Below are 113723 nucleotides of genomic sequence, written 5' to 3'. Positions count from 1 at the left end.
TCGCCCAGGGCAGGCTGTAGAGCTTCCGGGCGAGCCGGGCGATCACCACGATCACGGCCGCGGCGATCACCGTGAACATGATCGTGTACGCCTCGCCCATGCCGAAGGCGGCGCCGCGGTTCCGGATCGCGTTGAAGCGCAGCAGGTCGCCGATGACGTCGACGGGCTCGTGGTGCTCCAGCTTGGCCACCACGATCATCTTGCTGACCAGGTCCAGGGCGTACGCGAACAGGGCCACCCCGAACAGCACGGCGATCTTGCGCCTGCCCCTGGGCTTCCGCTCGCCGTCGGCCTCCTGTCCGCCGTCGGCGCCGTGCTCTGCCTCGGGGATGTCCGGCGTACCGATGATGCGCTCCGCCTCTGCCACGTGAGTCCCTCGACTAGGTACCTGACTGGGACGAGGGTACGGCACACACGTACGGGCCCAGGTGTACGGGCCCGCGCGTACCGGCCCCGGTCAGGACCGCCGCTCCTGCTTCTGCTTGCACTCCACGCACAGGGTCGCGCGCGGGAACGCCTGCATCCGGGCCTTGCCGATCGGGTTGCCGCAGTTCTCGCACAGCCCGTAGGTGCCCGCGTCCAGGCGCTCCAGGGCGCGTTCGGTCTGCTCCAGCATCTCCCGGGCGTTCGCGGCGAGCGCCATCTCGTGCTCCCGGGTGATGTTCTTCGTCCCCGTGTCCGCCTGGTCGTCGCCCGCGCCGTCCCCGGAGTCCCGCATCAGGCCCGCGAGGGAGGTCTCGGACGCCTCGATCTCGGTGCGCAGCCGCATCGCCTCGGCCATCAGCTCGGTCCTGGCGTCGGCGACCTCGGCCGGGGTCCACGGGTCCTCGCCGGGGCGCACCGCCAGCTCGCCGGGCGCCGCGGCGGCGCGTGCCTTCGGTACCGCCCCCGGCTTGTGCGTCGCCTGTGCCGTCACCGTGCCCGGAGTCTTCTTCGCAACCACTGTCGTGGCTCCCGTCGTCTCCGCGGCCAAAGCCGCATCCTCGGCCGCGGACGCGGCCGTCTTCTTGGCCGTGCGCTTCCGGGCCCCTGGGCCCTTCGCGGCGGTCTCCGTCGCCTTCTTGGACGCGCCACGCCCGCTGGTCGCCTCCGCTTCGGCGGGGGAAGCCGCCGTCTTTTCCGCCCCGCGCGCCCCACCCGCCCCCTCGGCCGCCTCCTCACTCGGGAGCCCCGCCTCCTCGGGGGCCTCGCTGCTCGGGGGGTGCGCCTTCGCGGGGGCGGCCTTCGCGGGGGCGGCCTTCTTGGAGGGGGTCTTCTTGGGGGCCGCCTTCTTGGGGGCGGTGTCCTTGGCGGCCGCCTTCTCGGAAGCGGCCTTCATAGGGGCGGTGTCCTTGGCGGCCGCCTTCTTGGGGGCTGTCTCAGTGGCCGCGGCCCTCTTGGTCGCGGCCTTCGTGGTCGCGGTCTTGGCCGCCGTCGTCTTCGTAGTGCTGGCCTTCTTCGTAGTGCCGGTCTTCACGGTGCCGGTCTTCGCGGTGCCGGTCTTGGTGGCCGCAGACTTCGTAGGCGCGGCCTTCGCAGCCGTGGTCTTCGTGGACGCGGCCGCGGAGGCCTTCGCGGGCTTGGCCGACGCCGCCTTCCCCGTGGCCGCCTTCTGGCCCACCGCCTTCTTCGGAGCGGCCTTCTTGGTCACCGCAGCCTTGGCCGGGGCCCCGGTGGCGGACTTGGCCGCCGTCTTCTGGGGCCGCCCCCGGCACCCGCAGCGGCGGACGCGCCCGCGCGTACGGTCTTCACCGCTCGGGCCGCCTTGCCGCCGCCGGTTCCCCGGGCCGCCCCGTCGGCCTCCGCTCCTGTGGATCTGCTGGACACCGACTGCTGTACGGCGGTCTTCTTCGCCACCATGCCCGCGGCCCCTTCACATATTGTGATCTTGCTCGCGAATCGTGCTGGGACGATAAATCGACTCCAAGCCCGCGGCAACGGGGCACACCGCCCGATTCGCCCGCCCCGCGGGTGCCGCGCGACGAGCCTTCAAGCGTTGTGCCCAGCTCTTCGCCGCGTAATCCGCCGCCCGGGGCGCACCGGGACGCGTGGGCGTGCGTCTGGCCATTCGGGTCAGTACGGCGCCCGCGCCCGCACCTCCCCCGGGACCCGCCCCGGCCGGGCCCCGGTCCGCCGAAAACCGGTCGGCACCCCTCGCCCGGGCGCCGTACACTGGCCGGAGCGAAAAGCGTGGATGGGGACGAGTAGCGGCGTACGCAGCCAGGAGCGACCCGGGGACGGTGTGAGCCCGGGGGCGAGCGCGACGTGAAGATCACCCCGGAGCCGCCGGAAGAAAGCCGCAGCCCAGCGCCGCAAGGACCGGGCCCAGGCGAGTAGAACCGGCATCGCGACCCCAATGAGGGGGCCGTCACAGGTGCCACCGGCACCACGGCGGCCAAGGAGGGTGGTACCGCGGGAGCGCAGGCACAGGGCTCTCGTCCCTCCGACGGAACGGAACGCACGTCCGCCGGAGGAAGCGCGATATGACGCCGCCGCAGTACCGCCAGGTGCCAGCCCAGGTCGACCTGCCCGCCCTAGAGCACGCCGTGCTCGACTTCTGGCGCGAGCAGAAGATCTTCGCCAAGAGCCTGGAGCAGTCCGAGGGCCGCCCCGAGTGGGTGTTCTACGAGGGCCCGCCCACCGCCAACGGCATGCCGGGCGCCCACCACATCGAGGCCCGCGTCTTCAAGGACGTCTTCCCCCGCTTCCGCACCATGCGCGGGTACCACGTCGCCCGCAAGGCGGGCTGGGACTGCCACGGCCTGCCCGTGGAGCTGGCCGTGGAGAAGGAGCTGGGCTTCTCCGGCAAGAAGGACATCGAGGCGTACGGCATCGCCGAGTTCAACGCCAAGTGCCGCGAGTCGGTGACCCGGCACACGGACGCCTTCGCCGAGCTGACGACCCGCATGGGCTACTGGGTCGACCTCGACGACGCCTACCGCACCATGAACCCGGAGTACGTGGACTCCGTCTGGTGGTCCCTGAAGGAGATCTTCAAGAAGGACCTCCTGGTCCAGGACCACCGCGTCGCCCCCTGGTGCCCCCGCTGCGGCACCGGCCTGTCCGACCACGAGCTGGCCCAGGGCTACGAGACGGTCGTCGACCCCTCCGTCTACGTCCGCTTCCCCCTCACCGGCGGCCCCCTCGCGGGCGAGGCCGCCCTCCTGGTGTGGACGACCACCCCGTGGACGCTGGTGTCCAACACGGCGGTCGCCGCCCACCCGGACGTCACCTACGTAGTGGCGACCGACGGCAAGGAGAAGCTGGTCGTCGCCGAGCCCCTGGTGGAGAAGGCCCTCGGCGAGGGCTGGCAGACCACGGGCCAGACCTTCACCGGCGCCGAGATGGAGCGCTGGACGTACCAGCGCCCCTTCGAGCTGGTCGAGTTCCCGAGCGCCAGCGAGGGAACCGATGAGCACAGCCCGGCCCCCGCCCACTACGTCGTCAACGCCGAGTACGTGACCACGGAGGACGGCACCGGCCTCGTCCACCAGTCCCCCGCCTTCGGTGAGGACGACCTCAAGGTCTGCCGGTCGTACGGCCTGCCGGTGGTGAACCCCGTCCGCCCGGACGGCACCTTCGAAGAGGACGTCCCGCTGGTCGGCGGCGAGTTCTTCAAGAAGGCGGACGAAAAGCTCACCGCGGACCTCGACGCCCGCGGCCTGCTCTTCAAGCACATCGCCTACGAGCACAGCTACCCGCACTGCTGGCGCTGCCACACGGCACTCCTCTACTACGCCCAGCCGTCGTGGTACATCCGCACCACGGCCATCAAGGACCGCCTCCTCGAAGAGAACGAGAAGACCAACTGGTTCCCGGAGTCGGTCAAGCACGGCCGCTTCGGCGACTGGCTGACCAACAACGTCGACTGGGCCCTGTCCCGCAACCGCTACTGGGGCACCCCGCTGCCCATCTGGCGCTGCGAGGAGGGCCACCTGACCTGCGTCGGCTCCCGCGCCGAACTCACCGAGCTGACCGGCACCGACCAGTCCGGCCTCGACCCGCACCGCCCCTTCATCGACGACGTCACCTTCCCCTGCACCCACGAGGGCTGCTCCCTGGAAGCGGTGCGCGTCCCCGAGGTCATCGACGCCTGGTACGACTCGGGCTCGATGCCGTTCGCACAGTGGGGCTACCCGTACAAGAACAAGGAACTGTTCGAGTCCCGCTACCCGGCGCAGTTCATCTCCGAGGCCATCGACCAGACCCGCGGCTGGTTCTACACGCTGATGGCCATCGGCACCCTCGTGTTCGACAAGTCGAGCTACGAGAACGTCGTCTGCCTCGGCCACATCCTCGCCGAGGACGGCCGCAAGATGTCCAAACACCTGGGCAACATCCTCCAGCCCATCCCGCTGATGGACCAGCACGGCGCCGACGCCGTGCGCTGGTTCATGGCCGCGGGCGGCTCCCCCTGGGCCGCGCGCCGCGTCGGCCACGGCACCATCCAGGAAGTCGTCCGCAAGACCCTCCTGACGTACTGGAACACGGTCGCCTTCCAGGCGCTGTACGCCCGTACGTCGAAGTGGGCCCCGTCCGACGCCGACCCGGCGCCCGCCGACCGGCCGCTCCTGGACCGCTGGCTGCTCGGCGAACTGCACGCGCTCACCGACCAGGTGACGCAGGCCATGGACGCCTACGACACCCAGCGCGCGGGCAAGCTCCTGTCCGCGTTCGTCGACAACCTCTCCAACTGGTACGTACGCCGCTCGCGCCGCCGCTTCTGGCAGGGCGACAAGGCCGCGCTGCGCACCCTGCACGAGGTCATCGAGACGGTCACGCGCCTGATGGCCCCGCTCACGCCGTTCATCACCGAACGCGTGTGGCAGGACCTCATCGTGCCCGTCACCCCGGACGCCCCGGAGTCGGTGCACCTGGCGACCTGGCCCGAGGCCGACCTGTCGGCGGTCGACCCCGAGCTGTCCCGGCAGATGGCCCTGGTCCGCCGCCTGGTGGAGCTGGGCCGCGCCTCGCGCGCCGAGTCGGGCGTCAAGACCCGCCAGCCGCTGTCCCGCGCGCTGGTCGCGGCGACCGGCTTCGAGACGCTGGGCGACGAGTTGCGCGCCCAGATCGCCGAGGAGCTGAACGTCTCCTCGCTGGCCTCGCTCTCCGAAGTCGGCGGCTCGCTGGTCGACACCACCGCGAAGGCCAACTTCCGCGCCCTGGGCAAGCGGTTCGGCAAGGGCGTGCAGGCCGTGGCCAAGGCGGTCGCGGAGGCCGACGCGGCCGCGCTGTCCCTCGCGCTGCGTGAAGGCACGGCCTCGGTCGAGGTCGACGGCGAGACCGTCAGCCTCGCCCCGGACGAGGTCATCATCACCGAAACGCCGCGCGAGGGCTGGTCGGTGGCGTCCGACTCCGGCGCCACGGTCGCCCTCGACCTGGAGCTGACGGACGAGCTGCGCCGCGCGGGCCTGGCCCGCGACGCGATCCGGCTGATCCAGGAGGCCCGCAAGAACAGCGGCCTGGACGTCGCCGACCGCATCGCGCTGCGCTGGGCGTCGCCGGACGACGCCACGGTCAGGGCGCTCACGGAGCACGCTTCGCTGATCGCCGAGGAGGTCCTGGCCGTGGACTTCGCCTCCGGTGAGGGAGACGACACCTACGGGGAGGCGTTCAAGGACGAGTCCCTGAACCTGACGTTCCGCCTCCGCAAGGCGTAGCGGCAACGACGAAGGCCCGGTCCCGCCAGTCACCTCGGCGGGACCGGGCCTTCTGCTCTTCCTGCCCGCTCCCCACTGTGCCCACATCCCTGCTGTGCCCACAGCGGCGAGCAACCGGCAGCGCGAAAGGGCGGAGCCCCCGGTGGTCCGGGGGCTCCGCCCTGTGCTTCGCCGACGCCTATGGCGTGGTGGTGGCCGTCAGTTGTCGTCCTCGTCGATGAGGAAGCCGCGCATCGGGGACGGCGCCTGCTGCATCGGCTGCGGGCCCTGCGGCCGCACCGGCGCCATCGGCTGCGTCATCGCCGGGGACATCTGCTGCTGACCGCCGTACGACGGGCCGCCCGCGGGCTGGCTGTTGCCGCCCATCGACTGGTTGCCCCCGTAGGACGGGGCACCCGCGCCCGCCGGGGCCATCGAAGGCGCCGGGGACGGCGGCAGGGAGGCGGTCGCCGGGGTCCGCGGCGGGGCCAGCGAGTCGTCGGCCTGGGTCTCCAGCTGGCGCAGCTGCGACTCCAGGTAGGACTTCAGCCGCGTGCGGTACTCGCGCTCGAAGCCGCGCAGGTCCTCGACCTTGCGCTCAAGGGTGGCGCGGGCGGACTCCAGGGAGCCCATCGCGACACGGTGCTTTTCCTGCGCGTCCCGCTCCAGGGCATCGGCCTTGGCGCGGGCGTCCCGCTCCAGGCCCTCGGCGCGCGAACGGGCCTCGCCCACGATCTTGTTGGCCTCGGAACGGGCCTCGGCGATCGCCTGGTCGGCGGTCTGCTGCGCGAGCGAAAGCACACGGGCGGCGCTGTCGCCGCCGGGACCCTGGCCGGGCTGCGGCAGCTGCGGGCCATGGCCGCCCATCGGACCGCCCATGGGGCCGCCCATCGGACCCTGACCCATCGGGCCGGGACCCTGCGGGCCGCCCTGCGGACCGTGGCCACCGGGACCGGCGGGCAGCTGCGGGGCACCACCGGGAAGCTGGGGCGGACCACCCATCGGGTGCTGCTGCCCCGGCGGGACCGGCTGCGGACCAGATATCGCGGCGGGCACGGGCGCGCCGGGCCGCTGGTCCTGCGGCGGACCGTCGGGGCCCTTGCGCATCCCGCCCTGCTGCTGGTTCTGCGCGGCGGCACGCGTGGCGGCGGCCAGCTTCGCGCGCAGGTCCTCGTTCTCGCGGAGCAGGCGGGTCAGTTCGGCTTCGACCTCATCGAGGAAGGCATCGACCTCGTCCTCGTCATAGCCTTCTCGGAGGCGGACGGTCGTGAACTGCTTGTTCCGCACGTCCTCGGGGGTCAACGGCATCTCTTCACCTCAACGTAGTCGTCGGCATTCGGCAAGACCGTAATTGACATCGCGCTCACAGCCGGCTCACGACGGAGATCAGGATGTAGACGATGATCATCAGTACGAAGAAGGACAGGTCGAGCGCCACGCCCCCGAGACGCAGCGGCGGGATGAACCGCCGCAGAAGCTTGAGCGGTGGATCGGTGACAGTGTAGGTGGCCTCCAGAACGACCACCATCGCCTTGCCGGGTTGCCATGAGCGGGCGAACTGGAAGACGTAGTCCATGACCAGCCGGAAGATCAGCAGGATGAGGAAGCACATCAGCGCGATGTAGATCACTTGCAAGACCACGCCCATGTTCGCGTTTCCCTCTCCCCTGCTGCTTGTCGCGACCGCGTTGTGTCGGTCCGGTTCCGCTGTCTACCGCACTGCGTCTCAGCTCTGGTTGAAGAACCCGCCCTCTGCGATGCGGGCCTTGTCCTCCGCCGTGACATCGACGTTAGCAGGCGACAACAGGAACACCTTCTGCGTCACTCGCTCGATACTGCCATGCAGTCCGAAGACAAGACCGGCCGCAAAGTCGACAAGTCGCTTCGCGTCCGTGTCATCCATCTCGGTCAAGTTCATGATCACCGGGGTGCCCTCGCGGAAGTGTTCCCCGATGGTACGGGCTTCGTTGTAGGTCCGGGGTGAAGCGTGGTGATGCGGTAGGGCTCACGCTCGGACACGACCTTGGGCATGATCACCGGTGCGTTCTTCTCCAGGCTCTGACGTTCAGGTGTGATAGATGCCACGGGGGCGATTCTCGCCGGTCGTCCCGTTTCGGCGGGGAGAGGGGCGGGCCGTGGCGCCGGTTCGCGCTGCGCCGGAGGCTGCACCACTCGTACCGGTTCGTCCCTTTCGATCTCCCGCTCCGGGAGGTGGGACTGGTGCGGCGGCTCGTGCCGCCGACGGTCGCGCTCGGGCTCCGGCTCGGGCTCGAAATCGTCATCGGGGTCGAATCCCCGGCCGTCGTAACCGTCGTCCTCCACGAGGCCGAGGTAGACCGCCATCTTGCGCATCGCGCCGGCCATGCTCTGAGTCCTCCGCTCTGTGGTGGATCGAGAGGTCGTCACCAACTTCCCGCGATCCACGAGGTATCCCCGCCTATCGGTGGGAATGACCATATTTTCTGCTGTGGTCCGACTTCCTGGCGACGTTACCCGAGCCCGCGGCGGACTCCGAGTACCGCCGTACCGACGCGCACATGTGTCGCACCGGCAGCAACGGCCTCTTCGAGGTCCGCACTCATCCCTGCCGACACCATGTTCGCAGCCGGATGGGCCACGCGCAGGGCAGTCGACAAATCCATCAGCCGCTCGAACGCCGCCTGTTGCCGTCCCGCATACTCCCCGGTGAGCGGCGCGACCGTCATCAGACCGTCGAGCCGCAGCCCCGGGGCGTCGGCCACGAGACCGGCCAACTCTTCGATTCCGCCGGGGCCCACGCCCCCGCGCTCCCCCGACCGCTCTCCCCCGCGTCCAGGGCGACCTGGACGAGGCAGCCGACCTCCCGCTCGGCCCGCACGGCGGCGGCCGACAGGGCGGAGACCAGCCTGGGCCGGTCCACCGACTGCACCACGTCCGCGTAACCCACCACGGAGCGCACCTTGTTGGTCTGGAGCTGGCCGACGAAGTGCCAGCTCAGCGGCAGGTCCGCGCACTCCGCGGCCTTGGGGGCCGCGTCCTGGTCGCGGTTCTCGGCGACGTGGCGCACGCCGAGTTCCGAGAGAATGCGCACATCGCTCGCCGGGTAGGTCTTGGTGACCACGATCAGGGTCACTTCTTCCCGCTTGCGTCCCGCGGCGGCGCAGGCCGCCGCGATGCGCTCTTCGACTTTCGCCAGGTTCGCGGCGAGTTCCGACTTACGGTCCGTCATGCCCCATCAGTCCAGCCAGACATAGCCCGCGAGCCGCCCGGTGGTGCGGTCGCGACGGTAGGAGAAGTGGTCGCCCGACTCCAGCGTGCACACCGGCGAGCGCTCCCGGTCGCGCACCCCGAGCCGGTCGAGCTGCGCGTGCACTCCGGCGGCCACGTCGACCGCGGGCGTGCCCCAGCTCGTCTCGGCGTGCGCCGCGGGCTCCACGGCGGCCACGTCGGCGCGCAGGTCCGCGGGCACCTCGTAACAGCGGCCGCAGACGGCGGGTCCGGTGCGGGCCACGATCCGCTCGGGCCGGGCGCCGAGCCCCACCATGGCCTCGACGGCGGCGGGCACGACCCCGGCGACCATGCCGGGACGGCCCGCGTGCGCCGCGGCGACGACACCCGCCGCCGGGTCGGCGAGGAGCACCGGCACGCAGTCGGCGGTGAGGACGGCGAGGGCGAGGCCGCGCTCGGCGGTGACCACCGCGTCGACCCGCGGGACCTCGTCGCCCCACGGCCCGTCGACGACGGCGACGTCACGGCCGTGCACCTGGTTCATCCAGACCACGCGGTCGGCGTCGACGCCGAGGGCCTTGGCGGCCAACGCGCGGTTCTCGCGGACGGCTTCGGGGTCGTCGCCGACCGCGCCGCCCAGGTTGAGCTGCTCGTACGGAGCGGCGCTCACCCCGCCCCACCGGTCGGTGAAGGCGAAGTGCGCGCCGCTCACAGTGCTCGTTCCGGAGCGCTTGGCTATCACTTCAGGAAGTCCGGCACGTCCAGCTCTTCGGCCTGGCTGTCCTGGTGCAGTCGGGTCGGCGGCACCTGAGGCGGCGTCACCGGGGCGGCGGGCGCCTCGGCCGCGGGCGCGGGCTCGACGGGCTCGGGGGCCGACGGCTCCTCGCGCGGGGTGACGCTGCCGAGGCCTCCGAAGGCCGGTCCCGGGCGGGACGATTCAGCGGAACGGCTGGTCGGAGCGGGCTCCTCGCGCTTGGGGGCGGACGAGCCGAGGACGTTGTCCCGCTTGGCGGGCGGCTGTCCGCCGTCGAACCCGGCGGCGATGACGGTCACCCGCACCTCGTCGCCGAGCGCGTCGTCGATGACCGCGCCGAAGATGATGTTGGCCTCGGGGTGGGCGGCCTCGCTGACCAGCTGGGCCGCCTCGTTGATCTCGAAGAGGCCGAGGTCGGAGCCGCCGGAGATGGAGAGCAGCACACCGCGGGCGCCGTCGATGGAGGCTTCCAGGAGCGGCGAGGAGATGGCCATCTCGGCGGCGGCCACCGCGCGGTCGTCGCCGCGGGCCGAGCCGATGCCCATCAGGGCCGAACCGGCCTCGGACATGACCGACTTGACGTCGGCGAAGTCGAGGTTGATCAGGCCGGGCGTGGTGATGAGGTCGGTGATGCCCTGGACGCCGGAGAGGAGCACCTGGTCGGCCGACTTGAACGCGTCGAGCACGCTGACCTGGCGGTCCGAGATGGAGAGCAGCCGGTCGTTCGGGATGACGATGAGGGTGTCGACCTCTTCGCGGAGCTCGGCGATGCCGTCCTCCGCCTGGTTCGCGCGGCGGCGGCCCTCGAAGGTGAACGGCCGGGTGACCACACCGATCGTCAGGGCGCCGAGCGAGCGCGCGATGTTGGCGACCACGGGCGCGCCGCCCGTGCCGGTGCCGCCGCCCTCACCGGCCGTCACGAAGACCATGTCGGCCCCCTTGAGGACCTCCTCGATCTCCTCGCGGTGGTCCTCGGCGGCCTTGCGGCCGACGGCCGGGTTGGCTCCGGCGCCGAGTCCGCGGGTGAGTTCACGGCCGACGTCGAGCTTGACGTCGGCGTCGCTCATCAACAGGGCTTGCGCGTCGGTGTTGATGGCGATGAACTCGACGCCCTTGAGACCGACCTCGATCATCCGGTTGATGGCATTGACACCACCGCCGCCGACACCGATGACTTTGATGACTGCGAGGTAGTTCTGCGGTGCTGCCACGTCGAAGGCCTCTCGCCTCGATTACGTGTCGCCGTCTCGCACTGCCGCGAGGCGCCGACTGATGCCGAATGGGACGGTCCGAACGCCGACCCGAACCCTAACGCTGAAGTTTAGGGTTACCAGTGTGTCTGTTCCCTGGACTCTTCCGAACAGGACACTAAGTCGACAAGTGGCGCGCGTTCAACGAACACGCCGAACCTCCCGTTTTTCTTTTCACCCTATGTGATCAGGCTTAAGCGTGCCCATCCAGGGTGCTGGCCTGCGCTGATGTACGTCAACTTCCCGATGACGCGGGGGCGGTGGGAACGCTCACGTCGAAGTGCCGTGCCTTCGGGACGGCTTTCATCAGCGCGGTGAGCGCCTCCCCCTTGGCGCGGCCCCGCTCGCCGCTGCCCCAGTCGACGGTGCGCCCGTCGGTCAACTCCAGCGTGATGGCGTCGTACGAGCGGACCTTCACCGCCCGGGTGCTCGCCACCACCGAACCGGGCAGGTCGGCGACCACCCTGACCGCCTCGCGGCGCAGCCGGTCGGGGCCGAAGCGGCGCAGGCTGGCGGCGGCGCCTCCGGAGCGGTCGGTGGTGAGTTCGAGCAGCGGCGCGCCCTTGGGGGCCTTGTCCACGGTGGCGAAACGCACCCCCTTGGCGTCCACTTCGACGAACTTTCCGCCCTTTTCCTCCAGTAGGACGGGGGTACGCTCCGTCACTTTCAGGGCGATTCCATGGGGCCAGGAGCGGACGACGTCAACCGAGTCAATTCGGGGCAATGCCCTCCGCAGCCGCTCCTCGATGGCGCCGGAATCGACCGAAACGAGCGGTCCGCCGAGGGGAACATCGGCCGCGTCGCGGACCGCTTCGGGCGTGAGCCTGAGGGTGCCGGAGACCGTCACGCGCTCCACGCGCAGCCACGAAGAGCCGTAGAGCACCCAGGCGCCGCCCCCGCCGACGAGGGCGAGGGCGACGGCCAGGGCGATCAGGGTGCGCCGCCGGGGCAGCCGCGGGCGGCGGGGGCGCGGGCCGGACGCGGGCCTGGTGCGCTCTGCGGTCTTCGGTCCGGCCACTTCGCCCTGCCTTCTCACGCGCCGCGGCGTGACGCAATCGCCTCGTACACCATGTTGACGAGGAGGTCGTCCGCGTCCCTGCGCCCGAACTCCGATGCGGCGCGGGACATCTCGTACAGCCGGTGCGGGTCGGCGAGCACGGGCAGCACCTGGGTCTGGACCCATTCGGGCGTCAGTTCCGCGTCGTCGACCAGCAGTCCGCCGCCCGCCTTGACCACCGGCTGGGCGTTCAGCCGCTGTTCGCCGTTGCCGATGGGCAGCGGGACGTAGGCGGCCGGAAGTCCGACGGCGGAGAGCTCGGCGACGGTCATCGCGCCCGCGCGGCAGAGCATCATGTCGGCCGCGGCGTACGCGAGGTCCATCCGGTCCACGTACGGTACCGGGATGTAGGGCGGCATCCCGGGCATGTTCTCGACGTACGGCAATTCGTTCTTCGGGCCGACGGCGTGCAGGATCTGGATGCCCGCGCGCTGGAGGACCGGGGCGACCTGCTGGATGACCTCGTTCAGGCGGCGGGCGCCCTGGGAGCCGCCGGAGACCAGCAGGGTGGGCAGGTTCGGGTCGAGGCCGAAGGTGTCGCGGGCCTCCGGCCGGACCTTGGCGCGGTCCAGCATGGCGATGGCGCGGCGCAGCGGGATGCCGATGTAGCGGGAGCCGCGCAGCTTGCTGTCGGGCGTGGAGACGGCGACGGCCGCCGCGTACCGGGAGCCGATCTTGTTGGCGAGGCCGGGGCGCGCGTTGGCCTCGTGCACCACGATCGGTACGCCCAGGCGCTTGGCGGCGAGGTAGCCGGGCAGCGCGACATAGCCGCCGAAGCCGACCACGCAGTCCGCCTTGGTGCGCTCCAGGACCTGCTCGGCCGCCTTGATGGTGCCGCGCAGCCGACCGGGCACGGTGATGAGCTCCGGTGTGGGCTTGCGGGGCAGCGGGACGGCGGGGATCAGGGCGAGTTCGTAACCGCGCTCGGGTACGAGTCGGGTCTCAAGACCGCGCTCCGTGCCGAGGGCCGTGATGCCCACGGTCGGGTCCTGCCTGCGCAGGGCGTCTGCGAGGGCAAGCGCGGGCTCGATGTGGCCGGCGGTCCCCCCACCGGCGAGTACGACATGCACCGAAATTCACCGCTCTCCGGACGAACGCGCCTTGACGCGCCGTCGCATCGTGTTCCATCTCACCCGAGGTTGCCGCATGGCCAGGGCCGCCTTCGCCGCGGGGTCCTCTCGCGCGAACGCGATGAGGAGTCCGACGGCGAACATGGTCGGCAGCAGGGCGGAGCCCCCGTAGGAGAACAGCGGGAGCGGGACACCGGCGATCGGCAGCAGACCGAGCACCGCACCGACGTTGACCACGGCCTGGGCCGTGATCCAGGTGGTCACGCCTCCCGCGGCGTACCTCACGAAGGGGTCCTCCGTGCGTCCGGCCACGCGGATACCCGCATAGCCTAGAGCCGCGAACAGGGCGAGCACCGACAGTGTCCCCGCGAGACCGAGTTCCTCCCCGGTGATCGCGAAGATGAAGTCGGTGTGCGGTTCGGGTAGTTGACCCCATTTTTCCACACTCGCGCCCAGTCCGGAACCGAAGAATCCGCCGGAGGCCAGGGCGTAGATGCCGTGCACGGCCTGCCAGCACTGGTCGCCGGGTCCGGGGTCGGTGGCGCCGATGCAGCCGAGCCGGGCCATGCGGTTGGGGCTGGTCTTGATGAGGATCACACCGAGCACGGCCGCGATGCTGAGGACCCCCGCGAACAGCCGCGTCGGCGCCCCCGCGAGCCAGAGCAGCCCGAAGAGGATCGCGGTGAGGATGATCGCGGTGCCCATGTCGCCGCCCAGCATGATCAGGCCGAGCAGCATGAAGGTGACCGGGACGAGCGGCACCAGCATGTGCTTCCACTGGGTAAGCAGCCGCTTGTCCTGCTTGCGCGCGAGCAGGTCGGCGCCCCACAGGACCAGCGCCAGCTTGCCGAACTCGCTGGGCTGGAGCTGGAAGGGACCGCCCAGATAGATCCAGTTCTGATTGCCGTTGACGCTGCGCCCTATCCCGGGGATCTGGACGAGGACCATCAGGAACACGGACGCCGCGAGGATCGGATAGGACAGCGCCCGGTGCAGCTTCACCGGGATCCGCATGGCCGCGAGCAGCAGCCCGGTGCCGAGCACGGCGGCGACGAACTGCTTGCGGAAGAAGTACGAGGCGGGCAGGTTCAGCTGCAGCGCCTGGATCATCGACGCCGAGTAGACCATCACCAGGCCGAGCGCGGTGATCAGCAGGCTGCTGCCCAGGATCAGGTAGTACGAGGTCAGCGGCCGGTCCCAGGCCCGCCGGACCCGGGTGTGGAGCCGCCGCAGCCCGTTCTCGCGCGGCCCCCGGGGGCCGCCGCGCGGGCGGGTCGCCTTCTTCGGGGCCTTCTTCGGCGGGTTCTTGGGGGTCTTCTTCGGTGTGCGGGGCGTGCGCGGGGTCCGGGGCGCTCGCACGGAGGCGCGCCCGGCCATCAGGAGCGCCCCCTCGCGGTGCCCGACGGCTCCCCGGTCCACGCCCACGATGCCGACGCTGTCACGTGCCCTCCTCACGGTGCCGGGCGCCCCGGACCCCGCAGGGCCGCCTCAGGCGCTCGCGCCGAGTTCGCGAACCGCTGCCGCGAACGCGTCACCACGCTCGTTGTAGTTGGTGAACATGTCCATCGACGCGCAGGCCGGGGCCAGCAGGACGGTGTCCCCCGGCTCCGCGAGCCGCGCCGCCTGGCGTACCGCCTCGGACATCGCCCCAGTGTCGGTCCGGTCGAGGTCCACGACCGGGACCTGTGGGGCGTGTCGCGCGAGGGCTTCTCCGATCAGCGCGCGGTCCGCGCCGATCAGGACGACGCCGCGCAGGCGCCGTGCCGCGCCCGCGACCAGGTCGTCGAAGGACGCCCCCTTGGCGAGCCCGCCCGCGATCCACACGATCGACTCGTACGCCGCCAACGAGGCCTCGGTGGCGTGCGTGTTGGTGGCCTTGGAGTCGTCCACGTACGCGACGTCCGCGACGTCGGCGACGTGCTCGATACGGTGGGCGTCCGGGCGGAAGGCCCGCAGGCCGTCACGGACGGCCGACGGCTGCACGCCGAAGGCGCGGGCGAGCGCGGCAGCGGCGAGGGCGTTGGCGATGTTGTGCGGGGCCGGGGGCGTGACGTCGGAGACCTCGGCCAGCTCCTGGGCCTGCTTGTGGCGGTCGGGGACGAAGGCACGGTCGACCAGGATGCCGTCCACGACGCCGAGTTGCGAGGGGGCCGGGGTGTTCAGGGTGAAGCCGATGGCGCGGCAGCCCTCCTCGACGTCGGCCTCGCGGACCAGGTCCTCGGTCGCCGGGTCGGCGGCGTTGTAGACGCAGGCGATCCGGTTGCCCTCGTAAATCCGGCCCTTGTCGGCGGCGTACGCCTCCATGGAGCCGTGCCAGTCGAGGTGGTCCGGGGCGAGGTTGAGGACGGCCGCGGAGTGGGCGCGCAGGGAGGGCGCCCAGTGCAGCTGGTAGCTGGACAGCTCCACGGCGAGGACGTCGTAGGCGCCGTCGCCCTCGCGGACGACGTCGACGATGGGCGTGCCGATGTTGCCGACGGCCGCCGTGCGCAGGCCCGCGGCGCGCAGGATCGAGGCGAGCATCCGCGTCGTGGTGGTCTTGCCGTTGGTGCCGGTGACGGCGAGCCAGGGCGCGGCGTCCGGACCGCGCAGCCGCCAGGCGACCTCGACGTCGCCGACGACGTCGACGCCCGCCGCGGCGGCGGCCGCGAACAGGGGGCTGTCGGGCTTCCAGCCCGGCGAGGTGACCACGAGGCCGGTGCCCTCGGGGAGGGTGTCGGCGTCCCCGAGGCGCACCGCCACGCCCGCCTCGGCCAGCTCGGCGGCACGCGCCTCGAGCGCCGGGCCCGAGCCGCCGTCCACGACGGTGACCTCGGCGCCCAGGTCGGCGAGGGCGCGGGCGGCGCTGACGCCGCTCACGCCGAGCCCGGCGACGGTGACGCGCAGCCCCTTCCAGTCCTGCGGTTCGCTCACTTCTTGGCTGCCCATCCCGCGTAGAAGAGGCCGAGGCCGACGATCACGCACATGCCCTGGATGATCCAGAAGCGGACCACGACCAGGACCTCGGACCAGCCCTTGAGTTCGAAGTGGTGCTGGAGCGGCGCCATCCGGAAGACCCGCTTACCGGTGAGGCGGAACGAGCCGACCTGGATGACCACCGACATGGTGATGAGGACGAACAGGCCGCCGAGGAGGGCGAGCAGCAGCTCGGTGCGGGAGCAGATCGCGAGGCCCGCGAGCGCGCCGCCGAGGGCGAGGGAGCCGGTGTCTCCCATGAAGATCTTCGCGGGCGAGGTGTTCCACCACAGGAAGCCGAAGCAGGCGCCCATCAGCGCGGAGGCGACGACGGCCAGGTCGAGCGGGTCTCTGACCTCGAAGCAGGCGGCCGGGTTGGTGAGGTCGGAGGCGTTGGCGCAGGACTCCTGGAACTGCCAGACGCCGATGAACGTGTACGCGCCGAAGACCATCACGGAGGCGCCGGTGGCGAGGCCGTCGAGGCCGTCGGTGAGGTTCACGCCGTTCGACATCGCGAGGATCATGAACAGCGCCCAGACGACGAACAGGACCGGGCCGATCGACCAGCCGAAGTCCTCCACGAACGACAGCTTCGTCGACGCCGGGGTCTGGCCGCGGCTGTCGGAGAACTGGAGCGCGAGCACCGCGAAGGCGATGCCGACGATCAGCTGCCCCGCCATCTTCGCCTTGGCGCGCAGGCCGAGCGAGCGCCGCTTGACGATCTTGATGTAGTCGTCGAGGAAGCCGACCAGGCCCATGCCCGCCATCAGACCGAGCACGAGCAGACCGGAGATGGTCGGCTCGGCGCCGGTGATGATCTTGCTCAGGAAGTACGCGATGAGGGTCGCCAGGATGAAGGCGATGCCGCCCATGGTCGGCGTACCGCGCTTGCTGTGGTGCTCGCGCGGGCCGTCGTCGCGGATGTACTGGCCATAGCCCTTGCGCGCAAGGAGCTTGATCAGCAAGGGCGTCCCGACCAGGGTCAGGAAGAGCCCGATCACCCCCGCGAAGAGGATCTGCTTCATCATCGGGCGTCAACTCCGCCCGTGGTGGCGTCGGCGGCATCGGCTACGAGCGCCTGCGCGACCTTCTCCAGACCGACCGATCTGGACGCCTTCACCAGCACGACGTCTCCTGGGCGCAGCTCGCTGCGCAACAGGTCGACCGCCGCCTGTGCGTCGGACACGTGCACCGACTCCTCACCCCACGAACCCTCGTTGTATGCGCCCAGTTGGAGCCAGGACGCTTCCCTGCCCCCGACTGCCACGAGCTTGTTCACGTTCAGCCGGACGGCCAGGCGCCCGACCGCGTCGTGCTCGGCGAGCCCTTCGTCACCCAGCTCGGCCATCTGGCCGAGCACCGCCCACGTGCGCCCCCCGCGTGCCTGGGTGGCCCGGCCCATGGCCGCCAGCGCGCGCAGGGCGGCTCGCATGGACTCGGGGTTCGCGTTGTAGGCGTCGTTGACGACGGTCACGCCGTCCGGGCGCTCGGTGACCTCCATCCGCCAGCGGGACAGCGTGCCCGCGTCGGAGAGCGCGACGGCGATCTCGTCCACGGACATGCCGAGGTCATAGGCGACGGCGGCCGCGGCGAGCGCGTTCGACACGTGGTGCTCACCGTACAGGCGCAGCCGCACGTCGCTGCACCCGGTGGGTGTGGTCAGCGTGAAGGAGGGCTGTCCGTTCTCCGTGAGCCGGACATTCTCGGCGCGTACGTCGGCGTCCTCGGCCTCGCCGAAGAGCAGCACCCGGGCCTTGGTGCGGGCGGCCATGGCGCGCACCAGGGGGTCGTCGGCGTTGAGGATCGCGGTGCCGTCCGCGGGCAGCGACTCAACCAGCTCACCCTTTGCTTCCGCGATCTGCTCACGGCCGCCGAACTCGCCGATGTGGGCGGTGCCGACGTTCAGGACGAGGCCGACGCGGGGCGGCGTGAGGCCCGTCAGGTACCGGATGTGGCCCTTGCCGCGGGCGCCCATCTCCAGGACGAGGAAACGGGTCTCCTCGGTGGCGGACAGGGCGGTCAGCGGCAGGCCGATCTCGTTGTTGAGCGAGCCCGGCGTCCACACCGTGGGCGCCTTGCGCTGGAGCACCTGGGCGATCAGGTCCTTGGTGCTGGTCTTGCCCGCGGAGCCGGTGAGGGCGACGAGGGTCGCGCCGAGCCGCCCCACCACGTAGCGGGCGAGCGCGCCGAGCGCGGTCTGCACGTCGTCCACCACGATGGCGGGCACGCCGACGGGCCGCTCGGCGAGGACGGCGACGGCCCCTGCCGCGACGACCTGGGCCGCGTAGTCGTGGCCGTCGACGCGCTCGCCGACGAACGCGGCGAACAGGCCGCCGGGCTCCACCTCACGGGAGTCCCGGACGACCGGCGCGGTGACCCGGACCGACGGATCCGGTATGTCGTACGTCTGCCCGCCGACGACGGTGGCGATCTCGGCGAGGGAGAGGGCGATCACAACTTCATCCCTGGGTTTGCTCGATAGCTTCGCGAAGCACCTGGCGGTCGTCGAAGGGACGGACCACCCCGGCGATGTCCTGGCCCTGCTCGTGTCCCTTGCCCGCGACGAGGACGGTGTCGCCGGGGCGGGCGCGGGCGACGGCGGCGGCGATCGCGGCGGCCCGGTCCTCGAACACGGCGACCTCGCCGCGCTCGTGGGCGGGCACCTCGGCGGCGCCCGCGAGCATCGCCGCGAGGATGGCGAGGGGGTCCTCGCCACGGGGGTTGTCGGAGGTCAGCACGGCGGTGTCGGCGAGCCGGGCCGCGGCGGCGCCCATCGGCCCGCGCTTGGTCTGGTCGCGGTCGCCGCCGCAGCCGAGCACGATGTGCAGCTTGCCCTCGGTGACCTTGCGCAGCGCGCGCAGGACCGATTCGACGGCGTCCGTCTTGTGGGCGTAGTCGACGACCGCGAGGTAGTCCTGCCCGGCGTCGACGCGCTCCAGGCGGCCGGGGACGCCCGGCACGGCCGCGATGCCGTCGGCCGCCGTCTGCGGGTCGATCCCGGCGACGGCGAGCGCGACGATCGCGGCCAGCGTGTTGGCGACGTTGAACGGGCCCGCCAGCGGCGACCGGGCGGCGATCCGCTCGCCCTTGGGGCCGATGGCGGTGAACGTCGAGTCAAGCGGCCCGACCTGGACGTCCTCGGCGCGCCAGTCGGCGTCCGGGTGGCCCTCGGCGGAGAAGGAGGTGACCGGCACCTCGGACTCGGTCAGGAGTCTGCGCCCGTACTCGTCGTCGTAGTTGACGACGCCCAGCCGCGCCCGCCGCTCGGTGAACAGCTGCGCCTTGGCCCGGAAGTAGTCCTCCATGTCGGAGTGGAACTCCATGTGCTCCGGGCTCAGGTTGTTGAAGACGGCGACGTCGAAGACGCAGCCGTCCACCCGCCCGAGCACCAGGGCGTGGCTGGAGACCTCCATCGCCACCGCCTGGACGCCGCGCTCGCGCATCACCGCGAACAGCGCCTGGAGGTCGGTGGCTTCGGGCGTGGTGCGCTCGGACTTGATGCGCTCGTCGCCGATGCGCATCTCGACGGTGCCGATCAGGCCCGTGCTGCGCACCGTCCGCAGGCCGCCCTCGATGAGGTACGCGGTCGTGGTCTTGCCGGACGTGCCGGTGATGCCGATCTGGAGCAGGTCGTGCCCCGGGTGGCCGTACACCGTGGCGGCCAGTTCGCCCATGCGGCCGCGCGGGTCGTCGACGACGAGGACCGGCAGGCCGGTCGCGGCGGCGCGGTCGGCGCCGGTGGGGTCGGTGAGGACCGCGGCGGCGCCGTGGCCCGCGGCCTGGGCGGCGAAGTCGGCGCCGTGGAAGCGGGCGCCGGGCAGCGCGGCGTAGAGGTCGCCGGGGCGCACCGCGCGGGAGTCGTGGGTGATGCCGGTGATGCCTGGCGAGGTGCCCGGGGTGGCGGCCCCCAACTGATCGGCGAGCTCCGCGAGGGGGGTGGCGGAGACCTGGGCCGGACGTGGCGGTCCCGGATAGGTCACGGGAGCGCCCTTCTGGGTGGTTTGGGACTGATCAGCGTGTGGCACGGCGGTGAGCGTACCGGGCGCACCCCCGGTGGGGCCAAAAGGGAGGGGGCCGGGCGTGCGGTTCCCCGGATTCGGGGTGATGGTCGTCACGGGTGGCTCCGGGTCAGTCCCTGGACCTGCCGGACGTGACCGGCCTGCCGGGCTTGTCGCCGCTGTCGCCGCTGCCGGTCTTGTCGGGCTTGCCGGGGTCGAAGGTGACGGGCAGCCGCGCCGGGGCGCTGCCGGTGGGCGGGACCTGGAGGGTCTTCAGAGCGAACTGCATGACCTTCTTGTAGATGGGCCCGCAGATCTGGCCGCCGAAGTAGCTGCCCTTCTTGGCGTTCTGGATGACGCAGTAGACGGTGACCCGCGGCTTGTCGACGGGCGCGAACCCGGCGAACGACGAGGTGTAGCCGCGGTAGCGGCCGGTGTCCGGATCGACGCGGTTGGCGGTGCCGGTCTTGCCCGCGACCCGGTAGCCGGGGATGCGGGCCCGGGTTCCGGTGCCCGCCTCGTCGTCGACGACGGACTCCAGCATCTGGGCGACGGTCCGCGCGGTCTTCTCGCTGACCACGCGGTTCTTCCGCGGCTCGGGGGCGGGTGTGAAGCGGCCGTCGGGGCCCTTGGTGCCGCGCACCAGGGTGGGTTCGACGCGGACGCCGCCGTTGGCGATCGTCGAGTACACGGAGGCCGCCTGCATGGCGTTGATGGAGACGCCCTGCCCGAAGGGGATGGTGAACTGCTGCGAGGTGGACCACTTCTCGGGCGGTGCGAGGATGCCCTTGGTCTCCCCCGGGAAGCCGAGCCCGGTGGGCTTTCCGATGCCGAACTTGCGCAGGTACGAGTAGAGGACCCGGTTGGCCTCGCGCTGGGTGTCGCCGAGTTCGCCGGTGGCGAGGATGGTGCCGATGTTGCTGGACTTGGCGAGCACGCCGTTGAGCGTGAGGTACCAGGTCGGGTGGTCGATGTCGTCCTGGAAGAGGCGGTCGCCGCGGTGCAGCCGGTTGGGGACGGTGACGCGGGTGTGGGGCGTGGCCGCGTTCTCCTCCAGGACGGCCGCCATCGACATGACCTTGGCGGTGGAGCCGGGCTCGTACGCGTCCTGGAGCGCGGCGTTGCCGAGGCTGGCGCCCGCCGCCTTCGACAGGTCGTTCGGGTCGAAGCCGGGGGCGTTGGCCATGGCGAGCACCTCGCCGGTGCGGGTGTCCTGCACGACCACGTAGCCGCGGTCGGCCCTGGACTTCCTGACCTGCTCGGAGATGGCGTCCTGCGCGGCCCACTGGATGTCGCGGTCGATGGTCAGCTCGACGTCCGAGCCGGGCACCGCGGGCGTCTCGGTGCTGCCCGCCGTGGGCACCTGGCGGCCGCCGGACTGGGCGTAGCGGATCTCGCCCTGCTTGCCCGCGAGTTCCTTGTTCAGTTGCTGCTCGATGCCGCCGCCGCCCTTGCCGTCGGCGTTGACCCAGCCCAGTATCCCGGCGGCCAGCTCGTCGTTCGGGTACACGCGCTTGCTGGTGGGGACGGCGAAGACGCCCGCGAGGACGTTGGCCTCCTTGGTGTCCGCCGCGTCGGTGCTCGCCTTCTCGGCGAGCGTGCCGCGCAGGTCCTTGATCTGCTTCCAGACCTGCGGGGACGCGCGGCGCGAGAGCAGCGTGAAGCGGGTGTCGGGCGTCCGCAGCTTCTCGGTGAGCCGCTCCGCGTCCTCGTCGAGGATCGGCGCGAGCAGGGCCGCGGCCTGCTCGGGCGCGTCCTTGACGTGCGTCTCCTCGGGCGTGAAGAGCGTCGGGTCGGCGGTGATGTCGTACGCGTCGACGCTGGTGGCGAGTTCGACGCCGCGGCGGTCGGTGATGGCCCCGCGCTCGGCCGCGATCTTGTGGCGGGAGTACCGGTTCTTCTCCGCCTTGGCGGCGTACACGTCCGCGTCGACGGCCTGCACCTGGAACAGCCGCACCACGAACGCCAGCATCACCAGCGTCAGGCCGAGGCTGACCATGCGCAGGCGGGGACGGGGGCTGCCGAGGCGGATGGTCTTGGGCCGCGCGGGGCGCGCCGGGCGCGCGGGGCGGGGGGCGCGGGGCGCGCGGGGGGCGGGGCGGGCGCTCTGGCCGGGGCGGCGCTGGGGGGCGGGGCGCTCCTGGCGGTGGGCGCGGTCGGGGCGGTCGGGGCGGTCAGGACGTGCGGGCCGGTCGGGGCGCTCGGAGCGTTCTGGGCGCCCGGAGCGGCCGGAGCGGTCGGAGGGCTCGGGGCGACCGGAGCGATCGGGGCGCTCGGGGCGCTCGGGGCGCTCGGGGCGCTCGGGGCGCTCGCGCCGGTCGTTCCGCTCGGGGCGGGCCGGGCCCGGGACCCGGCGGCGCGGGGGTTCCCTGTCGCTCACTGACGTCACCTGCCGGGGGTCGTGGGGGCCGACTGCGCGGGCGCCGCGGACGGGGCGGGAGGCGCGGGCGGGGCGGTCGGCGTGGGCGGGGCGGTCGGGGCCGGGGCGCCGGTCGCCGAGGGGCCGGGGGCGGACGCCACCGCGGACGGCGTCGGGAGGGGTGACGCGGGCGGCGCCGGGGGCAGCAGCCGCGGCGGGCGCGCCCCGGCCTCCCGGGTCTCGCGCAGCGCGGACGGCGCGGCGGCCGGGCCGGGGACGCCGCGAACCCTGCCGTCCGGGTCCAGGAAGGCCGGGTCGCCGCCGGGCACCATGCCGAGCTCGTCGGCGCGGCGCTGGAGCGCGTCCGGCGCCGCGTACTCGTCGACCTCCTTCTGCAGCTCCTGCTCCTCGTCGGTCAGCTCCTGGGTCTCCTTCTTGAGCTTGCTGAGCTGGAACGACCCTTCGTTCAGCGAGGAGTTGAGCAACAGCAGCGTGATCAGGCCGCCGCCGAGCAGCAGCACGACCAGGAGCATGAAGGGGGTGCGGGCGGCCTGGCTCGGCCCCGCGGGCAGCAGCCGCGCGAGCCGCGCGGCCCTCCCCCGCAGCTGGGGTTTCCTGCTCATGGAGCCTCCTCGGCGGCGTGGATCACGACACGTCCTCGCGGACGCGCCCGGCGGCGCGGGTCACGACACGTCCTCGCGGATGCGCTCGGCGCCGCGCAGCCGCGCCGGGGCGGCCCGGCGGTTCTCGGCGACCTCCTCGTCGGTGGGGAGTTCGGCGCCGCGCGTGAGCAGCTTGAGGCGGGGCTGGTACCGCTCGGGCACCACCGGCAGGCCGGGCGGCGCCGTGCTGGCGGCACCGGCCGCGAAGACCTGCTTGACCAGGCGGTCCTCAAGGGAGTGGTACGACAGGACGGCGATCCGGCCGCCCACGGCGAGCGCCTTCACCGCCGCCGGAATAGCCCGCTCCAGGACGCTCAGCTCGCCGTTGACCTCGATGCGCAGGGCCTGGAAGGTGCGCTTGGCGGGGTTGCCGCCGGTGCGCTTGGCGGCCTGCGGCAGCGCGTCCCGGATCAGCTCGACCAGGCGGGCGCTGGTGCTGAACGGCTCCTTCTCGCGCTCGCGCACGATGGCGGAGACGATCCGCTTGGCCTGCTTCTCCTCGCCGTACGCCCGCAGGATCCGCACCAGTTCGCCGGGCGGGTAGGTGTTGAGGACCTCGGCGGCGCTCATGCCGGTCGTCTGGTCCATGCGCATGTCGAGCGGCGCGTCCTGCGCGTAGGCGAAGCCCCGGTCGGCCTCGTCGAGCTGCATGGAGGAGACCCCGAGGTCGAACAGGACGCCCTGGACGCGCGGCAGGCCGAGCCGGCCGAGGACGTCGGGCAGCTCGTCGTAGACCGCGTGCACGAGGGTCGCGCGGTCGCCGTAGGGCGCGAGCCGCTCGCCGGACAGGCGCAGCGCCTCCTTGTCGCGGTCGAGCGCGACGAGGCGTACGGAGGGGAAGGTGGCCAGCAGGGCCTCGCTGTGGCCGCCGAGGCCGAGGGTGCAGTCGACGACGACGGCCCCCGGCTCCGCCAGGGCCGGGGCCAGCAGGTCCAGGCACCGCTGGAGCATCACCGGGACGTGTCGGCTGTTGCCGCCCTCCCGGCTCCCGCCACCGCCCTGATTCGGAAGCGCTTCGCGCCCTTGCATGTGGCCCTCTCAAGTCCGGCGGGTCACCGTGCGCACCGCCGGGCCCCGCCCGCTCGTCGTCAACGGGGCCGGACCGCCGCGCCGCGAAGGGGGCGTCAGCCGACCGGGAGCGGAAGGAGGCCGAGCCGTACGTACGCGCCACGCACGTGGGGGATTCTGGGAATCTCCGGGGTTGACCAGCAGGGAGCAGGTCGGCTCTCCCGCTTCGCGCCACTTTAGTCCACCCTGTCTCGCGGTCAATCAACCGCCCTGCGCGGGGCGTGCCGGGCGGGCACGGGGTGCCGCGCCCCGGTGCGCTCACCCGTTCGGCCCCGCGCGGGCGGCCGCTATGGGGTACCTCACAACAACAGCCTCTGACGTTCTTTGTCCGTTCTCACAGCGGGCCGGGACGATCAGTGCCCACTACCGTCGACGGCATGTCGACCTCTCCCACCGCTCCCTCCGCCGAGTCCGCCGCGTCCCCCGGGGCCCCCGGCCCCCGGGGCCCCGACCGGCGCCGCAGCCGTCGACGGCACCGTCACCGACCGGCTCGTCGCGGCGAACGAGCAGTACGCCGCCGGGTTCGCCGACCCCGGCATGGACGCCCGCCCCGTCCTGCGCGTCGCCGTCGTGGCCTGCATGGACGCCCGCCTCGACCTGCACGCGGCCCTCGGCCTCGCGCTGGGCGACTGCCACACCATCCGCAACGCGGGCGGCGTCGTCACCGACGACGTGATCCGCTCCCTGACCATCAGCCAGCGCGCCCTCGGCACCCGCAGCGTGGTCCTCATCCACCACACCAACTGCGGCCTCGAATCCCTCACCGAGGACTTCCGGCACGACCTGGAGATGGAGGTCGGGCAGCGGCCCGCGTGGGCGGTGGAGGCCTTCCGGGACGTCGACCAGGACGTACGGCAGTCCATGCGGCGCGTGCGGACCTCGCCGTTCCTGCCGCACACCGACGACGTGCGGGGCTTCGTCTTCGACGTGCAGACGGGTCGGCTGCGCGAGATCGACCCGGCGTGACGGACGTGAGGGACGCGGCGGACGGTGCGGACGTGATGGATTCGACAGTGTGTGACCGGCGAGTACCGGGTACCGGACAATCTTCGACCCGCGAAACACCCCAATATCCGACATATCGCCGCCAGTTGTCCACAGGCAAGTGACACGAACCGGTAACCCCAACAAGAATGCTTGTGTGGCGGCACGCTGAACCTTTCACGCGTGGTGCCCGTGTTTCGGGTGGGCCGGTCCGTACGCGAGCGTCGGCCCGGGGAAGCCATGGGAAAGAGGTATCCCTTGCTCCTTGTCGAGCGCGGGGAAGGGCCGAGGAGGGCCGGGTGACGACCTATGACGATCGAGCGAGCCTCACAGATCTGACCACGACGGCGGAGCGAGTCCGCCGGTCGGTCGAGGGTGTGATCGAGGGCAAGCCGGAGGTCGTACGGCTTTCGCTGACTGTGCTTCTCGCGGAGGGGCACCTGCTCATCGAGGACGTGCCGGGGGTGGGCAAGACGATGCTCGCCAAGGCACTCGCCAGGTCCATCGACTGTTCGGTCCGGCGCATCCAGTTCACGCCGGACCTGCTGCCGTCGGACATCACGGGCGTGTCCATCTGGGACCAGCAGCGCCGTGACTTCGAGTTCAAGCCGGGCGCGATCTTCGCGCAGATCGTGATCGGCGACGAGATCAACCGCGCGTCCCCGAAGACGCAGTCCGCGCTCCTGGAGTCCATGGAGGAGCGCCAGGTCACCATCGACGGCCAGACGTACGAGCTGCCGAGCCCGTTCATGGTGGTGGCCACGCAGAACCCGGTCGAGATGGAGGGCACCTACCCGCTGCCCGAGGCGCAGCGCGACCGCTTCATGGCGCGCGTCTCGATCGGCTACCCGGGCCCCGAGGCCGAGCTGCGGATGCTGGACGTGCACGGCGGCGTCTCCCCGCTGGACGACCTCCAGCCGGTGGCGCACGCGCACGAGATCGTGAAGCTCATCGACGCCGTGCGCACGGTGCACGTCGCGGACTCGGTGCGCCGGTACGCGGTCGACCTGGTCGCCGCCACGCGCAACCACCCCGACCTGCGCCTCGGCGCCTCCCCGCGCGCCACGCTGCACCTGCTGCGCGCCGCGAAGGCCTCGGCGGCGCTCTCCGGCCGCGAGTTCGCGCTGCCGGACGACGTGCAGGCGCTCGCCAGCGCCGTCCTCGCGCACCGCCTGCTGCCCACGGCCCAGGCACAGCTCAACCGCCGCACGGCCGAGTCCGTCGTCCTGGAGATCCTCCAGCACATCCCGGTGCCGACGGCCCAGCAGCCCGGCGGAGGGTTCTTCGGCCAGCAGCCGCCCGGCGCGCGGAGGCTGTGATGACCGCCGGGGTCGGGCCCGCGCCGCGCCCCGAGGAGGACCGGAGCGGGCTGCGGACGGCGCTCGCGGGCCTGACCACCCGCGGGCGGTCCTTCTTCGCGGCGGGCATCGCCGCCGCGGTGTGCGCCTATGTGCTCGGCCAGGGCGACCTGCTGCGCGTCGGGCTGCTCCTCGCGGTGCTGCCGCTGGTGTGCGCCGTGGTGCTCTACCGCACGAAGTACCGCGTGGCGGGCAGCCGCAGGCTGTCCCCGCACGCGTGCCCGCGGGCTCCGAGGCCCGCGTGCACCTGAGGATGGAGAACGTCTCGCGGCTGCCCACGGGCCTGCTGATGCTCCAGGACCGCGTTCCGTACGTGCTGGGGCCGCGCCCCCGGTTCGTGCTGGACCGCGTGGAGGCGGGCGGCCGCCGCGAGGTGTCCTACCGCGTCCGCTCCGACCTGCGCGGCCGCTATCCGCTCGGCCCGCTCCAGCTGCGCCTCACCGACCCGTTCGGCATGTGCGAGCTGACCCGCTCCTTCTCCACGTACGACACCCTGACGGTGGTCCCGCGCGTGGAGCCGCTGCCCCCGGTGCGCCTCACCGGCGAGGCCAAAGGGTACGGCGACGGACGGCACCGCTCGCTGGCCCTCGCGGGCGAGGACGACGTCATCCCGCGCGGCTACCGCTACGGGGACGACCTGCGCCGCGTGCACTGGCGCTCCACCGCGCGCTACGGCGAGCTGATGGTGCGCCGCGAGGAGCAGCCGCAGCGCTCCCGGTGCACGGTCCTGCTGGACACCCGCGCGGTGGCCTACCAGGGCGCGGGCCCCGACGCGGCCTTCGAGTGGGCGGTCTCGGGGACCGCGTCGACGCTGGTGCACATGCTCGAACGGGGCTTCTCGGTACGGCTCCTGACAGACACCGGCAGCTCCCTGCCCGGCGAGGGCGCCGACGGCTTCGCGGGCGCCACCCAGGAGTCGGCGGACGCCGCGGGCCTGATGATGGACACGCTCGCCGTGATCGACCACTCGGACGGCGCCGGGCTCTCCCGCGCCTACGACGTGCTGCGCGGCGGCAACGAGGGCCTGCTCGTGGCCTTCCTCGGCGACCTGGACGAGGAGCAGGCCGCGGTGCTCGGCAAGATGCGCCAGCGCACCGGCGCGGCCCTCGCCTTCGTCCTGGACAGCCACTCCTGGGTCCAGGGCCCCGGGGCGCCGCTGTCCGCACCGGCCGCCGACCGGCTGCGGCAGCTCACCGAGGCGGGCTGGACGGCGGTCGCCGCCCCGCCCGGGGCGCCGCTGGTCGACCTGTGGCGCCAGGCGGACCACCTGCGCACGGGCGCGCCGAAGGCCGGTACGGCGGCGGGACCGGGCTTCGGGGACAGGGGTCCCAGGGGGATCAGGGGGCACAGGGACATGGTGATGAGCGGGCGTACGGGTACGGGGCGTACAGGTACGGGGAGCACGGGTACGGCGAGTTCGGGTACGGGGAGTGGGACATGAGTGGGCGCACCCGGCTCGCGCTGTGCGCGACGGCCGCCACGCTGATGGCGTCGGGGGCGCTGCTGCCCCTGGTCGACACGTCGGGCTGGCTGGTGCAGGCGGCGATCCTGCTGGGACTGCAGAGCGGCGTGGGCGCGCTCGCCCGGCGGGTGCCGCTGGCGCGGCCCGTGACGGTGGCCGCGCAGGCCCTGGTGACGCTGCTGCTCCTGACGCTGGTGTTCGCGCGGGAGCAGGCGATCGCCGGGGTGGTCCCGAGCCCCGAGGTGTTCCAGTACTTCGGCACGCTCCTCCAGGCGGGCAGCGACGACGTGAGCCGGTACGCCATCCCGGCGCCGCTCACCGACGGCATCCGCCTGATGCTGGTCGGCGGCGTCCTAGTGGTCGGCCTGGTGGTGGACGCGCTGGCGGTGACGTTCCGGACGGCGGCCCCGGCCGGGCTGCCCCTGCTCGCGCTGTACTCGGTCGCGGCGGGCCTCTCCGGAGACGGGGCCGGATGGCTGTGGTTCCTGCTGGCGGCGGCCGGGTACCTGCTGCTGCTCCTGGCGGAGGGCCGGGACCGGCTGTCCCAGTGGGGGCGGGTCTTCGGCGGCGCGCCCGCGGCGCCGGGGCGGGTCGCCGGGGGCCTGGACGGTGACGGCGGCGCCGTCGCCCCGGTGCGCACGGGCCACCGCATCGGCGCCGTGGCCCTCGGCGTGGCGCTCGTCGTGCCGCTCGGCCTGCCCGCGCTCGACGGCGGCATCCTGGACGACACGGGCGGCGCCGGAGTCGGCGGCCGCGGTGAGGGCGGCACGATCTCCGCGGTGAATCCGCTGGTCGCCCTCCAGGACAGCCTGAACCAGCCGGAGGACCGCGAGGTCATCTCGTACCGGACGAACGCGAAGGACACCCAGGACCTGTATCTGCGGATCGTGTCGCTCGACCAGTTCGACGGGACGACCTGGAAGACCACCGTCCGGGACATCACGGACGTGCCGGGGCGCCTCCCGAACCCGCAGGGCCTGTCCCCCACGGTCCCCAGGACCGAGATCCAGACCAACCTGTCGGCCGCCGACTCCTACGCGCAGAACTGGCTGCCGATGCCCTATCCGGCGAGCCAGGTGAAGATCGACGGCCGCTGGCGGTACGAGCCGGTGGGCCGCGCGGTCGTCGGTGACCGCGGCCAGACCACGCGCGGCGCCCAGTACCAGGTGAACAGCCTGGTCGTGGAGCCGACCGCGGAGCAGCTCGCGAGCGCGCCCGCGCCGCCCGAGGCGATCGCGCGGGAGTTCACCAAGGTGCCGGACTCGCTGCCGCCGGTGGTGGCGGACACGGCCCGCAGGGTCACGCGGGGCTCGGCGAACGACTACGACCGGGCGGTGAAGCTCCAGGACTGGTTCACGACCGACGGCGGCTTCTCGTACAACACGCAGGTGCGGGCGGGCAGCGGCCCGGCGGCGATCGCCCGGTTCCTGGAGCAGAAGGAGGGCTTCTGCGTCCACTTCTCCTTCGCCATGGCGTCGATGGCGCGCACGCTGGGCATCCCGGCGCGGGTCGCCGTCGGCTTCACGCCGGGCGCGCCCCAGGCGAACGGCACGATGTCGGTGGGCCTCAAGGACGCCCACGCCTGGCCCGAGCTGTACTTCGAAGGCGTGGGCTGGACCCGCTTCGAGCCGACGCCGAGCCGTGGCTCGGCGCCCGACTACACCCGCGACCAGACCCCGTCCGAGGGGACCGACGACCCGTCGGCGCCCGCTCCGGCCACGTCGGACGAGGCGTCGCCCGAGCCGTCGCAGTCCTCGGGCTGCCCTCGGGACGCGCAGCAGCAGGGCGGCTGCGCCAGCGCGCTGCCGCCGCTCACCAACGACTCCGACGACAGCGGCACACCGGTCGGCATGGTCGTCGGCGGGTCCCTGGCGGCGCTGGTGGTGCTGGTGGTGCCGTTGCTGCCGATGCTGTGGCGGGCCCGGGTGCGGGCGCTGCGCCTCGGCGTCGGCGGGCGCACGGGGGCGGACGCCGCGGCCCGCACGCTCGCGGCCTGGCTCGAGGTCACGGACACGGCCTGGGACCACGGCATCGCGCCGGACGAGTCCCGCACACCGCGGAAGGCGGCGGCCCGGATCGTGCACGTGGGGCATCTGGGCCCGGAGGCCGCCGAGGCAGCGCACCGCTTGGCGGCGGCGGTCGAGCAGGTGCTGTACGCGCCGCGTCCGCGTCCCGCGTCGGGGCTCGCCGACGACGTGCGGCGGGTGCGGGAGGGGCTGCGGGCCTCGGTGAGCCGGTCGACGCGCTGGCGGGCGACGCTGGCGCCGCGCTCGGCCGCCCGGGTGACGTGGTCGCTCTCGGCCCGCTGGGCGGCGGTGCGCGCCCGGTGGGCGGGGCGGCTGGCGCGGCGCTGGCCGGGACGCCCGGCGGCACGGCCGGAGGGCTGAGGGGGCGCCGGGGTCCTGCCGATCACTGCGGGGTCGGCAGGGTCTGCGGGGGCTTGCGGAGTCCACGGGGGCTGCGAGGGCTGCGAAGGTCCGCACCGGTGCGGACCCGACTCCGGGGGGCGTACGCGGGGGGTGTGACCGCCTGGACGGCGGTCATCCCCGTGGGTTTTCGGCCACACCCCACAGGGGTTTCCGGTTACCTCATGGGGGCCTGCGGGCACCCCATGAGGGTTTCGGGGGCGGGCTCCACGGTGTCCGAGGCGAGCGGGTGACGGCCGGGCGCAACGGGATGCGTGTGCGATCGCACACGTCTGAGGCCCGGTACGCACAGTGCGTACCGGGCCTCAGGGAGCCTTGGACGGCGGGCGGAAGTCAGGCGCGGCGCGGAGGGCCGGGGCGAAGGAGGGCTACTGCCCGCCCTGCTGCTCGTCCCTGCGGCGCTGCCAGCGCTGCTCGATCCGGTCCATCATGGAGCGCCGCTGCCGGGCCTGGTGGTGATGGTGGCGGCGGCCGTGGGCGAGGCCGGGGCCGGGCGTGGCGCCCGCTCCCTGCTCACCTGGCTTGGGTGCCTTGCGCCATCCGGTGACGGCGAGCACCGCGCACCCCAGCATCACGAGGAAGCCCACCACGCTCACCCAGATGAGCTGGGCGACCATTCCGGCCATGAGAAGGGCAATGCCCACCAGGAAGCCCGCGACCGCTTGGTAGACCCGCTTCCGGGTGTACGTACGCAGCCCGCTTCCCTCAAGCGCTGTCGCGAACTTGGGATCTTCGGCGTACAGCGCTCGCTCCATTTGCTCGAGCATGCGCTGCTCGTGCTCCGAGAGCGGCACGGAGTCCTCCTCATCGTGCAGTCGCCGGGGCGACCGGGGGGTCCCCTTCAGGATAGGCAGGGAATCGCCCCCGTGAAACCCGCCCCTCTGCGCCAACTTCGCCAAACCGGACCGCCAGGTCGCTCCGGCTCGCTGAAGCCTGCATTCCCCAGCGGCCGGTCCGTCATACCGGACGGTGTCCCTCGATCATACGGCGCCCGTAGCCCGTTCGGGGGGCCTGTGGCGTACTCCATGTGCGGCTGCGCCGCTGATCAGCGAGGTGGTCCCAGGCGTCACAGGGGCCCCTGGCGGGCCGCCGCGCGCTCAGGCCCCGCTGGGCTCGGGGGTCTCGCCGAGCACGTGGAGCTGGGTGGCGACGGAGTGGAACGCGGACAGCTCGGCGGCGGCCGCCTCCAGCTTCAGGAGGGCCTCCAGGGCGCCGGGCTCGGTGTCGACGAGGACGCCGGGCACCAGGTCGGCGAAGACGCGCACGCCGTGCACGGCGCTCACGCGCAGGCCCGCGCCCTCGGCCAGCTCCGTGAGCTGCTCGGCGGTGAAGCGCCGGGGCACGGGGTCGCCCTCGCCCCAGCGCCCGGCCGGGTCGCCGAGGGCGTGCCGGGCCTCGGTGAAGTGCCCGGCGAGGGCGCGGGCGAGGACGGCGCCGCCGAGGCCCGCGGCGAGCAGGCTCACGACGCCGCCGGGTCGCAGCGCGCCGACGACGTTGCGAACGCCTTCGGCCGGGTCGTCCACGTACTCCAGGACGCCGTGGCACAGCACGGCGTCGTATCCGGCGCGCTCGACGACGTCGAACAGGCCGTGGGCGTCGCCCTGCACGCCGCGCACACGGTCGGCGACTCCGGCCTCGGCGGCGCGGCGCTCCAGCGCGAAGAGCGCGTTCGGGCTGGGGTCGACGACGGTGACGCGGTGGCCCAGACGGGCGACGGGCACCGCGAAGTTGCCGCTGCCGCCGCCGGTGTCGAGGACGTCCAGGGCGCGCGGCCCCTCGTGGGCGCCGTCCGGGTCGGCCGGTGCGGCCTTGACGCGGCGGTCGAGGGCGTCCTTGAGGACCTCCCAGACCACGGCGGTGCGAAGAGAGGCGCGGGGACGGTAGGGGTCCGACACGGCTGGTTGACTCCTCGGCGCGGCTCCGCCAGTGGTGACGGCGGGCTGTTCGGGTGCGGGCGCTCCCACCCTAATGGGAAGTCCTCATGGGTGGTGACGTGGCCGTTTGCCAGATCCTGCCGCGCCCCGGCCCCCGTGGGCCGCCGCGGGTCCCCGTGCACCCCGGTGCGCCCTTCCGCGGGCGCGGCAGGTCTGGCGTGCGCGCTGCCGCGCGCGGGCGTCAGCTCGCGTCCGGCGGCTCCTGGCGCGGCTGCGGCAGCACCGGCTGGAGGACGAGCATCCGCTCCACCAGGCGCAGGAACATCGCCACGTCACGCAGCAGGTCGTCGGCGTCGCGGCTGGTGGCCGCGCCCCTGATGCCCGCTTCGGCGCGGGCCCTGCGGGCGGCTCCGGAGGCGAACAGGGCGCTCCACTCGGCCAGTTCGGGGGCTATCTCGGGCAGGACCTCCCAGGCGCTGCGGATGCGCTGCCTGCGGCGGAGGACGGGATCAGGACGGCCGCGGGCGGCGAGGACCGCGGCGGCGGTGCGCAGGGCGGCGAGGTGGGCGGTGGCGTAGCGCTCGTTCGACGTTTCCAGCTGGGCGGCCTCGTCGAGGCCCGCGCGGGCCTGGGCGAGCAGTTCGAGGGCGGCGGGTGGGGCCGTGGTCCTGCGGAGCACGGGGTGGACGTCGCTCGCCGGGCCGGTCAGTGAGGGGGCAGGGCCTGAGGCGCGGCGCCGGTGCGCGGCTGCTGCGTGAGTCCTGGCCATGACGAACCTCCTGTCGTCTGTGTGACGGCGCGGTGGCCGTATGTGCCCATCGTGGAGTACGCCACTGACAATCGGCTCTGACCTGCGCTTTTGCCTCGCTCAAGGGTTCGGGCTTACTTTTATACTGACTAGTCAGTGCAAAAGCGTGGGCAGGTACCGGCACAGGCACGACGAGGGGGAAGCGTGGACACTGCGCGCGGCGCCGCCGTCAGCGCGGCGGACTTCGGGCTCAAGGGGCCGCGGGGCTGGGCGTTCCGCGGGATCGGGTTCACGGCGGAACCCGGCTCGCTCATCGCCGTCGAGGGACCGTCCGGCTCCGGCCGCACCTCCCTGCTGCTTGCCCTCACGGGCCGGATGCGCGCCACGGAGGGCTCGGCGACCGTGGACCGGTCCCGGCTCCCGAAGCAGCTCGCCGCCGTGCGGCGGATCAGCGCGCTCGGGCCCGTGCCGGGCGTCACCGACCTCGACCCGTCCCTGACCGTGGCCGAGCACCTGCGGGAGCGGGCGCTCCTGGAGCGGCGGTTCACCGGCTCGCTGCGCGGGCTGCTGCGCCCGCCCGGCGAACGGGCCGCCGCGTCCCGGCTGCGGGTCGACGCCGCGCTGCGGGCCGCCGGGCTCGACGTCGAGGCGCTGCCCAAGGGGCCGCGGACCTCCGTACGGGACCTGGACCGGCTGGAGGCGCTGCGCCTGTCCGTGGCGCTGGCGCTGATCGGGCGGCCCCGGCTGCTCGGCGTCGACGACACCGACCTCAAGCTCTCGGACGCCGAACGGGCCTTCGCCTGGGACCTGTTGCGGTCCATCGCCGCGAGCGGCACGACCGTCGTGGCCGTGTGCAGCGAGGCCCCCGAGGGCGCGGTGGTCGTCCCGACCGGCACACGGGACGGAACGCGGGACGGCGCGCTCAGAGACGTACGGAAGAACGACGCCCGGGGCGACACCCAGGACGACGCCCGGGGCGACACCCAGGACGACGCACGCGCCGGCACCGACGACGACAAGGAGGCGGCGGATGCGGTCGCCGAAGCTGGCCGCGCTTGAGCTCAAGCGCTTCGGCAGGGGCAGGCTCCCGCGCGCGGCGCTGGTGGCGCTGCTGCTGCTCCCCCTGCTGTACGGGGCGCTGTACCTGTGGTCCTTCTGGGATCCGTACGGCCACCTCGACCGCGTCCCCGTAGCGCTCGTCAACGACGACAAGGGCGCCACGGTCGACGGGAAGAAGCTCGCGGCGGGCGACGGGATCGCCGAGCGGCTGAAGGACAGCGAGACCTTCGACTGGCACGAGGTGAGCGCCGCCGACGCCCGCAAGGGCGTCGAGGACGGCACCTACTACCTGTCGCTCACCATGCCGTCCGACTTCAGCGAGCGCGTCGCGTCGAGTTCGGGCGGCTCTCCGGAGACGGGCGCCCTCCAGGTGCGCACCAACGACGCCAACAACTACATCGTCGGGCAGATCTCCCGCACGGTCTTCGCCGAGGTGCGCTCGGCCGCCTCCACGAAGGCCTCGCGGACCTTCCTCGACCGGATCTTCGTGTCGTTCTCCGACATCCACGGGAAGACGGAGAAGGCCGCCAAGGGCGCCGACCGGCTCACGGGTGGCATCGGGAAGGCGAAGAAGGGCTCCGCGGACCTCGTCGACGGCCTCGGGAGCGCCAAGGACGGCAGCGGGAAGCTCGCCGGGGGCGTCCGGAAGCTGCACACCGGCGCGGGCGCCCTGGAGGACGGCTCGCGCCAGGTGGCGGACGGCACGCAGAAGCTCGCCGACCGCGTCAACGGCGCGGCGGCCAAGGTCCGCCCGTATCTGAAGGACAACGGCAGGACCCTCGGGGACAGCGCGCGGCTGGTCGCCGACTCCGCGGGAGCGGTGCGCCACAACCTGTCCGCCCTCGTGAAGCGCGCCCCCCAGGCAGCCGCCGACGCCAAGGAGGCGTCGGCCACGCTGACCGGCCTCTACGAAGAGCGGTGCCGACGCCTGGCGGAGGCCGACTCCTGGTGCCCGCAGTTGAAGAAGGCCAAGGAGGCCGCGGCCGACGTCGCGGCGGTCGCGGCGGACGTCGACACGCTCGTGCGGGACCAGCACGGCGACCTGAAGAAGCTCGACACGAGCCTGGCCGCGCTCCAGAAGAAGGCCGAGCGCCTCGCCGCCCGCGCCCCGCACCTGGACGAGGACCTGGAGCGGACCGTCCGGGACGTCAACGCGCTCAACAAGGGCGCCAAGGACGTCGCCAAGGGCGCGAAGAAGCTCCACACGGGCCTCGGCACTGCCAAGACCGGCGCCACCAAGCTGGACAGCGGCGTCGGGAGGCTGAAGGCGGGCGCCACCGGCCTCGACGACGGCATCGTCAAGCTCGCCGACGGCTCCCAGCAGCTCGCGGGCGGCCTCCACGACGGCGCGAAGAAGATCCCCGACTACGACGAGCGGGACCGCGACCGGCGCACCGACGTCATGGCCGACCCGGTGCGCCTCGCCTCCCAGTCGCTGCACAAGGCGCCCAACTACGGCACCGGCTTCGCCCCGTACTTCATCCCGCTGTCCCTGTGGGTCGGCGCCATGGTGGCGTACATGCTGATCCAGCCGCTCAACCGGCGCGCGCTCGCCGCGGGCGCCCCGGCGTGGCGCATCGCGCTCGCGGGCTGGCTGCCTGTCGCCGCGCTGGGCGTGCTCCAGGTGGGGGCCCTGATGGCGGTGCTGCACTGGCGGCTCGGCCTCCAGATGGACCGCGCCGCGGGGACGATCGGCTTCCTCGCGCTGGTGACCGGCTGCTTCGCCGCCCTGGTGCAGTGGCTCAACGCCCGCTTCGGAGCGGCCGGGCGGATCCTGGTGCTCGCCGCCCTGATGCTCCAGCTCACGTCGGCGGGCGGCACCTACCCGGTGCAGACGAGCCCGGGCTTCTTCCAGGCGATCCACCCCTGCCTGCCGATGAGTTACGTCGTCGAGGCGCTGCGCAGGCTCATCACGGGCGGTGGCCTCGGGCCGGTCTGGCAGGCGTGCGCGGTGCTGCTGGCCTTCACCGCGGGCGCCCTCGCGCTGACCGCCGTCGCCGCGCGCCGCAAGCAGGTGTGGACACTCGACCGGCTGCATCCGGAGCTCAGCCTGTGAACGCGGCGGAACCTGTGAAAATCAGTCCCATGGGAAGTAGCGCAAGCAGCACGCGGCGCGAGGCCACCCGGCAGAAGCTGTACGAGGCCGCCGTGACCCTCATCGCGGAACAGGGTTTCTCCGCCACCACAGTTGACGAGATCGCCGAGCGGGCGGGCGTCGCGAAAGGCACGGTCTACTACAACTTCGCCAGCAAGTCGGTCCTCTTCGAAGAGCTGCTGCGGCACGGCGTCGGACTGCTCACCGCGTCCCTGAGGGAGGCCGCCGAGCAGGCCGCCCGGGACGGCGGCAGCAAGGTCGACGCCCTGGACGCGATGGTCCGCGCGGGCCTCGTCTTCATCGACCGCTACCCGGCCTTCACCCAGCTCTACGTAGCGGAGCTGTGGCGCACCAACCGCGCCTGGCAGTCCACGCTCCTGGTCGTGCGCCAGCAGGCCGTCGCCGTGGTGGAGGACGTGCTGCGCGCGGGCGTCGAGAGCGGCGAGCTGAGCGAGGAGATCGACATCCCCCTGACGGCCGCCGCGCTCGTCGGGATGGTCCTGGTGGCGGCCCTGGACTGGCAGTCCTTCCAGCCGGAGCGGTCCCTGGACGACGTCCACGCGGCGCTGTCGCGGCTGCTCCAGGGGCGGGTGAGCGGCGGACGGGCCTAGTCACGCGCCGAACGCCGACCAGTCACCCGTTCGCAGTAGCGGGGCGCCCCGACTGTCGCACGGCGCCGGTCCGGTGGTCCGCGAGCCCCCTGGACCACCGGACCGGCGCTGTGTCGCCTTCCCCCGTGCGACCCCCGTGGTCATCCCCCGGGTCGCCCCCCGTACCCCGCTCCCGCGCGGGCGGGAGGGAGCGGCCAAGGGCGCCGCCCGTTCCGCCGCCCCGTGTCGGCGGTGCCGGGGCCGCGCCCTTCTCCGTGCCCCCACTCTCCCGTCCGCGCGGACCGGGCCCCATCCGCGCGGGTACTCATCTCCGTCCCTAGGTACGGATACTCAGTCCGGGCCGCTCACGCGCGCGCCGGACCGTGTCCCACTCGTTACGATCACCCCCGTGTCCGTACTCCCTCTGGTGTTCACCAGCGGCTGGGCCAGCGGGATCAACGCCTACGCGGTGGTCCTGCTGCTCGGTGTCTTCGGAGCGACCGGGGTCTCCGACGAGGTGCCCGAGTCGCTGCAGAGCCCGGGCGTGCTGATCGCGGCGGGCGCGTTGTTCGCCTGCGAGGCCGTCGCCGACAAGATCCCGTACGTCGACTCGCTGTGGGACTCCGTGCACACCGTGGTCCGGCCGGTGTCCGGCGCGGTCGTGGGCGCGCTGCTCGCCGGGCAGAGCGGGTCGCTGCCGGATGTGGCGGCGGGCGCGATCGGCGGCACGACGGCCCTGGCGAGCCACGCCGTCAAGGCCGGGACGCGGATGGCGGTGAACACCTCTCCGGAGCCGTTCAGCAACCTCGTCCTGAGCACCGCGGAGGACCTCGGGGTCGGCGGTGTGGTGAGCTTCGCGATGTTCCACCCCGAGGCCGCCGCGGTCATCGCGGGCGTCCTCCTGCTCGCCGGGCTGGTCCTGCTGCTGTTCCTCGCGCACCGGATCCGCCGGTTCCTGCGGCGCAGGGCGCAGCGGCGCGAGGAGCGGCGCCTGGCGGCCGAAGCGGGACGGCCACCGGACTGACCCGGGAGTCGGCCGCGAGGCGGGCGAGGGGCCGGTCCCGGGCCGGAGCGCGGTCGAACCCGCTGGTCGGGCCGGGTGGCCGACGGTGTTGTCAGTGGCGGCCGATACAGTCCCTGGCATGGCACGGATTGTGGTGATCGGCGCCGGGATGGGCGCCATGACGGCCGCCGCCCGGCTGGCCGTCGCGGGCCACCAAGTGGTGGTGCACGAGCGCGCGCGGACGTACGGGGGCGCGCTCGGCCGCGTGGAGCGCGACGGCTTCGCCTTCGACGCGGGCCCGGCCCTGCTGCACCTGCCCGCGGTCTACCGCGACCTGTTCGTGAAGACGGGCAAGGCGCCCCTGGAGGACCGCGTCGAGCTGTCCCAGGTGGAGCCCGCGGTCCGCCACGTCTTCGCGGACGGCACGGCCGTGGACCTGCCGAACGCCTCGCGGGCGGGCGTCAGCGAGGCCCTGGACGCCGCTCTGGGCGCCGGAGCGGGCGAGCGCTGGTCGGCGTTCATGAACCGCGCGCGGGACGCCTGGGACCGCACCCGCCGCCCCCTGCTCGAAGAGCCCCTGTGGCCGAACTGGCAGGTGCTCGCCGAGCGCGAGCCCTACCCGTCGGTGCCCCGCCGCCGCCTGCTGCGCCGGGAGCGGCGCGCGGCGACGCTCGCCGAGATCGCCGAGTGGGAGCTGGGCGGCGAGCCCCGCCTGGCCGCGCTCCTCGGCCACTTCGCCCTGGCGCACGGCCTGGACCCGCGGTCGGCCCCCGCGAGCGCCGCCGTGCTGCCCTATCTGGAGCAGACCTTCGGGACCTGGTCGGTGCGCGGCGGCCTGCGCGCGCTGGCGACCGCGGTGTACGAGCGGTGCCTGGAGCGCAGGGTCGAGTTCGCGTTCGGCTCGGCCGTGGCGCGGGTCGTGGTGAAGGACGGCGGCGCGGCGGGCGTCGAGCTGGCGGACGGCACGGTGGTGGACGCGGACATCGTGGTGGCGGGCGTCGCGCCCGGTGTCCTCGGCCGTCTGCTGCCCGGCGCGGAGGTGCGCGCCCCGGGCGGCGTCCCGGCCCAGGCGGCGGCGCCCAGCCGCCTCACGGTCCTGCTCGCCCTGCGCGGCGCCCGCCCCGAAGGCACGCCGCACCGCACAGTGCTGCACGCCCCCGACGCCGCGGCCGAGGTGGACCGCCTCTTCGGCCCCCGGCCCGGCGTACCGGCCGCGCCGACCCTCGCGGTCCTGCGCCCGGACGACCCGGAGGGCACCCCGGACGCGGACCACGAGGCGGTGACGCTGCGGGCGACGGTCCCGGCGGGCGCCGAGGTCACGGACGCGGACGTCCAGCGCCTGATCGACCGCGCGGAGGCCGCCGTCCCCGGCCTCCGCGACCGCCTCCTGTGGCACGAGGTCCGCACGCCCGCCGACGTCGCCGAGGCCACCGGCGCCGACGGCGGCGCCGTCCCCGCGCCCGCGCTCGCGGCGGCGTCCGGACGGCTGCTGCATCCGGCGAACAGCACGGCGATACGGGGCCTGTTCGCCGTGGGCGGCTGGTCGCACCCCGGCGGCGGCCTGCCGCACGCGGGCATGTCCGGCACGCTGGTCGCGGGGCTGATCGTCGAGGGCCCGGAGTTCCGCGGCTCACAGTGACCCAGGCGGGCCCGGCTGCCCCCGGTGATCCGGTCGGGCCCGGCGGCTCACCGGTGCGCCGGTTGGGCCCGGACGCCGGTTCTCAGTACCGGTACTGCTGCTCGCCGTTGTACCCGGGCTCGTAGCCGAACACGTTGCCCGGCTCCTGGTCGCCCTCGCCGTCCAGGTGCGGCGGGTAGGCGGGCGGCTGGGGCGGCGGCGCGCCGTACGGGGCGGGCGGGACGGGCGGGGCGTCGCTGGTGCGCTGGTGCGGGACCCAGACGCCGCCGGGCGGGGTGTCCTGGTAGCCCCCGCCGTACGTGTCGCCGCCGTAGGGGGCGTACGCGTCGTAGCCCGGCTCGGCCCCGTAGGTCTGCGGGCCGATGTACGGGTCGGAGTAGGCGGCGTAGCGCTGCTCGCCCGTCTCGCCGTACGCGAAGTGCAGGGGGTCCTGCTCGCCGCCCGGGAGCGGCTGGTCGTACGCGGCGTACGTGTCGAAGGCGTAGCTGTCCGGGGCGGCGGACGGGGCCCGCGGGGCGTCGGCGTACCCGCCGTACTGGCCGGTGTCGTCCGGCACGGGCTCGGTCTCGTACACCCCCGGGCCGACCGGAGCGCCGGGGCCCTCCGGGCCGCCAGGACCGGAGGACTGGACCTCCATCATGGCCGTCGCGTCGAGGGCGTCCGGCGCGGGGGCGCCGGGCGCGGGCTCGTACTCCAGCTCGGAGACCTCCAGGGTCGGCTGGGGCGGCACAGCGGCAGCTCCCTTGCGGCGCTTGCTCCCGGCGGCCTTGCCGGACTTGCCGGTCTTGCCACGCTTGCCGCCGAGCGACCAGCCCTTGGCGAAGCCGCGCCGGAACGACAGCGTCACATAGATCTGTCCGACCGCGAAGGCGATCGCGCCGAGCGCGATGACCACGACCGACGGCAGCAGCACGCCGACGACCACGCCGAGGAAGCCGCAGAAGGCGAGCAGCCGCCAGCGCAGCCGCGCCTTGTACTGGAGCAGCACCTCGCCGAGCAGCCACAGCGCGACCGCGCCGAACGCGAAGTAGAGGACCGCCAAGCCCATGTACGCCCCTCTCCCCTCGCGGCCGTCGCCCCTCGGGTACGACCGGTCAGGCCTGCTGCTGGTGCAGGCCCAGGTTCTCGTAGATCTCCAGCGTCGCCGTGGAGTTGTTCAGCGTGATGAAGTGCAGTCCCGGCACACCCTCGGCAAGGAGCCGCGCGCAGAACTCCGTCGCGAACTCGATCCCAATGGAGCGTACAGCGGCCGCGTCGTCCTTGACCGCGAGGATCCGCTCTTTCAGCTCCGGCGGGAAGTCCGCGTTGCTGAGCTGCGGCAGCCGCTCCAGCTGGCGGACGTTGGTGACCGGCATGACCTCGGGGATGATCGGCGTCTCGCAGCCCGCCGCGGCGACGCGGTCGCGCAGGCGCAGGTATTCCTCCGGGTGGAAGAACATCTGGGTGATCGCGTAGTCCGCGCCCGCGCGGCACTTGTCGACGAAGTGCCGTACGTCGGAGTCCCAGTCGGTCGAGCGCGGGTGCATCGCGGGGAAGGCCGCGACACCCACGCAGAAGTCTCCCGACTCCTTGATGAGCCGGACCAGTTCGGCCGCGTACGTGAGCCCCTGGGGGTGCTTGACCCACTCGCCCATCGGGTCGCCGGGCGGGTCGCCGCGCACCGCGAGCATGTTCCGGATGCCCGCGTCCGCGTACTGCCCGATGATGTTGCGCAGCTCGGCCACGGAGTGGTCGACGGCGGTGAGGTGCGCGACCGGCGTCAGCGTCGAGTCGGCGACGATCTGCTGGGTCTCCTTCACCGTGCCCGCGCGCGTGGAGCCGCCCGCGCCGTACGTCACCGAGACGAAGCTCGGGGCGACGGCCTCGACCCTGCGGAGTGCCTTCCACAGGTTCCGCTCGCCCTTCGGCGTCTTCGGCGCGGAGAACTCGAACGAGTACGTGGTCTTGCCGGTCGCGAGCAGGTCGCGCACGGTGCGCGCACGGTCAGTCCTGGTGGAAGCGGTGCCTAGGGCCATACCGGCAGGTTAGCCAGGCCGGAACGGTCCCCCAACCAGGCGCAGGTGATATGTCCATTTAGTCGGCCCATTGTCCAGCACTCGGACACTTCCGGGTTATTGATCACACCGGCGTCCGGGCGCGCGCGTGACGCCGCGCCCCCGTCAGGGCGTACGTATCCCGCGCTCAGGGCGTACGTATGTCCCGCGCAGGCAGTGCGCAGGTTCCCGCGCAGGCAGTGCGCGGGTGTCCCGCTCAGACCGTGCGCAGGCGCTTCGCCAGGTGCGCCGCGGCGGCGCCCGGGTCGTCGGCCTCCGTGATCGCGCGGACGACGACCACGCGGCGGGCGCCCGCCTCCAGGACCTCGTCCAGGTTGCCCGCGTCGATGCCGCCGATCGCGAACCAGGGGCGCTCGGTGCCGAGCGACGCCGCGTACCGGACCAGGCCGAGGCCCGGCGCGTGCCGTCCCGGCTTGGTGGGGGTCGGCCAGCACGGGCCCGTGCAGAAGTAGTCCACGCCCTCCTGGACGGCCGCGGCGGCGGCCTCCGCCTCGGCGTGCGTGGAGCGGCCCACGAGCACGCCGTCGCCGAGGATCGCGCGGGCCGCGGGCACCGGCAGGTCGCCCTGGCCCAGGTGCAGCACGTCCGCGCCGATGGCGTGGGCGACGTCCGCGCGGTCGTTCACCGCGAGGAGCTTGCCGTGCCTGCGGCAGGCGTCGGCGAAGACCCGCAGATGGTCCAGTTCCTCCGCGGCCTCCATGCCCTTGTCGCGCAGCTGCACGATGTCGACGCCGCCCGCGAGGACGGCGTCCAGGAACTCCGGCAGGTCGCCCTGGCGCTTGCGGGCGTCCACGCACAGATAGAGCCGCGCGTCCGCGAGCCGGGCGCGCGCGCCCGCCGTTTCGGTGGCCATGGAGCCGTTCCCCGGGGTGTCGGTGGCGTACGGGCCGGGCGGGTGCCGGGCCCGTACGCCAGGTGGTGGTCAGGTCAGACGGCGAGCGCCTGGGCGCGGCGCTTCACCTCCGTGCCGCGATTCTCGCTGAGCGCCTGCGCGGGGGTGCCGGGCAGGCTCGGGTCGGGGGTGAAGAGCCACTCCAGGGCCTCTTCGTCGGTGAAACCGTCGTCCCGCAGGAGCGTCAGCGTTCCGGACAGGCCCTTGACGACCTTGTCGCCGTCGATGAAGGCCGCCGGTACCTGAAGCGTCCTGTTCTCGCCTCGGCGTACGGCGATCAGCTGGCCCTCCTTGACCAGCTGCCGCACGCGCGTCACCTCGACGCCGAGCATCTCGGCGATGTCGGGGAGGTGCAGCCAGGCGGGGACGAGAGCATCGGTCTTTGCGTCAATCTCGGTCACGGATCAAGCGTGCCATTTCTGGCCGGGGGCCGGTAGCGGGGGGTGCCGGGGCCGCGCCCCTGGGCCCTTGGAGTGGCCTCTGGGGCTGCCGGGTTCCGCGGTTGCCCGGCGGTGGGGGCTGTGCCCGCCCGTTCCGCCCTCTGGGCGGACCAGCCGCCCACAGCGGGTACGGCGGGCGCGAGCCCCCCCGGCCCACAGCGGGGACTACGTGGCTGCCGTCGCCTTCTTCAGGGGGACCGCTGGGTCTGGGAGCAGCGTGGGATCCAGTGGGGTGGCGGATTCGATCAGTTTGCGGCCCTGGGCCAGGTCCCGGGGGCGGCCCACCGCCAGGAGGGCGACCAGGGCGCCGCCGCGGAGCCAGCAGACGGACCAGGAGGGCGCCCCGGGGTCGCCCCGCCAGAGCAGGGTGTCGGCGGCGGTGTGGTGGCCCGCGTACTGGACGAAGCGGCCGAACTGCTCGGACCAGAAGTACGGCACGGGGTCGTACGCCACGGGGGACTCGCCCAGGATGTTCGCGGCCACCGCCCGGGGGCCCTGGACCGCGTTGTCCCAGTGGTGCACGAGCAGCCGCTCGCCGTACCGCCCGGAGGGGAAGGACGCGCAGTCGCCGACCGCGTACACGTCGGGCGCCGACGTGCGCAGGTGGTCGTCCGCCAGGACCTCCCCGTGGGCGCCGAGCGCGATACCGGAACCGGCGAGGAACGCCGTCGCCGGGCGCGCCCCGACGCCGACGACGACGGCGCCCGCGGGCAGCTTCGCGCCGTCGTCGAGGAACACCGCGCCGGGCTCGACCCGTGCCACGCGCGCGCCGGTGCGCAGGTCGGCGCCCGCGTCCGCGTACCAGGCCGCCATGGGGGCCGCGACCTCGGCGGGCAGGGCGCCCGCGAGGGGGCGCTCGGCGGCCTCGACGACCGTGACCGCGCAGCCCGCGTCGCGCGCGGCCGTGGCGAACTCGGCGCCGATCCAGCCCGCGCCGACCACCACGACGTCGCGCCGCTCGGCGAGGACCGGCCGCAGGCGCTCGGCGTCGTCGAGGGTGCGCAGCAGGTGCACCCCGGGCACCCCGTCGGAGCCGGGCAGCCGGACCGGCTCCGCGCCGGTCGCGAGGACCAGGCTCTCGTACGCCACCGGGCCCGCCTCGGTGTCCACCGCGCGGTCGCCGGGGCGCACGCCGTCGACGGCGACGCCGAGCCGCAGGTCGATGCCGAGCGCGTCGAAGTCGATGTCGAAGGCGGAGCCCTCGGCCGTGCCGAGCAGCACCGCCTTGGACAGCGGCGGCCGGTCGTACGGCTGGTGCGGCTCCGCGCCGAGCAGCGTCACCGTGCCCGCGTACCCCTGCTCGCGCAGCGCGACGGCCGTCTGCACCCCGGCCATCCCCGCGCCGACGATCACGACGCCCGGTCCGGTTCCCGCCCGCCGCTGCCGCTCGTTCTGCTGCTCGCTCACCCGATCAACTGTAGGGCGGCCGCGACCGCCCGGACACGACGGGCTTACCGGCCCGCTGGCCGACGGGCTAGGGTGGCCCGTGCAGAGCACTCGCGGGAGCCCGGACGCACCGGGCTGAGAGGGAGGCTGACACGGCCTCCGACCGTACGAACCTGATCCGGGTCATGCCGGCGAAGGGAGGGGCTTGACGCCCATGCGTTCCCGTACGAAACCACCGTCCTCACCGCGCTCTTCGGAAGGACCGCCGAGCGACGTCCTCGTGGTCGGCGGCGGCGTCATCGGACTCGTCACCGCCTGGCGGGCCGCGCGCCGCGGCCTGGGCGTCACCGTCGTCGACCCCGAGCCGGGCGGCGGCGCCGCGCAGGTCGCCGCGGGCATGCTGGCCGCCGTCACCGAACTGCACTACGGCGAGCAGACGCTGCTCGGCCTCAACCTGGAGTCCGCGCGCCGCTACCCCGACTTCGTGGCCGAGCTGACCGAGGCCAGCGGCCGGGACGTCGGCTACCGCTCGTGCGGCACCCTCGCCGTGGCGCTCGACGCCGACGACCGCGCCCACCTGCGCGAACTGCACGCCCTCCAGCGGCGGTCGGGCCTTCAGTCGCAGTGGCTGAACGGCCGCGAGTGCCGCCGCCTCGAACCGATGCTCGCCCCGGGCGTGCGCGGCGGACTGCGCGTCGACGGCGACCACCAGGTCGACCCGCGCAAGCTCGCGGCGGCCCTCGTGGTGGCGTGCGAGCGGGCCGGGGTGGCCTTCGTCCGCGCCTGGGCGGAGCGTCTGACGGTCGTACGGGACCGGGCCACCGGCGTCGTCCTCGCCGACGGCACCGCGCTCGCCGCGGGCCAGACCGTCCTCGCGGCGGGCAGCCTCAGCGGGCGGCTCGCGGGCGTGCCGGACGCCGTGCTGCCGCCGGTGCGGCCGGTCAAGGGCCAAGTGCTGCGGCTCACGGTGCCCGAGCGGTACGCGCCGTTCCTCAGCCGCACCGTGCGCGCCGTGGTCCGCGGCAGCCACGTCTACCTGGTGCCGCGCGTCACCGGCGAGCTGGTCGTCGGCGCCACCAGCGAGGAGCAGGGCTGGGACACCACGGTCACCGCGGGCGGCGTCTACGAACTCCTGCGCGACGCCCACGAACTCGTCCCCGGCATCACCGAACTGCCGCTCACCGAGACCCGCGCCGGACTGCGGCCCGGCTCCCCCGACAACGCGCCCCTGCTCGGCCCCACGGCCCTGGCAGGGCTCCTCGTCGCCACCGGCCACTACCGCAACGGCGTCCTCCTGACCCCCGTCACCGGCGACGTCATGGCGCACGCCCTGGTCACCGGGGAACTGCCCCGGAGGCCCTGCCGTTCGCGCCGGACCGCTTCGGCGGGGCCGCGCCGCACGCCCCCTCCCCCGCGTCCGCCAAGCACCTCTTGGAGCAGCCCGCATGACCACGCCCTCCGCCGTCGCAGTCATCTCGGTCAACGGCGAAGCCCGTGACGTGGCCGCGGGCACCACCCTGGACGCCGTCGTCACCGCCCTGACCGCCGCGCCCTCCGGTGTCGCCGCCGCGCTCAACGAGACCGTCGTCCCGCGCACCGAGTGGGCCACCACGCGGCTGCGCGACGGCGACCGCGTCGAAGTCCTCACCGCCGTCCAGGGAGGCTGACGACCATGGCCGACGACCCCCTCGTCCTCGGCGGGCGCACGCTGTCCTCGCGCCTGATCATGGGCACGGGCGGCGCGCCCAGCCTCGACGTCCTGGAGCGGTCCCTGATCGCGTCCGGCACCGAGCTGACCACCGTCGCGATGCGGCGCGTCGACACCGGCACGCACGGCTCGGTCCTGTCCGTGCTCGAACGGCTCGGCATCCAGGTGCTGCCCAACACGGCGGGCTGCTTCACGGCGGGCGAGGCCGTCCTGACCGCGCGGCTCGCCCGTGAGGCGCTCGGCACCGACCTGGTCAAGCTGGAGGTCATCGCCGACGAGCGCACCCTGCTGCCCGACCCCGTGGAGCTGCTCGACGCCGCCGAGACCCTCGTCGACGACGGCTTCACCGTCCTGCCGTACACCAACGACGACCCGGTGCTCGCCCGGAAGCTGGAGGACGTCGGCTGCGCGGCCGTGATGCCGCTCGGCTCCCCCATCGGCTCCGGGCTCGGCATCCGCAACCCGCACAACTTCCAGCTCATCGTGGAGCACGCGCGCGTGCCGGTGATCCTGGACGCCGGTGCGGGGACGGCGTCGGACGCGGCGCTCGCCATGGAGCTGGGGTGCGCGGGCGTGATGCTCGCCTCGGCGGTGACGCGGGCGCAGGACCCGGTGCGCATGGCGGAGGCGATGCGCCACGGGGTGGAGGCGGGGCGGCTCGCGCACCGGGCGGGGCGCATCCCCCGGCGGCACTTCGCGGAGGCGTCCTCCCCCGCCGAGGGCCGGGCGGTGCTCGACCCGGAGCGGCCCGCGTTCTGACGCCGGGACGGCCGGGGCGCGGCCGAGCCGTGGCAGGCCGGTGGGCTTCCGCCTCGGTCACAGGTGTGCTCCAGTCCCGCCCGTGGCGACCCCGGCGGGAGAGGCGTACCGGTCGCGGCTCGTAGACTCCCTTCGTGGACACGACCCTCAAGGACCCCCTCGTCGGGCAGGTGCTCGACGGCCGTTATCGCGTGGACGGGCGCATCGCGGTCGGCGGGATGGCCACGGTCTACCGGGCCGTGGACACCCGCCTCGACCGCGTGCTCGCGCTGAAGGTGATGCACCCGACGCTGGCGGCCGACGCCTCGTTCGTGGAGCGCTTCATCCGGGAGGCCAAGTCGGTCGCCCGGCTCTCCCACCCGAACGTGGTGGGCGTCTTCGACCAGGGCACCGACGGCCCGTACGTGTACCTGGCGATGGAGTACATCGCGGGCTGCACCCTGCGCGACGTCCTGCGGGAGCGCGGCGCGCTGCGCCCCCGGGCGGCGCTCGACATCCTGGAGCCGGTCCTCGCCGCGCTCGGCGCCGCGCACCGCGCCGGGTTCGTGCACCGCGACATGAAGCCCGAGAACGTCCTGATAGGGGACGACGGCCGCGTCAAGGTCGCCGACTTCGGCCTGGTCCGCGCGGTGGACTCGGTGACGAACACCACGGGCGCCGTCCTCGGCACGGTCTCCTACCTGGCGCCGGAGCAGATCGAGCAGGGCACCGCGGACACCCGCGTGGACGTGTACGCCTCCGGGGTCGTCCTCTACGAGATGCTGACCGGCGCCAAGCCGCACTCCGGGGACTCCCCCGCGCAGGTCCTGTTCCAGCACCTGAACGAGGACGTGCCGCCGCCGTCGGCCGCCGTGCCCGGTCTCGCGTACGAGCTGGACGAGCTGGTGGCCTCCGCCACCGCCCGCCGGGCCGACCTCAGGCCGTACGACGCGGTGGCGTTCCTCGCCCAGCTGCGCGAGGCGCGCGCCGCGCTCAGCGACGCGCAGTTGGACGCGGTGCCGCCGCGGGCCCGCGGCGGGGAGCACGACCACCACGACACCTCCGAGGACCGCACCAGCGTGATCCCGCGCGCGGTGCGCTCCACGCAGATGCCGCTGCCCGTCGCCGTGCCGGAGGCGGAGCGGCCGCACGGCTCCGACCTGTCGGACCCGCAGGCCGCGCTCCACCGCACCAGCGTGCTGCGGTCGCCGCAGCCGCCCGCGCAGCCGCCGGGCCGGACGCCCGCGCCGCTGCGCGACCGGCTCCGCCGACGGCTCGCCGAGCGGCGCGGCATCACCCTGTCCATAGCCGCGGCCCTGCTGGCGCTCGGCATCGGCGTGGGCGTCTGGTACATCAACTCGGGCCAGTTCACCAAGGTCCCGCCGCTGCTCGCCAAGACGGAGAAGGAGGCCCGCGACCGGCTCGACGCCGCCGGGCTCGACGTCCGGACGGTCAAGCACGCCTACAGCACCACCGACAAGCGCGGCACGGTCATGGCCACCGACCCCGGCGTCGGCGAGCGCATCCGGCAGAACGGCAAGGTGACCCTGACGGTGTCCCTCGGCCCGCAGACCGCGAAGGTGCCGGACCTCAAGGGCACCCCGCTGTCCGACGCCAGGGACAAGCTCGACGGCCTGGGGCTCGGCGCGGGCCGGGTCACCGAGGCGTTCAGCGACGACGTCCAGAAGGGCGCCGTCATCAGCTCCGACCCCAAGGCCGGTACGGTCCGCAGGACCGGGTCGGCCATCGCGCTCGTCGTCAGCAAGGGCCGTCCCGTGGAGATGCCGGACGTCACGGGCGAGTCCGAGGCGGACGCGCGGTCCGAGCTGGAGGAGCTGGGCCTGAAGGTCAGGATCGCCCCCGAGCGGGTGCACTCCTCCGACGAGGACAAGGGCGACGTCGTCAAGCAGTCGGCCAAGGAGGGCGACCGGCTCGCCGAGGGCGACGCCGTGACGCTGACGCTGTCCAAGGGGCCGGAGATGGTCGAGGTGCCGAACGTCGAGGGCATGAAGGTGGGCGAGGCGCGGGACGCGCTGGAGGCCGAGGGCTTCGACGTCGAGGAGGACCGGGGGCTGCTCGGCCTCTTCGGCGACACCGTCAAGAACCAGTCGGTCGACCCGGGCGACACGGCCCCCAAGGGCTCCACCATCACCATCCAGATCCGTTGACTCTGGCGTGGACGGGTTTTCAGCCCGTCCGGCGTTTGAGGACGAGGCCGAAGGCCGATTTACGGGGGTGCCAGGGGGCGGAGCCCCATCGTTTCGGGGAAGGGTCGCCCGCGCGCAGAGCGCGCTGATGGATGCTGCGGGGTGCCCCCGGCGAGGGAACCCGGCCGTGCCACCCTTGACCGGTGAGCACCAACACCACTCCCCGCAACCCCGTCGGCAGCCACGTCCCCGTAGCCGGTGGCCTGGCCACCGTAGGCCTGGCCTACGCCAGCGACCTGGCCGCGGAAGCCGTCCAGGTCTTCGTGGCGAACCCCCGCGGCTGGGCCACCCCGCCCGGCAGCCCCCAGCAGGACGAGGCGTTCCGCCGGACCTGCGCGGAGCGGGGCATCCCGGCGTACGTCCACGCCCCGTACCTGATCAACTTCGGCTCGCACACCGAGGCGACGGTGGAGAAGTCCGTGGACTCGCTGCGGCACTCCCTGCGCCGGGGCCGGGAGATCGGCGCGCTCGGCGTGGTCGTGCACACCGGTTCGGCGACGGGCGGCCGGGAGCGGGAGGTGGCGCTGCGGCAGGTCCGCGAGCGGATGCTGCCGCTGCTCGACGAGCTGACGCACGACGACGACCCGTATCTGCTCCTGGAGTCGACCGCGGGGCAGGGCGCCTCGCTGTGCTCCCGCACCTGGGACTTCGGCCCGTACTTCGAGGCCCTGGACGCCCATCCGAAGCTCGGGGTGTGCCTGGACACCTGCCATGTTTTCGCGGCGGGGCACGACCTGGCCGGGCCCGGCGGCGCGAAGGAGACCCTCGACCTGCTGGTCGACACCGTCGGCGAGGGCCGCCTCAAGCTGGTGCACGCCAATGACTCCAAGGACGTCGTCGGCGCCCGCAAGGACCGGCACGCGAACATCGGCGCGGGCCACATCGGCGCCGAGGGCTTCCGCGAGCTGATCGCCCACCCCGCGCTCGACGGCGTACCGCTGATCATCGAGACGCCCGGCGGGAAGGAGGGGCACGCGGCGGACGTGGCCCGGCTCAAGGAACTGCGCGGGGCCTGACGCGGGCCCACCGGGGGCGGCACGGCGCGGGCCCCGTGGTCCACGCCGTGGACCGCCGCGACGGCCCGGGCAGGGGTCAGAGTTCGGGGCCGTCCCCGGGCTCTTCCTGGTACGAGTAGCGCTGCTCGCGCCAGGGGTCGCCGATGTTGTGGTAGCCGCGCTCCTCCCAGAAGCCGCGGCGGTCGGCGGTCATGTACTCGATGCCGCGGACCCACTTGGGGCCCTTCCAGGCGTACAGGTGCGGCACCACGAGCCGCAGCGGGAAGCCGTGCTCCGCGGTGAGCAGTTCGCCGCCCTTGTGGGTGGCGAAGATCGTGCGGTCGGAGAGGAAGTCCGCCATTCGCAGGTTCGAGCTGAAGCCGTACTCGGCCCAGACCATGACGTGGGTGACGTTCGGCGCGGGCGGGGCGAGGTCGAGGACGTCCCGGGCGAGCACGCCGCCCCACTCGGCGCCGAGCATGCTGAACTTCGTGACGCAGTGCAGGTCGGCGACCACCGTGGTGTACGGCAAGGCCGAGAACTCCTCGTGCGTCCAGGAGTGCTTCTCGCCGTCGGCCGTGGCGCCGAAGACCCTGAAGTCCCAGCGCTCCGGGCGGAACTTGGGCACGGGGCCGTAGTGCGTGACCGGCCAGCCCCGCTGTAGTCGCTGCCCCGGCGGAAGCTCCGGATCCGCTCCGTCCCGAGTTGTGCGACCCACCGGCTGACCCATGCCTCCATCCTGACAGACCGGGAGCAGTGGACGTGACCAGGTATGCGCGGATTCGGGCAACTCCTACTAAGCGTGCACTTACTGGACGCCCCTCGGACGCCAGTGCAAGGATGCGCGGACCTGCCAGTCCCCCGCTTGGAAGGAGCCTCTGCGATGCAGGGCGACCCCGAGGTCATCGAATTCCTCAACGAGCAGCTGACCGCCGAGCTGACCGCGATCAACCAGTACTTCCTGCACGCGAAGATGCAGGAGAACTTCGGCTGGACGAAGCTCGCGAAGTTCACCCGGTCCGAGTCGATCGACGAGATGAAGCACGCCGAAGTGCTCACCGACCGGATCCTGTTCCTCGACGGCCTGCCCAACTACCAGCGGCTCTTCCACGTCCGCATCGGTCAGTCCGTCACCGAGATGTTCCAGGCCGACCGGCAGATCGAGGTGGAGGCGATCGACCGCCTCAAGCGCGGCATCGAGGTGATGCGCGCCAAGGGCGACATCACGTCCGCGAACATCTTCGAGTCGATCCTCGAAGACGAGGAGCACCACATCGACTACCTCGACACCCAGCTGGAGCTGGTGGAGAAGCTCGGTGAGGCGCTGTACATCGCGCAGCTCATCGAGCAGCCGGAGAGCTGACTCCGGTACGCGTCCGGTACGCGGCTGCCTCCGGTACGCGCCCTAGGCCGCTTCCGGCAGCTCCGCCTCGGGAGCCAGGGCCACCACGGGCTCGCCCTGGTCGAGCAGCTCGCGCCGCGGGCAGGCGCCCCGGCCGAGCAGCGCCTGGATGCGCCGCACGCACGACCCGCAGTCCGTCCCCGCCTTACAGGCCGAGGCGATCTGCCGGGGGGTGCAGGCGCCGTCCGCCGCGTGCTGCCGCACCTGCGCCTCGGTGATGCCGAAGCAGTTGCAGACGTACACGCGGGATCACCTCCCCGATCAGGGTTTCATCAGCAGGGCCGTACCGATTGATCGGTGAGGCTAACCTAACCTTACCCGTCGCCCCGGGTCCACAAAAGCCCGGGGTACGCCGGTGGGGCGGGGATCACACGGATCCCCGCCCCACCGACGCTTACGCCAGGCGTCCGCTTACTGGTCCCGGTACATCTCCGCGACCAGGAACGCCAGGTCCAGGGACTGGCTGCGGTTGAGCCGCGGGTCGCAGGCCGTCTCGTAGCGCTGGTGCAGGTCGTCGACGAAGATCTCGTCGCCGCCGCCCACGCACTCCGTGACGTCGTCGCCGGTCAGCTCCACGTGGATGCCGCCCGGGTGCGTGCCGAGCGTCTTGTGGACCTCGAAGAAGCCCTTGACCTCGTCGAGCACGTCGTCGAAGCGGCGGGTCTTGTGGCCGGAGGCCGCCTCGAAGGTGTTGCCGTGCATCGGGTCGGTCACCCAGGCGACCGTCGCGCCGGAGGCGGTGACCTTCTCGACCAGCTCCGGGAGCTTGTCGCGGATCTTGTCGGCGCCCATGCGGACGATGAAGGTCAGACGGCCCGGCTCGCGCTCGGGGTCGAGGCGCTCGATGTACTGGAGCGCCTCCTCGGCCGTCGTCGTCGGGCCGAGCTTGATGCCGATCGGGTTGCGGATCTTGGAGGCGAACTCGATGTGCGCGCCGTCCAGCTGGCGGGTGCGCTCGCCGATCCACACCATGTGCCCGGACACGTCGTACAGCTCGCCGGTGCGGGAGTCGACGCGGGTCAGCGCCGACTCGTAGTCCAGCAGCAGCGCCTCGTGGGACGAGAAGAACTCGACTGTCTTGAACTCCTCCGGGTCCGTGCCGCAGGCCCGCATGAAGTTGAGCGCGTTGTCGATCTCCCGGGCCAGCTGCTCGTAGCGCTGGCCGGACGGGGAGGACTTCACGAAGTCCTGGTTCCAGGCGTGCACCTGGCGCAGGTCGGCGTAGCCGCCGGTGGTGAAGGCGCGCACCAGGTTGAGCGTGGAGGCGGAGGCGTTGTACATCCGCTTCAGGCGCTCGGGGTCCGGGACGCGGGCCTCCTCGGTGAAGGCGAAGCCGTTCACCGAGTCGCCGCGGTAGGTCGGCAGCGTGACGCCGTCGCGGGTCTCGGTGGGCTTGGAGCGGGGCTTGGAGTACTGCCCCGCGATGCGGCCGACCTTCACGACCGGCACGGAGGCGGCGTACGTCAGCACGGCGCCCATCTGCAGGAGGGTCTTCAGCTTGGCGCGGATGTGGTCGGCGCTCACCGCGTCGAACGACTCGGCGCAGTCCCCGCCCTGGAGGAGGAACGCCTCGCCCCTGGCGACGGCCCCCATCCGGGCGCGCAGCATGTCGCACTCACCCGCGAAGACGAGCGGGGGATAGGAGCTGAGCTCGTCGATGACGTCGCGCAGGGCCTCGGCATCGGGGTACTCGGGCTGCTGCGCCGCGGGCAGGGATCGCCAGCTCGCCTCAGCGGCGACGGCTTGGGAATCAGCGTTCACGGTCACCCCGTAAACCTTACGGGGTCCGGATCCGTGGTCACGCCTGCGCCCGTCAGATGAGACGACCGGACGGCGTGAACCGCGCGGCGTCCGGCGCGGCCCGCCGCGCCCGCTCCCCCGCGCTCGGCGCGGCCAGGGCCAGCTCGCGGTGCGTGCGGCGCAGCATAAGGCGGGCCATGAAGGGGTGCGCGCGCCGCACCACGCCCCAGTACAGACGGCCGCGGAGGGTGTCCGCGCGGGCCGCCGTGCTGAGCGTGACGTACGCGTCGTCGACGTGGATCGAGGCGCGGGCGGTCAGGCCCGTCACGCGCACGTCCAGGAGGAGTTCGCCCTCGGCGCGGGCGACGACGGGGAAGGCGCCGCGCAGCACGCCCGCCCACGCCCCAGGGTCGCGGGGCAGGCCCGGGAGCAGCGGCATGCGGTACGCGTCGCGGTAGCCGGGGCGGTCCAGGGCGGTGCGGATCAGGCGGGCGCCCTCGGGCCAGTCAACGGCCTCGGGGCGGGGCCAGTCGAGGCGGTTGAGGAGCCGGACCCGGGGTGTCCAGTGGACAGGACGGGCGCAGGTGCCGGTCGCGGCGCGCTCCGCGTTGTCCAGGACCTCCTCGACCATCGTGTCGTGCACCGGCCGGATGACCGTGGGCCACAGCAGGCGGTCCATCCCCTTCGGCTCGGTCTCCAGGACGTGCCGCACGCGGCAGCGGCGCTCCCCCAGGGGCTCGACGGTCAGCTCGTGGAACCCGCCCGAGGCGTCGGTGAAGTCGAAGCGGACGCGGCGCCCGGGCTCGTACGCCGTGACGCGGTAGCGGACCGGGCCGTGGCCGCCGTCGGCGCCGACGGCGAGCGGCCCGTCGAAGGTCATCGCGGGCCAGGCGGGGGTCGGGAAGACCGGGTCGTCCGGGGCCGAGAGGCGGTCGAACAGGGCCCCCACGACCTCGGCCGGGCTCGCTATCTCCCGCTCGTGCTCATTGCGTACGACACCCACGGCGCACCTCCATACGCTGGCGTATGTTTTACCGTACGGTACCGTACGGTCATGGTGCAACGGCGACAGCGGAAGACCCCGGCGAAGGCCCGGCTCAGCGCTCAGGACTGGGCCGACGCGGCGCTCACGGCGATCGGCGAGGGCGGGCTCGCGGCCGTCGCCGTGGAGCCCCTCGCGGTCCGCCTGGGCACCACGAAGGGCAGCTTCTACTGGCACTTCGCGAACCGCGACGCCCTCATCGAGGCGGCCCTGGAGCGCTGGGCGGAGGTCAACACCGAGGGGATCATCAGCGAGATCGAGGCCGAGCCGGACCTCCGCAGGCGCATCCGGCTGCTGTTCGCCGAGGCCGTCAGCTCCGCGTCCTCCGACCCCCTGGAGGTGTCGCTGCTCGCGACCGCCTCGCACCCCAAGGTGGCGGTGGCCCTGCGCCGGGTGACCGAGCGCCGGGTGGAGTACGTCGCGGGGCTCTTCGCCCAGCTCGGCTTCCCCGAGCCGGAGGCCCGCCGCCGGGGCCTGCTCGCGTACACGGTCTACCTGGGGCACGCCCAGCTCGGGCACGCGGCGCCGTCGGTGCTGCCGGGCGCGGACGAGTTCGGCGCCTATCTGGACGAGGCGCTGGACGTGCTGATGATGCGCTAGGGTGCGGGGCATGCGCACACAGCCGACCCAGAACCAGAACTGGTGGTGGCCCGCTCATCCGGCGGCCCACTGACTGCGCGTACGCAAGCGACATCGCGAAGGCCGCCCGAGGGGCGGCCTTCAGTGTTTCCCGGACGGTCTCCGGGACCGGCCGTTCCTCTTCCCCGAAGCCCCGAAGCCCCACCCAGGGAAGGAACAGCCCGCATGCACCTCACCGACCTCCTGACCGACGACCGCCCCTTCGCCCTGCTGCGCCGCCGCACGCCGGGCCGCGACCACGCGACGGTGGAGGTCCTGATCGGCCCCGTGGCCGCGTACGACCGGCTCGCCGACATCCCCGAGGGCCTGGCGCTGGTGCCGTTCCGGCAGATCAGGGAGCGCGGCTTCGACGTCACCGACGACGGCACGCCGCTCGCGGTGCTGACCCCCGAGGAGACGCACGAACTCCCCCTGGAGCGGGCCCTGGCGGAGCTTCCCGCGCACGGCGTGCGGGTGGCGGGCCACGGCTTCGACGTCAGTGACGAGGCGTACGCCGAGATCGTCGGCCGGGTGCTCCGCGAGGAGATCGGGCGCGGCGAGGGCGCGAACTTCGTGATCCGGCGGACGTACGAGGGCGAGATCCCCGGCTTCGGCAGGGCGGACGCCCTCGCGCTGTTCCGCGGGCTCCTGGAGGGCGAGCGCGGCGCGTACTGGACGTTCGTGGTGCACACCGGGGACCGGACGCTCGTCGGGGCGAGCCCCGAGGCGCACGTGCGGATGTCGGGCGGCACGGTCGTCATGAACCCGATCAGCGGCACCTACCGCTATCCCGCCGGGGGCCCCACGGTCGACGGCCTGCTCCGCTTCCTCGACGACGCCAAGGAGACCGAGGAGCTGTCGATGGTCGTCGACGAGGAGCTGAAGATGATGTGCACGGTCGGCGACATGGGCGGCGTGGTCGTCGGGCCGCGCCTGAAGGAGATGGCGCACCTGGCGCACACCGAGTACGAGCTGCGCGGGCGCTCGTCGCTGGACGTGCGGGACGTGCTGCGGGAGACGCTGTTCGCGGCGACCGTCACCGGCTCGCCGGTGCAGAACGCGTGCCGGGTCATCGAGCGGCACGAGCGCGGCGGGCGCGGCTACTACGCGGGCGCCCTCGCGCTGGTCGGCCGGGACGCGGGCGGCGCCCAGACCCTGGACTCGCCGATCCTGATCCGCACCGCCGACATCGCCGCCGACGGCCGCCTGCGGGTGCCGGTCGGCGCCACCCTGGTGCGCGGCTCGGACCCGGCCGGTGAGGTGGCGGAGACGCATGCGAAGGCGGCGGGCGTGCTCGCGGCCCTCGGGGTCGTGCCCGGGCGCGCGCGGGACGAGGCGGGGCGCCCGGCGCTGGCCGACGACCCGCGGGTGCGGGCGGCGCTCGACGGGCGGCGGGCGCGCCTCGCGCCGTTCTGGCTGCGGATGCAGGAGGTGACGCGGGCCCTGGCCGGGCACGCGCTGGTGGTCGACGGCGAGGACACGTTCACGGCGATGCTGGCGCATGTGCTGCGCTCGTCCGGGCTCGCGGTCACCGTGCGGCGCTACGACGAGCCGGGCCTCGCGGACGCGGTGGCGGCGCACGAGGGCCCGGTGGTGCTCGGCCCGGGCCCCGGCGACCCCTCGGACCTGGCCGACCCGAAGATGCGGCTGCTGCGGGGGCTCGCCGCCGAGGTGATCCGGGAGCGGCGGCGGCCGGTGCTCGGGGTCTGCCTCGGCCATGAGCTGATCGCCGCCGAGCTGGGCCTGGAGATCGTCCGCAAGCGGGTGCCGTACCAGGGCGCGCAGGCCGCGATCGACCTCTTCGGACGGACGGAGACCGTCGGCTTCTACAACAGCTTCGTGGCGCGCTGCGACGACGAGGCGGACCTGGAGCTGGCCGCGCACGGCGTCGAGGTCAGCCGGGACCGGGCCACGGGCGAGGTGCACGCGCTGCGCGGGCCCGGCTTCGCGTCGCTCCAGTTCCACCCGGAGTCGGTGCTCACGCTGCGCGGCGCGGCGGTGGTGCGCGAGCTGCTGGCTCAGCTGACGGGCACGGCGGGCACCAGCACGTTCTCCGAGCGGCGGCCCGCCAGGTAGTCCAGGACGTTGGTCACCGTGGCCTCGATGATCTGGCCGACGGCGTCCTCCGTGTAGTACGCCTGGTGCGAGGTGACCACGACGTTCGGGAAGGTGACGAGGCGGGCCAGGGTGTCGTCCTCGACGACTTCGAGGGACTTGTCGAGGAAGAACAGCCCGGCCTCCGCCTCGTACACGTCGAGGCCGACGCCCGTGAAGCGGCCCGCGCGCAACTGCGTGACCAGGGCGTCGGTGTCGATGAGGCCGCCGCGGCTGGAGTTCACCAGGATGGCGTCGTCCTTCATGGCGCGCAGCGCGGCGGCGTCGATGAGGTGCCGGGTGGCGGGCAGCAGCGGCACGTGCAGGCTGATCAGGTCGGCCTCGGCGAACAGGCGCTCCTTGTCCACGTACGTCATGCCGAGGGCCAGGCAGGCGGGGTTCTCGGCGACGTCCCAGCCGAGCAGGCGCATGCCGAAGCCGTGCGCGATCCGGGCGAAGGCCTCGCCGATCTTGCCGGTGCCGAGGACGCCGACGGTGCGGCCGTGCAGGTCCCGGCCCATCAGGCCGTCGAGCCGGAAGTCGAAGTCGCGGGTGCGGTTGCTGGCGCGGACGATGCGGCGGTTGACGGCCATGGCCAGGGTCCAGGCGAACTCCGCGACGGAGTACGGGGAGTAGGACGAGACGCGGGCGACGGTCAGGCCGAGGCGCTCGGCCACCTGGAGGTCGATGTTGTTGAACCCGGTGGAGCGCTGGGCGACCATCTGGGTGCCCCCGGCGGCGAGGGTCTGCAGGACGCGGTTGTCCAGGACGGCGTTGACGCTGGTGGAGATGACCTCGTACCCGGCGGCGATGGGGGCGGTGTCCTCCGTGAGGAAGACGTCCAGGCAGCGGATGTCGTGGTGCGGGGCGAAGGCCTTCTCGATGAGGGGGCGCTCGTCGGCCTGGACGCCGAAGGCAAGGATCTCCACGGTGGCCACTCCCGTTCGGGGTACGCGGGTGCCGTACGGGGCGAATATACGTTTCCGGTGGCTTTGGCGCCCCACGAGGGGGTGGCCCGGCACCGTGGCCGCGAGCCGGGCCCCCGCGGCCGAGCGCCGCGCGTCAGCCGAAGAACACGCCGACCTCCCGGTACAGGGAGGGATCCACCGTCTTCAGCCTGGCGGTGGCCTCCGCGATGGGCACCCGCACGATGTCCGTGCCCCGCAGCGCCACCATCTTGCCGAAGTCCCCGTCCCGCACGGCGTCGATGGCGTGCAGGCCGAACCGGGTGGCGAGCCAGCGGTCGAAGGCGCTCGGCGTGCCGCCCCGCTGGACGTGGCCGAGGACCGTCGTGCGGGCCTCCTTGCCGGTGCGCTTCTCGATCTCCTTGGCCAGCCACTCCCCCACGCCGGACAGGCGCACATGCCCGAAGGAGTCCAGGGACTCGTCCTTGAGGACCACGTCGCCGTCCTTGGGCATGGCCCCCTCCGCGACGACGACGATCGGCGCGTACGAGGCCCTGAAGCGCGAGGTGACCCAGGCGCAGACCTGGTCGAGGTCGAAGCGCTGCTCGGGGATGAGGATGACGTTGGCGCCGCCCGCGAGGCCCGAGTGCAGCGCGATCCAGCCCGCGTGGCGGCCCATGACCTCCACGACCAGGACCCGCATGTGCGACTCGGCGGTGGTGTGCAGCCGGTCGATGGCCTCGGTGGCGATGCCGACGGCCGTGTCGAAGCCGAAGGTGTAGTCGGTGGCGGACAGGTCGTTGTCGATGGTCTTCGGCACGCCGACGACAGGCACCCCGTACTCGTCGGTGAGGCGGGCGGCGACGCCGAGGGTGTCCTCGCCGCCGATCGCGATCAGGGCCTCGACCTCGTTCTTGGCGAGGTTCTCCTTCACGCGCCGGATGCCGTTCCCGGCCTTGAGGGGGTTGGTGCGCGACGAGCCGAGGATGGTGCCGCCGCGGGGCAGGATGCCGCGGACGGCGGGGATGTCGAGCTGGACGGTGTCGCCTTCGAGCGGCCCGCGCCAGCCGTCGCGGAACCCGACGAACTCGTACCCGTACTCCTGTACGCCCTTGCGGACGACGCCCCGGATGACGGCATTGAGCCCGGGGCAGTCGCCGCCTCCGGTCAGAACTCCGACCCGCATGGAAATGTCCCTTCGCCGCGGTTGCGCTGACGCGGGCCACGCTAATGGTGATCCGCGTCACTCCGGGATGGGGTGGACGGTGAATTCCCCTGTCTGGTACGGGAGTTGCGCATGAGGCGCGCCCCGGGGTTCACCCGAAGGGGGCATGTCCGGGGCGCGCGTCGACGGTGGACCCGGGGTCAGGGGCCGGTGGGCTCGTCGGTGTCGAGGCCGCGTTCGATGGCGTACCGCACCAGTTCGACGCGGTTGTGCAGCTGGAGCTTGCCGAGGGTGTTCTGGACGTGGTTCTGCACCGTGCGGTGCGAGATGACCAGGCGCTCGGCGATCTGCTTGTAGCTCAGGCCCTTGGCGACCAGGCGCAGCACCTCGGTCTCGCGGTCGGTCAGGCGCGGGGCGCCCGGCTCGTCGGGCGTCGCGGGCGCGGGCTCGGACGCCAGGCGGCGGTACTCGCCGAGGACCAGGCCCGCGAGGCCCGGCGTGAAGACGGCGTCGCCCACGGCGGTGCGGCGCACGGCGTCGATCAGCTCGTCGGTGGAGGCGGACTTCAGCAGATAGCCGGTGGCGCCGGACTTGACGGCCTCCAGGACGTCGGCGTGCTCGCCGCTCGCGGAGAGCACCAGGACCCGCAGCGCCGGGTTGGCGCCGACGAGTTCCTTGCACACCCGCACGCCCGGCTTCAGCGGCAGGTTCAGGTCCAGGACCAGCACGTCGGGTCCGGCGGCCCGGGCGCGCCGCACCGCCTGCTCGCCGTCGCCCGCGGTCGCCACCACGTCGAAGCCGGACTCGGCGAGGTCCCGGGCGACGGCGTCGCGCCACATCGGGTGGTCGTCGACCACCATCACCTTCACCGGGGCCCCGCCGCCGTCCCGCGGGTCGTGCTGCTGTTCGGTGTGTTCAGTCATCGGGTCGCTTCCGTATTCCCCCTGCGTCCCTGGGGACGCGCAGCTCCACTTCCGTTCCCTGGCCCGGCACCGAGATCAGCTCGGCCGTGCCGCCGATGTCCCGCAGCCTGCCGCGGATCGACAGGGCGACGCCCAGCCGCCCCTCCCCCTCGGCCTGCGCGAGCCGCCCCTGGGGGATGCCGGGGCCGTCGTCCCGCACGGTCACGATGACGGCGTCCGGCTCGTCCTCGACCAGGATCCAGGCGCGGGCGGCCTCCCCGGCGTGCTTGCGGACATTGTCCAGGGACGCGCCGACGGCCGCGGTGAGTTCCCGGGCCGCGTGCGCCGCCAGGGTCACCGGGGCGCCCGGCTCCGAGAGCGTCACCTTCGCCCCGGCGTACGGGGCGAGCAGCGTCCGCAGGTCGCAGCTGGCGGCGGGCTCGTCGTCGGGCTCCTCCACGACCCGCACCACGGCGCCCTCTGCGGCGTCCTCCGACACGTGCGAGGTGCGCGCCAGGCCGCCCGCGACCAGGGTGCGCAGCGCGACCTCCTGCTCCCCCGCCATCCGGCCCAGCTCGGCCGCCTCGCCGCCGATGGCGGTGCCGCGGCGCTGCACCATCGCGAGGACCTGGAGCACGCTGTCGTGGATGTCCCGGGCCAGGCGCTCCCGCTCCCGGGTGGCGGCCTCGATCTCCAGGGCCCGGGCCAGCGTGCGCTCGGAGGCGCGGGCCACCTCGACGACGTACCCGATGGCGATGGACGCGATGCAGACGAGGAGGACGTTGTGGACGGTGTCGCGGCTGAAGGCGCCGCGCTGGACGACGTTCGCGACGCCGACGAGCAGCGAGGCGCCCGCCGCCCACCGCCAGCCGCCCTTGATCGCGAAGGCGAGGACGGCGCCCGCGGTCCAGATCGACGGCAGCGTCGGGCCGCCGTCGGCGATCCGCTCGGGGGCGTCGGCCGCCCGGGTGAGCAGGATGCCGGTGAGGGCGACCGCCAGGTCGACGGCGAGGAAGGCCCTGGTGCAGCTCGCCGCGTTGGCCACCTTCGGCAGCGTGGCGAGGGTCCAGACCGCGAGCGTCGCGAAGTAGCCGACGGCCACCCACGGGTGGGCGAAGTCGCCGTGCGCGGCGACGAAGAGGGCGACGGCGTACAGCATGGTCAGGACGCGGTACGCGGCGAGCGCGCGCCACAGCGGCAGCTCGACGGACATCCGCATGACTCTCTCGCGCCTGGCCATGAACCCCCACGCCCCCCAGCCCCTGAGGACGCCTCCCGCCCCCCTTGCACCGACGCCGCTAGGCGCCGGACCGTTCCCGCTCCGCCTTCTCCGCCTTCACGGCCTCCTTCGCCGCCTTGGCGGCCTCCTGGAGCTGGCGCTTCGCGGCGGTGGCGTAGATGTCCACGTACTCCTGGCCGGAGAGCTTCATGATCTCGTACATGACCTCGTCGGTGACCGCCCGCAGCACGAAGCGGTCGCCCTCCATGCCCTGGTAGCGGCGGAAGTCCAGGGGCTTGCCGATGCGGATGCCGGGGCGCATCAGCTTCGGCACGACCTTGCCGGGCGGCTGGATCTTCTCCGTGTCGATCATCGCCACGGGGATGACGGGCGCGCCCGTGGCGAGCGCGACGCGGGCCAGGCCCCCGGGCTTGCCGCGGTAGAGCCGCCCGTCGGGCGAGCGGGTGCCCTCGGGGTAGATCCCGAACAGCTCGCCGCGCTCCAGGACCTCGATGCCGCTCTTGATGGCCGCCTCGCCCGCGCCGCGCGCGCCCGAGCGGTCCACCGGGAGCTGGCCGACGCCCTTGAAGAACGCGGCGGTCATCCGCCCCTTGACGCCGGGCGTGGTGAAGTACTCGGCCTTCGCGATGAAGGTGACCTTGCGGTCCAGGACCGCGGGCAGGAAGAAGGAGTCCGAGAACGACAGGTGGTTGCTGGCCAGGATGGCGGGGCCGTCGGCGGGAATGTTCTCCAGGCCTTCCACCCAGGGCCTGAAGGCGAGCTTCAGGGGCCCTCCGATGGAAAACTTCATTGCGCCGTAGATCAACCGACTGCCTCCTGTGTCTGTGGATCAGACCATAACCCGACTGGCGCCCGCGCTCCCTCCGGAGCACGCGCGCGGCCCGGCCACCGGCGGCATCGGGCGGTTCCGCCGACCGGACGGCCCTGGTCGGTGTCAGCCCGGTCGCGTACCGTGAAGTACCCCCGAACGCGACGTACCTCCCCGCACGCAACGCCCGCAACGCCCGCGATTCCCTCTCCCACACCCCGCAACCCCTCTCACGAAGGAGACCGAAGGTGCCGGTCCTCCCCGGAGCCGAGCCGTACCGCCGCGAGGGCGGCGAGGTCGGCGTCCTGCTGTGTCACGGCTTCACCGGATCCCCCAGTCCCTGCGCCCCTGGGCGGAGTACCTGGCGGAGCGCGGCCTGTCCGTGTCCCTGCCGCTGCTGCCCGGGCACGGCACGCGCTGGCAGGACATGCAGGTCACGGGCTGGCAGGACTGGTACGCGGAGGTGGACCGCGAGCTGCGCCTGCTGCGCGAGCGCTGCGCGGAGGTCTTCGTCTTCGGCCTGTCGATGGGCGGCGCCCTGGCCCTCCGGCTCGCCGCGAAGCACGGCGACGCGGTGCGCGGCGTGGTCGTCGTCAACCCGGCGAACAAGGTGCACGGCCTGGCCGCCCGCGCCCTGCCGGTGCTCCGCTTCCTGGTGCCCTCCACCAAGGGCATCGCGAGCGACATCGCCAAGGACGGCTCGGCCGAGATCGGCTACCAGCGGGTGCCGCTGCACGCCGCGCACTCGATGCGCCGCTTCTTCCAGCGCGTCGACGCCGAACTGCCGCAGGTGACCCAGCCGCTGCTGCTCCTGCACAGCCCGCAGGACCACGTGGTGCCGCCCGCGGACTCCGCCCGCGTCCTCAGCCGGGTGTCGTCCACGGACGTCACGGAGATCCTGCTGGAACAGAGCTACCACGTGGCGACGTTGGACCATGACGCGGACCGGATCTTCGAGGAGAGCTTCGCCTTCGTCGGCCGACTCGCCGCACAGGCAGCGCTCGCCGCGCAGACGGCGGAGGAAGGGACGGCCACCGGTGGCTGAGCAGCAGGACCGCGACGAGAGCCGCGAGCCCGACGAGCGGACGGTGCCCCCGGGCGAGGAGCCCGCGGTGCCGCTGGACGAGGAGGCGGCGTGGCGGGCCATCGTCGCCGGGTACGGCGAGGAGCCCGCGGACCCGCCCGGCGCCAAGCCCTTCAAGTCGGTGGAGGACCTGGCCCTCCTGGAGTCGGAGTCCAACGGCCCCGCCGGGGACGGCGCCCGCCCCGACCTGTCGAAGGACATCGGCGACAAGAGCGGCGACGCGCCGCGCCCGCTCGGCAGCTCCGTCTCCTTCGCCCCGGGCGTGGGCGGCGCGGGCCCGCGGGACTACGAGGCGCCGGAGCCCTCCGACGACGACTTCGACGAGGACGACGAGGGCCACTTCGTGCCGCCCGAGCCGCCGCCGCTGCCGGAGGCCGACGTCACCGCCAAGTTCGCCTGGCTGGCCGTCATCGGCGGCCCCATCCTGCTGCTGCTTGCCGTGCTGCTCGGCTGGCAGATGACGTGGTGGCTGACGACGCTCGGCATCGGCGGCTTCCTCGGCGGCTTCACGACGCTGGTCGTCCGCATGAAGAGCGGGGACGACGAGGAGGACGACGACCCGGGCCGCGGCGCGGTCGTCTAGCCCCGGGCCGCCGGTACGCGCAGGGCGGCGAGGACCGGCAGGTGGTCCGTGGCCGCCCTGAGGTCCTCGTCCCGTACGCCCGGGTGGCCCAACGGCACGCCGCAGCCGAGGACTTGGACGCCGGGGGTGGCGAAGATCGCGTCGATGCGCTGGTGCGGGTCGGCGGGCGTCGAGGTCTGCTCGCCGCCCCAGGGCGCGGTGGCCCAGCAGTCCTGGAGGGCGCCCGCGAGCCTGCGGAAGGTGCGCCCGTCGGGCCGGTCGTTGAGGTCGCCGCCCGCGACCGCGTGGTCCACGCCCATCCCGGCGAGCCGGTCGAGGAGCATCCCGCCCTGGTCGTACCGCTCGTCGCGCTGGAGGCTCAGATGGCAGCTCAGCACGCCGAGCCGGACGCCGCCGAAGCGCACCACGGCCGTGGCGAAGCCGCGCCGGTGCAGCCCCGGCGTCAGCGGAAGCAGCACGTCCTCGGTCCGCTCCACGGTGGCCCGCAGCGAGCACAGCAGCGCGGGCCCGGCCGCCGTGCCGCCGCCGGAGAGGATCACCAGGTCGCTGGCGCGGGCGAGCCGCGCCAGCTTCTTGCGCCAGCGGAAGAACCGGGGCGCCTCCTGCACGAGGACCAGGTCGGGTGCGCAGGCGGCGATGACGCGGGCCAGCGCGTCGGTGTCGTCGCGCATCGAGCGGATGTTGTAGCTGAGCACCCTGATCACGGCCGAACCGTCGGCTTCGGTGCGGGAGTTGGGCAGCGTACGCGTCGGGCTTGTGGGCATGGCGATCAAGATACGGGACACCCGCGACGGACACGCGAAAGCGCCGGACAGGCTGGTCTCAGCCCGTCCGGCGCTTGAGGACAGAGCCCGTCCGGCGTCTGCGGACAAGAGCCCGTCCGGCGTTTGAGGACGAGCGCGCAGCGCGATCGACGGCGCCCCACGCGGGGGCCACCCCCACGGCCAGGGGTCACATCACCGGATCAGGCTCCCGAGCCAGATCCGCCGCGCCGACGAGCCCCGCCTTGTTGCCCAGCCGCGCCGCGATGACCTCCGCCTGCGGGCGCCACTGCGCGCCCACGAGCCACCGCTTGAAGGACTTGCGGATCGGGTCGAGCACCAGCTCGCCCTCGTCGGAGAGGCCGCCGCCGACGATGAACGCCGACGGGTCGAAGAGCGAGGCCAGGTCGGCGAGGCCCGCGCCGACCCAGCGGGCCAGCTCACGGTAGGAGTCCACGGCGACCGGGTCGCCCTGGCGGGCGGCCATCGAGATGTGCTTGCCCTCGATGCCGTCGGGGGTGCCGTCGCCGAGGGAGAGCAGGTACTCGGCGTTCTCCGGGGCGGCGTTGGCGCGCTGCTTGGCGTACCGCACGAGGGCGCGCCCGGAGGCGTACTGCTCCCAGCAGCCCTGCGAGCCGCAGCCGCACAGCAGGCCGTCCGGCACCATCCGGATGTGGCCGAACTCGGCGGCGACGCCGAAGTGACCGCGGCGCAGCTTGTTGCCGATGATGATGCCGCCGCCGAGGCCGGTGCCGAGCGTGATGCAGATGGCGTTGCGGTGGCCCTTGCCGCCGCCGAACTTGTACTCGCCCCAGGCGGCCGCGTTGGCGTCGTTCTCCACGACGACCGGCAGGCCCACCCGCCGCTCGACCTCGTCCTTGAGCGGCTCCTGGCGCCAGTCGATGTTCGGCGCGAAGTAGACGGTGGAGCGCTCGCGGTTGACGTATCCCGCGGCGCCGATGCCCACGCCGACGATCTCGTGCCCGGCCCGCGCGCCGTCCACGGCGGAGGCGATCGCGTCGACGATGGCCTCGGCGGTGCCGGGGGTCGGCACCTTGAACGTCGACAGGATGTGACCGTCCTCGTCGACCACTCCGGCCGCGATCTTCGTGCCGCCGATGTCGACGCCGATGGTGAGTCCCATGAATCCCTCAGTTCGATCGAGCCCCGCTACGGCCCACCGTACCCGAGGGGGGTCAGTCCAGATCGATGTGTTCGCCAGGTCCGGGGCCCTCGTCGCGGCGGTCGGAGCCGTCCGGCCGGGCCGCCTGCTCCGGCCGGTCGCCGGTGTCGCGGGTCCAGCGGCCCTCCTGGCCGGTGACCGCGCTGCGGTAGGCCGCGAGCAGTTCGGCGCCCGCGGCGGCCAGGTGGTCGAAGACGTCGGGGTTGCGCTCGATGACGGGCTCGACGGCGGCCCTGGCCTGCTTCACGACCTGCTGCACGGTCTCCTGCACCGCGCCCTGCGCGACCGCGCCGAGGAGCGGGGCCTGGAGGCCGGACAGCTTGTCGGACACGGCGTCGACGAGCTTGCGCAGCTCCTCGGCGGCGGAGCCGGGCGGCGGCCCGTACTGGGCGCGGCGGCGGGCCTTCTCCGCCGCGAGGTCCTCGGCGCAGGCGGTCGCCCACGCGTCGGCGTCGACGGGCCCGGGGTGCTGGGGCTCGGGGCGCTCCGGCTCGGACGCGTCGCGCTCGGTGGCATCGCTCATGACGGGCTGACTCCTGCGCAGGGCCGATGAATGCGTATCAGTGCGTACTGTCGACGTTACCCGAACGGCGCAGCGCGGTTCACCGGGTGCGCGGCCACAGGTCCGGGTCGGGGGTGAAGCGGATCCGCAGGGTCCCGTCGCGCAGGGCCGCGCCGGTGACGGTGCAGCGGCGCAGCGCGGACGGCAGCGGGACGATCCGGCGGAACGGGCCGACGGTGACGACGAGTTCGTCGCCGCGCCGGATCAGGCCCAGGTCGTCGCGTACGGCGCCGGGCAGCGGGATGGTCCAGATCAGCAGGGACTCCTCGGCGAGCGCGTCCGTGACCGGCCAGTCGACGGGGGCGGGCGCGGGTCCCGGGGCGGGCAGGCCGAGGGCGGCGAGGTCGTCGGCGCCGCGCGGGTCCTGGCCGAGGTGCGGCACGCGGTGGGTGGCGTACGCCGTCTCCCACTCCGCCAGGGCCTTGTGCTGTTGGGCGCGCAGGGCGGCGAGCCAGGGGGTGTCGCCGTCGGGGTCCGGTACGACGCGGTTGGCGACGACGGCGTCCAGGCGCAGGCCGTGCAGCGCGAGCCCGGTGACGGCGGCGGCCACGGCGTCGGCGCCCGCCGGGCCCGGTTCGGCGACCAGGCGGACGCTGGTGTCCGGCGCCTCGATCACGGCCTGCGCGGCGGCGAGCCGGGCGTCCCAGCGGGCCGCCGCCTCGTACAGCGAGGCGGCGGGCACGGGGACGCCCGCGAGGCGTCCGAGCATCGGGCGCAGGGCGCGGGCCGCCTGCCGCTCCGGGGGCAGCAGACGGCGCAGATAGCGGCGCAGCTGCTCGGGCAGCGCGAGCAGGGCGAGGGCCCGGGGGGCGGCGGGCAGGTCGACGACCACGGTGTCGTACGTGCCGTGCGTGCCGTCGGCGATGTCGCGCAGCGTGCGCAGGACGGCCAGCTCGGCGGCGCCGGGCAGGGCGGTCAGCTCCTCGTCGTCGAGCCGCTCGGCGCCGAGCAGGTCCAGGGCGGCGCGGGTGTGGTCCTGCGCGGCGAGCAGCTCGGCCCGGAAGCCGTCGTCGGGGTCGGGGCGCAGCGCCGTCAGGCCCGGGGCGACCGGGGTCGGCGCGGGGCCCGTGCGGGTGCCGAGGGCGGCGCCCAGCGTGTCCTGCGGGTCCGCCGAGACCACCAGCGTGCGGGCGCCCTCGCGGGCGGCGGTCAGGGCGGTGGCGGCCGCGACGGTGCTCCTGCCGGAGCCGCCGGGGCCGGTGAGCAGAACGGTACGCATGACCTCACCGTACGTGGCGCTGGCGGGGGCGCCTTGGGCGGTACCGCTTGCGCCTCCGCCCCGCCGCTGCGCGGCGGCGCGCCCCCACGAGGGGCGGTCACCGCTCGGTCGAGGGGCACGGGCGGGCGGGTGGGAAGAGCACCGCCGCGGCAGCGGCGGACACCACTCACCCGGGGAGAGCCGAAGAACGACCCCCCGGTTACGGCTGAGGCTTCGCCTCGACCCGCTTCTTCAGGCCGTCCAGCGCCCGGTCGATGATGACCTTCTCCGCCTTCCGCTTGATCATCCCCAGCATCGGGATCTTGACGTCCACGGTGAGCCGGTAGGTGACCTCGGTGCCCGTCCCGGCCTGCTTCAGCAGGTACGTCCCGTCGAGCGAGCGCAGCATCTGGGACTTGACGAGGGTCCAGGACACCTCGTTGTCCCCGTTCCAGGTGTACGCCAGCGTCTGGTCGTCCTTGATCGCGCCCGCGTCCATGACGAGGCGCACCTTCTCGGCCCGCCCGGAGCCGTCCGTGGCCAGCACCTCGGCCAGCTTGACCTCGCCGGTCCACTCCGGGTAGCGAGCGAAGTCGGCGATCACGCCCATGACGTCGGCCGGAGCCGCCTCGATCGTGATGGTCGAGCTGGTGTGTTCCGCCATCGCCGTGGCTCCTCCAGATGCGGTCCGGTGCTGGTGCGGGCGCTGCCCGGTGCGGTGCAGTGCCCGCCGCTGAAGGCTACCGCGCACGCGGCGGCCGCCGGTCACCCGTCCCGGGGCCCGGGGCACCGGCGGTGGCCCCGGGGCCCGGAAGCGGTCACCACTCCAGGGCGAACGGCCGCCCCGACCCGGCGAAGTGCCCCACGTTCACGCACTCCGTCGCGCCGATCCGCATGCGCCGCGCCAGCGGCTGGTGGACGTGGCCGAAGAGGGCGTACCGGGGCCGGGTGCGGCGGATGGCGTCGAGGAGCGCCCGGCTGCCCCGCTCGAAGCGGCGCGCCACGGTGTCGTACACGAGGTCGGGGACCTCCGGCGGGATGTGGGTGCACAGCACGTCGACCTCGCCGACGGCCTCGATCTTGGCGGCGTACTCCTCGTCGCTGATCTCGTACGGCGTGCGCATCGGGGTCTTGAGGCCGCCGCCGACGAACCCGAAGACCCGGCCGCCGATCTCGACGCGCTCGCCGTCGAGGACGGTGGTGCCCTCACCGGCGTATTCGCGCCACAGCTCCGGCATGTCGACATTGCCGTACGTGGCGTACGTCGGCGTGGGGAAGGCGGCGAAGAGTTCGGCGTACTGCTTGCGCACCGCGCGTTCCACGGCGGGGCCGCGGTCGACGCCCGCCCACAGCGAGGCGCCGAACGCGCGGGCCTCCTCGAAGCGGCGCGCGGTGCGCAGCTCGACGAGGCGGGTGGCGTTCTCCTTGCCGAACAGGTCGGGGAAGATGCCGCGCGAGTGATCGGCGTAGTCCAGGAAGAGCACCAGGTCACCCAGGCAGATCAGGGCGTGGGCGCCGTCACCGGCGCGGGCCAGGTCGGCGGCGTTGCCGTGCACGTCACTGATCACATGGACCCGGAAACCTCGCATGCCGGACACCCTAAGCCGGGTCCGGTACCGCTCGGTAGGGCGGTCGGAGGGCCTCAGACGGGGGCGGACGGGGACGCGGACGACCTGCGGTTACTTCCGAGTCAGGAAGTCCGTGGCGTACTGTGCGGTTCAGACCACAACGTCGTGTGACGCACGGAACATCTGGCCCGGCCCCCCTACCGAACCAGCCATACCGATGGGTAACGTCCGGGCAGTCCAGTAGTGCTCAGCCCCTCAACAACATTCCCCGCACCACCCCCGAGGCCTCCGCAGACCTCCCCGAGGACCCCCCGACAAGCCCCCGCTGAGCACCTGCCCGACCTTGGACCGCACCGTCGCATCGCACAACGTCGTGGCGCCGGCGCCCTATGTAGGAGCAGCAGTCTTGCGCGAGTTCAGCCTTCCGGCCCTGTACGAGGTCCCCGCGGACGGCAATCTGACCGACATCGTCCGCCGCAACGCCGCGCAGCACCCGGATGTCGCCGTCATCGGCCGCAAGGTGAACGGGAGTTGGCAGGACGTCACCGCGACGGCCTTCCTCGCCGAGGTGCGCGCCACCGCCAAGGGCCTGATCGCCGCGGGCGTGCGCCCGGGCGACCGGGTGGGTCTGATGTCCCGTACGCGCTTCGAGTGGACGCTGTTCGACTTCGCGATCTGGAGCGCGGGCGCGGTCACCGTCCCGGTGTACGAGACCAGCTCGGCCGAGCAGATCCAGTGGATCCTCGGCGACTCCGGCGCCGTGGCCTGCGTCGTCGAGTCGGACGCGCACGCGGCGGCCGTGGACTCGGTGCGCGACCGCCTGCCGTCGCTGGCCCATGTGTGGCAGATCGAGCGCGGCGGCGTGGAGGAGCTGAACCGGGCGGGCGCCGAGGTCCCGGACGCGACGGTCGACGAGCGCAGCGCCGTCGCGGGCGCCGACGACCCGGCGACCATCGTCTACACCTCCGGCACCACGGGCCGCCCCAAGGGCTGCGTCCTCACCCACCGCAGCTTCTTCGCGGAGTGCGGCAACGTGGTGGAGCGGCTGAATCCCCTCTTCCGTACGGGTGAGTGCTCCGTCCTGCTCTTCCTGCCCGTCGCGCACGTCTTCGGCCGCCTGGTGGAGGTGGCCGCGCTGATGGCCCCCATCAAGCTGGGCCACGCGCCCGACATCAAGCACCTCACGGACGAACTGGCCGCGTTCAGGCCGACGCTGATCCTCGGCGTGCCGCGCGTCTTCGAGAAGGTCTACAACGGGGCGCGCGCCAAGGCGCAGGCCGACGGCAAGGGCAAGATCTTCGACAAGGCGGCGGACACGGCGATCGCCTACAGCCGCGCGCTCGACACCCCGAGCGGCCCGTCCCTGGGCCTGCGCCTGAAGCACAGGGTGTTCGACAAGCTCGTCTTCAGCAAGCTGCGGGCCGTCCTCGGCGGGCGCGGCGAGTACGCGATCTCCGGCGGCGCGCCGCTCGGCGAGCGCCTTGGCCACTTCTTCCGCGGCATCGGCTTCACCGTCCTTGAGGGGTACGGCCTCACGGAGTCCTGCGCGGCCACCGCGTTCAACCCCTGGGACCGGCAGAAGATCGGCACGGTCGGGCAGCCGCTGCCGGGGTCGGTGGTGCGCATCGCCGACGACGGCGAGGTCCTCCTCCACGGCGAGCACCTCTTCTCGCACTATTGGAACAACGACGCCGCCACCGAGGAGGCCCTCGCCGACGGCTGGTTCCACACCGGGGACATCGGCACGCTCGACGAGGACGGGTATCTGCGGATCACCGGCCGCAAGAAGGAGATCATCGTCACCGCGGGCGGCAAGAACGTCGCCCCCGCCGTCATCGAGGACCGCATCCGGGCGCACGCGCTCGTCGCCGAGTGCATGGTCGTCGGGGACGGGCGGCCGTTCGTGGCCGCGCTCGTCACGCTCGACGAGGAGTTCCTTGGGCGGTGGGCCGCCGACCACGGGAAGCCCGCCGGGGCGACGGCCGCCTCCCTGCGGGAGGATCCCGACCTCCTCGCCGCCGTGCAGAGCGCGGTGGACGACGGCAACGCGGCCGTCTCCAAGGCCGAGTCCGTCCGCAAGTTCCGCGTCCTGCCCGCGCAGTTCACCGAGGACTCGGGGCATCTGACGCCGTCCCTGAAGCTGAAGCGCAACGTCGTGGCGAAGGACTTCGCGGACGAGATCGAGGCGCTGTACCGCGGGTAGCGTCCGCAGGGGCCATCGGCGCTTCGCGCCTCGTCCTCAAGCGCCGGACGGGCTATTTCCAGCCCGTCCGGCGCTTGAGGACGAGGCCGCCAGGCCGATTTACGGGGGTCCAGGGGGCGGAGCCCCCTGGTTTCGGGAAGGGGCGGGGTTGGGGAGCCCCCGGCAGGGTCACAGCAGCGCGCGCAGGCGTTCCGCCAAGAGGTCCCAGCGCCAGCGCTCCTCCACCCAGGCGCGCCCCCGCTCCCCCATCCGCTCCCGCAGCTCCGCGTCGCCGAGCAACGCCACGATCCGATCGGCGGTCTCCTCCGCGGAGCCCCCGCGCACGACCCACCCGGTCTCCCCGTCGAGCACGGCGTCCGGCGCCCCGCCGGAGTCCCCCGCCACCACGGGCAGCCCGGTGGCGGAGGCCTCCAGGTAGACGATGCCGAGGCCCTCGACGTCGAGCCCGCCGCGGCGGGTGCGGCACGGCATGGCGAAGACGTCCCCGGCGCCGTAGTGGGCGGGCAGCTCCTCCCACGGCACCGCGCCGGTGAAGACCACCGAGTCCGCGACCCGGGTCTCCGCGGCGAGCTTCCGCAGCTCCTTCTCGTACGGCCCGCCGCCCACGATGAGCAGCACCGCGTCCGGCTGGGCCGCGAGGATCCGGGGCAGGGCGAGGATCAGCGTGTCCTGGCCCTTGCGCGGGACGAGCCGCGAGACGCAGACCACGACCGGGCGGTCGGTGAGCCCGAGCCGCGCCCGCACCGCCGCGCCGCCGGAGCCGGGGTGGAAGGTCTTCTCGTCGACGCCGGGCGGGAGTTGCACCATGCGCGAGGCGGCGGCGGGCGTGAGGGCGGCGGCGATCCGCGAGCGCGTGTACTCGCCGAGGTAGGTGAGGGTGTCCGTGGACTCGCCGACGCGGCGCAGCAGCTGCCGGGACGCGGGCAGCTGGGCCCAGCCCGCCTCGTGCCCGTGGGTGGTGGCCACGAGCCGCCGCGCCCCGGCCCTGCGCAGCGCGGGCGCCATCAGGCCGAGCGGCGCGGCCGCCCCGAACCACACCGACGTACAGCCGTGTTCGCGCAGGAGCGAGACGGCGCGGCGGGTGACGCGGGGCGTCGGGAGCAGCATCGTCGTGGGGTCGCGGACGACCGGAAAGGGCTGCTCTGCGTCGAAGGCGGCGGTGGCCTCGGCACCCTCGCGGCCGCGCTTCCAGGTGGAGGCGTAGACGACGATCTCGGACGGGTCCAGGCGCAGCGCCATGTTGTGCAGGAACGCCTGGATGCCGCCGGGGCGGGGCGGGAAGTCGTTGGTGACGATCAGGGTCTTGTGCATCGCCGCCGACAGTACCCCTTTCTGGCGTGGGCGCCCGGCGCCGCTTGATCGGCGCTCCGCGCCTCGTCCTCAAACGCCGGACGGGCTGAAAGCTCTGCCGCGACCGGCACGATCCAGCCCAGCCCGCAACGCTCCAGAGCGCACCGCGAGGGTCACGGCCCCGCCTCACCCGCTCACCCCCCGCCCACCGTCATCATGAAGGCCGCAAACCACCCCAAAAGAGACGAAACGGCAGGCGAGGTGTATATGACCGGCTTCCCCGAGCTGCGGGTCCTGGGGGTCTGGGCCCTGACGAGAGCCCTGCTCCTGCTGTGCGTCTTCCGCGTCCTGGTCACCCCGGGCCCCGACGTCACCAGCGACGTCACGTTCATCTACCAGGGCTGGTACGAGGTGCTGCGCACCGGCACGTTCCCGCTGGACGACGTGACGTGGCAGTACCCGCCGGGCGCGGCCCTCGCGGTGCTCGCCCCGGGCTGGCTGCCGTCCCTGAGCTACCCGGCGGGGTTCTTCCTGCTGTGCCTGCTGGCCGACGCGGTGGTGACGGGGCTGCTCCTGTACGCGGGCGCCCGCCCGGGCAGGACGCAGCGGGGCACCTGGGTGTGGACGGCGGGCGTGGCGCTGCTCGGGCCGACGGCGTACGCCCGGTACGACGTGATGGTGACGGCCGTCGCCGTGGCGGCGCTGCTCGCGGGGGCGGGCCGCGCCCACGCGTCGGGGGCGCTCGCCGGGTTCGGCGCGCTGGTGAAGGGGTGGCCGCTGCTGCTGCTCGTCGGCGCGCCGCGCGGGCAGGCCACCCGCCGCTCCTGGGGCGCGGCGGCGCTCACGGCGGGCGGGCTCGGGGCGGCGTTCTGGGTGGCGATGCCGGGCGCGCTCGCGTTCCTGGCCTTCCAGCGGGACCGCGGCACGGAGGTGGAGTCGCTGGGCGCCCTGGTGTTCCACGTGGCACGGCACTTCGGCTGGCAGGGCACCGTCCAGCTCCACTACGGCTCGGTGGAGTTCCTCGGCCCGTACGTGCCGCTGGTCAGCGGCGTGGCGCAGGCGCTGTCCCTGGCGGGCCTCGGCTGGCTGGTGCTGTGGCGGGCGCGGGCGCGCGCCTGGGCGCCGGGCACGCCCGCGGACGCGGCGTTCGCGGCGGTGCTGCTGTTCACGACGACCAGCCGGGTGATCAGCCCGCAGTACCTGGTGTGGCTCGTGGGCATCGCCGCCGTGTGCCTGGCGCGGCGCGACAGCCGGATGGCGCTGCCCGCCTGGCTGGTGCTCGCCGCGACGCCGGTGACGTTCCTGGAGTTCCCCGTGTGGTTCTCGCACGTGGTGGCGAGCGACGCGCTCGGCATCGCCCTGCTCGTCGTCCGCAACGGCCTGCTCGTGGCCGCGACGGTGCTCGCCTGCCGGACCCTGTGGCGGGACACGGTCGTCGCCGCGCCACGGCCGGGGGCGCTGTCCGGCCTGGTCAGCCAAGCTCCTGCCGCAGATAGTCACGCCAGCGCGCGGTGAATTCCTCCGGGCTCGTGCCGAGGACCTCGCGCAGGGCGTCCTCGACGGCGCCCGCCCGCTCGTCGTGCCCGCCGACCGCCGTGTAGAACGCGACGAGCTTCCGCTCGCCCCACTCCTCGGCGATCATCCGGCAGGCCAGCCACGCCCCCTCGTACGAGGCCGCGAGGCGGCCCGCGTCCCCGCTGAAGCCGAAGTCCCGGTCCTCGGGGAGCGCGGCGGGCAGGGCTCCGTCGGCGACCGCGCGCCGCAGCTCCGGCGCGGCCTGCCGCGGGGAGCGGCCGGTGCCGCGGTAGCCGACCCAGTCGGCGAAGCCCTCGGAGAGCCACAGCGGGGTGGCCCGCGAGGTGTCCGCGCGGGTCGCGACGTGCGTGGCCTCGTGGGTGAGGACGACCTGCTTGCCGAGGTCGCCGAGGACACCGTACGCCTCGGGGTTGATGATGATCCGGTCCGCGGGCGCCTTCCCCGAGCCGCCCGCCTCGCCCGTCGTCACGGCCGCGATGCCCTGGTAGCCGGAGGCGGGCGCTCCGAGCAGGTCCGCCATGCTGTCCAGGGACTTCGGTACGAGGACGACGACCCGCCCCGGCCAGGGCCGCGGCCAGGCCTTGCGCACCGCGGGCACCGCGGTGTCGGCGAGCGTCGCGTACCGCTTGAGGTCCGCCCGGCTCCGGCCGACGCCGAGCACCAGGCTGTGGGCGCCCCGCACCACGTCGACGCGCCCCTGGTCCCACAGCTGCCCGGCGGCCTTGCGCGCGGGCCGCTCCCCGGTCACGTACCACCGCCCGTCGCGCCGCTTCAGGGTCAGCGCGCGCTCGGCGGTCAGCGGGGCCCGGTCGTAGTCCGCGACGCGGTAGCTCAGCTCGGCGGTGGCGGTGGCCCGGGAGCCGTCGCGGTCGAAGTCCTTCAGGCGGTACTCCCAGGACGTCAGCGGGAGCGCGCGCAGCCTGTCGTACCCGGCGGCGGTGCCCGTCGCCCGGTACGCCCGCTCGTCCCGCTCCAGGACCGCCTCCGCGCGCCGGTCGAGCAGCCGCCGCACGTCGCCGGGCCCCGCGTCGGGCGTCGCGGGCCCGCCGCAGCCCGCGAGCGCGGCGGGCGCGAGCACGGCGAGGCAGACGCCCACCGCCTTGATCCCGCGCCCACGCCGTCGACCAGCCACGTTTCCGATCGTACGGCGGCGGCGGGCCCGGCCACGGCCCGGCGGCGGAGGTCACCCTCGCATTCGCGTCATCCCGCCGCCCGCGCGCGGCGTCGCCTCAGACCCGCGTCACGCCCGAGACCGGCATCATGTTCACCGGGTCGTAGCGCACCGCGGCCCCCGGGTAGGGCGCGTGCACGACCTGGCCGTTGCCCACGTACATCCCCACGTGGCTGGCGTCGTCGCGGTAGGTGACGAGGTCGCCGGGCTGCGCCTGGGCGAGCGGCACCTGCCGCCCCGCGTTCCGCTGGGCCTGCGAGGTGCGCGGAATGCCGACGCCCGCCTGCGCGTACGACCACTGGGTGAGGCCCGAACAGTCGAAGCCGGAGGGGCCGTTGGCGCCCCACACATACGGCTTGCCGACCGCCGAGCGGGCCGCGGCGATGGCGGCCGCCGCCCGCGAGGACGCCGGGGCCCCGGCGCCGGAGAGGTCCGGGCGGGCCGTGTCACCGCCGCCCGCCGCCGAGCGCGAGGGGCGGTCGTACTCCTCGCGCTCCGTGCGCGACAGGGAGTTGAGCAGCCGCCGGGCCTTGGCGAGCTTGTCCTCGACGGTGCGCTTGTGGCGGGCCACCGCCTTGCGGCTCTTCTCCAGCTGGGCGAGCGTGCGCCCGGCTTCGGCGCGCTCCTGGGCGAGGGCGCGCTGGGCCCGCTGGAGCTTGCCCAGCTCGCCGGACTGGCGGGCGCTGATGCGGTCGAGGGCGGAGGCCTTGTCGAGGTAGCCGTCCGGGTCGGAGGACAGCATCAGGGCGAGCGAGGGGTCGATGCCGCCCGAGCGGTACTGGGCCCCGGCGAGCGAACCGAGCGCGTCGCGCATCGCGTTGATGCGCTCCTGGCCGCGGGCGACCTGGTCCTGGGCCCGGTCGACCTGGCGGCGCAGCGCCTTCGCCCGCTCGTCCGCCTTGTTGTACGCCTCGGTCGCCTGCTCGGCCTGCTCGTAGAGCCGGTCCACCTTGGCCTTGGTCGCGGCGGGTGTGTCCTTCGGCGCGGCGCTCGCGGGGACCGCGAGGGCGGCGGCCGCCGTGGCGGCGGACAGCACGGTGACGGTGGCGGTGCGCGCGCTCCGGTCGAGGCCGGTGACTGCGGGACGGCGATGGGACCCCACGGGTAGCCGCTCTCCCTTCCGTTGGACTTCCGTTGGACGGACCCCCGCGCGGGCGGGAGCCGCACCCCGGTTGTCGGGGAACGCGCGCGACAGTAGCCCCGTGATCACCCCGCGACCAACGACCTCCGGCGTGCACGCACAGTGACGCCCCGCCTCTGACGCAGGTCATCGACGGGGCGCGGGGTCACTGGAAGGTGGCGGAATTCGCCCGATTGGGCGGACCGCCGTGGGCCGTTGGGGCCGTCAGATCCGGACGCCGAACTGGAACGGCATGTTGTTGATCGACTCGTAGCGCACGACCGTGCCGGTGCGCGGGGCGTGCAGCACCTGGCCGTTGCCCGCGTAGAAGCCGACGTGGTGCAGGTCGCCGTAGAAGATGACCAGGTCGCCGACCTTGAGGTCGCTCTGCGAGTAGATGCGCGTACCGGCGTTGGCCTGGGCCTGCGAGGTGCGCGGGATGGAGACGTCGGCCTGCGCGTACGCCCAGGAGGTGAGGCCGGAGCAGTCGAAGGAGCTGGGGCCGGTCGCGCCGTACACATAGGGCGAGCCGAGCTTGCTCTGGGCCGCGGCGTACGCCGCCATGGTGCGGCTCGACCCCTTCACGCCGCCCTTGGGGGCGTCGGTCTTGGGGGCGTCCATCGCCTTGCGCTCGGAGTCGCGGCTGGCGCGGTCCTCCTTGGCCTTCAGGGCGGCGCGCTCCTTGGCGGACAGCGAGTTGAGCAGCCGCTGGGCCTCGCCGAGCTTGCCCTGGACCTCGCGCTTCTTCTTGCCCAGCTCCTCGCGCGTGGTGGCGAGGTCCTTGAGCTTGTCGGCGGCCTCCTTGCGCTGCTGCGCGAGGGTGCGCTGCTTGGCCTGGATCTTCTTCAGGGCCTCGGCCTGCTTGCTGCTCAGCTGGTCGAGCGTGGAGGCCTTGTCCAGGTAGCTGTCCGGGTCGGAGGAGAGGAACAGCTGGAGCGAGGGGTCGATGCCGCCGGAGCGGTACTGCGCGCTGGCGAGCGAACCGATGCCGCCGCGCAGGTCGTTCAGCTCGTCCTGGCCGCGGGCGACCTTGTCCTGGAGGCGGTCGACCTGCTTCTCCAGCTTCTGCTGCTTCTCCTTGGCGCCGTTGAACTTCTCGGTCGCCTTCTCGGCCTCTTCGTAGAGCTTGTCGACCTTGGACTTGACCTCGTCCTTGCTCGGCTTCTCGCTGGGCGCGGCGTTGGCGGCCTGCGAGGTGAGGGCCACGGCAGCGGCGGCGGTCGCGGTGAGCACGGTCACCCGCGCACGGTTGGGCTGCTTGGGTCGACGGTGGGAAGCCACGAAGGCGGCTCCTTCGATGAGTGATCAACAGAGCGGAGGTCTGCGCGCGACCCTAGTGACCCGTCTGTGATCAGATCAAATCCTGACCGTACAAAAGTCGGTCGGCGAGCGTTTTCTTTACGATTGATCGACGTTCCGTAGTGGTCAGTTGACGCTGCGTCGCATCCACACTCGGTCCAATTCGGGCATACGGTACGGGAGTTACGGAGGGGGCCCAGGTGAGTGAAAGTCAGGCCAAGGCCCGCGCAAGCCGCGTTGTGCTCAGCCCCGGGTGAGCCGCTTCAAAAGGACCGCCGACGCCACCGGGCGCGCCCCGGCCTTGGCGACCCCGTCGGCCACCTCGCGGTCGGTCGACACGACGATGACGGGCCGCCCGGGCGGCTCGGCGCGCACCAGCTGGCGGATCAGCTCGTCCGCCGTCACGCCCGGCTTCGAGAACAGCACCCGCACGCCGCGCGGCGGCGCGAGCAGCACCGGCGCGGCGAGTTCGGCCCCGTCGAAGACGCAGGTGACCTCGGCCCCGCTCTGCAGCGCCAGCTGGGACAGCGAGCCGAGCAGGCGCAGGCGCTGCTTCTCCAGGGGCATCGTCGGATAGCCGGTCTTGGTGACGTTGTAGCCGTCCACCACCAGATGGGCCTGGGGCAGGGCCAGGAGCTGGTCGAGGATCGCCGGGTCGTTCTCGGACAGGGCGCGGGCCGCGATGTCCTTGGGCGTCATCCGGCCGGGCTCGACCGCGTCGACGGTCTCGGCGGGCCGCACGGACACCGGCGGCAGGGCGAGTTCGCGGCGCAGCCCCTGGGCCGCGTCGAGCACCGTGTCGAGCAGCAGGCGCACCCGCATGTCCTCCACGCTGCGGCCCTCGCGCGCGGCCCTGCGGGTCGCCTCCAGGGCCGACTCCGCCTCGCCAAGCCGGGACTTCAGGCGCCGCACCTCGCTCTCGGCCGCCGACAGCTGCGCCTGCCCCTCGGCGCGCACGGCCTCGGTGTCGGCGACGGCCTTGCGCAGCGCCGCCTCGCCGCGCTTGACGTCGCTGAGCGCGCCGCGCAGCTTGCGGTGCGTCGATTCGGCTTCCTTCTTCACCGCGTCCAGCTCGCCGCGCAGGCGGTCGGTCTCGGCCTTGGTGTGGGCGCGGGCGGCGGCCAGCTCGGCGCGCAGCCGCTCCAGCTCGGCGCGGGTCTCCTCGTCGGCGCGCTCGGCGTCCGCGCGCTGGGCCTCCTCGCCCGCCGCCGTCACGAGCTTCACCCAGCCGGTGGGGCGCAGGACGTACGCGGCGGCCGCCACGTCCAGCGGGTCGGCGGCGGGCGGCGGGGTGCCCGCGTCCAGGGCGGCGGCCAGCTCGGGCTGGGCCTCGCGCAGCCGCTCGCCGATGCGCTGGCGGAACAGCGGGTCGCTCTCCAGGGCCGCCGCCATGGCGTTGCCCGCGAACTTCACCCGCCTGCTCGGCGTGAAGCGGGCGTACTGCCTGAGCTGCGGCGGCAGTTCCGCGACCGTGAGGCCGCCGAAGCCGTCCGAGGCGATCTGCACCACCGCGCGCCGCACGCCGTCGGGCAGCGGACGGTCGAGCACCTCAGCGGCGCCGTCCTCCGGCGTTCCGCCCGCGCTCTTAACCATCGGTCACCCCACTAGCTGTGCGGGGCCCGCTCCGCTCAGGAGCCGGCCCCGGGCCTGTCCACGAGTTCCACCTGATCCACCGCGTTGCACCAGCGGCAGCGGACCGACTCGATGGTCTCACTCACCACCTCGCGTTCCTCGACCCTCGGCTCTCCGGCGAGGTCGAGGTGCACGTACTCGACGGCCCTGGAGGAGCGGGTCACGTCGAAGCGCGTGAGGTTGCCGCAGAGGGCGCAGCGCCATCGGGTGCTGTCGGTCGGCAGGGGAACCGGCATCGTGACGCTCGCCTTCCGTCGGGGGACCTGGTGCGTATGTCCCGTAACCCTAAGGCCTGCGTAAGGACGCCCGTGCGCAAAGAGCGGGCTCGGGTGCGGGAGCGGCGCGGTTGACGTGGGTGGACGCACCGTCGATCCGATCTGTACGGTTAGCCGCCGATTGATCACTTTCTGCCATGCTCTGTACATGATCGACACCTGGGGCAGGGCGGCGGTGCGGCTGCTGCGGCGGCAGGCCGCCCCGGTGACGTACGCGCTGATCGCCACGTGCTGTGCGGTCTTCCTGCTCTCGCCGGTCTCCGGCCTGAACCCCGCGTACGGCACCGGCGAGACCCTCGTCGCGGCGCAGCGGGCCTACTTCGAGCGCTGGGGAGTCGTACCCGTCGAACTGCTCAGCGGCAAGCCGCGGGCGGCGCTCACCCTCGTGACGGCGCTGTTCGTGCACGGCAGCTGGCTGCATCTGCTGGGCAACATGCTCTTCCTGTACGTCTTCGGGGTCATGGTCGAGGAACGCATGGGGCACCTCCAGTACGCCCTGTTCACGGTCGGCTGCGGGGCGCTCGCGCTGCTCGGCTACGCGATCGCGCACGCCGGGTCGCCGGGGACCCTGGTGGGCGCGTCGGGCGCGATCTCGGCCGTGCTCGGCGCCTTTCTCCATCTCTTCCCGAAGGCCCGCGTCACCAGCCTCTTCCCGTTCCTGTTCTTCCTGCCGCTGCGGTTCCCGGCGTGGGTGGTGCTGCCGTTCTGGGTGGCGCTCCAGTGGGTGGCCGCGAGCCAGCAGAAGCAGGGCCCGGGGGTGGCGTACCTGGCGCACCTGGTGGGCTTCGGCCTGGGGTTCTGCTACGCCTGGGGGCGTGCGGGCAGGCCAAGTACAGTGAAGTCCTCTGGAACGGCCACCGAGGGAGACAGCCAGCCGTGATCACCGCGATCGTGCTCATCAAGACCAGCGTGGACCGGATCCCGGAGATCGCCGAGTCGATCGCCGCCCTCGACTGCGTCAGCGAGGTCTTCTCCGTGACCGGCACCTACGACCTGATCGCCATGGTCCGCGTCGCCCGCCACGACGACCTGGCGGACGTCATCCCCGGCCGGATCAGCAAGATCCCCGGCGTGGAGGCCACGGACACGCACGTCGCGTTCCGCACGTACTCGCAGCACGACCTGGAGGCCGCGTTCGCGATCGGCCTGGACTCCTAGCCGGGCGCCCCGAGCCGAGCGCCGCCGCGCCCGGATGAGGATTTCCTCATCCTGGACTCATCCAGATGCACCGGTCCGCCCCGCACCCTCGCTGCCATGGTCTTCTCCCAGCGCATGGCGGCCCTCGCCGCCGTCGTGGCGATTCCCCTCGGCATCGCCGTGACGAGCTACGTCCTCACCGACAGCCCCTCCTCCCCCAAGGTCCCGCCCAAGGTCGAACTGGAGAGCGGCTCCCCGTCGGCGACACCGGACACGCCCCGGCCCACGCCCAGCGACCGGGTGGTCTCCCCGCCCCCGGTCGGCGACGGTTCGCCGTCCGGCGATGGGAGCGCGGACGACAGGCCGGGCCAGGGGGACACGGGCGCCGACGGGGGCAAGGCCGGGCCCGGCGGGTCGGGCGGCACAGGTGGCTCTGGAGGCTCGGGTGGGTCAGGGGGCTCGGGTGGCTCGGGTGACGACGACGGGGACGACGGACCCGGCGGAGACGACGACGGCGACGACGACGGCCCGGGCGACGACGGCTGAGATGGCAGAGACGGCGGAGACGACCGGGTCGGCTGGGTCGGCTGGGTCGGCTGGGTCGGCTGGGTCGGCTGGGTCGGCCGACGGGACCGGGCACGCTGACGCGGCTGGGCGGGCTGACGCGGCCGGGCACGCCGAGGCGCGGGAAGCCGCCGGGACGACCGGGGCGGCAGACACGGCCAGCGCGAGCGAGCAGGCCGAAGCCACAGAACACCCCAACACGGCCAGGCACCCCCACACGGCCACGCGCACCGACGCGGCCAGGCACGCTGACACGGCCAGGCACGCCGAGGCGACCGGGCGGGCCGAGGCGCGGGAAGCCGCGGGGACGATCAAGACGGCAGACACGGCCAAGGCGAGTGAACAGGCCAAAGCGACAGAACACCCCAACACAGCCACGCGCACCGACACGGCCAGGCAGGACGACACGGCCAGGCGCGCTGACACGGCCAGGCACGCCGACACGGCCAGGTACGCCGAGGCGGTAGAGGCCGCCGGTACGACCAAGACGGCAGACACGGCCAGAGCGAGCGAGCAGACCGAAGGCCCAGGACACGCCAACACGGCCGGACGCGCCGACACGGCCAGGCACGCCGAGGCGGTAGAGGCCGCCAGGACGGCCGGGGCGGCAGACACGGCCAAGGCGAGTGAACAGGCCAAAGCCACAGAACACCCCAACACGGCCACGCGCGCCGACGCGCGGGAGGCCACCGGGACGGCCGACTCACGTGCGGCCGAGGCGCGTGCGGCCGGGTCGCGTGCGGCCGAGGCCCGGGCGGTCGGGCCCGACGCCGGTGCGCGGCGGCGTGTCCCGGCGCGTGTCCGTATCGTGTTGTGGCTGCTGCTCGTGATGGCGGTGGCGCTCGCCGCCGTCGCCGCCACCACCCGCTCGATCCTGCTGCGCGACGTCGACCAGCGGGTCAGCCGCCTGCTGACGCAGGAGACCGGCGAGTTCACCAACTTCGTCGACCAGGGCGTCGACCCCAGGACCGGCACGCGCTTCACCGACCCGGCCCGCCTCCTGGAGGTCTTCCTCGAACGCCAGTACGCGGACCCCGACGAGGAGCTGATCGGCCTGGTGGGCCGCGAGGGCCAGGGGCCCGCCCAGTTCACGCAGCGCCGCGAGCTGTCCGTACGCCACCCGCTGCGCGACGACGGCCGGGCCCGCCGGGAGATCTTCGCCGCCGAGGGCTCCACCGGCACCCTGAAGCGGGCGTCCGGCGAGGTGCGCTGGGCGAAGGTGGAGGTGGCGCGGCACGGCGACGAGCCGGACGCCGCGTTCGTCGTCGCCTTCCACCCGGCCGCCGAACAGGCCAAGGCCGACGACGTCTTCCGCATCCTGCTGCTCATCTCCGGCGTGGCCCTGCTGCTGACCACGGGCGTCGCCCTGCCCGTCGCCGGGCGCATCCTCAAGCCGGTGCGCCTGGTCCGCGCCGCCGCCGCGCAGCTCACCGAGCAGGACCTCACCCGGCGCATACCGGTGCGCGGGCACGACGACATCGCCGCCCTCGCCGAGACGTTCAACGGGATGCTGGACCGCCTGGAGCGGGCCTTCGCCGCGCAGCGCGAGTTCGTCGACGACGCCGGGCACGAGCTGCGCACCCCGATCACCATCGTGCGCGGCCACCTGGAGCTGATGGGCGACGACCCGGCGGAGCGCGAGGAGACGATCCGCCTGGTCACCGACGAGCTGGACCGGATGAGCCGCATCGTCGAGGACCTGCTGCTGCTCGCCAAGGCCGAGCGCCCCGACTTCATCGCCCCCGAGCCCGTGCAGCTCGCCGAACTCACCGCCGACGTCTTCGTCAAGGCCCGCACCCTGGGCGAGCGCGACTGGCAGCTCGCCGAGGTCGCCGACCGCGAGGCCGTCCTGGACCCCCAGCGCATCACCCAGGCCATGGTCCAGCTCGCCCAGAACGCCGTGCAGCACACCACCCACGGCCAGCGCATCCGCGTCGGCTCCCGCGACACGGCCACGGGCACCGAGCTGTACGTCGCCGACAGCGGCCCCGGCGTGCAGGAGCAGGACGCCGAGGTCATCTTCGAGCGCTTCCGGCGCGGCACCGCCCGACGCGGCGCCCGCACCAGCGGCGCGGGCCTCGGCCTCGCCATCGTCCGGGCCATCGCCGAGGGCCACCACGGCCGGGTGTGCCTGCGCCCCACCGAGGGCGGCGGCGCCACCTTCGTACTCGTCCTGGAGGACCAGCAGCCATGAAGGACCCGCAGCAGTGAACCGCATCCTGATCGTCGAGGACGAGGAGCGCATCGCCTCCTTCGTCGACAAGGGCCTGCGCGCCAACGGCTTCACCACCACGATCGTCGCCGACGGAGACGCCGCGTACGACTACGCCCTCACCGGCGGCTTCGACCTGATCCTGCTCGACATCGGCCTGCCGGGCCGGGACGGCTTCACCGTCCTGCGCGAGCTGCGCGAGGCCCGCGTGACGGTGCCGGTGATCGTGCTGACCGCCCGGGACTCCGTACGGGACACGGTGGCCGGTCTCGAAGGCGGCGCCGACGACTGGATGACCAAGCCGTTCCGCTTCGAGGAACTGCTCGCGCGGGTGCGGCTGCGGCTGCGTACGGCGGCCAGGGCGCCGGAGGTGACGGTGCTGCGGTCGGGCACGCTCTCCCTGGACCTGCGCACCCGGCGGGCCCGCGCCGGGGAGCGTGTGGTGGACCTGACGGCCCGTGAGTTCGTGCTCCTGGAGCTGTTCCTGCGCCACCCGGGGCAGGTCCTGTCACGCGAGCAGATCCTGTCCCACGTGTGGGGGTACGACTTCGACCCGGGGTCGAACATCGTGGACGTCTACGTGCGGGCGCTGCGCAAGAAGCTGGGCGCGGACCGCCTGGAGACGGTGCGCGGCATGGGCTACCGGCTGCCCGCGTGAGCCCGACCGGGCGCGTGAAGTTTCCTTCATGTGCGGCTCATTGAGGGCTCACCGCGCCGCTGAACGCTGGAGGGCGTGACAGCGACCCCGCGGCAACTGACCGTCCTGTGCCTGGCCTTGAGCCTGTGCGCCCTGCTCGCCGTCCCCGGCAACTTCCCGGGCCTCGGCGGCGACGCGCGCCTCACGCTCTGCGTGTTCACGCTCGCGACCTGCGCCTGGATCGCCACCCCGATCGACGACACGTACATCGCGCTCGGCGCCGGACTCGCCCTCACCGCCACCGGCGTGATCAGCAGCGACACCCTCTTCGGCACCCTCGGGGACGCGACGGTGTGGCTGCTGATCTGCGCGTTCGTGCTCGCCGCCGCGGTGGCCCGCAGCGGGCTCGCGGGGCGGGCGGCGGCGTTCCTGGTCAGCGGGGCGCGCAGCGTGCGGCAGCTGACGCACCTGACGACCGCCGCGCTCGTCGTGACGGCGTTCGCGGTGCCCGCCACGTCCGGCCGCGCCGCGCTGGCGCTGCCCGTCTTCCTGGCGCTCGCCAAGGTCCTCGCCGACCGGCGGCGCCTGGTGGTGATGCTGGCGCTGCTGTTCCCGACCGTGATCCTGCTGTCGGCGGTGGCGACCCTGATCGGCGCGGGCGCGCACCTGATCACGGTGTCCGTCCTGTGGGAGAGCACCGGGGACGAGATCGGCTTCACGAAGTGGCTGCTGCTGGGCCTGCCGCTGGCGATCGCCTCGTCCCACCTCGCGGCGGAGGCCGTGCTGCTGACGACGACGCGCCGCGCGGACCGCACGGGCCCGGTGGCGATCACCGCCGAGCAGATACAGGAGCACAGCGACCGCCCGGTCACCGGCCCCTGGGAGCCCGCCGAGACGCGCTGCGCGCTGCTGCTCGCCACGGTGGTCGCCCTGTGGTGCAGCGAGCCGCTGCACCGGGTGCCGCCCGCGGTGGTGGCGCTGATCGGCGCGGTCGTCGCCGCGTCCCCGGCGCTCGGCACCGTACGCCTGAAGGACGCCCTGAAGACCGTGCCGTGGTCGCTGCTGCTGTTCATGGCCGCGACCATGGCCATGGGCGTCGCGCTCGCCGAGTCGGGCGCGGCACGCTGGCTGGTGTCGGGCCTCCCCGGCGACCTGCCGCCCTGGCTGTTCCTGACCGTCGTCATCGCCGTCAGCACGGCGGCCCACCTGGTGCTCCAGTCGCGCTCGGCCCGCTCGTCGGTGCTGGTGCCGCTGGTGGTGGCCGCCGCCGTCGGCGCGGGCGTGAACCCGGTCGCGGCGGCGCTCGCCTCCACGGCGGCCGCCGGGTTCTGCCACACCCTGCCCGCGTCCGCGAAGCCGGTGGCCCTGTTCGCCGACGTCCCCGGGGTGCCCACCTACACCTCCCGTGACCTGCTGCGCCTGTCCGCCGTCCTGGCACCCCTGACGGCCGCGCTCGTGCTGCTGTTCGCCGTCGCCGTCTGGCCCCTGCTCGGCGTGCCGGTCACCCGCTGAACCCCCTCCCCCGCTCCAAGGAGTACGCCCATGTCCCTGACCCGAGTCGCCGTCGCCCCCAGCGGCTTCAAGGAGTCCCTGTCCGCCGAGTCCGCCGCCGAGGCCATCGCCGCCGGGGTGCGGCGCGTCCTGCCCCGCGCCGAGGTCGACCTGATCCCGCTGGTGGACGGCGGCGAGGGCACCGCGAAGGCGCTGGCGTCCGCGACCGGCGGACGCCTCGTGGCGCTGCCCGCGACCGGCCCCGTGGGCGAGCGCATCGGCACCCACTTCGCGCTCCTCGGTACCGGCACCGCCGTCGTCGAGATGGCCGCGGCGGCCGGGCTCAGCCTGGTGCCGCGCGACCTGCGCGACCCGGGGGCGACGACCACGTACGGCGTGGGCGAGCTGATCCGCGCCGCCCTCGACGCGGGCGCCCGCCGTATCCTCGTCGGCTGCGGCGACTCCGGCACCTCGGACGGCGGCGCGGGCGCCCTCCAGGCCCTGGGCGCCCGGCTGCTCGACGCCGACGGCTGGGAACTGCCGCACGGCGGACGGGAGTTGCCGCGCCTGCACCACATCGACACCAGCCGCCTCGACCCACGCCTGGCGGACACCGAGCTGCTGGTGGCCTGCAACCCGCACAACGTCCTGTGCGGCGAGCGCGGCGTGGCCCGCGTCTTCGGCCCGCAGAAGGGCGCCACGCCCACGCAGGTGGAGGAGCTGGCGGCGGGCCTCGAACGCTGGGCGTACGTCCTGACCCGCGACCTCGGCGTCACCTCCGACCTGTACCAGGGTCCGGGCACCGGCGCGTCCGGCGGCCTCGGCGCGGGCCTCGCCGCGCTCGGCGCCCGGCTGCTGCCCCGCTTCGACGTGCTGCTCGACCACCTCGACCTGGACGCCCGGCTCGCCCGCGCCGACCTCGTCGTCACCGCCGAGGGCGCCCTGGACCACCAGACGCCGCGCGGCAAGGTCCCCGCCGAAGTGGCCCGCCGCGCCAAGCGGTTCGGCCGCCCGGTGCTCGCGCTCGCGGGCACCATCGGGGAGGGCGCGCACCTGGTGCGGGCGGCGGGCGTGGACGCCTACAGCGCCATCCTGCCCGCGCCGGTGACGCTCACCGAGGCCCTGAACCGGGGCAGCGAGTTCCTCACCGACGCCACCGAGCGGGCCCTGCGGATGATCGTGCTGGGCGCGGGCCTGCCGGATCAGGCGGCCGCGGGCCCCGCTTCGGTGTCGGGCACGCAACGGCCGTCCTCGGTGCGGTAGTTCCACCGCGCGCCGTCGCTGACCAGTTCCCTGACGGCGCGCACGAACCGCTCGATGTGCTCGTCGGGGGTGCCCGCGCCGAAGCTCACCCGGATGGCGTTGAGCGAGCGCTCGCCGGGCGCGGCCTCCGGGGCGCCGCACTCGCCGGGCTCGTCGGGCTCGCTGCCGAGCAGGGTGCGCACCAGCGGGTGGGCGCAGAACAGGCCGTCGCGCACGCCGATGCCGTACTCGGCGGACAGCGCGGCCGCGAAGTGCGAGCTGTTCCAGCCGTCCACGACGAACGAGATGACGCCCACGCGCGGCGCGTCGTCCCCGAACAGCGAGAGGACCCGCACCTGCGGCACCTCGGCGAGCCCGGCCCGCACCGCGCGGATCAGCTCCCGCTCCCGCTCCACCAGCGTCTCGAATCCGGCCTCCTGGAGGGCCTTGCACGCGGAGGCGATGGAGTAGACGCCGATGACGTTGGGCGAACCGGCCTCGTGCCGGGCCGCCGAGTCGTGCCACTCGACGTCCACTCCCCCGTCGGCGCGCCGCGTCACCTTGCGCGAGGCGCCGCCGCCCGCGAGGTAGGGCTCGGCTCCGCGCAGCCAGTCGGCGCGCCCGGCGAGCACGCCGGAGCCGAAGGGCGCGTACAGCTTGTGCCCGGAGAAGGCCACCCAGTCGACGTCCAACTCCCGTACGGAGACGGGGTGGTGGGGCGCGAGCTGGGCGGCGTCGAGGACGATGCGGGCGCCGTGCGCGTGGGCGGCGGCGGCCAGCTCGCGCACCGGCCACAGCTCACCGGTGACGTTGGAGGCGCCGGTCACGCACACCAGGGCGGGCCCGTAGGGGTCGCGGTCGGCGAGGGCGCGCTCCAGGGTGCGCACGGCCTCCTCGTGGGTGCGGGGGGCGTTCAGATAGGTGACGCGGGCGTCGCGCCAGGGCAGCAGCGACGCGTGGTGCTCGGTCTCGAAGACGAAGACCTGGCAGTCGGCGGGGAGGACGGCGGCGAGCAGGTTGAGCGAGTCGGTGGTGGACCGCGTGAAGACGACCTGGTCGTCGTCCCGGCAGTCCAGGAAGTCGGCGACGGTCTTGCGGGAGTTCTCGAACAGGTCGGTGGACAGCTGCGACAGATATCCGGCGCCCCGGTGCACGCTGCCGTAGTACGGCGCGTACGCGGCCACGTCGTCCCACACCCGTTGGAGCGCCGGGGCGCTGGCCGCGTAGTCGAGCGCGGCGTACGTCACCTCGCCGCCGGTGACGAGCGGGACGGTGACGTCCCGGCCGAGGACGGGCAGCGGAGCGGCGCAGCAGGGGTCGGCGGACTCGGCGGCGGACGCGGTGACGGCGGTGGTGGCAGACATGGCGAACTCCCGTAAGAGGCAGGCGAGATCACGGCGCCGGACATCGGTCAACGCGACCGGTCAACGGCACAGGAGAAGGTGAAAAGGGGGTGCGGGAAAAGGGGCCTGCGGCCCTATCGCATTCGCTGGCTCACAAAAAAGCTCCTCGACGACCAGGACCCCTGGTGACGCGAGGGGTCCGCGCTTGCCGCGGACCTTGCTGTCCACGGCCTGGTCTTCACCCGGGGCACCCCGCCACGGACGGAGGGTTGCCGGACAGCGGGCCGGGGCCGTAACGCTGTCGCTCATGACCTGGGAAGAACTTACGCCAGCTGATCGTCGCGGCGCAACCGGCCGTCCGGATCCTGGACCGCGATGAGGGCGCACGGCACCGCCGGACACGCCGGTGGGGGGTTGCTCGCCGTCGCGGCGGATGGTGGGCGCCCTCGCCCGCTACCCGCCCCGCACCACTTCTCGCCGCGACGGCGCTCGGCCCCGACGGCGCGACCCGGCGGAGCCGAGCGCGCCGGAACCCGCCGCGACTAGCGGTTGCTGGCCGCCACCCAGCGCGCCAGTGCCTCCCGGGCCGCGCCCGAGTCGATGGACTCCGCGGCCCTGTCCATCCCGGCGCGGATCTGCTCCGCGAGCGGGCCCTCGCCCTGGTCCAGGGCGACCAGGGCCGCCGCCGAGTTCAGCAGGACCGCGTCCCGCACGGGCCCCTTCTCGCCGTCCAGCAGGCGCCGCGCGACCTCCGCGTTGTACGAGGCGTCGGCGCCCCGCAGCGCCTCGACGGGCACCAGGTCGATGCCGACGTCCCGGGGGTCGAAGGCCTCCTCGCGGACGTGCCCGTCGCGCACCGCCCACACCCGGGAGGTGGCCGTGGTGGTCAGCTCGTCCAGGCCGTCGTCCCCGCGGAAGACCAGCGCCGACGAGCCGCGCTCGGCGAGCACGCCCGCGAGGATCGGCGCCATCCGCGCGTCCGCGACGCCGGTGGCCTGGGCGCGCACCTTCGCGGGGTTGGTCAGCGGACCGAGGAAGTTGAACGTCGTACGGATACCGAGTTCGCGCCGCGCGGGCGCCACGTGCCGCAGCGCGGGGTGGAACTTCACCGCGAAGCAGAAGGTGATCCCGGCCTCCTCCGCGACCTGCCGCACCCGCTGCGGCGTCAGCTCCAGGTTGACGCCGAGCTTCTCCAGGACGTCGGAGGCGCCGGACGCGCTGGACGCCGCCCGGTTGCCGTGCTTGACGACCTTGGCGCCGGTCCCGGCGACGACGATCGCGGACATCGTGGAGATGTTCACCGTCTTGGCGCCGTCGCCGCCGGTGCCGACGATGTCGACGCTGGGGCCCGGCACGTCGATCACATGGGCGTGCGCGTACATCGCCCGGACCAGGCCGGTGATCTCCTCGACGGTCTCGCCCTTGGCGCGCAGGGCCACCGCGAAGCCCGCGATCTGGGCGTCGGTGGCCTCGCCGCGCATGATGCGGTCCATCGCCCAGGCCGTGTCGTCGGCGCTCTGGTCGCGCCCCTCCAGCAGTCCGTTCAGCACGTCGGGCCAGGAACGGCCCGCCGCGGTGTCGCCTCCAGCGGGGGTCACAGCGCTCATAGCCGCTCCTGGGTACGTAGACGGAAGACACCCCGGCCTCGTCGGGGGTGGGTCCACCCTATCCAGCCCCGAGCACGGCAAAGAGCCCCGTCCATGCACTGGACGGGGCTCTCGCCGTGGCGACCTGGTGGCCGGAGCGTCAGCGATCAGTGGTGGCCGTGGCCACTGGTGATCTCCTTGTACTCCTCGGCCGTGGCCTTCGGGATCTGGCTGTCCTCGCCGTACATGCCCTTGGACAGCTTGGCCCGCAGCTTCTCCGAGCCCTTCACCTTGCGGCGCACACCGTTCTCGTCGACCGTCGGGCCGATCTCGATCGGCTTGTACTGCTCGTGGGCGGTGAGGGTGTGCAGCTGCTCCTGGTCGAGCGGCTCGTGCACCTCGATGAACTCACCGTGCGGCAGGCGCTTGATGATGCCGGACTCGCGGCCGTGCAGCACCTTGTCCTTGTCGCGCCGCTGGAGGCCCAGGCAGATCCGCTTGGTGACGATGAACGCGATGACCGGTCCGACGAAGAAGAAGATCCGGACGAACCAGGTGATGGCGTTGATCGACAGGTGGAAGTGGGTGGCCCACAGGTCGTTTCCACCACCGACCAGCATGATGAAGTACGCCGTGATCCAGGCGACGCCGAACGCGGTGCGCGTCGGGGCGTTGCGCGGGCGGTCCAGGATGTGGTGCTCGCGCTTGTCGCCGGTGACCCAGGCCTCGATGAACGGGTAGACGGCGATGGCCGCGAGGACCAGCGGGAAGATCACCAGCGGGATGAACACGCCCAGGACGAGCGTGTGGCCCCAGAGGTTGATCTCCCAGCCCGGCATGACGCGGATCAGGCCCTCGGCGAAGCCCATGTACCAGTCGGGCTGGGCGCCGGTGGACACCTGGTCCGGACGGTACGGGCCGATCGCCCAGATCGGGTTGATGGAGGCGATCGCCGCGATGACGGCGATGATGCCGAACACCAGGAAGAAGAAGCCTCCGGCCTTGGCCATGTAGACCGGCATCAGCGGCATGCCGACGACGTTCTTGTTGGTCTTGCCCGGGCCCGGGTACTGCGTGTGCTTGTGGTAGACGACCAGGATGAGGTGCGCCACCACGAGGCCGAGCATGATGCCCGGCAGCAGCAGGATGTGCACCGAGTAGAACCGGCCCACGAAGTCGCCGCCGGGGAACTCGCCGCCGAACAGGAACATCGACAGGTACGTACCGACGATCGGCACGGACAGGACCGCGCCCTGCATGAAGCGGACACCGGTGCCGGAGAGCAGGTCGTCCGGGAGCGAGTAGCCGGTGAAGCCGGTGAACATGCCGAGGACGAACAGCAGGAAGCCGAACAGCCAGTTGACCTCACGCGGCTTGCGGAACGCGCCGGTGAAGAACACGCGCATCATGTGCACGAACATGCCCGCGAGGAAGATCAGCGCCGCCCAGTGGTGGATCTGCCGGATCAGCAGGCCACCGCGCACATCGAAGGAGATGTGCATGGTCGAGTTGAACGCCTCGGACATCAGCTGGCCCTGCAGGGGCACGTAGCTGCCGTGGTACTCCACCTCGTTCATCGACGGGTGGAAGAACAGCGTCAGGTACACACCCGTCAGGATGATGATGATGAAGCTGTAGAGGCAGATCTCGCCCAGCATGAAGGACCAGTGGTCCGGGAAGATCTTGCGCATGTTGGCCTTGGCCAGGGAGTAGATCCCCAGGCGGCCGTCGGCCCAGTCCGCGACCCGCTCACCCGCGGGCGCTTTCTTGCGGTTGTCGGCCGACGTGGTCGGCGACGTCGTATCGGTGCTCATCCGCGCTCCCAGAAGGCAGGACCGACGGGCTCTTCGAAGTCGCCGAGCGCTTCGAGGTAGCCCTCCTCGTCAACGCCGATGCGCAGCTGCGGCAGTGCGTGACCGGCCGGGCCGAAGATCACTCGGGCACCGTCGGAGAGGTCGAAGGTGGACTGGTGGCACGGGCAGAGGACGTGGTGCGTCTGCTGCTCGTACAGGGAGATCGGGCAGCCCACGTGGGTGCAGATCTTGGAGTACGCGACGATGCCCTCGTGCGACCAGGCCAGCTCGCGCTTGTCCTTGATGTCGTCGGGCTGCAGCCGGACGATCATCAGGGCCGCCTTGGCGATCTGGGTCTGGAAGTCGTGGTCGTGCTCCTCCAGGCCGTCGGGCTTGGCGAAGGTGAGCGAACCGACGGCGACATCCGAGGGACGCAGCGGCTCGTTGGTGTTCATGTTCACGAGCCGCTTGCCCTTGGCCCACAGCGTGTGCCGCAGCTTGTCCTCCGGCAGCGGACCGAGGTCGCGCAGCAGGACGACACCCGACAGCGGTACCAGGGTCAGGGCGCCGAACATCGTGTTGCGGATGAGCTTGCGGCGGCCGAGCTGGGACTCCTTCGCGCCCTGCGCGAAGTCCTCCAGGACCTTGGCCTTGACCTCCGGCGCGGCCTCGATCGGGTGCCGCTCGTCGGCGACCTCCACGTCGGACATCAGGGTGCGGGCCCAGTGGACCGCGCCCGCGCCGATGCAGAAGAGCGCGATGCCGAGGGTCATGCCGAGCGCGAAGTTCAGCGCGCTGATGTGCCCGATCGGCCAGATGTAGACGCTCTTGTCGACCGGGAACGCCACGTAGGAGGCGATGAAGCCGATGGTGGCCAGCATCGACACCGTGAACAGCAGGGCGACCGTGCGCTCGGAGCGCCGGGCGGCCCGCTCGTCGATGTCCTGGACGCGGTGCTCGTGCGGCGGCAGGCCGGGGTCCGCGAACGGGTCCGCGTCGCCGGAGGTGTCCGCGACCGCTACCGCGCCGTGCGCGGCCTCCTGCTCGCTGGGCAGGTTCTCTTCAGGGGTTTCTTGGCTGCTCATGACTTCTTGGCCTTTGCGGTCCGGGCGGCGACCCATACGGCGGCCGCGATCAGCGCACCGAGGCCGAAGATCCAGGCGAACAGGCCCTCACTGACCGGTCCGAGACCGCCCAGCTTGAGGCCGCCCGGGCTCTTCGTCTTCTCACCGTTGACCGCGTCGATGTACGCGATGATGTCCTTCTTGTTCTTCTCCGGCATCGTCGTGTCGGGGAAGGACGGCATGTTCTGCGGGCCGGTCTGCATGGCCTCGTAGATGTGCTTCTTGCTGACGCCCTCGAGGCTCGGCGCGAACTTGCCGTGGGTCAGCGCGCCACCCTCACCGGTGAAGTTGTGGCACTGGGCACAGTTCGTGCGGAAGAGCTCACCGCCCTTGGCGATGTCGGCGCCCTTCGGGTCGACCTGCTTGTCGGTCGGCACGGCGGGACCGGCGCCCAGGGAGGCGACGTACGCGGCGAGCTGGTCGATCTGCGCCTGGTTGTAGATGACCTTCTTCCTCGGCGCCTGGGCGCCCTGCTGCTGCAGCGGCATGCGGCCGGTGCCGACCTGGAAGTCGACCGCGGCGGCGCCGACGCCAACCAGGCTCGGACCGTCGGAGGTGCCCTGACCGCCGGTTCCGTGGCAGCTGGAGCAGCCCACGGCATAGAGCTTCTTGCCCTCTTCGATGGCGAGGGACTGAGCGGTTTCGTCGGCCTGCGCCTTGTCCGCCGGCGCGAACGCGGCGTACAGCCCCCCGGTGGCCGCCAGCGCGAGGAGTAGGACGACGACCGCCGCCAGCGGATGGCGTCGTCGTGCGGAGAGCTTTTTCACGGATTACCCCGGTGTCAGGATCTTCTGCGTCGATGCTTCTGGACTGTGTCGGTGGGCCACTGCGGCGCGTCGCTCATCTCTTGGACGGACGAGGCTCGCCGGTTGTGACACGCCGATTACTTGATCATGTAGATCGTGGCGAAGAGGCCGATCCAGACGACATCGACGAAGTGCCAGTAGTAGGACACGACGATGGCGGCGGTCGCCTGCTCGTGGGTGAACCTACGGGCCGCGTACGTACGGCCGAGGACCAGCAGGAAGGCGATGAGACCACCCGTCACATGCAGTCCGTGGAAACCGGTGGTCAGGTAGAACACCGAGCCGTAGGGGTCGGACGAGAGCGAGAGGCCCTCGTGCTTGACCAGCTCGGTGTACTCGAAGACCTGGCCGCCGATAAAGATCGCACCCATGACGAAGGTGACGATGAACCACATCCGGAGCTTCTTCACGTCACCGCGCTCGGCGGCGAAAACGCCGAGCTGGCAGGTGAGGGAGGAGAGCACCAGGATCGTGGTGTTGGTCGCCGAGAACGGGAAGTTCAGGGCATCGGCCATTTCCTTCCAGTGATCGGGACCCGTCACCGATCGCAGGGTGAAGTACATCGCGAAGAGGGCCGCGAAGAACATCAGCTCGGAACTCAGCCAGATGATGGTTCCGACGCTGGTGAGGTTCGGTCGATTGACCGGCGGGTGCGCGTGCCCGGTGTCTACTGTCGTTGCTGTCGCCACGACCGACATTATGTCGGTCGCTTATCCCGCCCTCACCCCGGGGGGTCCCGTTCGGAGTGTCTGCGGCGTGTGTCCTGCCCGGATGGCCCATCGGAGCGCTGTCCGAACCAGTGTTGACGAGGTGTCGGGAGGAGTAGCATCCGCGCGAGATCCCCTCGACGATGCGGAGGAAGCATGCAGCCGACCGCCACGGTGCTGATCTACAGCGACGACGCGAGCACCCGAGAGCAGGTCCGCCTCGCCGCGGGGCGCAGGCCCGCCAGCGATGTCCCAGAAGTCCGCTTCGTCGAGTGCGCGACGCTCCCGGCGGTGCTCAGCGAGCTGGACAAGGGCGGCATCGACGTCTGCGTCCTGGACGGGGAGGCCGCGCCCGCCGGGGGCATGGGCGTGTGCCGCCAGATCAAGGACGAGGTGTTCCAGGCCCCGCCGGTGCTGCTGCTCATGGGACGGCCGCAGGACGCCTGGCTGGCCACGTGGAGCCGTGCCGAGGCCGCGGTGACCCTGCCGGTGGAGCCGGTGGAGTTCGCCTCCGCCCTGGCTTCCCTGCTGCGGTCCCGGGCCGCTCTGAGCGCCTAGCGGCTCGGGCTCCTCCGCCGTCCGGCGGGCGCGGGTCTCGTGTGGTCGCTCGCGCCGTTCCCCGCGCCCCTTCGGGGCGCGGGTCTGCCCCGGCGCGCTTCAGACGGCCTGGGGGCGCAGGCGGGCCGTCTTCTGGGCCTTCTTGGCGGCCTTGGTGTCCTTCTGGAGGGCGCTGCCCTTGCGCCACTCCTTCCAGTCGACGTTCCAGTCGCCGTAGCCGTTGCCGAAGTGGTCCATGTCGGCACCGGCGCTGCCCACGACCTCCACCAGGTCGCCGGGGCGGACCGTCTCGTAGAACCAGGCGGCGTCGCCGGTGCTCATGCCGGTGCAGCCGTGGCTGGTGTTGGCGTAGCCCTGGGAGCCCACCGACCAGGGCGCGGCGTGGACGTACTCGCCGCTGTCGGTGACCCTGGTCGCGTAGTAGACCATTTTGTCGTAGAAGTCCGATGCGCCGATGCTGGCGCTCGTCATCCGTACGACGTACTCCTTGCCCAGCACGACCTTGATGCCGTTGCGCGTGGAGTAGCCGGGCTTGCCGGTGGTCACCGGGATGGAGTTGATCTCCTCGCCGTTGCGGTAGACCGTCATCCAGTGCGACGAGGCGTCCGTCACGGCCACGATCCGGTCGCCGGTGGTGAGCTTCAGGGGCTTGGTGTCGGCGCCCCAGAGCCGGTCGGTGACCTTGACGCCCTCCAGGTTGCTGCGCACCGTGATGGTGGCGTGGGTGGGCCAGTACTCCTTGGGGCGGTAGTGCAGCGTCCTGCTGTCCACCCAGTGCCAGGAGCCCTCCGCGGCGGGCTGCGACTGGACCTTCAGGGCCCGCTCGACGACGGCCCTGGCCTCCTTGGCCCTGACCGGGGCGCTGAGCTTCGCCGTGACGGGCTGGCCGACGCCGTACTTGCCCGCCTCGGGGCCGAAGGTGACCTTCAGGCGCCGCTTCTTCTCGGGCTCGCGGGTGTCGAAGGTCATGACCTTGCGGCCGGGGGCGCCCTCGTCGTCCTCCGTGCTGACCCGCAGCGTGTAGTGGGCGCCCGCCGCGAGCGGCGCCGTGCTGTGCCAGCGGGAGCCGTCGGCGGACAGCTCGCCCGCCACGTGGCGGCCCATCTGGTCGGTGGCCGTGACGTCCGTGATGCGCCCGTCTCCGCCCTCCGCGGTGACCTCCAGGGGCTTGTCCGGGTCGGCCTTCCGGCCGCTGCCCGCGGGGCCGTTGAAGGCGATCTGGCTCGCCGCGTCGTACGGCTTCGCCGAGAGCGGATGGCCGTCGGAGCCACAGGCCGCGGTGCCCGCGCCGAGGGCGACCACCAGCAGGGTGCAGCTCAGTACCGTGCGGATTCGCGGTGAGTGGTTCATGACCACACGGTATGAAGGTTCACCCGGTCCAGCGCGCCGAGTGACCCGTACGAGTTCGCCCGGACGGCCGCACACCGAACGGCCGAACGCGGCAGGGCTGGGCTTCGGCCGTCCGGACACGCCGAAGGGGCCCGGACGCTCCTGACGGAGTGTCCGGGCCCCTCGGGCGCGCTGCGGCAGACCTACTGGTTCTGGTTCTCGCCGCGGTAGTACTCGAAGACCCAGCCCCACAGGCCGATCAGGATGATCGGGGCCGAGAAGTACAGCAGCCACCAGCCGAAGACGACGCCCATGAAGGCGAGCGCGCCACCGACGGCCAGGGACAGCGGCTGCCAGCTGTGCGGGCTGAAGAAGCCCACCTCTCCGGCCTCGTCCGCGACGTCCGCCTCCTTGTTGTCCTGCGCGGAGGCGTCGACCCGCCGGGCCGTGAAGGCCAGGTAGTAGCCGATCATGATGCACAGGCCGAAGGCCAGGAAGAGCGCGGTGGTTCCGGCGGGCTCCTTCGACCACCAGCCATACACGATGGCCATGATCAGTACGAAGACGCTCAGCCAGATGAACATCTTGCCCTGGATCTTCACTTGCCGGCCTCCTTGCCGCCAGCAACCGCAGCCTTCTCGCCGTGACCGGCGTTCTCCAGCTGGTCGAGCGCGGCGATCTCAGGGTGGTGCAGGTCGAACGCCGGGGATTCGGAGCGGATCCGCGGCAGGGTGAGGAAGTTGTGCCGCGGCGGCGGGCAGGACGTGGCCCACTCCAGGGAGCGGCCGTAGCCCCACGGGTCGTCGACCTCGATCTTCTTGCCGTACTTGGCGGTCTTCCAGACGTTGTAGAAGAACGGCAGGATCGACAGGCCGAGCAGGAACGAGGAGATCGTCGAGATCGTGTTCAGGGCGGTGAAGCCGTCGGCGTCCAGGTAGTCCGCGTAGCGTCGCGGCATGCCCTCGGCGCCGAGCCAGTGCTGCACCAGGAACGTGCCGTGGAAGCCCACGAACAGCGTCCAGAACGTGATCTTGCCGAGCCGCTCGTCCAGCATCTTGCCGGTGAACTTCGGCCACCAGAAGTGGAAGCCGGAGAACATCGCGAACACCACGGTGCCGAAGATGACGTAGTGGAAGTGCGCGACCACGAAGTACGAGTCCGAGACGTGGAAGTCCATCGGCGGCGAGGCCAGGATGACACCGGTCAGACCACCGAAGGTGAAGGTGATCAGGAAGCCGATCGCCCAGAGCATCGGGGTCTCGAAACTCAGCGACCCCTTCCACATCGTTCCGATCCAGTTGAAGAACTTCACGCCCGTTGGCACGGCGATGAGGAACGTCATGAAGGAGAAGAACGGAAGCAGTACGCCACCGGTGACGTACATGTGGTGCGCCCACACCGTCACGGAGAGACCGGCGATCGCGATGGTCGCGCCGACCAGGCCCATGTAACCGAACATCGGCTTGCGCGAGAACACCGGGATGACTTCGGAAATGATTCCGAAGAACGGCAGGGCGATGATGTACACCTCTGGATGGCCGAAGAACCAGAAGAGGTGTTGCCACAGCAGGGCGCCGCCGTTGGAGGCGTCGAAGATGTGGGCGCCGAACTTGCGGTCCGCCTCCAGGGCGAACAGCGCGGCCGCGAGGACCGGGAAGGCCAGCAGGACCAGGACACCGGTCAGCAGCACGTTCCAGGTGAAGATCGGCATGCGGAACATCGTCATGCCCGGAGCGCGCATGCAGATGATCGTGGTGATGAAGTTGACCGAGCCGAGGATCGTGCCGAAGCCGGAGAACGCCAGACCCATGATCCACATGTCGGCGCCGATACCCGGGGAGCGGACCGCGTCCGACAGCGGGCTGTAGGCGAACCAGCCGAAGTCGGCGGCGCCGTTCGGCGTGAGGAAGCCACCCACCGCGATGAGCGAGCCGAACAGGTACAGCCAGTAGGCGAACATGTTCAACCGCGGGAACGCCACGTCCGGCGCGCCGATCTGCAGCGGCATGATCCAGTTCGCGAAGCCCGCGAACAGCGGCGTCGCGAACATCAGCAGCATGATCGTGCCGTGCATCGTGAACGCCTGGTTGAACTGCTCGTTCGACATGATCTGCGTACCCGGGCGGGCGAGCTCGGCGCGCATGAAGAGCGCCATGACGCCGCCGATGCAGAAGAACGCGAACGACGTGACCAGATAGAGCGTGCCGATCGTCTTGTGGTCAGTGGTGGTCAGCCACTTGACGACGACATTGCCCGGCTGCTTGCGCCTGACCGGCAGCTCGTCCTCGTACGAGGACTCCGCCGCCGCGGCACCCTGGGGTTCGTTGAGGATGCTCACAGTTGGTTCGTCTCCCGGTTCTTCTCGTGGCCCGTCTGCTCGATGCCGGCCGGGATGTAACCGGTCTGGTTCTTCTTCGCGAGCTCTTCGAGGTGCTTCTGGTAGCGCTCGGGAGAGACGACCTTGACGTTGAAGAGCATCCGGGAGTGGTCGACGCCGCAGAGCTCGGCGCACTTGCCCATGAAGGTGCCCTCCTTGTTCGGAGTCACCTCGAAGGCGTTGGTGTGGCCCGGGATCACGTCCTGCTTCATGAGGAACGGCACCACCCAGAAGGAGTGGATGACGTCACGCGAAGTGAGGACGAAGCGGACCTTCTCACCCTTGGGGAGCCAGAGGGTGGGGCCGGGGTTGCCGTTCTGCGGGTTCCGCTCGCCCGGCGTGCCGACCTCGTAGACACCGCCCGCGTTGGCCGGGAAGTCCTTACGGAAGCGGTCCGGGATCGCCGAGAGGTCCTTGGAGGTCCTGGCGTTGTCCTTGTTGGAGCCCGGCACGTTCTCGATGTAGTTGAAGCCCCAGCTCCACTGGTAGCCGACCACGTTGATCGTGTGCTTCGGCTTGTCGGAGAGCTCGAGGAGCTTCGACTCGTCACGAGCGGTGAAGTAGAAGAGCACCGAGACGATGATGAGGGGCACCACCGTGTACAGCGCCTCGATGGGCATGTTGTACCGCGTCTGCGCCGGTACCTCCACCTTGGTGCGGCTGCGCCGGTGGAAGATGACGCTCCACAGGATCAGGCCCCAGACCAGCACGCCCGTGGCGAGCGCAGCCGCCCACGAGCCCTGCCAGAGGGAGAGGATCCGCGGAGCCTCCTCCGTGACCGGGGTCGGCATACCCAGGCGGGGAAAGTCCTTGTATGTGCAACCGGTGGCGGTTACCAGGACCAGGCCCGCAGTCAGTGCCTGCAGCAGCTTCCGCCGCATCGGGCGCCGCGGCGAGCGGTCGGAGCCGTTGGGACTCACGTAGCGCCTTCCCGAGAGTCTCGCCCGCGCGGTCGGCTGCGGCCTTCTCGCTGGTCGGTCGCCGCCCTGCGTCGGGCAGGGGTTTGGATGTTTATGCGGACCAAACCCTACTGGACGCTATTTGGGGTCGCGCGGGGAGGGTGCCTAACGCGCCGCGGGTCACTCTTTAAGGGTGGGATGCCCCTCCGGCGAGCGGTATCTGACGGAGGCTCGGGCGCCCAATAGCTCGGGAGGATCTCCGGGGTCGGCGGGTGCGGGTTCGTCGTGGTGGCTCGCGCAGTTCCCCGCGCCCCCTCCGGGGCGCTTCCCTGGCTGGACGACTTAGCGTGTCCCCGTGTCCTACTTCGACGTCGCCTCGTCCGCTCCCCTCCACCCCGTCGCCCGGCAGGCGCTCCAGGCCGCGCTCGACGAGGGATGGGCCGACCCCTCGCGCCTCTACCGGGAGGGGCGGCGGGCGCGGATGCTGCTCGACGCGGCCCGGGAGGCGGCCGCCGAGGCCGTGGGGTGCCGGGCCGACGAGCTGACCTTCACCTCTTCGGGGACGCGGGCGCTGTACGACGGGATGGCCGGGGCGCTCGCCGGGCGCCGCCGGGTGGGGCGGCACCTGGTGGTGTCCGCCGTGGAGCACTCCGCGGTACTCCATTCGGCCGCCGCCCACCAGGACGCGGGCGGGGCGGTGACCGAGGTCGCCGTGGGCCGGTCCGGGGCGGTGGATGCGGATGCGTACGCCGCCGCGCTGCGCGAGGACACCGCGCTGGCCTGTCTGCAGTCCGCCAACCACGAGGTCGGTACGCGGCAGCCGGTGGCCGAGGTCGCCGAGGCGTGCCGGGCGGCCGGGGTGCCGCTGCTTGTGGACGCGGCGCAGTCGCTGGCGTGGGGGCCGGTGGACGGGGACTGGTCCCTGCTGGCCGCGAGCGCGCACAAATGGGGCGGACCGGCGGGGGTCGGGCTGCTCGTGGTGCGCAAGGGGGTGCGGTTCGCGCCGCGGGGGCCGGTGGACGAGCGGGAGTCGGGGCGCGCCGCCGGGTTCGAGAACATCCCGGGGATCGTGGCGGCGGCGGCCGCGCTGCGGGCGGTGCGGGCCGAGGCGGCCGGGGCGGCGGCGCGGCTGCGGGAACTGACGGAGCGGATCCGGGCGCGGGTCCCGGAACTCGTACCGGACGTGGAGGTCGTCGGCGACCCGGTGCGGCGCCTGCCGCACCTGGTCACCTTCTCCTGTCTCTATGTCGACGGGGAGTCCCTGCTGCACGAGCTGGACCGGGCGGGCTTCTCCGTCTCCTCCGGGTCCTCCTGTACGAGCAGCACGCTGACGCCGAGCCATGTGCTCAGGGCGATGGGGGTGGTCAGCGAGGGCAACGTGCGGGTGTCGCTGCCGCTGGACGCGGACGCGGCGGAGGTGGAGCGGTTCCTTCGGGTGCTGCCCGACGCGGTGGCCGGGGTGCGCGCGAAGCTGGGCGCGCCGTCGGCCGGGGCGGGCGCCGGGACGGCCGACTCGCTGACCGTGGACGCCCTCGGCGAGCGCTGCCCGCACCCCGTCATCGAGCTGGCCAAGGCCCTCCCCCGCGTCCGCGTCGGCGGCACGGTCACCGTCCTGGCGGACGACGAGGTGGCGGCGGTGGACATCCCGGCGTGGTGCTGGACGCAGCGGCAGGAGTACGTGGGCGCGGAGGCGCGCGGCCACGGGGCCGCCTATGTGGTCCGGCGGCTCGTGTAGCCCTCTTCTCCCACCCGCCCGCCCCGAAGAGGGGCGGGCGGGTGGAGAAATCCGCCGCGGAGCGGCGGAGCACCCCCACGGCGGGAGAGCCGACAAGACACGCCGCACGCCCCCGACGCGGGACCGGGGCGCAGCCCCGGCGACAAGGCCCACGGTCAGCCCAGGTGCTCCCGTACCTCCGCGGCAGCGGTGTCCCCGTACGCCTTGGCGAACCGCTCCATGAACGCGCTGCGCCGCAGCTCGTACTCCTGCGTGCCGGTGGTCTCGATGACCAGGGTTGCGAGCATGCAGCCCACCTGCGCCGCGCGCTCGTGCGAGACGCCCCAGGCGAGGCCGGACAGGAAGCCCGCGCGGAAGGCGTCGCCGACGCCGGTCGGCTCGACCTTGGCCTCCTCCTGCGGCACGGGGACCTCGATCGGGTCCTGGCCGACGGCCTCCACGCGCACGCCGTTGGCGCCGAGCGTGGTCACGCGGTGGCCGACCTTGGCGAGGATCTCCGCGTCGGTCCAGCCGGTCTTGGACTCGATGAGCCCCTTCTCGTACTCGTTGGAGAACAGGTACGTCGCGCCGTCCAGGAGGGTGCGGATGTCGTCGCCGGACATGCGGGCGATCTGCTGGGAGAAGTCCGCGGCGAAGGGGATGCCGCGGGTGCGGCACTCCTCCGTGTGGCGGAGCATCGCCTCGGGGTCGTCGGCGCCGATCAGGACCAGGTCGAGGCCGCCCACGCGGTCGGCGACGGTCTTCAGCTCGATGTAGCGGGCCTCGCTCATCGCACCCGTGTAGAAGGAGCCGATCTGGTTGTGGTCGGCGTCGGTGGTGCAGACGAAGCGGGCGGTGTGCAGGGTCTCGGAGATGCGGACCGACGCGGTGTCCACGCCGTGCCGGTCGAGCCAGGCCCGGTACTCGTCGAAGTCGGAGCCCGCGGCGCCGACCAGGATCGGGGCCGTGCCGAGCTGGCCCATGCCGAAGCAGATGTTGGCCCCGACGCCGCCACGGCGCACGTCGAGGGCGTCCACGAGGAAGGAGAGGGAGACCGTGTGCAGTTGGTCGGCCACGAGCTGGTCGGCGAAGCGGCCGGGGAAGGACATGAGGTGGTCGGTGGCGATGGAGCCGGTGACTGCGATACGCACGGCGGAAAGCTCCTGCGGCGAGTAGAGGGGCGGCGGCGCCGCGCGCCTTCGGGGCGCTGTGGCGGTCGACGGGCGGACCGTTGACGGTTAACGCTATCCGGTCGAACGCCCGTCCTTGAACTGGCCAAAAATACCCGATAGTAGGTCTTTCTTCGTGGGCTGAGTGGTGCATACGGTTCCGTTATGGCCGTCATCGCGCAGCACAGCGCCCCCACCCCTTCGCCGGGCCCGCCCCCGAGGCCCTCGACTCCCTGGAGGCGCTGCGCGGCGACTGCGCCCGCATGGTCCCGCACTGGGCGGTGCCCGCCGTGCCGACGGCCGCGCCCGTGCCGCCGTCGCTGATCCACGGGGTGACGGTCCCGGCGGCGTCCGCCCGCCTCATCGACGGCATGTCGGAGTACGGGGACTGAGCGCGCGGCGCGCGGGGGAACCGTGCGCTCCCCTGCCGCGTCCCATCGCTGTCCCCCGTCGAGGGGATGCCATGTACGCCCCTTTTCGCGTGGATGGCTTCCAGGGAACTCGGGCGGTGAAGGAGCGATGCGGTGAGCACCGAGCAGACGCAGGACGGACGGCGGCGGTCCCCGCTGGTGGTCGCCTCGGTCGCGGCCGCGGTGCTGCTTGCGGGCGGCGGCGGGGCGTATCTGGCCACCGGGTCGTCCGGTGACGGCGGCGGCCGGGACGCCTCCCCGGGGAGGGCGGCGATCCGCCGCCGCTGTCCCTGGACGGCCCCACGGACGGGCACGGCGGCCGGGCGGACTCCGGCGCCTCGGGTGGCCCCGGTGACCACGGCGCCACGGACGGCCCGCCCGGCATCGCCCCCGGTGAGCCCGACCCGAGCGGCGGGACGTACACGGCGGTGGGCGAGCTGCCCGAGGGGCCGGACGCGGCCGCGGTGTACGAGCCGAGGGGCGAGGTCACCCAGGAGCAGGCGGCGCGGCTCGCCAAGGCCCTCGGCCTGACGGGGACGCCCCGCGCGGGCGGCGACGCCTGGCTGCTCGGCCCGGCGAAGGACGGTTCGGGCCCCTCCCTGAGGGTGTCCCGGAAGGCCCCCGGCACCTGGACCTTCACCCGGGACACACCCGTCAGCGGCGACAACTGCCTGAAGGGCAGGCCGTGCCCGCCGGGGCCGAAGGACTCCGACGCCTCGCCCGCCCACCCGGACGACAGCGGCGGCGCGGTGAGCGAGGCCGCCGCGAAGAAGGCGGCCGCGCCCGTCCTGAAGGCCCTCGGCCAGGACGACGCGAAGCTGGACGCCACCCAGCTCATGGGGCCCGTACGCGTGGTCAACGCCGACCCCGAGGTGGGCGGCCTGCCGACGTTCGGCTGGTCGACGGGCATCCAGATCGACGCCGAAGGGCGCGTGGCGGGCGGCAGCGGCAACGTCCTGGAGCCGCGTAAGGGCGCCACGTACCCCGTCGTCAGCGCCGAGAAGGCGCTCGACCTGAAGAACGAGCAGGCCCGGGGCGACGGCCGCGTGGGCATCGGCGGCTGCGCGACTCCGGTGCCGCACGGGAAGGACGGCTCCCGGCCCGAGGGCCCGGCGGGCACGGACAAGGACGACGGCCCGGTGGGCGGCGACAGCCGGAGCGACAAGGGCGGCGGGACCCACAAGGGCGGCGGAACCGACCAGGGCCCCCAGGCGCGCTGCGTGCCGGACCCCCAGCCGCCGAAGCCGAAGCCGATCCCGGTGACGGACGCGACCTTCGGTCTGGCCGCGCAGTACGTGTCCGGGCGCCAGACCCTCGTACCGTCCTGGCTGTTCGAGGTGCGGCCGCAGGGCGCGCGGGGCACCTTCACGATGACCCACCCGGCGGTGGACCCGAAGTACCTGACCGGGCCCGGTGTCCCCACGCCCCGGTCGACCGTCGGGCCCGGCGACCCGGGCACGCGCACGGAGCCGGTGCGGGTCGAGGGCTACAGCGTGGCGGGCCGCGAGCTGGTCCTGCACTTCACGGGCGGCGTGTGCGGCACGTACGCGGCGACGGCCGAGGAGAGCGGCCGCCAGGTCGCCGTGAAGGTCACCGAGACCGTGAAGGAGGGCACCGTGTGCGTCGCGATGGCGCGGAGCTACACCCTGACGGTGCCACTGGACAAGCCGCTCGGCGACCGGCGGGTGGTCACCGACGGCGGCAGGGCGGTGCCGCGCCACGACGGCGGGACCGAGGCCGTGCCCGCGCCGCGGTCGTAGGGCGGCAGACGTGAAGGCGGCGGCTCCCCGGTCGGGGAGCCGCCGCCTTCACGCTGGTGGATGACTGGCGTCCGGCTTAGCTGAACGAGTCACCGCAGGCGCAGGAACCCGTGGCGTTCGGGTTGTCGATCGTGAAGCCCTGCTTCTCGATGGTGTCCACGAAGTCGATGGTGGCACCGCCCAGGTACGGGGCGCTCATGCGGTCGGTGACGACCTTGACGCCGCCGAAGTCCTTCTCGACGTCCCCGTCGAGCGAACGCTCGTCGAAGAACAGCTGGTAGCGCAGGCCCGAGCAGCCACCGGGCTGCACGGCGACGCGCAGCGCCAGATCGTCGCGGCCTTCCTGGTCAAGGAGGGCCTTGACCTTGGCCGCGGCGGCGTCGGTCAGGAGGATGCCGTCGCTCACGGTGGTGGTCTCGTCCGATACGGACATCTGCTTCTCTCCCGGTGTGTACGGAGACTGCTTGCCGACCGGTCCAACCGGCGGGGCCGCCTGTTCATTCCCATGCTCGCACACGGCACCGGACAGGGGATGCGTCACATCGACACTATGGCCATCGTCAAACTGACGTGAAGCGGTTATGATAGATAACGTCAATTCGACGAAAAGGATTCGTGGGGCCGCTGGCGGCCCCACTCGCGCGCGGCCCCCGGCCGCCGCTCGTCACTGAAGAAAGGGTGTGTGACGTGACCACCGCCCAGTCCACCCGCGTCGAGAACGTCGAGCACGTCGACCTCGATGTACAGCCGACCCCGCTCGCCCTGCTGCTGCTCGGCCGGGAGGCCGACCCCCGCAGCGAGCGCGGCGTGGAGTGCCCCGGCGACCTGCCGTCGCCGTCGGACCCCGGCCTGGTGGAGCGCGCCCGCGCCGCCAAGGAGAAGCTCGGCGACAAGGTGTTCGTGCTCGGCCACCACTACCAGCGCGACGAGGTCATCCAGTTCGCGGACGTCACCGGCGACTCCTTCAAGCTGGCCCGGGACGCGGCCGCGCGGCCGGACGCCGAGTACATCGTCTTCTGCGGCGTGCACTTCATGGCCGAGTCCGCGGACATCCTGACGACCGACGACCAGAAGGTCGTCCTGCCGGACCTGGCCGCGGGCTGCTCCATGGCCGACATGGCCACGGCCGAGCAGGTCGCGGAGTGCTGGGACGTGCTGACCGAGGCCGGGATCGCCGACCGGGTGGTGCCCGTCTCGTACATGAACTCCTCCGCCGACATCAAGGCGTTCACCGGCAGGCACGGCGGCACCATCTGCACGTCGTCCAACGCCAAGCGGGCCCTGGAGTGGGCGTTCGAGCAGGGCGAGAAGGTGCTGTTCCTGCCGGACCAGCACCTCGGCCGCAACACCGCCGTCCGCGACATGGGCATGTCCCTGGACGACTGCGTCGTCTACAACCCGCACAAGCCGAACGGCGGCCTGACCGCCGAGCAACTGCGCGACGCGAAGATGATCCTGTGGCGCGGGCACTGCTCGGTGCACGGCCGCTTCTCGCTGGAGTCGGTCGAGGACGTGCGGGCCCGGATACCCGGCGTGAACGTGCTCGTCCACCCCGAGTGCAAGCACGAGGTCGTGGCGGCGGCGGACTACGTCGGCTCGACCGAGCACATCATCAAGACCCTGGAGGCGGCCCCGGCGGGCTCCAAGTGGGCCATCGGCACCGAGCTGAACCTGGTCCGCCGCCTGGCCAACCGCTTCGCCCCCGAGGGCAAGGAGATCGTCTTCCTCGACAAGACGGTCTGCTTCTGCTCCACCATGAACCGCATCGACCTGCCCCACCTGGTCTGGGCCCTGGAGTCCCTGGCCGAGGGCAAGCTGGTCAACCGCATCGAGGTCGACCGCGAGACCGAGCGGTTCGCGAAGCTCGCCCTGGAGCGCATGCTGGCGCTGCCGTAGCGGGCCCTCGGGGGGCCGTCGGGGGCCGCGGGGGCCTGGTGGCGGTCAGTCGCCCCGGGGGCGGACCAGGCCCGACTCGTAGGCGATGACCACGAGTTGGGCCCGGTCGCGGGCACCGAGCTTGGCCATGGCGCGGTTGACGTGGGTCTTGACCGTGAGGGGGCTGACTTCGAGGCGTTCGGCGATCTCGTCGTTGGAGAGACCGCCCGCCACCTGGATCAGGACCTCGCGTTCACGGCCGGTGAGGGCGTCGAGGCGCTCGCTGCGGGCGGGCGGCTCGTCGTCCGCGCCGTCGCCCTGGGCGAGGAACCTGGCGATGAGGCCCTTCGTCGCGGCGGGCGAGAGCAGCGCCTCTCCGGCCGCCGCGACCCGGATCGCGCCGAGGAGTTCGTCCGGTTCCGCGCCCTTGCCGAGGAAGCCGGAGGCCCCCGCGCGCAGGGACTGCACCACGTACTCGTCGACCTCGAAGGTGGTCAGCATGACCACCCGCACATGGGACAGGGCCGGGTCGTCGCTGATCATCCGGGTGGCGGCGAGGCCGTCCGTGCCGGGCATCCGGATGTCCATGAGGACGACGTCCGCCGACTCCGCCTTCGCGAGGCGCACCGCCTGCGCGCCGTCGGAGGCCTCGCCGACGACCTCCATGTCGGGTTCGGAGTCGACGAGGACCTTGAACGCGCTGCGCAGCAGCGCCTGGTCGTCGGCGAGCAGCACCCGGATCGTCACGCGGTCGTCCCTCCCCTGGCCGGGCTGTGCTCCCGGCCGCCCTGCTTCACGGTCGTGACCGGCAGGATCGCATGCACGCGGAAGCCGCCTCCGTAGCGGGGCCCGGCGCTGCACCGGCCGCCGAGCGCGCTGACGCGCTCACGCATGCCGATGAGCCCGTGCCCGCCGCCCTGTTCACCGCCCCGCCCGTCGCCCTGCTGATCGTCCTGCTTGTGTTCCCGCTGGTCGTCCCGCTGGTCGTCGCCCGCGCCGTCGTCGAGCACGGTGATCTCCAGGTTGGGCCCCACGCGTACGACGCTGACCTCCGCCTTGGCCTGCTCGCCCGCGTGCTTCTGCACGTTGGTGAGGGCCTCCTGGATGATCCTGTACGCGGCCAGGTCCACGGCCGCCGGAGGGTTCAGTCCGGCGTCGCCGCGGGCCACCTCCACGGCCAGGCCCGCGTGCCGGAAGGTGTCGACGAGGTCGTCGAGGCGGCCGAGGCCCGGCGCGGGCTCGGTGGGCGCCTCCGGGTCGCCGGACTGGCGCAGCAGCCCGACGGTGGCGCGGAGTTCGCCGAGCGCCGAGCGGCTGGCGTCGCGGACGTGCGCGAGGGCCTCCTTGGCCTGGTCGGGCCGCTTGTCCATGACGTGCGCGGCGACCCCGGCCTGCACGTTGACCAGGGCGATGTGGTGGGCGACCACGTCGTGCAGGTCGCGGGCGATGCGCAGCCGCTCCTCGGCGACCCGGCGCCTGGCCTCCTCCTCGCGGGTGCGCTCGGCCCGCTCGGCGCGCTCCCTGATGGCGTCGACGAAGGCCCGTCGGCTGCGTACGGCGTCGCCCGCGGCGGCGGCCATGCCGGTCCAGGCGAAGATGCCGAGGTTTTCCTCCGCGTACCAGGGCAGGGGGCCCGCGAGCATCGCCACGCCGGTGAGGCCGGTGATGGTGATGAGGCCGACGCGCCAGGTGGTGGGCCGGTTGGTGCGGGCGGCCACGGTGTACAGGGCGATGACGGCGCACATCACGACGGGCGCGCGGGGGCCGGTCGACACCAGCTCCACGATGGACAGCGCGCAGGTGGCGGCGAGCACGCTCCAGGGGGCGTGGCGCCGGAAGACCAGGGCCGCCGAGCCGAGTCCCATCAGCGTCAGGCTGAGGGAGCCCGGGGCGTGGACGTTCCAGGAGGAGCCCTGCCCCCGGTTGGGCTCCGCGAAGGAGCCTATGACCATGCAGACGAGGGCGGCGGCCGCGAGGACTGCGTCCACGGCCAACGGGTGCGTCCTGGCCCAGCCTCGGCACCGTTCAAAGTTGGTCACGCCCTAAACGGTACGGGGCCGTCAGTTCCGGCGGAACGGAACGGGGGGCTCGTCCGGCGCGGGTTGACGAACCCCGCCGCCAGCGCGGTCGAGCCCTCCTGGCTCGCCCGCCGGGGCCACCCTTGACCCGGGGGCGGGTCGGTCGCCTTGGGCCGGGTGAGGCCGGACGCTCCTGGCCGGGTGCGGGCCGATGCGCTTCCGGCCCGCCGCTTCGCGGCGGGGGCTTTCCGCCCACCCACCACATGCGCTTCCGCGGGCTCGGAAGTGGCCGCGGCAAAGGGACGGGCGGGGCCCCGCAGGGGGCCGGGTGGGGTCAGCCGGGGATCAGGCCGTCGTCGCTCAGCATGGCGCGGACCTCGTCGAGGGACGCGTCCGGTGCCGGGAGGATCAGTTCGGAGGGTTCGAGGGCGTCGTCGGGGAGGGGGTCGCCCAGCTCCCTGACCTTGTCCAGGAGGGCGTGCAGCGTGCGGCGGAAGCCGGGCTCGTCGCCGCCCTCCATCTCTTCGAGCAACTCGTCATCCAGCTTGTTCAGTTCGGCGAAGTGGCTGTCGGCCAGCTTCACCTGCCCCTCCCCCATGATCCGTACGATCATGACGCCCTCCTCGGACGTGAGCGGTGGCTACTGCTTGTCGAAGCGCGGGGCGTCGTGCCGCTGGACCTGGCCCTGACCCTGGCCGCCTTCGATGGCGGGCTGCGCGGAGCCGCTGGAGCCGCCCGCCAGCTCCGCCTTCATGCGCTGGAGCTCCAGCTCTACATCCGTACCACCGGAGAGGCGGTCAAGCTCGGTCTGGATGTCGTCCTTGGCGAGGCCGGAGGAGTCGTCGAGGGCGCCCGAGGCGAGCAGCTCGTCGATCGCCCCGGCCCGCGCCTGGAGCTGCGCGGTCTTGTCCTCGGCGCGCTGGATGGCCATGCCGACGTCGCCCATCTCCTCGGAGATGCCGGAGAAGGCCTCGCCGATGCGGGTCTGGGCCTCGGCCGCCGTGTACGTCGCCTTGATGGTCTCCTTGCGCGTGCGGAACGCGTCGACCTTGGCCTGGAGGCGCTGGGCCGCGAGGGTGAGCTTCTCCTCCTCGCCCTGGAGCGTCTGGTGCTGCGTCTCCAGGTCGCTGACCTGCTGCTGGAGCGCCGCGCGGCGGGAGAGCGCCTCGCGGGCCAGGTCCTCGCGGCCGAGCGCGAGCGCCTTGCGGCCCTGGTCCTCGAGGGTGGAGGACTGCTTCTGGAGCTGGTTGAGCTGGAGCTCCAGGCGCTTGCGGGAGGTCGCCACGTCGGCGACGCCGCGGCGCACCTTCTGGAGCAGCTCAAGCTGCTTCTGGTACGAGTAATCGAGGGTCTCGCGCGGGTCCTCGGCCCGGTCAAGGGCCTTGTTCGCCTTCGCGCGGAAGATCATCCCCATACGCTTCATGACACCGCTCATGGGCTTCGCGCGCCCCCTTCTGACGGACTTCCAGCTCCAGCTACTGCGATACGACCCACGGTACGGGGTCTGTATCCATTACCGCACTGTTCGCGGGCGGATGCGCTCATCCCCAAGGACGACTGCACTGCCCGTCCATCCGGCGCAGGGAGTAGGTGCGCCCCGGGGAACGGTCCCCGGGCGGCGCCTTCGCCCCCCGCGGTCTGCCCCGGTCTGCCCGTGCGCATCCCGTGCACATCATGAAGACGGCCGGTGTTGCGGGATCGTTCCCCGGCGGACCGGGGTCCACACCCGCCCGTCTCCCCCGGCCGCCCCCGCGAAGAGAGGGCTGCGGCCCCGCGCCACCCCGGTTACCCCTTACCCTTGGCTTTTGTGTTCCGTAGCCGATCCAAGGACGAGAAGGCCCCCGCCGCCCAGGCGCCGGTGACCGAGGACTCGCCCAAGACCCGAGACCCGCAGGCCCCCAAGGGCCGCCCCACGCCCAAGCGCGCCATGGCCCAGTCGCAGCGCCGCAGCGTGCTGAACACGCCGATGACGCGCAAGGAGGCCGCCAAGCGGCAGCGCGAGGAGCGCCGCGCCAACCTGGAGAAGCAGCGCCAGGCCATGGCCAGCGGCGACGAGCGCTATCTGCCGCCGCGCGACAAGGGCCCGGTGCGCAAGTTCGCCCGTGACTTCGTGGACTCCCGGTTCTGCGTCGCCGAGTTCTTCCTGCCGATGGCCGTGATCATCCTCGTACTGAGCATGATCCGCATCGGGTCGCTGCAGAACATCGCGCTGCTGCTGTGGCTCGTCGTGATCGTTCTGATCGTCCTCGACTCCGTGGTGACCGGCTTCCGGCTGAAGAAGCTCCTGAAGGAGCGCTTCCCCGACGAGCCGAAGAAGGGCGCCGTCGCCTACGCCCTGATGCGCACGCTCCAGATGCGTCGGCTGCGCCTGCCGAAGCCGCAGGTCAAGCGCGGAGAGCGGCCCTGAGCGGTCAGGACGACCGCCGGGGCGGCGACGGCTGTGCGGCGCGTGAGGCGGTCCGCCAGGAGCTGGTGGCGCGGCAGCTCGACGAGCAGATAGTCGCCCGCTTCCCCGTGGGGCGGCGGCTGCGCGTGCTCGACGTCGGCATGGGGCACGGGGTGCAGGCCCTGCGCCTCGCCCGCGCCGGGCACGAGGTGACGGGCGTCGAGCGGGACGCCGACGCGCTCGCCGCCGCGCGGGCCGCGGCCGCCGCGGAGCCCGAGGGCATCCGGTCGCGGATGCGGATCGTCGAGGGCGACGGGCGGGACACCGGCGTGCACTTCCCGCCCGGCAGCTTCGACGTGGTGCTGTGCCACGGGGTCCTGATGCACGTGGAGGAGCCCGACGCGGTCCTCGCCGGGCTCGGCCGGGTCCTCGCGCCCGGCGGGCTGCTCTCCCTCGTCGTGCGCAACGCCGACGCGATGGCCATGCGGCCGGGGCTGCGGGGCGACTGGGCCGGGGCGCTGGCGGCGTTCGGCACCGACACGTACGCGGACCGGTCCGGCACGCAGGTGCGGGCGCACCGACTCGACGCCGTCACGGGGGCGCTGGCGGGCATCGCCGCGCCGCTGCTGGCCTGGTACGGGGTGCGCGTCTTCTCCGAAGCCGCGGAGGTCCCTGCCGGGGGCGCGGGGTGGGAGGCGCTGGTGGCCGCCGAGGAGCGGGCCGGGCGTACCGATCCCTATCGGGCGGTGGCCTCCCTGCTCCATGTGTGCGGGGCTCGGGACTGAGGCTGGCCCCTTCGCGTGCGCCTCGGGTGCGCTTCGGGTGCGGGTCCGTGCCCCTCGCGGGGGGCTCTCCTCGCCGTCGGCGGCGCGCGGGCTCGGCTCGTCGGGCGGGTGGACTACCCGGTCGGGTGCCTTGTGCGGGCCCCGGGCGGGGAGCGAGGTGAGACTCGGGAGGTATGAGAGCCTTCCGTGCGGCAGTCGTGCTGGTCGTGGGCGTGTCCGTCGGGGTGGTCAGCGGTTGCGCTGACGGCCGTGACGGGTCGGCGCCCGCCACGACACAGGCCGCGCCCGCCGCCGCGAGCGACCTTCAGGACGACTACCTGAAGGTGATCAAGGACGTGCTGCCGTCCGTCGTGCAGATCGACGCCTCCGACAGCCTCGGCTCCGGAGTGGTGTACGACGACAAGGGGCACATCGTCACCAACGCCCACGTGGTCGGGCGTGAGAAGACCTTCAAGGTGACCACGGCCACCGGTGAGCAGCCGCTCGGCGCCACGCTGGTCTCGGCGTACCCCGAGCAGGACCTCGCCGTCATCAAGCTCGACAACGTGCCGAAGGGGCTGAAGGCGGCGGCCTTCGGGGACTCCGCGAAGGTGGCCGTCGGCCAGATCGTGCTGGCCATGGGCTCACCGCTCGGCCTGTCATCCAGCGTCACCCAGGGCATCGTCTCGGCCACCGGGCGCACGGTCAGCGAGGGCCGCTCCGGCGGCGGCACCGGCGCCACCATCGGCAACATGGTGCAGACCTCCGCCGCGATCAACCCCGGCAACAGCGGCGGCGCCCTCGTCAACCTCGACGGCGAGGTCATCGGCATCCCGACCCTCGCCGCGACCGACCCGGACATGGGCGACAGCGCCGCGCCCGGCATCGGCTTCGCGATCCCCGCCTCGATGGTGCGGACCGTGGCCGGGCAGATCGTCGAGCACGGCAGGGTCACCGACTCGGGCCGGGCCGCGCTCGGCGTCTCCGCGCGCACGGTGCTCGGCGACGACTACCGGCCCGCGGGCGTCGCCGTGGTCGAGGTGCGCGACGGCGGCGGCGCGGACAAGGCGGGGCTGCGGCCGGGCGACATCATCACCAAGCTCGGTGACGCCCCGATCACCACGGTCACCTCCCTCGCCGAGGCCCTCGCCGCGCTGAAGCCGGGCGACAAGGAGCGGGTGACGTACGTACGCGACGGTGACGAGCGCAGTGCCGAGGTCACGCTCGGCGAGATGTGACGCCGTCGCCCCCGGCCGCCGTCCGGCCCACGGGCCCCGTACGGCGACGACCGACCGCGGACCACATCCGCACCGCCCCGTGAAGCCACCGCCCGGCCGCCGGGCACGGCGGGCGATCGGCAACCACACCCGTCGCAGCCACCAGCCGCCGCTCACGGCCCAGCCCCCACCCACGCCACGTCACCGCGCCGAGCGCCCTGCCACGCGGCATGTACGTGTCGTACGGGAGTACGGGCGTGGGGGCGGGGCAGATCCGCGCGGCGCGTACGCGGATATCCGCACCGACACCCTCGGGACGCACGCGCGCGAGACACCCCGCGGTGCCCCGCTGCCGTCGAGCCCCCGGCACGCACCCGAGAAACCCCTCAGTACCCCTGCCGCACCGCACTGGAGGCACGCAGCCACGTGGAGGCGGGCGCGGGCCGCGGGACCGACGACACCTCGGATCACCCGCGCGCGAGACGGCAGGCCGCGCACACGCGTGGGCGCGGTGCCGAGGCCCGTGCTGGTGGCATCGCCCGGGAAGGGCGTATGTGCGCGTGAGGGTGCGGCCCGTACGCGGAGGGCCCGCTGCCCGTCGAGCCCCCGGGGCGCGCGTGAGGCACCCCGTCCGTACCGGGGGCACGCAGCCGCGTGGAGGCGGGCGTGGGGCGCGGGACCGACGGCGTCCGGGTGGCCCGGGGCACCCGCGCGCGTGGGAGCGGTGTCGTTGGGCGGCACTCTGACGTCGGCCCCAGCCCGGGGCACCCGCGCGCGTGGGAGCGGGGCGCGCGTACGCCTGGGGTGCCCCATGGGGGCCCAGGCGTGCGTGTGGGGGCGCCGCCCGGATTGTTGGCGGCGCCCCCACGGGCGAGCTCGCGGCGCTCAGCGGGCGCGCTTCGTCGGCGTCAGGGCTGGGTCGCTTCCTGGGTGTGGAGGCTCATGGGGCCGTAGATCTCCGTCGTGTCCTCGAAGAGGGTGACCTGGTCCGTGCCGCCTTCGGCGAGGTCCTTCCAGTGTTCGCCGATCCAGGTCTCCGCGTCGCCCTGGGTGGTGAACTCCTCGGGCTGCACGGCAGGCTGGACCTCCGTCCCGTCCGCCTTCTCGAACCGCCACGTCCATGCCGCCATGTCAGCCTCCCGAGGTCGAATGGTGTCCCGGCGGCCGCCGTCGGGCGGCCACCGAAGCCGCTTGAAGCCTAGCCGGGCGCGCGGCGCGGAGGGCGACGCGGGAGGATCTTCCTGTGGAACTGACTCTGCTCGGCACCGGAGCCCCCGAGGGGCTGCCCCGCCCCGGCTGTCCCTGCGCCGTGTGCGCGACCGCGCTCGGCGGGGCGGCGCGGGCCGCGACGGCGCTGCTCGTCGACGGTGTCCTGCTGCTCGACCTCACCCCCGGCGCCGCCCTCGCCGCCGCCCGCGCCGGGCACTCGCTCGGCGGGGTGCGCCAGGTGCTGCTTTCGCATCCGCACGACGGGCCCGCCGTGGAGGTCCCGGCGGGCCTGCCGCAGCCGGGCCGGGTCCCGGACGGGCGGGAGCTGGCGCTGCTGACCGGCCACCGGGTGCGCGCCCTCG

At 72.9% G+C, this 113723-nt stretch carries 95 protein-coding genes, 7 pseudogenes and 2 riboswitches (2 of these 104 cut by a window edge); of the genes and pseudogenes, 38 read left to right on the top strand and 64 right to left on the bottom strand.

The window, feature by feature from the left end; all coding sequences use genetic code 11:
- Together lspA and ACOBQU_RS28860 are read right to left on the bottom strand one after the other, a co-directional pair.
- Positions 1-367: the 5' portion of a signal peptidase II gene (gene lspA, locus ACOBQU_RS28865; protein WP_423630956.1), read on the bottom strand. It extends 218 nt beyond the left edge of the window; only the first 367 of its 585 coding nucleotides appear in the window; the start codon lies at positions 365-367; its stop codon lies beyond the left edge, outside the window.
- Positions 368-457: 90 nt separating this feature from the next.
- Positions 458-1630: a TraR/DksA family transcriptional regulator gene (locus tag ACOBQU_RS28860; RefSeq protein ID WP_423630954.1), complete on the bottom strand. Its 1173-nt coding sequence runs from the start codon at positions 1628-1630 to the stop codon at positions 458-460.
- Positions 1631-2462: 832 nt separating this feature from the next.
- Here ACOBQU_RS28860 and ileS point away from each other — a divergent pair.
- Complete coding sequence (gene ileS, locus ACOBQU_RS28855; RefSeq protein ID WP_423630952.1) at positions 2463-5639, top strand: isoleucine--tRNA ligase; 3177 nt, start codon at positions 2463-2465, stop codon at positions 5637-5639.
- Between the two features lie 198 nt (positions 5640-5837).
- On the opposite strand, the gene ACOBQU_RS28850 is transcribed toward ileS, so the two are convergent.
- The 16 genes and pseudogenes from ACOBQU_RS28850 to rsmH form a co-directional block, all read right to left on the bottom strand.
- Positions 5838-6926 (bottom strand): DivIVA domain-containing protein, encoded by a 1089-nt coding sequence (locus ACOBQU_RS28850; protein ID WP_423630951.1) that lies wholly within the window; start codon positions 6924-6926, stop codon positions 5838-5840.
- Positions 6927-6981: 55 nt separating this feature from the next.
- A complete protein-coding gene (locus ACOBQU_RS28845) occupies positions 6982-7266 on the bottom strand; it encodes a YggT family protein (RefSeq protein WP_423630949.1) in 285 nt (94 codons plus the stop codon).
- 78 nt (positions 7267-7344) lie between these two features.
- Positions 7345-7982 (bottom strand): annotated as a pseudogene (locus ACOBQU_RS28840) (cell division protein SepF).
- 125 nt (positions 7983-8107) lie between these two features.
- Positions 8108-8826, bottom strand: a pseudogene (locus tag ACOBQU_RS28835) (YggS family pyridoxal phosphate-dependent enzyme).
- Between the two features lie 6 nt (positions 8827-8832).
- Positions 8833-9537 carry a peptidoglycan editing factor PgeF gene (gene pgeF, locus ACOBQU_RS28830; RefSeq protein ID WP_423630947.1) on the bottom strand — a complete coding sequence of 235 codons (705 nt, stop codon included), beginning with the start codon at positions 9535-9537 and terminating at the stop codon, positions 8833-8835.
- 26 nt (positions 9538-9563) lie between these two features.
- Positions 9564-10790 carry a cell division protein FtsZ gene (gene ftsZ / locus ACOBQU_RS28825; protein ID WP_423630945.1) on the bottom strand — a complete coding sequence of 409 codons (1227 nt, stop codon included), beginning with the start codon at positions 10788-10790 and terminating at the stop codon, positions 9564-9566.
- Positions 10791-11064: 274 nt separating this feature from the next.
- Positions 11065-11847: a cell division protein FtsQ/DivIB gene (locus ACOBQU_RS28820; RefSeq protein WP_423630943.1), complete on the bottom strand. Its 783-nt coding sequence runs from the start codon at positions 11845-11847 to the stop codon at positions 11065-11067.
- 14 nt (positions 11848-11861) lie between these two features.
- Positions 11862-12956 (bottom strand): undecaprenyldiphospho-muramoylpentapeptide beta-N-acetylglucosaminyltransferase, encoded by a 1095-nt coding sequence (gene murG, locus ACOBQU_RS28815; RefSeq protein WP_423630941.1) that lies wholly within the window; start codon positions 12954-12956, stop codon positions 11862-11864.
- Positions 12957-12962: 6 nt separating this feature from the next.
- Positions 12963-14333 carry a putative lipid II flippase FtsW gene (gene ftsW, locus ACOBQU_RS28810; RefSeq protein ID WP_423634770.1) on the bottom strand — a complete coding sequence of 457 codons (1371 nt, stop codon included), beginning with the start codon at positions 14331-14333 and terminating at the stop codon, positions 12963-12965.
- 111 nt (positions 14334-14444) lie between these two features.
- Positions 14445-15881: a UDP-N-acetylmuramoyl-L-alanine--D-glutamate ligase gene (gene murD, locus ACOBQU_RS28805; protein ID WP_423630939.1), complete on the bottom strand. Its 1437-nt coding sequence runs from the start codon at positions 15879-15881 to the stop codon at positions 14445-14447.
- Positions 15863-16936: a phospho-N-acetylmuramoyl-pentapeptide-transferase gene (gene mraY / locus ACOBQU_RS28800; RefSeq protein ID WP_423630937.1), complete on the bottom strand. Its 1074-nt coding sequence runs from the start codon at positions 16934-16936 to the stop codon at positions 15863-15865. Before mraY ends, murD begins: the two co-directional genes overlap by 19 nt.
- On the bottom strand, positions 16933-18363 hold the full coding sequence (locus ACOBQU_RS28795; RefSeq protein ID WP_423630935.1) for a UDP-N-acetylmuramoyl-tripeptide--D-alanyl-D-alanine ligase: 1431 nt from the start codon (positions 18361-18363) through the stop codon (positions 16933-16935). The genes mraY and ACOBQU_RS28795 overlap by 4 nt, the downstream gene beginning before the upstream one ends.
- A gap of 4 nt (positions 18364-18367) precedes the next feature.
- Entirely contained in the window at positions 18368-20023 is a 1656-nt protein-coding gene (locus ACOBQU_RS28790) for a UDP-N-acetylmuramoyl-L-alanyl-D-glutamate--2,6-diaminopimelate ligase (RefSeq protein ID WP_423630933.1), read from the bottom strand.
- A 13-nt stretch (positions 20024-20036) separates the two neighbouring features.
- Positions 20037-22286: a peptidoglycan D,D-transpeptidase FtsI family protein gene (locus tag ACOBQU_RS28785; protein ID WP_423630931.1), complete on the bottom strand. Its 2250-nt coding sequence runs from the start codon at positions 22284-22286 to the stop codon at positions 20037-20039.
- A gap of 5 nt (positions 22287-22291) precedes the next feature.
- Complete coding sequence (locus ACOBQU_RS28780; RefSeq protein WP_423630929.1) at positions 22292-22888, bottom strand: septum formation initiator family protein; 597 nt, start codon at positions 22886-22888, stop codon at positions 22292-22294.
- A 60-nt stretch (positions 22889-22948) separates the two neighbouring features.
- The gene (gene rsmH, locus ACOBQU_RS28775) at positions 22949-23956 is read right to left on the bottom strand and encodes a 16S rRNA (cytosine(1402)-N(4))-methyltransferase RsmH (RefSeq protein WP_423630927.1); all 1008 of its coding nucleotides are present in this window, start codon (positions 23954-23956) and stop codon (positions 22949-22951) included.
- A 504-nt stretch (positions 23957-24460) separates the two neighbouring features.
- On the opposite strand from rsmH, the pseudogene ACOBQU_RS28770 reads away from it, so the two are divergent.
- The 4 genes and pseudogenes from ACOBQU_RS28770 to ACOBQU_RS28755 form a co-directional block, all read left to right on the top strand.
- Positions 24461-24961: pseudogene (locus ACOBQU_RS28770) on the top strand (beta-class carbonic anhydrase); the annotation flags it as partial.
- A gap of 317 nt (positions 24962-25278) precedes the next feature.
- Positions 25279-26298 carry an AAA family ATPase gene (locus ACOBQU_RS28765; RefSeq protein ID WP_423630925.1) on the top strand — a complete coding sequence of 340 codons (1020 nt, stop codon included), beginning with the start codon at positions 25279-25281 and terminating at the stop codon, positions 26296-26298.
- A pseudogene (locus ACOBQU_RS28760) lies at positions 26298-27778 on the top strand (DUF58 domain-containing protein). Before ACOBQU_RS28765 ends, ACOBQU_RS28760 begins: the two are co-directional and overlap by 1 nt.
- Complete coding sequence (locus ACOBQU_RS28755; protein WP_423630923.1) at positions 27775-30186, top strand: transglutaminaseTgpA domain-containing protein; 2412 nt, start codon at positions 27775-27777, stop codon at positions 30184-30186. The pseudogene ACOBQU_RS28760 and the gene ACOBQU_RS28755 overlap by 4 nt, the downstream one beginning before the upstream one ends.
- Positions 30187-30593: 407 nt before the next feature.
- Here ACOBQU_RS28755 and ACOBQU_RS28750 read toward each other — a convergent pair whose 3' ends face one another.
- The 3 genes from ACOBQU_RS28750 to ACOBQU_RS28740 all read right to left on the bottom strand — a co-directional run bounded on the left by ACOBQU_RS28750 (position 30594) and on the right by ACOBQU_RS28740 (position 32868).
- Positions 30594-31019, bottom strand: coding sequence for a DUF3040 domain-containing protein (locus ACOBQU_RS28750; protein WP_423630921.1), 426 nt, complete (start codon positions 31017-31019; stop codon positions 30594-30596).
- Between the two features lie 303 nt (positions 31020-31322).
- Entirely contained in the window at positions 31323-32120 is a 798-nt protein-coding gene (locus ACOBQU_RS28745; protein ID WP_423630919.1) for a methyltransferase, read from the bottom strand.
- A gap of 220 nt (positions 32121-32340) precedes the next feature.
- On the bottom strand, positions 32341-32868 hold the full coding sequence (locus ACOBQU_RS28740; RefSeq protein WP_423630917.1) for an SAV_6107 family HEPN domain-containing protein: 528 nt from the start codon (positions 32866-32868) through the stop codon (positions 32341-32343).
- 183 nt (positions 32869-33051) lie between these two features.
- On the opposite strand from ACOBQU_RS28740, the gene ACOBQU_RS28735 reads away from it, so the two are divergent.
- From ACOBQU_RS28735 to ACOBQU_RS28715, 5 genes are all read left to right on the top strand, one after another.
- The gene (locus tag ACOBQU_RS28735; protein WP_423630915.1) at positions 33052-33906 is read left to right on the top strand and encodes an ATP-binding cassette domain-containing protein; all 855 of its coding nucleotides are present in this window, start codon (positions 33052-33054) and stop codon (positions 33904-33906) included.
- Positions 33878-35962: a YhgE/Pip family protein gene (locus ACOBQU_RS28730; RefSeq protein ID WP_423630913.1), complete on the top strand. Its 2085-nt coding sequence runs from the start codon at positions 33878-33880 to the stop codon at positions 35960-35962. Before ACOBQU_RS28735 ends, ACOBQU_RS28730 begins: the two co-directional genes overlap by 29 nt.
- A gap of 29 nt (positions 35963-35991) precedes the next feature.
- Positions 35992-36612 (top strand): TetR/AcrR family transcriptional regulator, encoded by a 621-nt coding sequence (locus ACOBQU_RS28725; protein ID WP_423630911.1) that lies wholly within the window; start codon positions 35992-35994, stop codon positions 36610-36612.
- A 388-nt stretch (positions 36613-37000) separates the two neighbouring features.
- On the top strand, positions 37001-37615 hold the full coding sequence (locus ACOBQU_RS28720; protein WP_423630910.1) for a DUF4126 domain-containing protein: 615 nt from the start codon (positions 37001-37003) through the stop codon (positions 37613-37615).
- 118 nt (positions 37616-37733) lie between these two features.
- A complete protein-coding gene (locus tag ACOBQU_RS28715) occupies positions 37734-39233 on the top strand; it encodes a phytoene desaturase family protein (RefSeq protein ID WP_423630908.1) in 1500 nt (499 codons plus the stop codon).
- 82 nt (positions 39234-39315) lie between these two features.
- Here the strand turns inward: ACOBQU_RS28715 and ACOBQU_RS28710 are convergent, their stop codons facing one another.
- The 5 genes from ACOBQU_RS28710 to ACOBQU_RS28690 all read right to left on the bottom strand — a co-directional run bounded on the left by ACOBQU_RS28710 (position 39316) and on the right by ACOBQU_RS28690 (position 44026).
- A complete protein-coding gene (locus tag ACOBQU_RS28710) occupies positions 39316-40281 on the bottom strand; it encodes a hypothetical protein (RefSeq protein WP_423630906.1) in 966 nt (321 codons plus the stop codon).
- A gap of 46 nt (positions 40282-40327) precedes the next feature.
- Entirely contained in the window at positions 40328-41248 is a 921-nt protein-coding gene (metF, locus tag ACOBQU_RS28705) for a methylenetetrahydrofolate reductase [NAD(P)H] (RefSeq protein ID WP_423630904.1), read from the bottom strand.
- A gap of 235 nt (positions 41249-41483) precedes the next feature.
- A complete protein-coding gene (thiE, locus tag ACOBQU_RS28700; RefSeq protein WP_423630902.1) occupies positions 41484-42140 on the bottom strand; it encodes a thiamine phosphate synthase in 657 nt (218 codons plus the stop codon).
- A 74-nt stretch (positions 42141-42214) separates the two neighbouring features.
- A complete protein-coding gene (locus ACOBQU_RS28695; protein ID WP_423630900.1) occupies positions 42215-42580 on the bottom strand; it encodes an Rv2175c family DNA-binding protein in 366 nt (121 codons plus the stop codon).
- A gap of 204 nt (positions 42581-42784) precedes the next feature.
- Positions 42785-44026, bottom strand: a complete 1242-nt coding sequence (locus tag ACOBQU_RS28690; RefSeq protein ID WP_423630898.1) for an NAD(P)/FAD-dependent oxidoreductase — start codon at positions 44024-44026, stop codon at positions 42785-42787.
- 82 nt (positions 44027-44108) lie between these two features.
- Positions 44109-44222: riboswitch (TPP riboswitch) on the top strand.
- Between ACOBQU_RS28690 and thiO the strand changes: the two are divergent.
- The 5 genes and pseudogenes from thiO (at position 44220) to ACOBQU_RS28665 (ending at position 49674) form a co-directional block, all read left to right on the top strand.
- Positions 44220-45454: pseudogene (gene thiO / locus ACOBQU_RS28685) on the top strand (glycine oxidase ThiO). Its footprint overlaps the riboswitch before it by 3 nt.
- Positions 45451-45672, top strand: coding sequence for a sulfur carrier protein ThiS (gene thiS / locus ACOBQU_RS28680; protein WP_423630896.1), 222 nt, complete (start codon positions 45451-45453; stop codon positions 45670-45672). Before thiO ends, thiS begins: the two are co-directional and overlap by 4 nt.
- Positions 45673-45677: 5 nt before the next feature.
- Positions 45678-46472: a thiazole synthase gene (locus tag ACOBQU_RS28675; protein WP_423630895.1), complete on the top strand. Its 795-nt coding sequence runs from the start codon at positions 45678-45680 to the stop codon at positions 46470-46472.
- A 134-nt stretch (positions 46473-46606) separates the two neighbouring features.
- A complete protein-coding gene (gene pknB / locus ACOBQU_RS28670; RefSeq protein WP_423630893.1) occupies positions 46607-48619 on the top strand; it encodes a Stk1 family PASTA domain-containing Ser/Thr kinase in 2013 nt (670 codons plus the stop codon).
- 182 nt (positions 48620-48801) lie between these two features.
- Positions 48802-49674 carry a deoxyribonuclease IV gene (locus ACOBQU_RS28665; protein WP_423630891.1) on the top strand — a complete coding sequence of 291 codons (873 nt, stop codon included), beginning with the start codon at positions 48802-48804 and terminating at the stop codon, positions 49672-49674.
- A 76-nt stretch (positions 49675-49750) separates the two neighbouring features.
- On the opposite strand, the gene ACOBQU_RS28660 is transcribed toward ACOBQU_RS28665, so the two are convergent.
- Complete coding sequence (locus ACOBQU_RS28660; RefSeq protein WP_423630889.1) at positions 49751-50383, bottom strand: sulfite oxidase-like oxidoreductase; 633 nt, start codon at positions 50381-50383, stop codon at positions 49751-49753.
- A 153-nt stretch (positions 50384-50536) separates the two neighbouring features.
- Between ACOBQU_RS28660 and bfr the strand changes: the two genes are divergently transcribed.
- The gene (gene bfr / locus ACOBQU_RS28655) at positions 50537-51016 is read left to right on the top strand and encodes a bacterioferritin (protein WP_423630888.1); all 480 of its coding nucleotides are present in this window, start codon (positions 50537-50539) and stop codon (positions 51014-51016) included.
- A 42-nt stretch (positions 51017-51058) separates the two neighbouring features.
- On the opposite strand, the gene ACOBQU_RS28650 is transcribed toward bfr, so the two are convergent.
- The 3 genes from ACOBQU_RS28650 to ACOBQU_RS28640 form a co-directional block, all read right to left on the bottom strand.
- Positions 51059-51298, bottom strand: coding sequence for a (2Fe-2S)-binding protein (locus ACOBQU_RS28650; protein WP_423630886.1), 240 nt, complete (start codon positions 51296-51298; stop codon positions 51059-51061).
- 168 nt (positions 51299-51466) lie between these two features.
- On the bottom strand, positions 51467-52822 hold the full coding sequence (locus ACOBQU_RS28645; protein WP_423630884.1) for a class II 3-deoxy-7-phosphoheptulonate synthase: 1356 nt from the start codon (positions 52820-52822) through the stop codon (positions 51467-51469).
- A gap of 46 nt (positions 52823-52868) precedes the next feature.
- Positions 52869-53798, bottom strand: coding sequence for a DUF2867 domain-containing protein (locus tag ACOBQU_RS28640; RefSeq protein ID WP_423630882.1), 930 nt, complete (start codon positions 53796-53798; stop codon positions 52869-52871).
- 51 nt (positions 53799-53849) lie between these two features.
- Between ACOBQU_RS28640 and ACOBQU_RS28635 the strand changes: the two genes are divergently transcribed.
- Both ACOBQU_RS28635 and ACOBQU_RS28630 read left to right on the top strand, forming a co-directional pair.
- Positions 53850-54437, top strand: coding sequence for a TetR/AcrR family transcriptional regulator (locus ACOBQU_RS28635; protein ID WP_423630881.1), 588 nt, complete (start codon positions 53850-53852; stop codon positions 54435-54437).
- 204 nt (positions 54438-54641) lie between these two features.
- Positions 54642-56531: an anthranilate synthase family protein gene (locus tag ACOBQU_RS28630; protein ID WP_423630879.1), complete on the top strand. Its 1890-nt coding sequence runs from the start codon at positions 54642-54644 to the stop codon at positions 56529-56531.
- Here the strand turns inward: ACOBQU_RS28630 and ACOBQU_RS28625 are convergent.
- The 5 genes from ACOBQU_RS28625 to ACOBQU_RS28605 form a co-directional block, all read right to left on the bottom strand.
- On the bottom strand, positions 56474-57478 hold the full coding sequence (locus ACOBQU_RS28625; protein ID WP_423630877.1) for a 2-hydroxyacid dehydrogenase: 1005 nt from the start codon (positions 57476-57478) through the stop codon (positions 56474-56476). The two genes, ACOBQU_RS28630 and ACOBQU_RS28625, sit on opposite strands and share 58 nt — an antisense overlap.
- A gap of 133 nt (positions 57479-57611) precedes the next feature.
- Positions 57612-58640, bottom strand: coding sequence for a 6-phosphofructokinase (locus tag ACOBQU_RS28620; RefSeq protein WP_423630876.1), 1029 nt, complete (start codon positions 58638-58640; stop codon positions 57612-57614).
- Between the two features lie 179 nt (positions 58641-58819).
- Positions 58820-59479 carry a response regulator gene (locus ACOBQU_RS28615; RefSeq protein WP_423634768.1) on the bottom strand — a complete coding sequence of 220 codons (660 nt, stop codon included), beginning with the start codon at positions 59477-59479 and terminating at the stop codon, positions 58820-58822.
- 55 nt (positions 59480-59534) lie between these two features.
- Positions 59535-60761 (bottom strand): MacS family sensor histidine kinase, encoded by a 1227-nt coding sequence (gene macS, locus ACOBQU_RS28610; protein ID WP_423630874.1) that lies wholly within the window; start codon positions 60759-60761, stop codon positions 59535-59537.
- Between the two features lie 58 nt (positions 60762-60819).
- Entirely contained in the window at positions 60820-61551 is a 732-nt protein-coding gene (locus ACOBQU_RS28605) for a lysophospholipid acyltransferase family protein (RefSeq protein WP_423630872.1), read from the bottom strand.
- Between the two features lie 266 nt (positions 61552-61817).
- Here ACOBQU_RS28605 and ACOBQU_RS28600 point away from each other — a divergent pair.
- Together ACOBQU_RS28600 and ACOBQU_RS28595 are read left to right on the top strand one after the other, a co-directional pair.
- Positions 61818-62614 (top strand): annotated as a pseudogene (locus tag ACOBQU_RS28600) (alpha/beta hydrolase).
- Positions 62607-63236, top strand: coding sequence for a hypothetical protein (locus ACOBQU_RS28595; RefSeq protein ID WP_423630870.1), 630 nt, complete (start codon positions 62607-62609; stop codon positions 63234-63236). Before ACOBQU_RS28600 ends, ACOBQU_RS28595 begins: the two are co-directional and overlap by 8 nt.
- Here the strand turns inward: ACOBQU_RS28595 and ACOBQU_RS28590 are convergent.
- The 6 genes from ACOBQU_RS28590 to ACOBQU_RS28565 form a co-directional block, all read right to left on the bottom strand.
- Positions 63233-64000 carry an endonuclease/exonuclease/phosphatase family protein gene (locus tag ACOBQU_RS28590; protein WP_423630868.1) on the bottom strand — a complete coding sequence of 256 codons (768 nt, stop codon included), beginning with the start codon at positions 63998-64000 and terminating at the stop codon, positions 63233-63235. The genes ACOBQU_RS28595 and ACOBQU_RS28590 overlap by 4 nt on opposite strands.
- 187 nt (positions 64001-64187) lie before the next feature.
- Complete coding sequence (locus ACOBQU_RS28585; RefSeq protein WP_423630866.1) at positions 64188-65141, bottom strand: ROK family glucokinase; 954 nt, start codon at positions 65139-65141, stop codon at positions 64188-64190.
- Positions 65142-65193: 52 nt separating this feature from the next.
- Positions 65194-65703 (bottom strand): DUF5304 domain-containing protein, encoded by a 510-nt coding sequence (locus ACOBQU_RS28580; RefSeq protein ID WP_423630864.1) that lies wholly within the window; start codon positions 65701-65703, stop codon positions 65194-65196.
- A gap of 79 nt (positions 65704-65782) precedes the next feature.
- Positions 65783-66961 carry an ArsA family ATPase gene (locus ACOBQU_RS28575; RefSeq protein ID WP_423630862.1) on the bottom strand — a complete coding sequence of 393 codons (1179 nt, stop codon included), beginning with the start codon at positions 66959-66961 and terminating at the stop codon, positions 65783-65785.
- A 199-nt stretch (positions 66962-67160) separates the two neighbouring features.
- A complete protein-coding gene (locus ACOBQU_RS28570; protein WP_423630860.1) occupies positions 67161-67604 on the bottom strand; it encodes an SRPBCC family protein in 444 nt (147 codons plus the stop codon).
- A gap of 154 nt (positions 67605-67758) precedes the next feature.
- Entirely contained in the window at positions 67759-68529 is a 771-nt protein-coding gene (locus ACOBQU_RS28565; RefSeq protein ID WP_423630858.1) for a metallophosphoesterase family protein, read from the bottom strand.
- A 385-nt stretch (positions 68530-68914) separates the two neighbouring features.
- Here ACOBQU_RS28565 and ACOBQU_RS28560 point away from each other — a divergent pair, with 385 nt between their 5' ends.
- The gene (locus tag ACOBQU_RS28560) at positions 68915-70711 is read left to right on the top strand and encodes an AMP-dependent synthetase/ligase (protein ID WP_423630856.1); all 1797 of its coding nucleotides are present in this window, start codon (positions 68915-68917) and stop codon (positions 70709-70711) included.
- Positions 70712-70879: 168 nt separating this feature from the next.
- Here ACOBQU_RS28560 and ACOBQU_RS28555 read toward each other — a convergent pair whose 3' ends face one another.
- Complete coding sequence (locus ACOBQU_RS28555) at positions 70880-72022, bottom strand: glycosyltransferase family 4 protein (RefSeq protein ID WP_423630854.1); 1143 nt, start codon at positions 72020-72022, stop codon at positions 70880-70882.
- A gap of 246 nt (positions 72023-72268) precedes the next feature.
- Here ACOBQU_RS28555 and ACOBQU_RS28550 point away from each other — a divergent pair, with 246 nt between their 5' ends.
- A complete protein-coding gene (locus ACOBQU_RS28550; RefSeq protein WP_423630852.1) occupies positions 72269-73516 on the top strand; it encodes a glycosyltransferase 87 family protein in 1248 nt (415 codons plus the stop codon).
- Here the strand turns inward: ACOBQU_RS28550 and ACOBQU_RS28545 are convergent.
- The 5 genes from ACOBQU_RS28545 to ACOBQU_RS28525 form a co-directional block, all read right to left on the bottom strand.
- Positions 73473-74669 carry a hypothetical protein gene (locus ACOBQU_RS28545; RefSeq protein ID WP_423630850.1) on the bottom strand — a complete coding sequence of 399 codons (1197 nt, stop codon included), beginning with the start codon at positions 74667-74669 and terminating at the stop codon, positions 73473-73475. The two genes, ACOBQU_RS28550 and ACOBQU_RS28545, sit on opposite strands and share 44 nt — an antisense overlap.
- A 97-nt stretch (positions 74670-74766) precedes the next feature.
- The gene (locus tag ACOBQU_RS28540) at positions 74767-75810 is read right to left on the bottom strand and encodes an NlpC/P60 family protein (protein WP_423630848.1); all 1044 of its coding nucleotides are present in this window, start codon (positions 75808-75810) and stop codon (positions 74767-74769) included.
- 243 nt (positions 75811-76053) lie between these two features.
- The gene (locus tag ACOBQU_RS28535; RefSeq protein WP_423630846.1) at positions 76054-77109 is read right to left on the bottom strand and encodes an NlpC/P60 family protein; all 1056 of its coding nucleotides are present in this window, start codon (positions 77107-77109) and stop codon (positions 76054-76056) included.
- 261 nt (positions 77110-77370) lie between these two features.
- The gene (locus ACOBQU_RS28530; RefSeq protein WP_423630844.1) at positions 77371-78720 is read right to left on the bottom strand and encodes an NYN domain-containing protein; all 1350 of its coding nucleotides are present in this window, start codon (positions 78718-78720) and stop codon (positions 77371-77373) included.
- Between the two features lie 35 nt (positions 78721-78755).
- Positions 78756-78995 carry a hypothetical protein gene (locus ACOBQU_RS28525; protein WP_423630842.1) on the bottom strand — a complete coding sequence of 80 codons (240 nt, stop codon included), beginning with the start codon at positions 78993-78995 and terminating at the stop codon, positions 78756-78758.
- Between the two features lie 187 nt (positions 78996-79182).
- Between ACOBQU_RS28525 and ACOBQU_RS28520 the strand changes: the two genes are divergently transcribed.
- The 7 genes and pseudogenes from ACOBQU_RS28520 (at position 79183) to ACOBQU_RS28490 (ending at position 86338) form a co-directional block, all read left to right on the top strand.
- The gene (locus tag ACOBQU_RS28520; RefSeq protein WP_423630840.1) at positions 79183-79914 is read left to right on the top strand and encodes a rhomboid family intramembrane serine protease; all 732 of its coding nucleotides are present in this window, start codon (positions 79183-79185) and stop codon (positions 79912-79914) included.
- On the top strand, positions 79911-80192 hold the full coding sequence (locus ACOBQU_RS28515; protein ID WP_189732779.1) for an Lrp/AsnC family transcriptional regulator: 282 nt from the start codon (positions 79911-79913) through the stop codon (positions 80190-80192). Before ACOBQU_RS28520 ends, ACOBQU_RS28515 begins: the two co-directional genes overlap by 4 nt.
- A 96-nt stretch (positions 80193-80288) precedes the next feature.
- Positions 80289-80564: pseudogene (locus tag ACOBQU_RS28510) on the top strand (small secreted hydrophilic protein); the annotation flags it as partial.
- Positions 80565-81564: 1000 nt separating this feature from the next.
- Positions 81565-82929, top strand: coding sequence for an ATP-binding protein (locus ACOBQU_RS28505; RefSeq protein WP_423634766.1), 1365 nt, complete (start codon positions 81565-81567; stop codon positions 82927-82929).
- 13 nt (positions 82930-82942) lie between these two features.
- Complete coding sequence (locus ACOBQU_RS28500) at positions 82943-83605, top strand: response regulator transcription factor (protein ID WP_423630837.1); 663 nt, start codon at positions 82943-82945, stop codon at positions 83603-83605.
- A 75-nt stretch (positions 83606-83680) separates the two neighbouring features.
- Positions 83681-85096, top strand: a complete 1416-nt coding sequence (locus ACOBQU_RS28495; RefSeq protein ID WP_423630836.1) for an SLC13 family permease — start codon at positions 83681-83683, stop codon at positions 85094-85096.
- Positions 85097-85126: 30 nt separating this feature from the next.
- On the top strand, positions 85127-86338 hold the full coding sequence (locus ACOBQU_RS28490; protein ID WP_423630834.1) for a glycerate kinase: 1212 nt from the start codon (positions 85127-85129) through the stop codon (positions 86336-86338).
- On the opposite strand, the gene ACOBQU_RS28485 is transcribed toward ACOBQU_RS28490, so the two are convergent.
- The 6 genes from ACOBQU_RS28485 to ACOBQU_RS28460 all read right to left on the bottom strand — a co-directional run bounded on the left by ACOBQU_RS28485 (position 86278) and on the right by ACOBQU_RS28460 (position 93667).
- Entirely contained in the window at positions 86278-87681 is a 1404-nt protein-coding gene (locus tag ACOBQU_RS28485; RefSeq protein ID WP_423630832.1) for an aminotransferase class V-fold PLP-dependent enzyme, read from the bottom strand. The genes ACOBQU_RS28490 and ACOBQU_RS28485 overlap by 61 nt on opposite strands.
- A gap of 175 nt (positions 87682-87856) precedes the next feature.
- Positions 87857-87973, bottom strand: a riboswitch (SAM riboswitch).
- Positions 87974-88202: 229 nt separating this feature from the next.
- Complete coding sequence (gene trpD / locus ACOBQU_RS28480) at positions 88203-89267, bottom strand: anthranilate phosphoribosyltransferase (RefSeq protein WP_423630830.1); 1065 nt, start codon at positions 89265-89267, stop codon at positions 88203-88205.
- Positions 89268-89413: 146 nt separating this feature from the next.
- Positions 89414-91060 (bottom strand): cytochrome b, encoded by a 1647-nt coding sequence (locus ACOBQU_RS28475; RefSeq protein WP_423630828.1) that lies wholly within the window; start codon positions 91058-91060, stop codon positions 89414-89416.
- Positions 91057-92124 (bottom strand): Rieske 2Fe-2S domain-containing protein, encoded by a 1068-nt coding sequence (locus ACOBQU_RS28470; RefSeq protein ID WP_423630826.1) that lies wholly within the window; start codon positions 92122-92124, stop codon positions 91057-91059. Before ACOBQU_RS28470 ends, ACOBQU_RS28475 begins: the two co-directional genes overlap by 4 nt.
- The gene (locus ACOBQU_RS28465) at positions 92121-92930 is read right to left on the bottom strand and encodes a c-type cytochrome (RefSeq protein ID WP_423630824.1); all 810 of its coding nucleotides are present in this window, start codon (positions 92928-92930) and stop codon (positions 92121-92123) included. The genes ACOBQU_RS28470 and ACOBQU_RS28465 overlap by 4 nt, the downstream gene beginning before the upstream one ends.
- Before the next feature lie 116 nt (positions 92931-93046).
- Complete coding sequence (locus ACOBQU_RS28460) at positions 93047-93667, bottom strand: cytochrome c oxidase subunit 3 (RefSeq protein WP_423630822.1); 621 nt, start codon at positions 93665-93667, stop codon at positions 93047-93049.
- A 165-nt stretch (positions 93668-93832) separates the two neighbouring features.
- Here ACOBQU_RS28460 and ACOBQU_RS28455 point away from each other — a divergent pair, with 165 nt between their 5' ends.
- Positions 93833-94234 carry a hypothetical protein gene (locus tag ACOBQU_RS28455; protein WP_423630820.1) on the top strand — a complete coding sequence of 134 codons (402 nt, stop codon included), beginning with the start codon at positions 93833-93835 and terminating at the stop codon, positions 94232-94234.
- 99 nt (positions 94235-94333) lie between these two features.
- On the opposite strand, the gene ACOBQU_RS28450 is transcribed toward ACOBQU_RS28455, so the two are convergent.
- The 4 genes from ACOBQU_RS28450 to coxB form a co-directional block, all read right to left on the bottom strand.
- Complete coding sequence (locus tag ACOBQU_RS28450; RefSeq protein WP_423630818.1) at positions 94334-95584, bottom strand: Ig-like domain-containing protein; 1251 nt, start codon at positions 95582-95584, stop codon at positions 94334-94336.
- Between the two features lie 182 nt (positions 95585-95766).
- Positions 95767-96165, bottom strand: coding sequence for a cytochrome c oxidase subunit 4 (locus ACOBQU_RS28445; protein ID WP_190135597.1), 399 nt, complete (start codon positions 96163-96165; stop codon positions 95767-95769).
- Positions 96162-97901: a cytochrome c oxidase subunit I gene (gene ctaD / locus ACOBQU_RS28440; RefSeq protein ID WP_423630816.1), complete on the bottom strand. Its 1740-nt coding sequence runs from the start codon at positions 97899-97901 to the stop codon at positions 96162-96164. Before ctaD ends, ACOBQU_RS28445 begins: the two co-directional genes overlap by 4 nt.
- Positions 97898-98860 carry a cytochrome c oxidase subunit II gene (coxB, locus tag ACOBQU_RS28435; RefSeq protein ID WP_423630814.1) on the bottom strand — a complete coding sequence of 321 codons (963 nt, stop codon included), beginning with the start codon at positions 98858-98860 and terminating at the stop codon, positions 97898-97900. Before coxB ends, ctaD begins: the two co-directional genes overlap by 4 nt.
- 334 nt (positions 98861-99194) lie before the next feature.
- On the opposite strand from coxB, the gene ACOBQU_RS28430 reads away from it, so the two are divergent.
- On the top strand, positions 99195-100574 hold the full coding sequence (locus tag ACOBQU_RS28430; protein ID WP_423630812.1) for a cysteine desulfurase/sulfurtransferase TusA family protein: 1380 nt from the start codon (positions 99195-99197) through the stop codon (positions 100572-100574).
- Positions 100575-100729: 155 nt separating this feature from the next.
- On the opposite strand, the gene ACOBQU_RS28425 is transcribed toward ACOBQU_RS28430, so the two are convergent.
- Positions 100730-101704, bottom strand: a complete 975-nt coding sequence (locus tag ACOBQU_RS28425; protein WP_423630810.1) for a carbohydrate kinase family protein — start codon at positions 101702-101704, stop codon at positions 100730-100732.
- Positions 101705-101985: 281 nt separating this feature from the next.
- Here ACOBQU_RS28425 and ACOBQU_RS28420 point away from each other — a divergent pair, with 281 nt between their 5' ends.
- Together ACOBQU_RS28420 and ACOBQU_RS28415 are read left to right on the top strand one after the other, a co-directional pair.
- A complete protein-coding gene (locus tag ACOBQU_RS28420) occupies positions 101986-102114 on the top strand; it encodes a hypothetical protein (RefSeq protein WP_423630808.1) in 129 nt (42 codons plus the stop codon).
- Positions 102115-102560: 446 nt separating this feature from the next.
- Positions 102561-103892 carry a hypothetical protein gene (locus ACOBQU_RS28415; protein ID WP_423630806.1) on the top strand — a complete coding sequence of 444 codons (1332 nt, stop codon included), beginning with the start codon at positions 102561-102563 and terminating at the stop codon, positions 103890-103892.
- Between the two features lie 76 nt (positions 103893-103968).
- Here the strand turns inward: ACOBQU_RS28415 and ACOBQU_RS28410 are convergent, their stop codons facing one another.
- On the bottom strand, positions 103969-104325 hold the full coding sequence (locus ACOBQU_RS28410; RefSeq protein ID WP_166630140.1) for an iron-sulfur cluster assembly accessory protein: 357 nt from the start codon (positions 104323-104325) through the stop codon (positions 103969-103971).
- Between the two features lie 254 nt (positions 104326-104579).
- Here ACOBQU_RS28410 and nadA point away from each other — a divergent pair, with 254 nt between their 5' ends.
- On the top strand, positions 104580-105788 hold the full coding sequence (nadA, locus tag ACOBQU_RS28405; RefSeq protein WP_423630804.1) for a quinolinate synthase NadA: 1209 nt from the start codon (positions 104580-104582) through the stop codon (positions 105786-105788).
- Positions 105789-105833: 45 nt separating this feature from the next.
- Here the strand turns inward: nadA and ACOBQU_RS28400 are convergent, their stop codons facing one another.
- From ACOBQU_RS28400 to ACOBQU_RS28385, 4 genes are all read right to left on the bottom strand, one after another.
- Positions 105834-106514: a response regulator gene (locus tag ACOBQU_RS28400; RefSeq protein ID WP_423630802.1), complete on the bottom strand. Its 681-nt coding sequence runs from the start codon at positions 106512-106514 to the stop codon at positions 105834-105836.
- Positions 106511-107806 carry a sensor histidine kinase gene (locus ACOBQU_RS28395; protein ID WP_423630800.1) on the bottom strand — a complete coding sequence of 432 codons (1296 nt, stop codon included), beginning with the start codon at positions 107804-107806 and terminating at the stop codon, positions 106511-106513. Before ACOBQU_RS28395 ends, ACOBQU_RS28400 begins: the two co-directional genes overlap by 4 nt.
- Positions 107807-108119: 313 nt before the next feature.
- Complete coding sequence (pspAA, locus tag ACOBQU_RS28390; RefSeq protein ID WP_423630798.1) at positions 108120-108398, bottom strand: PspA-associated protein PspAA; 279 nt, start codon at positions 108396-108398, stop codon at positions 108120-108122.
- A gap of 27 nt (positions 108399-108425) precedes the next feature.
- Positions 108426-109220, bottom strand: coding sequence for a PspA/IM30 family protein (locus ACOBQU_RS28385; RefSeq protein WP_423630796.1), 795 nt, complete (start codon positions 109218-109220; stop codon positions 108426-108428).
- A 372-nt stretch (positions 109221-109592) separates the two neighbouring features.
- On the opposite strand from ACOBQU_RS28385, the gene ACOBQU_RS28380 reads away from it, so the two are divergent.
- From ACOBQU_RS28380 to ACOBQU_RS28370, 3 genes are all read left to right on the top strand, one after another.
- Positions 109593-110192, top strand: coding sequence for a DUF3043 domain-containing protein (locus tag ACOBQU_RS28380; protein WP_423630794.1), 600 nt, complete (start codon positions 109593-109595; stop codon positions 110190-110192).
- Positions 110193-110257: 65 nt separating this feature from the next.
- Positions 110258-110956 carry a class I SAM-dependent methyltransferase gene (locus ACOBQU_RS28375; protein ID WP_423630793.1) on the top strand — a complete coding sequence of 233 codons (699 nt, stop codon included), beginning with the start codon at positions 110258-110260 and terminating at the stop codon, positions 110954-110956.
- A gap of 173 nt (positions 110957-111129) precedes the next feature.
- Positions 111130-112173, top strand: coding sequence for a S1C family serine protease (locus tag ACOBQU_RS28370; protein ID WP_423630791.1), 1044 nt, complete (start codon positions 111130-111132; stop codon positions 112171-112173).
- Between the two features lie 887 nt (positions 112174-113060).
- On the opposite strand, the gene ACOBQU_RS28365 is transcribed toward ACOBQU_RS28370, so the two are convergent.
- Positions 113061-113282, bottom strand: a complete 222-nt coding sequence (locus tag ACOBQU_RS28365; RefSeq protein ID WP_423630790.1) for a hypothetical protein — start codon at positions 113280-113282, stop codon at positions 113061-113063.
- Positions 113283-113395: 113 nt separating this feature from the next.
- On the opposite strand from ACOBQU_RS28365, the gene ACOBQU_RS28360 reads away from it, so the two are divergent.
- A protein-coding gene (locus ACOBQU_RS28360) for a bifunctional adenosylcobinamide kinase/adenosylcobinamide-phosphate guanylyltransferase (RefSeq protein WP_423630788.1) crosses the window boundary here: on the top strand, positions 113396-113723 show its 5' end (the start). 881 nt of this gene lie beyond the right edge of the window; the window shows 328 of its 1209 coding nt (coding positions 1-328); the start codon lies at positions 113396-113398; the stop codon falls past the right edge of the window.

This window comes from Streptomyces sp. G45, assembly GCF_049542095.1.
Taxonomy (GTDB): Bacteria; Actinomycetota; Actinomycetes; order Streptomycetales; family Streptomycetaceae; genus Streptomyces.
Note: the sequence above shows the minus strand (reverse complement) of the source record. Positions and strands in the feature narration are given on the sequence as shown.

Excerpts from the sequence above, each read along its gene's own strand:
- macS (WP_423630874.1), bottom strand. The coding sequence starts at position 60,761 with ATGGCCAGGCGCGAGAGAGTCATGCGGATGTCCGTCGAGCTGCCGCTG.
- ACOBQU_RS28525 (WP_423630842.1), bottom strand. The coding sequence starts at position 78,995 with ATGCCGGTTCCCCTGCCGACCGACAGCACCCGATGGCGCTGCGCCCTC.
- ACOBQU_RS28660 (WP_423630889.1), bottom strand. The coding sequence starts at position 50,383 with ATGGGTCAGCCGGTGGGTCGCACAACTCGGGACGGAGCGGATCCGGAG.
- ACOBQU_RS28590 (WP_423630868.1), bottom strand. The coding sequence starts at position 64,000 with ATGCCCACAAGCCCGACGCGTACGCTGCCCAACTCCCGCACCGAAGCC.
- ACOBQU_RS28485 (WP_423630832.1), bottom strand. The coding sequence starts at position 87,681 with ATGTCTGCCACCACCGCCGTCACCGCGTCCGCCGCCGAGTCCGCCGAC.
- ACOBQU_RS28635 (WP_423630881.1), top strand. The coding sequence starts at position 53,850 with ATGGTGCAACGGCGACAGCGGAAGACCCCGGCGAAGGCCCGGCTCAGC.
- ACOBQU_RS28755 (WP_423630923.1), top strand. The coding sequence starts at position 27,775 with ATGAGTGGGCGCACCCGGCTCGCGCTGTGCGCGACGGCCGCCACGCTG.
- ACOBQU_RS28575 (WP_423630862.1), bottom strand. The coding sequence starts at position 66,961 with ATGCGTACCGTTCTGCTCACCGGCCCCGGCGGCTCCGGCAGGAGCACC.
- ACOBQU_RS28620 (WP_423630876.1), bottom strand. The coding sequence starts at position 58,640 with ATGCGGGTCGGAGTTCTGACCGGAGGCGGCGACTGCCCCGGGCTCAAT.
- ACOBQU_RS28630 (WP_423630879.1), top strand. The coding sequence starts at position 54,642 with ATGCACCTCACCGACCTCCTGACCGACGACCGCCCCTTCGCCCTGCTG.
- ACOBQU_RS28455 (WP_423630820.1), top strand. The coding sequence starts at position 93,833 with ATGCAGCCGACCGCCACGGTGCTGATCTACAGCGACGACGCGAGCACC.
- ACOBQU_RS28730 (WP_423630913.1), top strand. The coding sequence starts at position 33,878 with ATGCGGTCGCCGAAGCTGGCCGCGCTTGAGCTCAAGCGCTTCGGCAGG.
- bfr (WP_423630888.1), top strand. The coding sequence starts at position 50,537 with ATGCAGGGCGACCCCGAGGTCATCGAATTCCTCAACGAGCAGCTGACC.
- ACOBQU_RS28710 (WP_423630906.1), bottom strand. The coding sequence starts at position 40,281 with ATGGGCTTGGCGGTCCTCTACTTCGCGTTCGGCGCGGTCGCGCTGTGG.
- ACOBQU_RS28715 (WP_423630908.1), top strand. The coding sequence starts at position 37,734 with ATGGCACGGATTGTGGTGATCGGCGCCGGGATGGGCGCCATGACGGCC.
- ACOBQU_RS28475 (WP_423630828.1), bottom strand. The coding sequence starts at position 91,060 with ATGAGCACCGATACGACGTCGCCGACCACGTCGGCCGACAACCGCAAG.
- ACOBQU_RS28850 (WP_423630951.1), bottom strand. The coding sequence starts at position 6,926 with ATGCCGTTGACCCCCGAGGACGTGCGGAACAAGCAGTTCACGACCGTC.
- thiE (WP_423630902.1), bottom strand. The coding sequence starts at position 42,140 with ATGGCCACCGAAACGGCGGGCGCGCGCGCCCGGCTCGCGGACGCGCGG.
- ftsW (WP_423634770.1), bottom strand. The coding sequence starts at position 14,333 with ATGGCCGGGCGCGCCTCCGTGCGAGCGCCCCGGACCCCGCGCACGCCC.
- trpD (WP_423630830.1), bottom strand. The coding sequence starts at position 89,267 with ATGAGCGCTGTGACCCCCGCTGGAGGCGACACCGCGGCGGGCCGTTCC.
- ACOBQU_RS28460 (WP_423630822.1), bottom strand. The coding sequence starts at position 93,667 with ATGTCGGTCGTGGCGACAGCAACGACAGTAGACACCGGGCACGCGCAC.
- ACOBQU_RS28570 (WP_423630860.1), bottom strand. The coding sequence starts at position 67,604 with ATGGCGGAACACACCAGCTCGACCATCACGATCGAGGCGGCTCCGGCC.
- ACOBQU_RS28725 (WP_423630911.1), top strand. The coding sequence starts at position 35,992 with ATGGGAAGTAGCGCAAGCAGCACGCGGCGCGAGGCCACCCGGCAGAAG.
- ACOBQU_RS28740 (WP_423630917.1), bottom strand. The coding sequence starts at position 32,868 with ATGGCCAGGACTCACGCAGCAGCCGCGCACCGGCGCCGCGCCTCAGGC.
- ACOBQU_RS28555 (WP_423630854.1), bottom strand. The coding sequence starts at position 72,022 with ATGCACAAGACCCTGATCGTCACCAACGACTTCCCGCCCCGCCCCGGC.
- ACOBQU_RS28470 (WP_423630826.1), bottom strand. The coding sequence starts at position 92,124 with ATGAGCAGCCAAGAAACCCCTGAAGAGAACCTGCCCAGCGAGCAGGAG.
- ileS (WP_423630952.1), top strand. The coding sequence starts at position 2,463 with ATGACGCCGCCGCAGTACCGCCAGGTGCCAGCCCAGGTCGACCTGCCC.
- pspAA (WP_423630798.1), bottom strand. The coding sequence starts at position 108,398 with ATGATCGTACGGATCATGGGGGAGGGGCAGGTGAAGCTGGCCGACAGC.
- ACOBQU_RS28565 (WP_423630858.1), bottom strand. The coding sequence starts at position 68,529 with ATGCGAGGTTTCCGGGTCCATGTGATCAGTGACGTGCACGGCAACGCC.
- ACOBQU_RS28605 (WP_423630872.1), bottom strand. The coding sequence starts at position 61,551 with ATGAAGTTTTCCATCGGAGGGCCCCTGAAGCTCGCCTTCAGGCCCTGG.
- ACOBQU_RS28530 (WP_423630844.1), bottom strand. The coding sequence starts at position 78,720 with ATGGTTAAGAGCGCGGGCGGAACGCCGGAGGACGGCGCCGCTGAGGTG.
- ACOBQU_RS28520 (WP_423630840.1), top strand. The coding sequence starts at position 79,183 with ATGATCGACACCTGGGGCAGGGCGGCGGTGCGGCTGCTGCGGCGGCAG.
- ACOBQU_RS28550 (WP_423630852.1), top strand. The coding sequence starts at position 72,269 with ATGACCGGCTTCCCCGAGCTGCGGGTCCTGGGGGTCTGGGCCCTGACG.
- ACOBQU_RS28845 (WP_423630949.1), bottom strand. The coding sequence starts at position 7,266 with ATGGGCGTGGTCTTGCAAGTGATCTACATCGCGCTGATGTGCTTCCTC.
- ACOBQU_RS28780 (WP_423630929.1), bottom strand. The coding sequence starts at position 22,888 with ATGAGCAGGAAACCCCAGCTGCGGGGGAGGGCCGCGCGGCTCGCGCGG.
- ACOBQU_RS28410 (WP_166630140.1), bottom strand. The coding sequence starts at position 104,325 with ATGTCCGTATCGGACGAGACCACCACCGTGAGCGACGGCATCCTCCTG.
- metF (WP_423630904.1), bottom strand. The coding sequence starts at position 41,248 with ATGGCCCTAGGCACCGCTTCCACCAGGACTGACCGTGCGCGCACCGTG.
- ACOBQU_RS28505 (WP_423634766.1), top strand. The coding sequence starts at position 81,565 with ATGGCGGTGGCGCTCGCCGCCGTCGCCGCCACCACCCGCTCGATCCTG.
- mraY (WP_423630937.1), bottom strand. The coding sequence starts at position 16,936 with ATGATGAAGCAGATCCTCTTCGCGGGGGTGATCGGGCTCTTCCTGACC.
- ACOBQU_RS28385 (WP_423630796.1), bottom strand. The coding sequence starts at position 109,220 with ATGAGCGGTGTCATGAAGCGTATGGGGATGATCTTCCGCGCGAAGGCG.
- ACOBQU_RS28365 (WP_423630790.1), bottom strand. The coding sequence starts at position 113,282 with ATGGCGGCATGGACGTGGCGGTTCGAGAAGGCGGACGGGACGGAGGTC.
- ACOBQU_RS28675 (WP_423630895.1), top strand. The coding sequence starts at position 45,678 with ATGGCCGACGACCCCCTCGTCCTCGGCGGGCGCACGCTGTCCTCGCGC.
- murD (WP_423630939.1), bottom strand. The coding sequence starts at position 15,881 with ATGGGCAGCCAAGAAGTGAGCGAACCGCAGGACTGGAAGGGGCTGCGC.
- ACOBQU_RS28580 (WP_423630864.1), bottom strand. The coding sequence starts at position 65,703 with ATGAGCGATGCCACCGAGCGCGACGCGTCCGAGCCGGAGCGCCCCGAG.
- rsmH (WP_423630927.1), bottom strand. The coding sequence starts at position 23,956 with ATGCAAGGGCGCGAAGCGCTTCCGAATCAGGGCGGTGGCGGGAGCCGG.
- ACOBQU_RS28370 (WP_423630791.1), top strand. The coding sequence starts at position 111,130 with ATGAGAGCCTTCCGTGCGGCAGTCGTGCTGGTCGTGGGCGTGTCCGTC.
- ACOBQU_RS28615 (WP_423634768.1), bottom strand. The coding sequence starts at position 59,479 with ATGGTGGTCGACGACCACCCGATGTGGCGCGACGCCGTCGCCCGGGAC.
- thiS (WP_423630896.1), top strand. The coding sequence starts at position 45,451 with ATGACCACGCCCTCCGCCGTCGCAGTCATCTCGGTCAACGGCGAAGCC.
- ACOBQU_RS28420 (WP_423630808.1), top strand. The coding sequence starts at position 101,986 with ATGGTCCCGCACTGGGCGGTGCCCGCCGTGCCGACGGCCGCGCCCGTG.
- ACOBQU_RS28490 (WP_423630834.1), top strand. The coding sequence starts at position 85,127 with ATGTCCCTGACCCGAGTCGCCGTCGCCCCCAGCGGCTTCAAGGAGTCC.
- ACOBQU_RS28585 (WP_423630866.1), bottom strand. The coding sequence starts at position 65,141 with ATGGGACTCACCATCGGCGTCGACATCGGCGGCACGAAGATCGCGGCC.
- ACOBQU_RS28450 (WP_423630818.1), bottom strand. The coding sequence starts at position 95,584 with ATGAACCACTCACCGCGAATCCGCACGGTACTGAGCTGCACCCTGCTG.